We start from the raw sequence: 115,343 nt of genomic DNA, 5'->3' as shown, positions 1-115,343 counted from the left end.
GGGTACGGCGCCGGTCACCTGGCACACTGATGCCATTGTGAATCTCCTTGAATACCGCGAAACCGATGGTTTCGCCCAAGATCTCTTGTCGGCACGAAGTGACTCGCGCCCGAGAGAGCGAGGTTTTCGTACGATCCGAACGGGGGAGTCCGTCCGGCCAAGGGTCAAGCTTATCTCATTCCGACGCGCCCGGCAAACCCGAAATGAGCCCTCGGCCGAATGGTCGTGACCGCTACCGCGCGGCCACCGCCTCGGCCGGGGCAACCTGGGAGACAAAGCGACGCAGCAGTGCCTCAACGTGCGCGGTGGGCACCGCGGCAGGACCCCACACGTGCACCCTGTAGTTCATGCCGGTAAACCCGGCCAGCAGCAGGCCCGACTCGAGCTCGGCGGTCTCCTGGGTCGCGCCGTGCGCAATGGCCCAGGACCCGACAACCCGGCACCACTTTTCGTGCGCCTGCGCGAGGATCCCGCCCTCGGGAGAGTGCAGCCGCTCGGTCACCCCGGCCTCAAACGCCAACCGGCTGGCAAGCAACCCGCGCCGCGTCAGACCTTCCGCCCACACGCGGAGCCCGCGCTCGATCAGGTCTTCCCCACTCAGCGAGAGCGGATCCACCCCCGTGATCTCGTTCGCCTGCCGGTCGCGCACGACCCCGAGGATCTCCTGGTCGAGCTGTTCCCTATTTCCAAAGTGATAGACGAGTGCGAACGTGCTCACGCCGAGCGCATCGGCGAGCGAGCGGAACGACGCCTGCGCGAGCGGAACGTCGACGAGATACTCGAGTATCTGATCGAGCAGCTCCGTCTTCCGTTCCGGATTTCCGGTCCGTGCCATGTTTTCCCCCAAACAACGATCCGAGCCCGCTGCGGTGCGTACTCGTCTGCGGTATTTTCCGCGGTGCTCGCATTATAAGAACGCTTGTTCTGAAAACAGGCTGGGAGTCCGGGGGATCGAACGTCGCCGTGTCGCAATCCAGGTGTTATCCTTCCGATTGTTATCTAGGAAGGGGACCGCGTGGGCCGTCCGGCAAATCCAAACCGCAGGCCAGAGCTGCTCGCGCAGATTCTGGAGTACGTGGCATCATCGTCGCTCTCGCGCGTCACGTTCCGCAGCCTCGCTTCCGCGCTGGGTGTCAGCACCTACGTGCTGGTCTACCATTTCGGCTCCCGCAAGGAGCTCATCGACGCCATCCTGGACGAGAGCGTGCGCATGCGCCGCGAGGCCCTCGACGGGCTCGACGTGGCCTCATTCAGCCGTGAGGAAATGCTCGTCTGGATGCGCGAAGCCTTCATCGCCTCGCTCGAGCCGCGGCACCTTCCGGGAATTCGCATCCAGTTCGAGGCAGGTTCGCTCGAGCGGATCGACCCGGATATCGGCACCCGAATTACCGATTCTTACGGGGTCTGGCGCGCCCTCTTTGGCGAGTGGCTGCGCCGTCAGGGCGTGGCGACGGCCGAGATCGATCGCCTCGCGGTGCACATCACAAACTGCCTGTTCGGCACCCAGTTCGGCTACCTCATCACGGGCGACCGTGAGGCCACCATCGACGTCTTCGACATCGCCCTCGCCACCACGATCGGCCAGGTAGACGCCGCCACGGCATAGCCCCCTACGTACACGCGCCTCGGGCGGTCACGGCAAATGCCCTGACCGCCCGAGGCGTTTTCGTCGCACCCACTTACTAGTGGGAATCGAACCCCTGATCGGTCAGCCAGCCGCGGATCCCCTCGCGCCCGCTGAGCGCCGCAATGTCTCCCACGCGCGCCGCGACCTGGGCCGGCCAGTCGTACTCGCTGCCCTGGGTGCGGTAGTAATCGGCGATGACCTCCTGGTAGCGGCGCACCTCCTCCAGGGTGTCGGCGTCTCGATAGCGCTCGGCGTGGTGCACGGCCGTCGGGGCGAGCCGTGGCTTGATGCCCGCGGTGTCCTCCGGATCCGGGTAGCCGAGGGCCACCGCGATCACCGGGAACGTGTGCCGAGGCAGCCCGAGCTCGGCCTGCACGGTTTCGGGATCGTTGCGAATCGACCCGATGATCACCGTGCCGAGCCCCAGGGATTCCGCCGCCAGCACGGCGTTCTGCGCGGCAATGGCCGCATCCACAAATCCGGTCAGGGTCTGCTCGAGATAGCTCACCGTCGAAATGTCCCCGCCCTGATCCGTGGCCACCACACCCGCGCGGTGATAGTCGGCCACCCACACCAGCAGGAGGGGTGCCGCGCTAATAAAGGGCTGACGCGCGGCGGCCGCGAGCCGGGTGAGCCGCGCACGATCGCGCACCGATACGACACTCCAGCTCTGCAGGTTTGAGGAGGTCGCCGCCGACTGCGCGGCCGCAACAATGGTCAGCAGCTCGGGGTCGCCCACCTCTCGCTCGAGAAACCGTCGCACGGATCGGTGCGCAAACTGGCGCTCCAGTACCGCGTTCCACTCCCCCGAACCGGCATCCACCCGCTCGCCGAACCGGCGACGGAACGCCTCACTTCTGCCGGCGCCACCCGCCTCAACCTCATCGCTGCGGACAAACTGATCGGGGGTGGTCTCGGCGGACACCGAGGACAGGGAATTCGACACGGGTGTTTCCTTTCGGGAGTGGTGCGTTAGTGCGCCAATTCTCGAAGTTCGGGAACGGCGGCGTGACTGATGTGATCCACGAGCTCTCGGATGAGTCGTCGGTCATCGGGAAGCTGCGTGACGGCGATGCGCAGACACGGGGTGTGCCGCTCATCACCGGGATAGGACGTACGACCCGAACCGACATCGATGCCGGAGCGGGCAAGGTTGATCAGGGCGACGGCCTCGTCCGGGATGTCCACCCAGACCACGAGGCTGTCGGCCCCGGCCCGCGCGGTCAGCCCGGCATCGCGCAGCTCCTCAAGGAGGAGGGTGCGGTGCCGCGCATAGGCCGCGGTGGCGAGGGACACACTGTGGGCGGCCCCCTGGTCCCGAATGAGACCCGCGAGCGCGTTTTGAAGAATGCGGCTGTTGGAGGCATACCCGTTGCTGCGCGCTTGGTTGACGCGCTCAACCAGCTCGGCCGAGCCGGCGAGGACGGCGGTGCGAATATCCACGCCGTAGGCCTTGCAGAAGCAGCGTACGTGCAGCACGCGGTCCGCAAGTTCCTCCCCCAGCGATACGCGAGCGGTCGGGCCCAGCGGCCCGATCGTGTCATCCTCCACGATCCAGACGGCCGGTGCCTCGCGCAGCACCGCCGCGAGCTCCCCCATGCGCTGCCGGGAGAGTCGACCAAACCTGGCATACGAGCCCGTGGGCTGGAGGACAATGCCGGACACGCCCTGGGCGAGGGCCGCCCGGACCGAATCGACCAGTGGGCCCTGCTCATCGGCGTGGATCGTGACCGCGGCCACGTCCAGCTCGCGCAGCATATCGAGGGCACCGGGCGCGGCCGGCACCTCGACGCCGATCGGCCCACCCTCACGCGCGATCGCGTTCAGGGCGAGGTACATCGCCTCGGTGCCACCGCCCGCCGTCGTCCAGGCGGGTGGAACAAACGGCCAGCCGGGCTCGAGCTGCCGCTGCAACCGAGGCAGGATGTACTCGCGCCCCACCACGTTGAGCGACTCCTCGCGCAGGGCATCCACCAGGATTCGGCCGAGGGCCGGATGCAGGTCGTACTGCGGATATCCCCAGGACAGATCGATCTCGCTCCACTGAACCGTTCGGGTTTTGCCCTTGCGGGTATCAGCGATCGTGGTGCCACCGCGACGCTTGGTTTCCACCAGGTCGGACTCGCGCAGCAGCGCCCAGGCGGCGGCCACGGTACTGGGGCTCAGCTCCAGCACCGTAGCCACCTCGCGAATCGTCGGCAGACGGTCGCCCACGGCCAGCTCCCCCGAACCGATGAGCTCGGCTACGTGGTTGTGCAGCTGACGCGCGTTGCGAATCGTCCCGGCTCGTCCATCGAACGGCCCGGGCCCACTGTCTCCATACATATCTCTGCCCCTTAGGTTCCGAACTCATATCATACGGAACTTTGCGGCTCGAATGTTTCGCGATGTTCGGCGCGCAAATGGAGTGGTGCTACTCGGTGCGCTGGAGCACCCGATCATCGATCGAGATGCTCTCGGCGGCATCGATGGCCGCCGGGTTTTCGCTCCCCGCACGGCGCGCGAGCTCCTCCCGAACCCGAATGTGCGCGGGCACCGCCGGGAGGCCGAAATTCTCGCGCAGCGTGGTGCCCGCGTAGGAGTCCGGGTAGACGCCGCGCTCCTGCAGCTCGGGGACCAGGCGATCGGTGATCTCGGCCACGCCGTTCGGGAAGTCGCTGGGGTAGTAGTTGATGCCGTCCAGGGCGTCCGACTTCAGGTAGTGCACCAGCTTGTCCGCGACCTGTCCGGGGGTTCCGATGAAGGCCCGCGGGCTGTGGAACCCGGCCACCAGCTCGCGCACCGAGCGGTGACCGCGCTCCTCGAAGCGCTGCCGCCAGCCGCGGGCCACCGACTGCGGGTCGTTTCCGGTGTGGACGATGCCGTGACCAAGGTTCTGCTTGGTGATCACCGGCTCGGTCTCGGGCAGCGGGCCATCGAGGTCCAGGTCCGGAAGCTCAATACCCCAGACGTCCTCGACCTGCTGGCGGATCGAGCGGTCATTCAGCAGGTGCAGCCGCTGCTGATGTTCGGCGCGCTCCTGCGCTTCGGCCTCGGTGTCCCCCAGGATCACGCTCGCGCCGGGTAGCACCTTGATGTCGTCGCCCGGGCGACCGTAGCTGCGCGCGCGAGCCCGGATATCCGCGGAGTACGCCACCGCGTCATCGAAGTCGATCTGGAACGTGTAGAGCGCCTCGGCGTGACGGGCCGCAAAGTCGCGCCCCTCGGCCGAGTTTCCGGCCTGGAAGTACACCGGATACGGCTGCGGGCTCGGCGGAACGCTCGGTACCGCGCGGAAGCGCTGATACTCGCCGTGGCTCTCGACCAGGCCGATACCCTCCGACCAGGCCTCGGCCTCGGTGGAGTGCGCGACCGCGTCGGTGGGCCAGGCCTCCCACAGCGCCTGCACCCCGTTGACGTATTCCTCGGCATTTGTGTAGCGAGCGGAGTTCGGCAGCCAGCCGGGCTTGCGGAAGTTTCCGCCGATCCAGGGGTTTTCGGTGGTGATCACGTTCCACGCTCCGCGGCCTCCGCTCAGGAGATCCACGGTGGCTAGGCGTCGCGCCAGCTCCACCGGCTTCGAGTAGGTGGTGTTCAGGGTTGCGGCCAGGCCGATGTTTTTGGTGCGGGCGGCGAGAAACGCGAAGTGCACCAGGGCATCCTGACGCCCGGTAAAGCGAATATCGTTCAGTTTTCCGAGGTGCTCGAAGTGGCGCTGCGCCTCGCCGAACAGCACGGTGCTGAACAGCCCACGCTCGGCGTCCTGCACAAACTTCAGCGTGATTTCCGGGTCGAAGTAGTCGCGGTGATCCTCGGTTTTTGCCCACTCATACTGACCGCCAAATCCCAGGAACAGGGAGAGGTGGAAGCGGGCGTTCGGGCGGGGGTAGTCGGGTGTTGAACTCATGATTCTCTCCTGATTCAGCGCGCGGCGCGCTCGAGGGCGAAGACGTTCTGACGCGGGGCGAGGGCTAATCGCTCCGTGAGGGTACGGGCGATAGTCGCCCGCTCGTGCACGCCGCGCTCGGCCAGGGCCGGCAATACGGCCTGGGAGAGCAGCGGAATGTCCACGTCGTTGACCGCGGGAAGGAGGCGAACCCCGTCCACGTGATCGGCAATACCGGCGAGAAGCTCGGTGAGGGCTGCCGGGGTGCCGGCAAAGAGTAGGGCCGGGCGGTCCTCGTTCCACTCCCCCGCGGCCTCGAGCTCGGCCAGGCGGCGGGCGGCGGCGTCCGAATCGGCGGCAAGGACAACCCGGACATCCTGGATCACCGAGCGCGCCCCGGCGGCACGGGCCGCCGCCGCGCGGGCCGACACCTCCTGCGGGCCGCGTGCGTCGAGGAACACGACGTCCACACCCTCGCCGAGGTTATCCCCCGCATAGCCGAACACAACGAGCTGACCCTGCGGCGGGCGGGCAACAATACTCGGCCCTTCGACGGTAAAGAACTCCCCCACAAAGTCGGTATTGTGCCAGCGCTCGAGGTTGAAGAATCGCGGAATGCTCTGATCGGCGAGGATCGCGCCGTCCTCCCAGGTGTCCCAGATGCGGCGCACGGCGGTCACAACCTCGACCGCCTCGCGGTGCAGACGGTCGGTATCGGTGATCTCCTCCTCGTTGAAGGACGCCGCGATCGCCGGGGTCTCATCGATCGTGGGGATCCAGCCCGCCCAGCCTCCCGAGGTCCAGTCGACGCTCGCGAGCTGGTTGGCCAGATGGAAGGCCTCCGCGCGGATGGTGTTGGTGTCCACCACGATGCCGATGTTGTGGGTGTGCCCGGCGAGGAAGCCCGCAAGTTCGGTGGCGCTCAGGCGAATCAGCGGATTCCGGGTGGGAAACTCCCCCGGTTCCGGCGGCGTGCGCAGGCTCAGGAAGTCGTATCCGGCCTCGTCCAGGTGCCGCGCCTGCCCCGCGATGTGCTCCGGGTTCAGGGCGACGTGCGGCGGATGCGTGGCAAACCTCCACGCCGCTCGATGGCTGCCCACGAGATCCAGCTCGATCCCGATTACCAGTTCTGTCATGTCCTGCCCCTCACTCGATTGTCTCGGTCAGCAGTCACGATATAACCGTCGGAATCATGTGTGCGAGTATGTCTCTTTATTTCGTAACAAATTATGTGTGTGGTTCTTTTGTAGCGAGTATGGGGCTCACCCCGGGCGCGCCGCGTCCCCAGATTCTCGGAAGGAAGCCCACGTGACGCCCTATATTCTGCGCCGAATCGGCTATGCGCTGTTCGTAGTGTGGGCCGCATACACGGTGACTTTTGTGTTGCTTTATCTTCTGCCCAGCGATCCGGTCGAGCTCATGCTGACCACCACGGGGGCGGGGGAGAGCTCGCTGAAGGTGTCCGATGAGGCGCGAGCGGCACTGACCGCCAAGTACGGATTCGATCAGCCGTTCATCATTCAGTACCTGATGCTGCTGGGCCGCGCACTCACCGGAAACTTTGGCGACTCGCTGCAGCACAAGACACCGATCACCGAGCTCATCGTGAGCACCGCACCGCAGACCCTGCAGCTCGCCGGACTGGCCCTGCTGTTCTCACTCATCATCGGTGTGGGAATCGCACTGCTGGCCAATTTCAGCCGCTCAAACCCGGTGCGCAGCATCCTGTTTTCGCTCCCGCCGGTGGCCGCGTCACTCCCGGCGTTCTGGATCGGCCTGCTGCTCCTCCAGTTCTTCTCCTACCAGCTGAAGTGGTTTCCGGCGCTGGGCAACAACGGCTTCCCGGCGCTGGTGCTGCCCGCGCTGACCCTCGCCATTCCGGCCGCCGCGACCTACGCCCAGATTCTCGGGCGGGGGATGGCGAAGGAGCTACACGCCCCCTACATCGATATCGTGCGGGCCAAGGGGGCGTCCCGGGCGCGCGTGCAGCTCGTTCACGCGTTCCGAAACGCCATGCTGCCTGCGCTCACGATCCTCGGCATCACGATCGGCGGAATCCTCGCCGGCGCAGTGGTCACCGAGACGGTTTTTTCTCGCCGCGGGCTCGGCCGACTCCTGCAGGGGGCGGTCGACGCGCAGGATATTCCCCTGGTGCAGACCCTGGTGATCCTCTCCGCGGTGGCCTTCGCCGTCGCGAACCTCGCGGTAGACCTCATTTATCCGCTCCTCGATCCGCGCATTGCGCGCGCGGGAAGGTAACACCATGGCACACGGTTCAGACACCCTGATTGACCGCGATACCGCGGCGAGCGCGGCCGCGGTTGCGGGGGAGTGGCCCGCCCCGGGCGACACGGTGGCACCGCGCGAAACCGACATCGCCGGCGCACTCGACGTGGCCGAGGCGGAGCCCCACCGGGAAAAGCTGGGCGCACGCCTGCGCCGCATCGACTACGGCCTGGTCATCTCGGTGGCCGTGGTGGTGCTCGTCCTGCTGTGGGCGCTGGTGCCCAGCTGGTTCACGCCCTACGATCCGATTCTCGGGGTGGGGGCGGATGCCAAGCAGCCGCCGAGCGGCGCGCACCCGTTTGGCACCGACGCTATCGGGCGCGATATCTTCGCCCGAGTGGTGCACGGATCGGCGCTGTCACTCCAGGCCACGGCCCTCGCCATCGCGATCGCGTTTGTGGTCAGTGCCGTGATCGGTCTGCTCTCGGGATACGTGGGCGGCTGGGTGGATGAGGTGCTCATGCGCATCATCGACGTGCTGCTCTCGATCCCCTCGCTGCTGCTCTCGCTCATCCTGATCACCGCCCTCGGCTTCGGCACGATGAACGTCGCCATCGCGGTGGGAATCGGGTCGGTCGCGGCCTTTTCGCGGGTGCTGCGCTCCGAGGTACTGAAGGTGCGCACCTCGGCGTTCGTCGAGGCGGCGAAGGTGTCCGGGGTGCGCTGGTGGTCGATCCTGATCCGACACGTGTTCCCGCACGCCGCGACCCCGATCCTGGGCCTCGTGGCGCTCGAATTTGGCGCGGCTATCCTCGCCATTTCAGCCCTCAACTTCCTCGGCTACGGCGCGAAACCGCCCACGCCCGAATGGGGCACCCTGGTGGCCGATGGCCGCTCCCACCTCGCCTCGGCCTGGTGGATGACCACGCTGCCCGGCCTCGTAATCGCCGTGGTTGTTCTCGCCGCCGCCTATATCGGCCGAACCCTGGAGAACCGACGATGACCCTCACCGACCCCGCTGTCGCAACCCCGGCCGTTGATCACACCGATTCGGTCCTGCGCATCTCCGATCTCAGCATCGCCTACTCCGCCGGTGCCGGGCGACGCGTGGAGGCCGTGCGCGGCGTCTCCCTGCACGTGCAGAAGGGGGAGACGGTGGCCCTCGTGGGCGGCTCCGGCTCGGGCAAGTCGACGATCGCGCTGAGCACACTCGGCCTCCTGCCGCGGGCCGCCTCGGTAACCGCCGGGGAGATTCTGATCGACGGCATCGACGTGGCCGGGGCATCGGAGCGCACCTGGGCACGCAAGCGCGGTGCGTCGATCAGCCTGATCCCGCAGGACCCCACCGTGAGTCTTGACCCGGTCTACCCGATCGGGCGGCAGATCGCCGAGGTGCTCGCCATTCACGGCACCGTACCGCGGGCGCTGCGCCGCGAGCGCGTGCTGGAGCTGCTGCGTCAGGTGGGCATCGACCGGCCCGAGCAGCGTGCCGATCAGTTTCCGCACCAGCTCTCCGGTGGGCAACGGCAGCGGGTCCTGATCGCCATCGCGATTGCCAACAATCCCTCGATCTGCATCGCCGATGAACCCACCTCGGGGCTCGATGTGACCGTGCAGAAGCGGGTGCTGGATCAGATCGATCAGCTTCGCGCCGAGCACGAGACCGGCATCCTGCTGATCACCCACGACCTGGCTGTCGCCGCCGATCGCGCCGACCGCATCATCGTGCTCGAAAAGGGCCGCATCGTCGAGCAGGGCACCCGGGACGAGGTGCTGGGCAACCCCACGCACCCGTACACGCGCGCGCTGCTGGAGGCCGCCCCCTCGCTCACGGCGGTTCCGGCAGCACGCCCGGACGTCCTGGTCGAAGCCCCCACGCTGCTGCGGATCACCGACCTCCACAAGACCTACGGCCACGGGCAGGGAGCGGTGGCCGCCGTGAATGGTATTTCACTCGAGGTGAAGCGGGGGACGACCCTGGCCATCGTGGGGGAGTCGGGCTCGGGGAAGTCCACCACCGCCCGCATCATCACCGGCCTCGAAACCGCAACCTCGGGCACGCTCGACTTCGACGGCGTTGACCTCCACGGCGCGAGCGCCCGCACCCGGCGGCAGCTCTCCCGGCGCATTCAGCTGGTGCAGCAAAACCCGTTTTCCTCGCTGGACCCGCGCTTCACCCTCGCGGAGATCATCGGGGAACCGTTGCGAGCCTTCGGGGCGTCACGGTCCGCCCGCACACCGCGCGTGCTGGAGCTTCTGGATCAGGTACGCCTACCCCGCAGCTTCGCCGGCCGGCGCCCGGGGGAGCTCTCCGGCGGTCAGCGTCAGCGCATCGCCATCGCCCGGGCCCTCGCCGCGGCCCCAGACTTCGTGGTGCTGGATGAGCCGGTCTCGGCACTCGACGTTTCGGTCCAGAAGCAGATCCTCGACGTCCTGAATGAAATCCAGCGCGAGACCGGGGTCACCTACCTCCTGATCTCGCACGACCTGGCCGTGGTGCGCCTGATCGCACACGAGGTCGCGGTGATGCAGGCCGGCGAGATCGTCGAGTCTGGCCCGACCGCGGACGTCTTCGAGCGTGCCACACACCCGTATACGCGCCGCCTGATCGACGCGATTCCCGGCAGCCGCCACCAGGTTTCCCCCTAGCCCCACCCGCACCACCCCATCCACACCCCCATTCGCTCCTCCACCCGGGAGCACCACGAGAGGAACACCATGAAGAAGAGACCCGTCCTGATCGGGGCGCTACTCACCGCCGCACTCGCACTCAGCGGTTGCGCGGGCGGAGCCGCCGCGGGCGAGGCCGAGAAGCCCGCAACCTCCGGCCCGGTGGTCGGCGGCAACCTCACGGTGGGCGTCGTCGCCTGGATCGGCCCGCTGGATCGCCAGCAGTCCTCCAGCCGCACCTTCACCAACATCCAGGTCACCGACTCGCTCGTGGATCAGGACCCGGACACCGGCAAGATCGTGCCCTGGCTCGCCAGCAGCTGGGAGATCGAAAACGATGGCGCGCGCTACGTGTTTAAGCTGCGCGATGACGTGACCTTCAGCAACGGCGAGAAGTTCGATGCCGAGGCCGTAAAGCTCAACTTCGACTCGATTATCGAGCTGGGCAAGCAGGGCACCGCGGGTCAGGCCAACGCCTACCTGCGCGGGTACACCGGCACCGAGGTGATCGATCCGTACACCGTCGCGATCTCCTTCGACGCGCCCAAGGCCGGCTTCCTGCAGGCCGCGTCCGAGGCCCCGCTCGGTTTCGTCTCGCCCTCCACCACCAAGCAGACCATCGAGGAGCGCGCAAACGGCGTGATCGGCACCGGTCCATTCGTCATCAAGGACGTCGTGAAGGACGAGCGTCTCGTGCTGAGTGCCCGGAAGGACTATGAGTGGGGTTCCACGGCGCGAAAGAACGCCAGTGCGCCGCACATCGACACCCTCACCTACCTCGTCATCCCCGAGTCCTCGGCCCGCATCGGCGCGCTCACCAGCGGTTCGGTGGACGCCATCCAGTGGCCCTCCTCGAACAACATCGACGAGGTCGACAGCGAGTACAGCGTCTACTCGCGCCCCTCCGCAGGCATCGTCTACTCGCTCTACCCCAACACCGCGGACCCAATCCTCTCCCAGGAGGCACCGCGCCGAGCCGTGCAGCGCGCGATCAACCGTCAGGAGATCAAGTCGGTACTGCTCGATAAGACCATCCAGCCCGCAACCAGCGTGGTCTCGGCCGTCTTCCCGACCTACACCGATCTCAGCGACAAGCTCAGCTACAACCCCGACGAGGTCAAGAAGATCCTCACTGCGGACGGCTGGGCCATCGGATCCGACGGCATCTGGGCCAAAAACGGCCAGCGCCTCGCGCTGAGCCTGCCGTTTGAAAGCAGCGAAAACAAGGCGCTGTTCGAACTCATCCAGCAGCAGCTCAAGGCCAACGGCATCGAGCTCGACCTCCGCCAGGTCACCGGTGCGGAGCTCCAGGCCAGCCTAAAGTCGGGCGACTACGCGTTCGCATTTGGTAACTTCACCCGCCCCGACCCGGACGCCTTCCTGGTCAACTTCGTGCCCGAGTACTCCAACCTCGCCCGCGCGGACGTCACACCCGAGCTGACCCAGCTCATCAAGGACCAGTCGGTCAACGTAGACGCCGCGAGCCGGGCAAAGCAGTCCGCCGACATTCAGGCGGGCCTGATCGACCACGCGATCAGCATCCCGCTGCACGAGGCGGTCTCGGTGATCGTCACCGATAAGAAGGTGCACGACGTAGCATTCACCGCGCAGTGGTGGGCGATCTTCGGAGCCGCCTGGATCGACCAGTAACCTCCACCGCACGTACATAGAGGGGCGGGCGATCTTCGGAGCCGCCTGGATCGACCAGTAACCTCCACCGCACGTACATAGAGGGGCGGGCGATCTTCGGAGCCGCCTGGATCGACGAGTAACCACGGAAAAAACACACAACAGTGGGCACCCGCGCCAACCGGCCGGGTGCCCACTCGTGTGTGCGGGGAGCGCTAGGCGCGCGCCGCCGCGGCGGTGCAGTCGGCGCATAGGCCGAAGATGTCGACGACGTGACGCGCCTCGGTGAAGCCGTGTTCGGCGGCCACGCGGGAGGCCCACGCCTCGACCTCGGTGGCCTCGATCTCGGCGGTGGTACCGCACTGGCGGCAGATCAGGTGGTGGTGATGATCGATGCTCGCGCAGGAGCGGTAGATGGCCTCACCCTCCGGGGACTGGAGGGAATCCGCCTCGCCCTCGGTGCTGAGATCCGCGAGGGCGCGATAGACGGTGGCCAGGCCAATGGGGGAGCCGGTACGGTGCAGCTCGGTGTGCAGCGCCTGCGCGCTGATAAAGCCTTCGGAGCGTTCAAGCGCCTCCCGCACAGCCTCACGCTGCCAGGTATTTCGCCGAATTGCCATGCTTTCCCTCACCTGTCTGCGTCCGTTCGGACGCCTTCCAGCGACCCCGTTAGGCCGCCACTCCGGCAGTAGTGCCGGCGCTGCGGAACGACCGTGTCCGCGTGCGGCGCGCCTCGATAATCCGACACACCAGGTAGATCGCGAACGAAATCGTGGTGATGTACGGGCTGATCGGAAGCGAACCACCCAGTGCCAGCAGGATACCCCCTACGGCCGAGACAAAGCCAAACAGCATGCTCAGAATCGGCACGAGAATGGGTGATGCCGACACCCGCATCGCGGCCGCCGCCGGGGTCACCAGCAGCGCGAGCACCAGCAGCGCACCAATAATCTGCACCGAAACTGCAACCATCAGGCCGAGCAGCACCATGAACACCAGCGAGACGGCCCGAGTGGGCACCCCGCGCGCGGCGGCCACGTCGGCATCCAGCGAGTCAAAGCTCAGCGGGCGCCAGATGAGGCCGAGGCCCAGCAGCACCACGAGGCTGATCACGATCAGCCAGAGCAGCTGCGGGTCATCCACCGAGACGATCTGCCCGGTGAGCAGACCAAACTTATTGGCCGTGCGCCCCTGGTAGAGCGCGAGGAACAGGATTCCAAGACCCAGACCAAACGGCATCAGGACGCCGATGATCGAGTTGCGATCGCGCGCCCGGGAACCCATCACGCCGATGATGATGGCCGCGATGAGCGAGCCCACGAGCGAACCCGCCACCACGTTGACGCCCAGCAGCAGGGCGGCCGCGGCCCCGGCGAACGAGAGCTCACTGATGCCGTGCACCGCGAAGGCCATATCGCGCTGCATCACAAAGACACCGATCAGGCCGCCAACGATACCGAGCACGGCACCGGCGATGACGGAGTTCTGCACCAGCTGGAGGAGTTCGCCGTAGTTCGCAAAGGAGAACATCCGCGACCAGAGGTCATCCCCGCCGCCGGCCGCGGCGGTCAAAATCAGGGGGGCGAGCGCGGTGGTCATCGGGAAGCCTCGGTCGTGTCGTCGTGCGGGTGGTGGTCGTGGGTGTCCGGCAGGCCCATCACCACGACGCGGCCACGGGAGCGGAACACCTCCACCGGGGTCTGGTACAGCTCGCTCAGCACGTCGCTGCGCAGCACCTCATCCGGGGTGCCCTCGCGGAACTGCCCACCCGCGAGGTAGAGGATGCGATCCACCATGCCGAGCACGGGGTTCACATCGTGGGTCACAAACACCACGGGGGTGCCGTGGGTGCGGCGGCGCCGGTCAATGAGTTCGGAGACCTCGCGCTGATGGTTGAGGTCGAGGCTCAGCAGGGGCTCATCGCAGAGCAGGAGATCCGGGTCTCCGGCGAGCGCCTGGCCCACCCGGAGTCGCTGCTGCTCGCCGCCGGAGAGCGTCCCCACCGGGGCATTCGCGTAGTGCGAGGCCCCCACGGACTCGAGCAGCTCGTCCACCCGCTCGCGTTCTCCGCGGCGGGGGAGGGGCAGCCCAAAACGGTGCCCGTTGACGCCGAGAGCCACGAGATCACGCGCCCGCATCGGGGTGCCCGGCGGAATCATCTTCTGCTGCGGAATGTAGCCGATGCGGCGGTCACCGCGGCGCACGTCATCGCCGCGGAACTCGATGGTGCCGGCGGTGAGATCCTGCTGGCCGAGAATCGTGCGCAGCAGGCTCGACTTCCCCGAGCCGTTGGGCCCGAGAACCGCGAGGAACTCACCGCGGCACACGTCGAGGGAGAGGTGATCCCAGAGCGTACGCCCGCCAAAACCGAGGCGGGCGTCGCGCAGGCGGAGCACCGGAGCATCCGGGTGGCCGTGTTCGTGTGCGGCCGCGGATGCGTCCGGTGCGCCGGTCACTTCTTGGCGACCTTTGCGAGGTTGTCGATGTTGTCCTGCATCCAGCTCACGTAGTCCTTGTTGTTGGGCAGGGTCTCGGTGAAGTCCACCACCGCGACGCCCGCGGCCTCGGCGGCCTTACGGACCTGTTCGGTCTCGGGGCCACTGGTCTGATCATTGTAGGCGAGCAGGAGCACATCCCCCGCACCGACCGCCTGGAGCGTGGCCTGCATGACGGCGGGTGACACGTCGGTACCCTCCTCGATGGCCTCGCTGTACTCGGCGGGGGTCACGTTGTTCATACCCGCGGCATCCAGCAGGTACATCGGCACGGGCTCGGTGATCGCGGCGTTTTTGCCGTTCAGCTCGGGCTTCAGGGCCTCCACGCGCGTGGTGAGCTCATCGAGCTTTGCGGCGAAGGTGTCGTAGTTCTTGTGGAAGGCGTCGGCCTCGGCCGGGCGGGCGTCGCCGAGGACGTGGGTCAGGTCGTGGGCGACGTTCTTGACGCCCTCAAAGCTGTACCAGACGTGCTCGTTGAAGCCCTCGACGTGGTTGTGCTCGTCGTGGTCCTTCGCGGCCTCCTTCGAGGAGTCATCGGGGGCGGCCGTCTCGGCGTCGTGGTCGTGATCGTGCGCCTCGTGACCGGGCAGCAGGCCGGAGGCCTCGGCCGCGTCGACGACCTTCGGGCCGTTGCCCTTGTGGGCATCCAGCAGGGTGTTCATGAAGTCGTCGTATCCGCCGCCGTTCTTGATCACGACGTCGGCCTTCGAGATTGCGAGGGAGTCCTGCGCGGTGGCCTCATAGCTGTGCGGGTCCTGCGCAACGGAGCTGATCAGGCTGGTCACGGTGCCGTGATCGCCGAGGATCGCCTGGGCGATCGAGCCGTACACGCTAGTGCTGGCCACGACCGTGAGCGGTGCGGTGGAGTCACCGGAGGCTTCGGCGTTGCCCGGGGCGGAGCAGCCGCTGAGGACCAGGGCGAGCGCCGGCAGCGCGACGAGGGGGGCGAGGAGTCGTTTCTTCATATGAGAAACGTTATCAGTAATGATAACCGTTCTCAACACGGGCGATTCTGGACGCGTTTCCTCCACCAAAAACGCCGTGCGCACCACCGAAATTCCGGGGCACGCACGGCGAATTTACGGGCGAAAACCGAAATTCTCGCGCGGAGGCTACAGGGAGTCCACATACTCCTTGTTGTCGGCCATCCACGAGCGCACGAGCTCCTGCAGGTCGCCATCGCGATCGTTGAAGAGTGCGTTCTCGAGCGAGGCGAGGGTCTCGTCATCCATCGAGAAGGCGCGAATCCGCTTCTCAAGCGACGGGAACTTCTCCTTAAACGTGGTGCTTCCCACCGAGTGCACGCTCTCGGCCGTGCCGAGCGAGTTCTTCGGATCCTCAAGGTCGCGCACCGGGAAGGCGTCATACGCCCAGTGCGGCTGCCACAGGGTCACGGCGATGTTCTCGCCCTTGGCCGTGGCCGCCTTCAGCTCACCCAGCATCGCCGGGGTCGAGGAGGTCACGAGCTTGAGCTCGTCGCCAATCTCATAGTCGGGGAACACATTGTTCTGCACCTGCTTGGTCAGGCCGGCCCCGGCCTCGATACCGACGATGCGGTTGCCGAACTTATCGGCATTCTCCTTGAGCTCCTCGATCGTGGTAATCGGGGCGTCCTCATTTACCGCGATCGTGAGCTTCGCGTTGTCGTACCAGGAGCCGAGATCCACGAGCCTATCGCCGAACCGATCGAACTGGTCCTTGTGGGTGGTCGGCAGCCAGCTGTCGAGCAGCAGATCGTAGTCGCCATCGGAGATACCGGTGTAGACCGGAGCCACGTCGGCGTAGGTCAGCTTGACGCTGTAGCCCTCATCCTCCAGCACGGCCTTCCACAGCTCACTCGCGGCAATCCCCTCATCCCAGCCATTGAATACGGCAACGTTGAGGGTCTTCTGGTCGCCGTTATCGAGCGTTTCGGCGGGGGTGGCGCTCGAGGAGCAGCCCGCGAGCGTCAGGGCGCCGGCGGTGAGGAGGGCGCCCGCGGTGAGCAGGCGACGGGGTGCGGTGTTTCGAATCTTGGACATAATCGTTCCCTTCGGCGGCGACGTCTCGGTCACCGCTCACGTATCGAAATGAGTTGTTGCGCTGTTGCTGTGTTGCGATCTAGGCGGCGGAGGCCGCCGCTGTGCGCTTCGCGAGGAATCGGCGCTGCCGGGGCTTCGCCAGTGCGGCGGTCATCCGGTCGAGATAGACGGCGAGAATCACGACGCTGATACCCGCCTCGACGCCGAGCCCCGTATTGAGCTGGGTCAGGCCCGAAACCACGTCGGTGCCGAGGCCCTCGGCCCCCACCATCCCGGCGATCACCACCATCGAGAGCGAGAGCATGATGACCTGGTTCACGCCGGCCATGATGGTCGGCATCGCGAGCGGCAGCTGAATCTGGCGCAGGATGCGTCCGGGGGAGGCACCGAAGGCGTGGCCGGCCTCGACCACCTCGCGGTCCACGCCACGAATACCCAGCTCGGTGAAGCGCACCCCCGGGGCCAGCGCAAACATGATGGTGGCGACGATTCCCGGCACCACACCCACCCGGAACAGCACGAGGGCGGGGATCAGGTACACGAACGCGGGCATGGTCTGGAGGAAGTCCAACACCGGGCGGACGATCGCCGAGGCGGTATCCGAACGGGCGGTCAGGATACCCAGCGGCAGCGCGATGATCAGCGCGATGAGGCTCGCCACGATGACGAGCGCGAGCGTGTGCATCGCGTTTTCCCACTGCGAGACACCCACCACGAGCAGGAGCCCGGCGAGGGTTCCGAGGGCAAACTTCCAGCCGCGCACCCAGAGGCCCGCGAGCACGAGGATCAGGATCATGACCCAGAAGGGCGGCCCCGCAAACACGGTGTCCACGGCGTCGTACAGGCCCTTGAACACCGCGCGAATCACGTCAAACAGGCCCGAGAGGTTCGTGGTGACGAAGGTCTCTACGGACTCCACCCACTTACCCAGCGGAATGCGGCCGGTGTCGAGGAAGCGGTCCCAGCCCGCGTTCATCACGGCGATCATGCGCGACCTCCCGTGTTCGTGCGTGCGGATCCGGGCGCATCACCCGGGGTTCTTGTGGGGACATTATCCGGCCCGCCGGTGGCGCGCAGGGTCTCGGTAATGACCTCAACGGGCACGGTGGCCGGGGCAATAATCGCGTTTTCCGCGGTGATCACCGGCTGGACGTTTGCGAGCGCTGCGAGCAGCGTGACCCTCGGGACGGTACCGACCAGGCGATTCTGATCATCAACCACCGCGACCGGCAGCGGACTCTCGGCGGCGGGCTCGAAGAGGTCAATCAGCAGCGCGTCACGGGTCACCGTGGCCGCGGCCTGCTGCAGGGCGGGGGAGAGGTCCCGCGCGCCCGAGCGTACGAGGTTCAGCACGTCGGCATCGCGCACGACACCGAGCAGGGTGCGTCCCGGGCCGAGCACAAACACGGTGGAGGTCTGGGCATCCCGCATCACGCGGAGCGCGGCTCGGGGGCCGGCGGAGAGCTGGACCACCGCGTGCGGGGCCTCCATCACGCCCTCGGCGGTGAGCACCCGGGCGCGGTCTACGTCGTGCACGAACTGCGCGACGTAGTCGTTGGCGGGGTCGGTCAGGATCTCATCCGGGGTGCCGACCTGCACGATGCGACCGTCGCGCATCACGGCGATGCGGTCACCGAGGAACATGGCCTCGTTCAGGTCGTGGGTGATGAAGATGATGGTCTTGCCAAGCTCGCGCTGGAGGTCAACGAGCTGCTCCTGCATTTCTCGGCGGATCAGCGGGTCGAGGGCCGAAAAAGCCTCGTCCATCAGCAGCACGTCGGTGTCGGCGGCGAGTGCGCGGGCGAGGCCCACTCGCTGCTGCATTCCGCCCGAGAGCTGACCGGGGAGCTTGTGCTCCCAGCCCGCAAGACCCACCCGATCGAGGATCTTCATGGTGCGCTCTCGGCGCTCCGCGGCGGGCATGCCCTGGATCTCCAGCGCGTAGGCGGCGTTATCGAGCACCGTGCGGTGGGGCAGCAGCGCGAAGTGCTGAAAGACCATGGAGACCGACTTTCGCCGAATATCGCGCAGTTTGGGTGCCGGAATTCCGGCAATCTCACTACCCATGACCCGTACGGAACCCGAGGTGGGCTCCAAGAGGCCGTTCAGCATACGGATCAGGGTGGATTTCCCCGAACCACTGAGGCCCATCACCACGAAGATCTCTCCGGGCAGCACCTCGAACGAGGCGTCGATCACGGCCGCGGTTCCCAGCGCGGCGATCTCGTCGCGGGACGCCCCGGAACGCATCCGGTTCAGGGCTTCGCGCGGCTTTTTTCCAAAGATTTTGTAGAGGCTCGATGCCTCCACGGCAAAGTTATGTGACACAGCAGTTTTCCGGTCACCCGGGCGACGTTTCCGCCAGCGGCCAGGTGACACTCGCTCTTACGTCCGGGTCTTCCACGCCCGGCATACCCCCGTACTCAAGCCTCCCCGAACATCGGTGGTTTTCGGGTGGCGAAGGGTGGCATACCCGGAGCGATCATGGGACCGCCTCCGGCGCGACTGACCATACGCCCGGCTCACACCTCCACAGAAAGTGTCTACCGGTCGCGGGCTCGTTGCGGACTCTTTGTCCGTCATCAACGCTAACAACCTCGGGCGCGAGTTGCCAATCGAGAACCCTTAGATCACGCCGCAAACGCCACACTGAGCCGAGAACCCGTGAATGAAAGTCCAGGTGAAGGCACAATAATCGGACCGTTACCGGAACGTTACATCACATCCATACAAGTGCCGCCAAACGCACACACCCCCGGGCATGTTGTCTCACAGACAACCCGGGGGTGTGCGGGTGGGAAACCCTAGTCGAGCAGCAGCGCGGGCTCCTCGATAATCGAGGCCACGTCGGCGATGAACCGGGAGACAACGTCGCCATCCACCACGCGGTGATCGAAGGAGCCACCGATGGTGGTCACGAAGCGCGGACGCACCTCGCCATCCACAACCCAGGGCTTCTGCTTGATCGTGCCGAGCGCAACGATGCCGACCTCGCCCGGGTTCAGGATCGGGGTTCCGGTGTCCATGCCAAACACGCCGATGTTGGTGATCGTAATCGTGCCGTCCTGCATGTCCGCCGGGGTGGTCTTGCCGTCACGCGCGGTCAGGGTGAGCTGTTCGAGCGACTTGGCGAGCTCGAGCAGCGACATCCCCTGTGCCTCCTTGACGTTCGGAACGATCAGACCGCGCGGGGTGGCCGCGGCGATGCCGAGGTTCACGTAGTGGCGGACGATGATCTCGTTCTCGGTCCAGGTGGCGTTGACCATCGGGTTGCGGCGCACGGCCCAGATGATGGCGCGGGCCATGATCAGCAGCGGAGAGACCTTCACACCGGCAAAGTCGGGGGAGGCCTTCAGGCGCTTCACGAACTCCATCGTGCGGGTGGCGTCCACGTCCACGAACACGCTCACGTGCGGCGCCGTGAACGCGCTCTGCACCATCGCCTGCGCGATGGCCTTACGCATGCCCTTGACCGGGATGCGCTCCTCGCGCTCGGGGGCCCAGGCGGGCGTCTCGATGTTGCGGAACACGCTGGCCTGACCGGCCGAGCGCACCACATCATCGCGGGTGATCTCGCCCACCAGTCCGGTGCCCTGGACCGCGGAGAGGTCCACGCCGAGGTCCTTCGCGAGCTTCCGAATCGGCGGCTTCGCGATGATCGGGCTGGCGGCGGCCGCGGGCACGCTCGGCGGCGGTACCGGGGCCGAGGACGGGGTCGGGCGGCCGCGGCGACGCGACTTCACGGCGCCGGCCGATCCATAGCCCACCAGTACCGAACCCGAGCCCTCGGGCTCGGCCGCGATGGTGGCCTGGGTGTCGGCGGCGGCCTCGGCCACCGCGTCATCGGTGGCCGGTGCGGGAGCGGCCACGGGGGCGGCCGCACCGTCGGTCACGGTCACGATCGGGGTGCCCACATCCACCGTGGTGCCCTCGGCCACCAGGATCTCGGTGACGGTGCCCGCAAACGGGGAGGGCAGCTCAACCAGGGACTTCGCGGTCTCGATTTCAACCAGGGTGTCGTTGATCTCCACGCGGTCGCCCGGGGCAACCTTCCAGGAGACGATCTCGGCCTCGGTGAGGCCCTCGCCTACGTCCGGCAGGGGAAAGCTCTGCTCGCTCATCTCGTCTCCTTCTAGTACGCCAGGGCCCGGTCCACCGCGTCGAGTACGCGGTCGGCATCGGGCAGGTACAGTCCTTCAAGTTTCGCAGCAGGGAACGGGGTATCAAACCCCGACACCCGCAGCACGGGGGCCTCGAGCGAGTAGAACGCCTTCTCGGCCAGGGTTGCGGCGATCTCCGAGCCCACCGAGGCGTTTTCGGGGGCCTCCTGGGCCACCACGACGCGGCCGGTCTTGCGGGCGCTGTCCAGTAGGGGCGCATAGTCGATCGGGGAGATCGAGCGGAGGTCCACAACCTCGATACTGATGCCCTCGCCGGCGGCCACCTCGGCTGCCTGCAGCAGGGTGGACACCATGGCACCGTGACCGATCAGGGTCACGTCGGTACCCTCGCGGGCGATCCGGCTCTGGTGCAGCCCCAGCTGCGACTCGGAGAGGTTCACCTCGCCCTTGGGCCAGTAGCGGCTCTTGGGCTCGAAGAACAGCACCGGGTCGTTGCTCTGAATTGCCTCCTGGATCATCCAGTAGGCATCGTTCGGGGTAGACGGGCTGACCACGCGCAGGCCGGCGGTGTGCGCGAAGTACGCCTCCGGGCTCTCCTGGTGGTGCTCCACGGCGCCGATGTGCCCGCCGTAGGGCACCCGGATCACGACCGGCATCGACACGGCGCCGCCGTGACGGTTGGTCTGCTTGGCCAGCTGCGAGACGATCTGGTCGAAGGCCGGGTAGATGAAGCCGTCGAACTGGATCTCGCACACCGGGCGGTAGCCGCGCATCGCGAGGCCGATCGCGGTCCCCACGATGCCAGACTCGGCCAGCGGGGTGTCCTGCACCCGGCGCGGCCCGAACTCGGCCTGCAGGCCCTCGGTGATGCGGAAGACGCCGCCGAGCGGGCCGATGTCCTCGCCCATCAGCAGGACCTTCTCGTCCGCGGCGAGCGCCGCGCGCAGGCCCGCGTTCAGGGCCTTCGCCATCGGCATGGTTACGAGCTCGCTCATCGGGCTTCCTCCGTCATCGATTCCTCATACCGGTTCAGCCAGTCGGACTGCTCCTGCATGCGCGGATGTTCGTCCGTGTAGACGTGGTCAAAAATGGTGTTCTTATCCGGTGCTTCCAGCGCGAGGGTGCGGGTGCGCACGTCGGCGCAGAGATCGCGGGCATCCTCGGCGGCGCTGGTGAACAGCGATTCGGCGGCACCGCGGGCACGCAGGTAGGCCTCGAACCGAATAATCGGGTCGCGCGTGCCCCACTCGGCCCGCTCCTGATCGGTGCGGTACTTGGTGGGGTCATCGCTCGTGGTGTGGGCACCCATGCGGTAGGTCAGTGCCTCGATGAAGCGCGGGCCCTGGCCCGTGCGGGCCTCGTCGAGGAACTGTGAGGTAACCGCATAGCTTGCGAGTACGTCGTTTCCGTCGATCTGCACGCTGGGCAGACCGAAGCCCGCACCGCGCTTGTACAGCGGGGTGCGCGACTGCACCGAAACCGGCACCGAGATGGCCCACTGGTTGTTCTGCAGGAAGAAGACCTGCGGGGTCTGGTGGCTCGCGGCAAACACGAGCGCCTCGCTGACGTCACCCTCCGAGGTCGAGCCGTCGCCGAAGTAAACCATGGTGGCCTCATCGGTTTCGACGTTGCCGGTGCCGCTGGCACCGTCGAAGAGCTGGCCCATCGCGTAGCCGGTGGCGTGCAGGGTCTGCGAGCCGAGCACCAGCGTGTAGAGGTGGAAGTTGCCGTTCTTCGGGTCGGTGGGATCCCAGCCGCCGAGGGTCACGCCACGCATCAGGCTGAGGATGCCCACCGGGTCAACCCCGCGGATCATGCCCACGACGTGCTCGCGGTAGGAGGGGAAGATGTGGTCCTGCGGGCGGGCGGCGTGGGCCGAACCGACCTGCGCACCCTCCTGGCCCTCGCTCGGCGGGAACAGGGCCATCTCGCCCTGACGCTGCAGGTTGGTGGCCTCGCGGTCGAATGCGCGCACCGAGACCATGTCGCGGTAGAAGCGCTCGTGGTCGGCGTCACTCAGGGCGTCCAGGCGCGCGAGGAAGGGTTCGGCGGCCGGGGTCGGCGCGAACGTGCCATCGGGGCTGAGGAAGCGGACCGGCTCTTCGGCCGAATCGATGTGAAGTGTCATGGGGTTCTCCCTATGCTCGTGCCGGGTGCCCGGTGGGCAGCTCGGTCAGAATTTCCTGCGCGACGGTGAGGAGCGGGGTGAGGGACTCCTCCTCGCCGATGCTGATGCGCACGCCGTCGCCGGCGAAGGGGCGGGTGACCAGGCCGGCGTCGAAGAAACGCTCGGCCGCACGCAGGGTGTGGTCGCCGAGTGCCAGCCAGATGAAGTTCGACTCGCTCGCGGGGATGTTCCAGCCCTGGGCACGTAGCGCGTCAATAAACGCGGTGCGGCGCACGGTGATCTTCTCCACGCGCTCCAGCAGCTCGGCCTCTGCCTCGAGGGAGGCCTCAGCGGCCACCTGGGCGAGCCCGGTCACGGACAGCGGGATCGCGGTCGCGCGGGCGGCATCGAGGATGGCCTCGGGGCCGGTGGCCCAGCCCACGCGCAGACCCGCCAGGCCGTAGGCCTTGGAGAAGGTGCGCAGGATCACGAGGTTCGGGTAGCGGCCGATCAGCTCGCGGCCGTCGACGGCCTCGGGCTCGCGCACGAACTCGGCGTAGGCCTCGTCCAGCAGCACGAGCAGGTCGCTCGGCACGGTCTCCATGAACGCGGTGAACTCCTCCGCGGTCACGGTGACGCCGGTGGGGTTGTTGGGGCTGCAGACGATCACGACGCGGGTGCGCGGTGTGATCGCGTCGGCCAGCGCGGGCAGATCGTGCCCGCCATCGGCGCGGTTCGGCACCGGCACCGAGGTGGCACCGGCCACGGTCACCATGGTCGGGTAGGCCTCGAACGAGCGCCAGGAGTAGGCCACCTCATCGCCCGGGCCCGCGGCCGCGAGGATGAACTGCTGCAGGAGCGCCACCGAGCCGGAGCCGATGATGACCTCGTCCGCGGTGGTCCCGAGTCGCGCGGCCAGCGTGCCGCGCAGCGCGGCGGCGGTGGCGTCGGGGTAGCGGTTGATCTCCAACTCGGCCGTGATCGCCGCCAGAACGGCGGGCAGCGGCGGGAAGGGATTTTCGTTGCTGGAAAGCTTAAAGGCGTCCGCGCCGGCGGCGCGCCCCTGCCGGTAAACCGGCGAGGCCAGGATCTCCGGCCTCAGCTTCACAGATGTTCGTTGTACGGTATCCACCACCAAAGTCTATGCATCCGCCGATACCGCCGCTGGAATGTAGTGCGACGCGCCGAAAGAACTGCGATAGTGGAGCGTATGGGTAAGTTTTTCCTGCGTCTTATTTCCAACGCGATCGCGATCTGGCTCACCACTCTGCTCCTGAGCGGGGTTACCGTGCGCCCCTTCGCCGATGACGAGTGGTGGCAGATCGGGCTCAGCTATCTGGCGGTTGCGTTCGTCTTTGCGCTCGTCAACGGCATCCTCGGCACCATCGTGAAAATCGTCGCGATCCCGCTCTACGTGCTCACCCTCGGGTTGATTTCGTTTGTGATCAACGGCGCTCTCCTGCTCGTGGTGGCATCGGTCACCGAGTGGTTCGGATTCGGACTGCGCGTCGAAAACCTCGGCTGGGCCATTCTCGGTGCCGTGGTGATCTCGATCATCAACGCCATCATCGGCGCCATTCTGCGCCCCCAGCTCGGACGCCGCTAGACCGTGGACACCCCGGACACCGTCGCGCAGCCGTATGCGATCAACTTTGTGTGTTCGGGAAATATTTGCCGTTCCCCGATGGCCGAGGTCATCATGCGCTCCCTCGCGGAGGAGGCGGGGCTCGGTTCCTCGCTGCGCATAATTTCAACCGGCACCGGGGACTGGCACGTCGGCGAGCACGCCGATCCGCGCACCACGGCGGCGCTCGCGCGGCACGGTTTTGACGGCAGCGCCCACCGCGCCCGCAAGTTTCAGCCCGAACACTACGAGGAATTCGACCTTTTGGTGGCCCTGGATCGCAGCCATGAGCGCGTTTTGCGCGCCGGCGCGACCACCGATGAGGACGCCGACCGGGTGTCTCTCCTGCTGAGTTTTGATCCCGCGCAGGCACATTTGCGCGATGTTCCCGACCCCTACTATGCGGACGATGCGGTGTTTGACGCGGTTTTTGTCATGATTAGGAAGGCGTGCGAACAACTCTTTCGCCAAATACAACCCGCAATCCGATCAGGAGCCTCCCGATGACCTCTCTTCCGATCCAGCCCCTGAGCCCGCTCGATGGCCGCTACCAGGCCGCCGTGAGTGGTCTCGGTGAATACCTGAGCGAGGCCGGTTTGAACCGTGCCCGCGTGCAGGTTGAGGTCGAGTGGCTGATCGCCCTGACCGGCCGTGGCGCGTTTGGTACCGCCCCGCTGACCGACGACCAGACCCGCTCGCTGCGCGCCCTGTACTCCGAGTTCTCGCAGGCCGACATCGACTGGCTCGCCGAGAAGGAGGCCGTGACCCGTCACGACGTCAAGGCCGTGGAGTACCTGGTGCGTCACCGCCTGAGCGAGCTGGGCCTCGACGCCATCGCCGAGCTGACCCACTTCGCCTGCACCAGCGAGGACATCAACAACCTCTCCTACGCGCTCACCGTGTCGGCCGCCGTGCAGGAGGTCTGGCTGCCCGCGCTGCGCCGCGTGATCGACATCCTGCGCGATCTGGCCCACGAGCACCGCGATGCCGCGATGCTCTCGCACACCCACGGTCAGCCGGCGACCCCGAGCACCATGGGCCGCGAGCTCGCCGTGACCGCCTGGCGTCTGGAGCGCATCGTGACCCAGGTGCAGCAGACCGAGTACCTCGGTAAGTTCTCGGGTGCCACCGGCACCTTCTCCGCCCACGTGGTGGCCGAGCCCGAGGCCAACTGGCCGGCGCTGTCGAAGGAGTTCGTGGAGGGCCTCGGCCTCACCTGGAACCCGCTGACCACCCAGATCGAGTCGCACGACTGGCAGGCCGAGCTGTACGGCAAGGTGTCTCACGCCAACCGCGTGCTGCACAACCTCGCGACGGACATCTGGACCTACATCTCGATGGGCTACTTCACCCAGATCCCGCAGGCCGGAGCCACCGGCTCCTCGACTATGCCGCACAAGATCAACCCGATCCGCTTCGAGAACGCCGAGGCCAACCTCGAGCTTTCGAGCGCAATCCTCGACTCGCTGGCCGCGACCCTGGTGACCTCGCGCATGCAGCGCGACCTCACCGACTCGAGCGCGCAGCGCAACATCGGTGTGGGCTTCGGCCACTCGCTGCTCGCCCTCGACAACCTGGCCCGCGGCCTGCGCGAGATCTCGCTGAACCGCGAGGCGCTGCTGGCCGACCTTGACTCCAACTGGGAGATCCTGGGCGAGGCCATCCAGACCGTGATTCGCGCCGAGGTGGCCGCCGGCCGCTCCTCGATCGAGGACCCGTACGCACTCCTCAAGGAGCTCACCCGCGGCAAGCGCATTGGTCAGGCCGACCTGATCGCGTTTGTGCAGGAACTCGAAATCGGCGATGAGGCAAAGGCCCGCCTGCTCGAGCTGACCCCGGCCACCTACGTGGGTCTGTCCTCCGACCTGGTGGACTACCTGCCGTAGTCGGTCACAAAGGTACGGCCCCGGAACGCCTCGTTCCGGGGCCGTATTTTTGTGCCGTGCGCGTGTGAGCGTGCTAACTGATGCTCGCACCCTCGCGCGGCTTTGGTCGCAGCCGGGCGAAGCCTCGGGCACAGGCCGCACGGAACCTCCGCGGCGGCGACCAGGGCCCGGTCACCCAGGTCACGATGCCCGTGACGATCGCCAGGATCGCGACGGTCACGGAGATGGTGCGAATGTATTCGGTCAGGGTGGCCAGGATCTCGCGGGCGGCGGGTTCCGATCCGAGGCTTTCGCCCAGGCCCGGAACAATCGTTCCCACCCCAATACGCAGCGCGAGCACTACGAGAAGAAGGATGCCGGCCAGTGCACCGGCTGCCCAGAGCATCGCCACACGGCGTCTGGGGGCCAGCAGGACGCCCGCAACCAGCAGGAGAGCGGCAACGGGTGCCAGCCACGCTCCCACGGCCTGCAGGGCCGCGTAGGCGGGCTTGAGCTTGGCGAGCTCATCGGCCTGTACGAGCACAATGGTGCGATCCACGCTGGGAATGGCCGAGGCGAAGCTCAGGCCGCGATCCACGAGGCGTTCGCGCACCGAATCGATGATCGGCCCCAGCCGCACCCCGAGGCTGCCGTCCGGCCCCAGTGCGAGAAGCGAGTTCTCGCTGCCGGAGAGCGCCGCAACGATCTCACGGTGCGAGTTCTTGAGCACCGCGGTGATGAGGCGGTCATAGCCGGGGGAGTTGATCACGTCATCCACCGTGCGCTCGATCAGCCCGGTGATGCCCTCCACCGCGGCCCCCTGCAGCGCCCCGAGTGCGGAGGTCGCACGCGGCGGCAGGCCGAGGGATTCGACCCCCTCGAAGGCCTGAGCGGTGAGCCCCGGGATGTCGGCGGCCTCGACCACCGCAGAACTCACCTCGGCGGAAATCACCGCCCGTACCTCGGGGGTTTCCAGCAGCGGCGCGAAGGTATCCACGAAGGCGTCGGTGCTCGCGGTCTGGGTGGCCGTCCAGCTCGCCACGATCGCCACCGGAGCGACGAGCGCACCGAGCGCGAGCAGTACGCCCGCACACACCCGGCGCAGTCTCGTGCGTGCGCGGTGAGCCGTGGTGCCCTGTGTTCTGATCTGCTCGGTCATCGCTGCAAGCGTAGCGCGCGGTCGGTGCCGCGACCAGGCCCAGAAACGGCGATAGCGCAGAAACAGCGATAGCCCCGAACGAAGGTTTCGGGGCTATCGGGCGTGCAGCGCGAAGGACTAGTGGGCCTTCGGGCCCTGCCGTCCCTCGGTGTTCTGGGCGTGGATATCGCGCGCCTCAAAGTCGTCCGGCTTGATTGCGAGGGAAAACATCGCAATACCGATCAGGCCCACGATGAAGGCGACGCCGCCGAGGATGAGCCCGAGCATGGGTTCGCGCGAACCCATCAGCGCGATCAGACCGGTGAACACACCGAAGATGAGGGCGATGACCAGGAGCTCTACCGGGCGCAGGATCTCGCGCCGGGTGGGCACCCGTGCGGCTGCGGCAGCCGCTGCGGCCGCCGCGGCCACGACCGCGGGGTCGGTGCTCTCGGCATCCGCCGAGGCGAGGCCCGCGGCGATCGCGGCCGGGTCTACGGAGGCGGAGGCTGCCGAGGCGTCAGCGGTGGGGGTGACTTCGGGTTCCTGATCGGCTGCGGAGGTCATGATCTATTCGCCTTTCGAGACGGAAACTGCGGGGACCGATTTCTCGGTCGGGGCCCACTTCAGCGAGAGGGCGGCGATGGCCTGGTAGGCCGCAACGATGGCGGCGTAGGCGCCGAAGAGGCCGACGGTCATGATGGAGGCGTTCAGCACGCCCGGGGGCACCTTGCCGTCGCCACCGAAGTTGTGCACGAACTCGGGGCGCACGAGCAGCACGGCGATCGCGAGCAGCAGGGTAAACCCGCCCACGGCGATCCAGTCCCGCGCATTGCCCAGCCGGCCACGCGCACGCAGGCCGCCCACGAGCTCCAGCACACCGGTGATGAGGGCCCAGCCGCCAACCAGGGCGAGCAGGCCCACGAGGTGCGCGCTCGGGATGGCGAGCAGCACGATGAGCGCGAGGATACCGGCGATCACGCCGATCGCGCCCTGTGCGCGAGTGGCCCCGCGGCCGAAGCGGGCGGGAACGTTGCGGGCACCCCAGACGAGCTGGATCGCACCCTCGATCAGCGCGTACGCGGCGAAGGCCGTGAGGCCGAGGCTGGGGGAGTGGTCGCTGGAAAAGGTGATCACGAGCGCCACCACGGCCGCGATAACCGCCCGGGAAAGCGGCACCAGCCAGCTTCCGGAAGGCAGAGCGGGCGGGGTTTCACGGGGGTGAATGGCTGCGGGCGTGGCCACGAATTATCCTCTTTTCCAGGATGAACACAATCCCACCCAGTCTACGCCAGCCGGAAGAGACACACGGCGCCCGAAGCGGAGGCTCCGGACGCCGTGTGTAGGGTGTTCTCGCTAGCGCAGGCTAAAGGTTCCCACCCGCTGGGTTTTCGCGCTCACGTTGCCCGAACCCGCGTACGCGACGGTGACCGTGTAGCTCCCGGTGGCGGCGAGAGACGGTGTGGTGATCTGGGCCTTCCCCGCGCTGAGGTTCGCGGTGACGGTGACCGGCTTCGAACCGTTCCGCGCAAACGTCACGGTGACCTTTCCGGTGGCGGGCGTCTTCCCCGCGGTCACTGAGACGGGAATGACGGGGCGTGCCTTCGGCTTGATCGTGGCGGGTACCGTTCCCGTGACCGTCGCGGTGGCCTTCGCCACGACGATCGAGGCGTTGGTGCTCACGCCGTCCACCTCGGCCGTGCCGGCGTAGGCAAAGCGCAGCGCACGGGTGCCCACGCCGAGCGCGCTGACGGGCACGCTCAGCGTGGCCTTTCCGCCGGAGAGGGTCGCCTTGGCCACCTCCGCCGTGCCCGAATAGGCGCGTACCGTACCGGTGGCATCCGCCTTCGCCCCCGCAGCACGAGCCACCTGTACCGGCACCGCGACCGGCGAACCATACGTCGCCTTCGCCGGAGCCTTCACGGTGATTGCCCCGGATTTGGCCTTGGGCACGGTCAGGATCGCGGTCGCCGAGGTGACCGAACCGACGGCGTTGAAGATGATCACCCGATACTCGCGCTTGTTATCCGCGGCCACGCTCTTCGGCGTCACGGTGAGGGTCGGCGCTGTGGCGTAGGCCACATCGCTCCAGCCGCCAGAGCCCGAGCTGCCCGCCGCGCGCTGCTGCCAACGGTAACTCAGTGACGGGCCCGAGGCGGTGACGCTCAGCGTGGCGCGAGCCCCCACCGCGGCGCTCACGGCCTTCGGCTGCGCGGTAATGGCCGGTTTGGTCTCACTGAGCTGCCCCGTGTCCGTCCAGGCACCCGCCTTCACGGTGATCTTTCGTTCCAGAACCACGCTGGTCACCTCGCGGATCCGCCGTTCGATGCGCAGCGTGTAATCGCCGGGTCGTAGGCCGGGTAGGGTCCAGCTCGCATCCTTGACCCTCGGGCTCCAGGTGGAGTAGGTGCGACCAGAGCCGTCAACCGCTACGGCCGAGATGCGATAGCTATCCTCCACGCTGCCGGACCCGCTGATGCTGCCGCGCGCCGCACCCACGGCACCCAGCACGATGTTCACGCCGGTGATCGGAGTTGTATCCGCGGGCCAGAGTGCGGTGGCTCCGGTATAGCCGTCGTTTCCTCCGTTGCCGCCGTACCAGCGCGACTCACGCAACGGGTTCTCCGACCTCACGAATACCTGATACTGGGTAGTGACCCGCAGCCCGGTGAACGAATAGCGCCCGTCCGGGCCTGTGTAGGCGGCGAACTCCGTGGTGTATCCGCCCCACTCCTGGTACACGTGCAGCTCCACCTGGGCACCCGAGACTGCCGCACCACCGGCATCGGTCACCCGGCCGGATATTGAGGTGCGAGTCGAATTGTTAATGTTTACGGGCTGGTAACTGCCCTCGGTCACCGTAAATATCCGTGCGTTCGCGGCGGTAGTATTGCCCGGAACGTAGCGTGGTTCACCGTCGCGATCTCGGATCTTTACTCGTGACCCCGCGAGCACGGTGCCGGAAACGTACTTGCCGTCCATGTATGCGCGGTCGACGATCGCACCCGTATCGGCATCGACAAACTCCAGCGCACCATTCCCGCTATCGATGATGAACCCGCCGAACCGCAGGACGAGGTTGAGCGAGACCGTCTTTCCCGCCACGACCGTGACGGTGCGCGGGTTGCCATCTGTTGCTGGTACCGGCTGAAGCCGCCCCGTTGGTCCGGAGAAATACACGTTGTATTTGCCCGGCACGAGCCCCTCCGCCAGGAACGAGGTGCCGTAGTTTGCGGTGTCCCAGTTGTTATCACGCTCGGGTTCAACGCCGACCGGGATGAGGTGGGTACGAACCAGCCCGCCGGTCCCGCGGACACTCACCGTGCCCGAGACGCTGCCCGTAGCGAGCATCTTGATGTCAATTCCCGTGCGATGTGTGGGGGCACCGCTCGCGATGACAATCTTGGTGGCGTCCTTTTCGAACGCGGCCCCGCTGTACCACTGCGGGCGAGATAACCATGCGCCCTGGGTGTATGGCGCTCGCACGCTCACGGTCCACGCTCCGGCACTCAGCCCGGCGAGCATAAACGCCCCCGTACTTCCGGTGGTTTGCGCCGTGGAACTTGCTCCGTTCGGTCCGCTGGCGGAGACCTCTGCTCCGGCGACGGGTTTCCCGGAGCTATCAAGTACTCGACCGCTCAGGGTGCTGCCTCTGGTCGCGAGCGTGGCGTTCAGCGCCAGCTGGGGTTTCCCGGCCACAACGGTGACCAGCGTTGCCGACGCGGAGGTCTTTGCGTTTTTCCACCACTGCGGTTCGAAATCACGATCTCCCCGTGAGAACGCTACGCGGTACTTGCCGGCGGGTACCGTCGCACGCCAGGTCACTGTCGTCGCGTTGACGCGGCTCTGGGTGGTCCGCCAGGAATTGGTGCCGGCAGCATTTTCAACGCCGAGCTCGAATATCTCACCGATGCTGAATCCCGGGGGCAGCGTCATGGTGCCGCCGATTTCGACCCCGCGCTTCGCCTGAATCTTGCCCAGGGCAACGGTTGCACCCGCGCGCACCTCAACAGCATCTTCATAGTTCGCCGAGGTATAGAACGGGGCGGGCGGCTCGTAATTTACCGCGTATAGCCCCGCGCTCACGCGTGCGCTGAACTTACCCTGCGCATCCGTGCGCCAGTGGGTAGTCTCCCCAGACTCAAACGCCCAGTGGTTCACGAGCGTAAACGGCGAGTTCGCAAAGGGTACGTCCCCCAGCATGATCTGCCCGCTCAGCGTCGCCCACTTCCCCGCGGGAACCTCACTCCCCGGGGCAGCGGCCGCCCCCACGGCGGCACGCGGCTGGCCGGGCAGGACGAGCTTGGGATCCGAAGGCTCCGAGGGCTCCGAGGTCACGGTCGGCTCCAGGGTCACGGCTGGATCGGCCGTGTTCTCTGACTGCGGCGCAATCAGCGCGGTGGGTTCGGGCAGGGGCTGCGCCGAAACCGGGGTTGCGAGCAGGGCAACGATGACGGCGGCGGAAACTCCGCCCAGGGTGAGGGAGCGTAAACGTGGGCCCATGGCGGTTCCTTTGAGCGGATGAACATCGAGATGACGCATCCGCAGAAAAACCCCGAAACCACTGGGTCACGCCCCTCGGTTCACGGCACCCGCTTCCATCGCCAAGCGCAGAGTAGCAGCGCGCAATGATGGCGAAGTAGCCCCCGAATCGGGGGAAAAATACCGCGAAAAACCGAGGCGACGCCCCTGCTAGGAACCCGGTGCCAGGTCCGCGAAGCGGGAGAAGTGGCCGTGGAAGGCCACGGCGACATCTCGGGTTGGTCCGTTACGGTGCTTGGCCACGATGAGGTCGGCCTCCCCACCACGGGGGCTGTCGCGGTCATACGCGCTCTCACGGTGCAGCAGGATGACCATGTCGGCGTCCTGCTCGAGCGATCCGGACTCACGGAGGTCGGAGATGGCGGGCTTCTTATCGGCACGCTGCTCGGGCCCACGGTTCAGCTGCGACAGCGCAATGACCGGGACCTGGAGTTCCTTAGCCATCAGCTTGAGCGATCGCGAGAACTCGGAGACCTCCTGCTGACGGCTCTCGACGCGCTTGCCCGAGGTCATCAGCTGCAGGTAGTCGATCACAACGAGCTTGAGGCCCACCTTCTGCTTGAGTCGGCGGCACTTGGCACGGATCTCAACGAGGGTCATGTTGGGGCTGTCGTCGATGTAGAGCGGGGCGTCGTTGATCTTGCCGCGCGTGGAGGCGATCTTGGTCCAGTCGCGCTGATCAACGGTGCCCTTACGCATGTTCTGCAGGGGAACCGAGGCCTCGGCGGCCATGAGACGCATGGCGATCTCGGCGCGGCCCATTTCCAGGGAGAAGAAGATCGCGGGCATGTTGTGGCCAATGGCCGCGGCGCGCGCGAAGTCGAGTGCGAGGGTGGACTTACCGAGCGCGGGTCGCGCGGCAACCAGGATCAGCTGGCCCGGGTGGAACCCGTTGGTGAGTTCGTCCATTTCGACAAAACCGGTGGGCACACCGGTCATCTGGCCGTCCTTGCCCTCCGCGGCCTCCATCTCGTCGATGGCCGCACCCAGGGCATCCGCCAGGGGCACGTAGTCTTCGGTGTCGACGTTGCCGTTCACCGCATAGATTTCGGCCTGGGCGTTATTGACGAGATCAAGCGCCTCGCCCTCGCCCTGATAGCCCATCTGGACGATGCGGGTGCCGGCCTCGACCAGGCGGCGCAGCAGCGCGCGCTCGGCCACGATGCTCGCGTAGTAGCCGGCGTTGGCCGCGGTGGGCACGAGGCTGGTGAGGGAGTGCAGGTAGTCGGCGCCGCCGGCGCGGGAGAGCTCGCCCTGCTTGATGAGTTCATCGGTGACCGCGATCACGTCGGTGGGCTCGCCGTGCGAGTACAGGGAGAGAACGGCGTCGTAGATAATCTCGTGCTTGGGCACGTAGAAGTCGGTACCGCGGACGGTCTCGACCACGTCGGCGACGGCGTCCTTTGACAGGAGCATGCCGCCGAGGGCCGACTGCTCGGCGAGCAGATCGTGCGGCGGGGTTCGTTCCGCACGCGAGCCCTCGCCCAGCCCGGGGTCTGAGAGGCCTAGATCCGCAATTGACACCGAAAAACTCCTTTTATGCCGCGCGCGTTGCCCGAGGAGATCATCTTCGGTTTGCGCAGTCGCAGTTCACCATGAACCACTGACACCTTCCCTCGACGTAACCGCAGATAGTGGCCCGCGAGAGGGATCCTCGACCACGCTACGGGAGCACCCCCAGAATGCACAAATGCACCTGTGGATAACTCTGTGGAAAATCTGCGGGAAACTCGCTCACGCGTGTGCACAACCTGTGTGAACACCTGTGGACAACATGAAAAGTTTGGACAATAAATGCCCTCTCACCTGGGTTTTAATTCTTCCACAAGGCTGTGGGGAAAAACTCTTTATAGTGGTGGATGAACGTTGCCGTCATCCACACCGACTGTGCACAAAACGGCCCCGGATCAAAGATCCGGGGCCGTGAATGTGTGGGGTCTCCCGGAGCGAGTCCGGGAGAACAACCTACTTGGCGGCTACCACCTGAAGGGTGATGGTCGCGCTAACCTCGTCGTGCAGACGAACGATAACCTTGTGGTCACCGGTTGCCTTGATCGGGTTGGGGATCTCGACCTTACGCTTGTCGATCTCGCCAACGCCCGCAGCCGAAACGGCAGCGGCGATGTCGGTGGTCTTCACCGAACCGAACAGGCGGCCTTCGCGGCCGGCCTTAACGGTCAGCTTGACCTTGCCCTGCTCCAGGTTTGCCTTGAGCGCCTGAGCGTCCTCGAGGGTGTGCAGCGCACGAGCGGCGCGAGCCGCCTTGATCTGCTCAACCTGCTTCTCGCCACCGCGAGTCCAGACAACAGCAAAGCCCTTGGGCACGAGGTAGTTACGGGCGTAGCCGTTCTTTACCTCGATAACGTCCCCGGGGGCACCGAGACCGGTGACCTCGTGGGTCAGAATTACCTTCGACATTTGCTTACTCCTTAGCGGCCGGAGCCGGCGTAGGGGAGAAGCGCCATCTCACGTGCGTTCTTGACGGCACGGGCGATGAGACGCTGCTCCTGGACGGAAACACCGGTGATGCGACGGGCGCGGATCTTTCCACGCTCGGAGATGAACTTGCGCAGGGTTGCGACATCCTTGTAGTCGATGACGCCGACGCGGATTGCCTTCGCGGGAGCGACGACCTTTGCGCCCTTACCGCGGGCAGGCTTGCGGCCAGGGCCGCCAGACTTTCCAGCCATAATCTTTTCCTTTGTGTGCTACCTCGAGCCGGGGCTCGAAGAAAATTTCTTAGAAGGGAGTGTCGTCCCCGAAGGTGCCGGGAGTGTTCCAGGCATCTGCTCCAGAGGACGCGTTGTTCGACGGCGCGTTGTTGTACGACGGTGCGGCGCTTGCCCACGGCTCATCCGACACGGCACCCTGCGGGGAGCGAGCTCCACCGCCGGAGGACTGTGCACGGCTGACCTGAGCGGTTGCGTACCGCAGCGACGGACCGATCTCGTCAACCTCAAGCTCGATCGCGGTGCGCTTTTCGCCTTCCTTCGTCTCGTAGGAACGCTGCTTCAGGCGACCGGTCGCGATGACACGGCTTCCCTTGCTCAGCGATCCGGCGACGTGCTCGGCAAATTCGCGCCAGACGGACGCGCGGAGGAACAGCGCTTCGCCGTCCTTCCACTCGTTCGACTGCCGGTCAAAGTTACGCGGAGTCGATGCGATCGTGAAGTTGGCGACCGCCAGACCGGACTGCGTGTAGCGCAGCTCCGGGTCCGAGGTGAGGTTTCCCACCACGGTGATGATCGTTTCGCCAGCCATCGAAACTACTCGGCCTTCGCCTCGGCCGACTGGGCCTTAGCAGCAACACGTGCGGCCTTGGCGCTTGCGCGCTCGGCCTCCACGGCAACCTGAGCGATAGCTTCCTCGGCACGCAGCACCTTGGTGCGCATGACGGCCTCGGACAGCTTGAGCTGACGGTCCAGCTCAGCGGTCGCGGCAGCGGTCGCGGTGAAGTCGACGACGGCGTAGATGCCCTCGGCCTTCTTGTTGATCTCGTACGCCAGACGACGACGGCCCCAGATGTCAACCTTTTCGATGGTTCCACCATCGTTGCGGATGACGTTCAGGAACTTGTCGAGGCTCGGTGCAACCGTGCGCTCGTCAATCTCCGGGTCGAGAATAACCATGAGTTCATACTGATGCGTCACTAACCCACCTCCTTCGGACTCGAACGGCCACAGTATTTCTGTGACAGGAGGGTTCTGCATCGTTGTGCGGAGACCCTCGGAGTCGAGGTTCAAACACACAACCTCCTCAGCATACTTGATTTTTCCCTCGCGTGTCGCCTCTGTGGACTACTCACCCCCGCCCCCAAGGTTGGGACGGGGGTGAGGGAACCGCGCGAACGCTAGCCGTTCATCGCCACGTTTCCGGCGGCCTGCGCCTTCTTCAGGCCGTCACGGACATCCAGGGTTCCGGCGAAGATCTCCTTGAAGATGGGTGCGTACGCCTCCTGCCCGGCAACAAACTTTCCACCGTGGAACGGCGGAATCGTCTTTCCGTCCTTCACCACGTCGAAGAAGGGGTCGACGTTGGTCTTCTTACCCTTCCAATAGTCGAAGAAGGTCTTCTGTGCATCGGTCACTGCGGGCACGTGAGTGCCCTGACGGCCGATGAAGTCGGCCCCCTCGGTTGAGCCCATCCAGGCCAGCAGCTTCTTGATCGCGGGCTGCTTCTCCTTGGCAGCGGCGGCGTTCCCGGCCACGGCGATGCCGTTGGTCACCGAGACACGGCCCTCGGGGCCCTCGGGCAGCATGGCCACGCCCCAGGAGAACCCGGCCTTCTCGGACACCGTCTTCAGGTTGTAGATACCGGACTGGAAGGTCGCGAGCTTGCCCTCGACGAACTGATCGCGCACCACGTCGCTGTTCTCGTTCGTTTCGGCGGCGGGCGGAGCCACCTTGGAGGTGTTGATGGCGTCAACGACGTACTTGATGGCCTCGGCGGATTCGGTGTTTGCGAACGCGAAGTTATCACCGTCCTGGAACACCCCGCCGTTGGAGCCGATAAACGGCAGGATCACGGCCTGACCGTCGTTGTTCAGGCTCGTTCCGTAGGTGACCGGCGTGCCGTCGAACCCCTCGGCGTCGACCGCGACGCCCGCGGCGTCACGGGTCAGGGCCTTGGCCGTCTTGAGGTAGGTGTCCTTCTCGGCGTCCGGGTTCCAGGTCAGGTCGTTCAGCGTCTTGGGCTCGACACCGGCCGCGCTCAGGAGATCGGCGTTGTAGTAGACCGCGATGCCGGCATCGTAGAGCTGGGGAACGCCCCAGAGCTTGCCCGAGCGGGTGTACTGCTCCACCACGCTGGGCTCCCAGGCGTTCTTCGCGGTATCGCCGAGGGTCGCGCCGATGTCGACGAGGTTTCCGCTGTCGACATAGGCCGGGTAGCTCGAGGCGTTGACCCAGAACAGGTCGTCGGCGGACTTTGCGGCAACGTCCTTGCGCAGGGCCGACCAGTACTCCGACCAGGGAACGGTGTTCACCGAGACGGTGATGTCCGAGTTCTGCTTCTCGAACGCGGCGAAGGACTCCTTATAGGATGCCGCGACGGCCTCATCCCACACGCGAACGGTGAGCTCGGTCGTGCCCGAGGCGGGGCTGTCGCTGGCGGCTCCACCATCGGTTCCGGAACACGCGGACAGGAGCAGCGTGGCCGCGCCGAGGAGTGCCACGGCGGAGAGCTTTTTACGGATCATGGAGGTTTACGTCCTTCGTTCGTTCCAGGTGCGCTGCGGGGCACGGGTTTCACCGGCTCTGCCCGCAAACAAGGCGATAAAAAAGATGGTGACGATCACCTGACATCGTCACCATGGTCACGAAAAACGTAACGGATTCGTTAACTATTTCATCGATTGCGCCCTGATCACAAGGCAGCCTGCCACGCGAAGGACCAATATTCGGCCCGAACGCACACGGATTCTCCGTGCAATTACGGGAAAAAACCCGTCGAATTTGTGCGTCGAAAATTGGTGCCGTGACGGGTGCCCCTACCGGGACAAAGCGACAACCGGTGGCGCCATATGCGCGAGGCCTACCGCGCTACGAACGCTGCCCCCACCATTCCACCAGGCGTGCGGAGGCCTCCTCGGGGCCGAGCGGGCCCTCATCGAGACGCAGTTCCATCAGCCAGCGGTAGGCCTCGCCCACCTCGCGGCCGGGTGCGATTCCGAGTAGCTTCTGAATCTCGTTTCCGTCGAGATCCGGGCGCACGGCGTCAAGCTCCTCCTGCGCGGCAAGCTCCTCGATGCGGTGCTCGAGGTCGTCATAGGCAAACGCGAGGCGATCGGCCTTGCGGCGGTTGCGGGTGGTGACATCGGCGCGGGTGAGCATGTGCAGGCGTTCCAGGAGGTCGCCCGCATCGCGCACGTATCGACGCACGGCGGAGTCCGCCCACGCGGCCTCCGTGTAACCGAAGAACCGCATGTGCAGCTCGACCAGTCTTGCGACGGCCTTGATCGTGGCGGTGTCGTAGCGCAGGGCACCCAGACGCTTCTTCGCGAGCTTGGAGCCAATCAAATCGTGGTGGTAGAACGTCACGGTGTTGCCCGGGCCGAGCTTGCGCGTGGCCGGCTTGCCGATATCGTGCAGCAGGGCGGCCCAGCGCAGCACGAGGTCGGGTTCGGCACCGGGGTGGCGTTCCTTTTCATAGCTGATGGCCTGCTCAAGCACGGTGAGGGAGTGCTGGTAGACGTCCTTGTGGTGGTGATGCTCGTCGGCCTCCAGGCGCAGTGCCGGGAGCTCGGGCAGCACGATATCGGCGAGACCGCTGTCTACCAGGAGCTCGATGCCCGGGCGCGGGTGGTCGGTCAGCAGCAACTTGCTGAGCTCGGCCTGGATGCGCTCGGCCGAGACGTGGGTGATCGACTCGGTCATCGCGGCGATGGCATCGCGCGAGGCGTCATCGACGTGGAAGCCCAGCTGGGCCTGGAAGCGGGCGGCCCGCATCATGCGCAGCGGGTCGTCGCCGAAGCTCACCTCGGGTTCGATCGGGGTGCGCAGGGTGGCTGCGATGAGGTCGTCCACCCCGCCGGTGGGGTCTTCCAGGGTGGCCTGGGGCAGGCGCAGCGCCATCGCGTTGACGGTGAAGTCACGGCGGCTGAGGTCACCGGAGAGGGTATCGCCAAACGCGACCACGGGCTTGCGGGTCACGCCGTCGTAGGTGTCGGCACGATAGGTGGTGATCTCGACGGTTTCGCCGTGAATGCGCGCACCGATGGTGCCGAACTCGCGGCCGATATCCCACTGCGCGTCGGAGATGGGGGTGACCACGCGCAGGATGTCGTCCGGGCGGGCATTCGTGGTGAAGTCGAAGTCGTTAACCGGGCGACCGAGCATCGCGTCGCGTACCGGACCGCCCACCAGCGCCAGCTCATACCCCGCATCCGCAAACGCGTTCGACAGGGTCGACACGATCGGGGAGGCGGCGAGTTCTTCGAGCCGTACCAGGGCTTCAGCCATTCTCACCATGGAACCGATTCTACAAGGCGGGCGGCGACGCACCCGCGCGACGTCGCTCAGGCGGACACCGCGGACGAACCTCCGTTACACGGCAGATGCGCACGGGCGAGCACGGGCCGTTGCGCCCGATCGCCCCTCGGCCCGTTAGCGCCGACCGCGCTTCTTACTCGCGGGCTTGCGCGGCTGACGCGGGCGGAACGGCGCGGGCTTCTTGCTCGGCTGCTGCGCCGGACCCTTCTTCTTGGCGGGGGCCTCGGGCTCGGCTTCGGCGCGGCCACGCGAGCTGTTTGCGGTGCGACCACGCACGATCCCGATGAAGTCTTCAACGCGCTCTGCGCGCACCGCGTCGTCCTCGTCGATGCGCCAAGCGATGCCGATCTCGGTGGGTTCGACGCCGGTCACCCGGCGGTGCTTGACGTCCTTGCGGTCGTGCAGGCGAGCCAGCGACTGCGGAACGATGACGAACCCGATGCCCGCGGCGACGAGTTCGATGGCGTCGACGACCCGGTCGGGGGCGGGGAGGTCGGGGCGGGTACCCTCGATCATTTCGGTGCCGATCTCGGACCAGCCGGGAACGTCACGGGGGTCCTGAATCAGGTGCAGGCCGGCCAGATCGGCGAGGGCGATCTCATCGGCCTCGAGGAGCTCGTGGCCCTTGGGCAGCACCACCATCGGGGTTTCCTCGTACAGCTTGATGAGGTGCAGGTCATCGCCACGATCGAAGGGGAGCCGCACGAAGCTGACATCCGCGGTGTGGTCGGTCAGCACGCGGCGTTGAACGTCCCGCTCGCCCATGGTGAAGGAGGTGCGGATGCGCGGGTTGCGTTCGGTCCACGCGGTGCCCCACTTACCCAGCGAGACGCCGGAGACATAGGCAATCCGGAAATCGGCCGGATCGGTCGATTCCGATTCCGGTACCGGTGACGGGTTCTGGTGCTCGGTCACGGTGCCTCCCTGGGTCTGTGCGCCCCACAAAACGGCGAGGTGCCACATCCAGACTACGGCAGGGATCGCGGGAAAGATTTCGGGAAGGCCGCAATCCCGGTTACCCTGGGAGCATGAGCGAGCAGAACATGAAACCCGCGACCGCGGCAAAGAAGCTCGGAATCTACCTCCCGGCCACGCCGGAGGAGTTCCAAGCCGAGCCGATCACCCGCGAGGCCTTCCTCGCACTCCAGCAGACCCCGCCCGAGTGGCTGGTTGAGCTGCGTCTGAACGGACCGCACCCTCGCACCGAGGTGGCACGGAAGCTGGGCATCTCGGTGTCCGGTCTGGCCCGTGCCGAGCAGGCCGACAACGCGTTCACCACCGCCGAGATCAAGGAACTGCTGACCAACCCGCCCACCTGGCTGGTCACCGAGCGTGCCACCCAGGCCGAGGTGCGCGCCGTCAACCAGCGCACCAACGAGCGCAACGAGGGTCGTCGTATTCTCGCCGAGGAGCGCGCGGCTAACGAGCAGAAGTAGCCCAAATAGCACAGAGCGGCGCCCAGGATCCTTCAGGATCCTGGGCGCCGCTCTGTGTGTTCCGAGTGGGTGAGCGGTCTAGGCGGCGGGCTCCATCGTCAGGACGTTGGATTCAGCGGGGATGAGGTCGGGGACGGCCTCCATGATGCGTTCGGCACGACGACCGGGACGCACCATCGATGTATGGCTCGGTTCGACAAATCCGAACTTGCTATACAGGCCGTGTGCGCTGGAGGTAAACAGGGTCCAGCGGAAGTCGCGGCCGGGGCCATTTTCAATCATTTCCTCGACGAGCAGTCGGCCCAGATTATGGCCGCGATGTTCGGGAAGAACGTAGACATCGGCAAGGTAGGCATCGTTGACGCCATCGGAGACGGCACGGGCAAAACCAATCTGGTTGCCGTGCTCGGTATACACACCCACCACGCGCCATGCGCCGCGAATCTGCGCCTCGACGTCCTCGCGGGTACGCCACCGGTGCCAGGGTGCCTGGGTAGACAAAAACTCCCAAATCGCGCCGAGGTCCAGGCGCGACGGATCGGAATCAAACTCGTAGTTCACGATTTATTTTCACACCCCGACGGTGACGCTCTGGTGAATGTCACATGAACGTTCCCGAGGGCGTGTTTTGACCCTCCCGTGACACCCTTGAAATCCCCGGCGTGGCGGGGTTTTCGGGGGTGTTTCCGGGCCTTAAAAATTCGTCTTTTGAAGTTTATGCATCACGGCGTGGCGGTCCTCACGAGAGGTCGTCCGCGAGCCCCTCATCCGAGCGAGGCACCGCCTCTCCACTAGCGCCTGTTCTACGCCTACTGTCACCGTCACCCGCACAAACGAAAAACTATCGGTGGACCCGGAACCAGCGTTCCACAGTTCCCGGTTTCAGTTGCCCTAGGCTGTTCTCCCGGAGGGTAGGAACGACATCATTGCAAGGGGGGCAACCGAGGTGAATTCGAATCCAGCAGGCACCGGGCGAGAGGCAAGGGGCGCAACGCGGCGACTTGCGTTCCAGGACCGCGCGGATCAGCGCGCGGGGGAGGCTCTTGCCGACGCGATTGATGGCTGGAGTGAGTGGGTCTATCGACGGGTTGATAGCGTCCATCCCCTCGTCGGGTCGCGGGGGCGGCTCAAACACTCGATGGATTGCGACCCCTTGATCGACCCGCGTCTTGCGTATGACAGGGTTGAACGAAGGGTTCGAAGCATCACGAGCGTGCGTGGTCTCATGATGGTTCCGTTGGCTTTTATCGTGAAGGGCCCGATGCGGCATCTGGATGCCTTCGATTCGGATGGGCGTTCTCTCCCTCTGATGGGCTCTCGTGAAACATCAACGCTGATCATCCAGGCTGTCCTCCATGTCCTGCACAGGTCAGGGGTGAAAGACTCACGCGCTCTTCGCACGGCTGTAGAGGAACTCGTTGCCAACGAGGGGACGACCAATCTGGAAAAAACCCGGAACCTCATCGTGTCGGGTAAATGGGGGGAAACCGAGATCTGGGACAGAGGTCTCCCACTCGAAGACAGCGTGCAGCGATTTCTGCAGAACCTCTCCACCGATTTCGTACTGATCGCTCTGATTCCGGCGGAACTCGCCGGGAGACGTCAGGTTCTGAAGTTCTCGTATCACTGGGTAATCCCACCGCGAAAATGGGCCACCTTCATCATGGACATCGGTGTGGCAGTAGGACTCGCAAACCTCAAGGTGGGGCTGCCGATGCACATGCCCGCTGGCACTCGGTCGTATCACCTTGAATTCCAAACGCCCCCGGAATTGGATATTAGAGCGCTCAGCCTCCCCGCAGATCCGGCAATCAACAACGCAACAACCTCCGTTGATTCAAGCGGAATCCCCGTCGCACACGTCCATCACAGCTACACACGGGTGCCCGCCGGAGACGCCCACGCTCAGCTGCGGGTTCCCATGCGAGGGCTGTGGACGTCTGCCGTCCTCGCCGCACTCCTCACGACAACGGTTTTCATACTCGCGCTCAACGTGGACGGAGCGATATCCAAGTTGACCGATGAAGGGGGTAACGCCGCGGCACTTTTTCTGGCGGCACCAGCGGTGTTTATTGGCTTCCTGGTTGCCCGCACCGAGCACACCTTTTCTTCCCGCGTACTCAACCCTCTCCGCGCGATGTTGATCGTCTGTGCTCTCCTGCTGTTCGCGATGGCCGGCAGCATCGTCATCGGGCAACAGCGGTTGGACCTCCCCAGTCTGTGGTGCGCGGGGGCGTGGATCTCCGGTGTGATAGCGGGGGCACTCGTCAGCATCAGGGCAATCACCCGTGTGCGTTACTCGCGATGGTTTACCTCCATTCCCACCCGCTACGGGAGGTGGCACCTCGCGCGACGGGCACGGAAATCCTCACGGAAAACCGTCTCATAGCCTAGGCTGAGGTGGTATGGTCGCAACACCAAAACGGAGGTGAAAGATGTCAGGCAGAAAGCACCCGAAAGAACCACGCTCATCGTTTTTCGTTGTTAACGGCGGCACGATATCGTCTCTCGCAGGCGGAAAAGCCACGACGGTCGTAACGCCATCAAAGCCCTCAGAGACGAAGACGTCCGTCATGCGCAGCACGACTTCGCGAATCGGTAAGAGCCGTTACGCGTAACGCCCCACGTATGAGGCACAGCGTCGCTCCCCGTCGTTCACGACGGGGAGCGACGGGCGTTTAACCCATCCTGGCGCACGACCACTCGGGGTGTTTGCCAGGTGACGATGTCGACGTTGCTGCTACGCCCCCGCGAAGAACGCGCTGATCGCGCCGGAGAGCGCGATCGGGTCGTTGACGTGGCAGAGCTCGCGGGCGGAGTGCATCGAGAGCAGGGGCACACCCACGTCCACCGTGCGGATGCCGAGGCGGGTTGCGGTGAGGGGGCCGATGGTCGAGCCGCAGGGCACGGTGTTGTTGGAGACGAACTCCTGGTACTGCACCCCGGCCGCCTCGCAGGCGCGGGCGAACAGGGCGGCCCCGTGGGCGTCGGTCGCGTAGCGCTGGTTGGCGTTGATCTTCAGCAGCGGGCCGGATCCCGCGAGCGGGCGCACGTTGGGGTCGTGCATCTCGCCGTAGTTCGGGTGCACCGAGTGGCCGGCGTCGGCAGAGAGGCACCAGGAGCCCGCGTAGGCGCGGGCACGCTCGGCCGCGTCCGCACCGAGGCCGAGGGAGATGCGCTCGGTGATCTCAGCGAGCAGCGGGCCGCTCGCGCCCGAGCGGGTTTCGGAGCCGAGCTCCTCATGATCAAACGCCGCGAGCATCACGATGTGCTCGGGGTCCGCGGTGAGGGTTTCGATGGCGTGCAGGCCCGCCCACACCGAGGTGAGGTTGTCCATCCGGCCGGCGGCGAACAGCTCGCCGTTCTGGCCGAAGCGGGCGGGAGCCTGGGTGTCGGCGGTGAGGATGTCGTATCCGGCGACCTCGGCGGCGTCGACACCGGCGAGGGCGGCCAGGTGGGCCACGAGATCAGCGCTCGAGCGGTCGCCCACGCCGTAAACCGGCTGGGTCTGGCGCTGGCGGTTGAGTGCGAGGCCGTTGTTGGCCTCGCGGTCGAGGTGGATCGCGAGCTGCGGGATGCGCAGGTACGGTCCGGTGCGCACGAGGTGCTCGGTGCCGTCGCGCAGCACGAGACGGCCGGCGAGTTCGAGTTCGCGGTCGAGCCAGGAGTTCAGCAGCGGGCCACCATAAACCTCCACACCGGCCTGCAGCCAGCCGTCGGATCCGATGCTGGGCTTCGGCTTGAGCTTGAACCCGGGGGAGTCGGTGTGGGCGCCGAGGATGCGGAATCCGGTGGTCGCGGTCGCGACGGCGGGCTGCACCCAGGCGACCAGCGCGCCATCGCGAATCACGAGGTAGCGGCCGGCCGAGGTGGGCCAGGCCTCGGCCTCATCGAGGCGGGTGAACCCGGCACGCTCCAGGCGCGCGGCCCCCGCGGAAGCCGCGTGATAGGAGGAGGGGGAGTCCTGAATATAGCCGCCAAAGTCCGCGATGAGCTCGTCGATGTTCTGCATACCCTCCATCCAATCACTGATCCTCGCGGCACGGGAGCGCACACACGCTTTTCCCGCGCCGCGCGGGTTAGCCTGGGGTCTCACCCATGAAAGGTCGCCGTGCGCCTCACCACCGACTCACCCGCACCGCACCGCCGAACGCGAGCACTCGTGGCACTCATCGCCTGCATAGCGCTGGGAATCGCCGTGACGCGTCTGGGTTCCGGTGAGCTCGCCGGGTTCTGCGGTGATGCGCTCTATGCGGTGGCCGCGTATCTGGCATTCACGCTGATCTGGGTACGGCTGCGCCCGGCGCCACTGGCGATCCTCACCACGCTCGTGTGCTGGGCAATCGAGTTCCTTCAGGCCACCGGGCTGCCGCTCGAACTCGCCCGGCAGTGGATCGGCTGGCGCTACCTCCTGGGCACCACGTTCAACCCGCTGGACCTTCTCGCGTATCTGCTCGGCGCGGTGCTGATCGCCGGCCTGGACCTGGCCCTCTCCCGCAGGGGTACCCGCTAGGCGCGTGCGAGCCGCCCCGACTCTTCGTCCCCGCTCACGAGCGCCAGGACCAGCGACTCCTGCAGGTAACCCAGCCAGTCGTACAGCATGGTGAACTGATCGTTGGGGTCGCCCTCGGGAGAGGCGACGCTGATGCCCAGCCGCTCCGCCAGCACGTGACGCAGGTCGCCGAGGGAGCGCATCACACGCTCGGCACCCGCGCGATCAAGCGGCAGGATGGGAGCGTCCTGGTCTTCGGGAATGGTTTCGAGCAGGAGCGTCGCTCCCGCGATGCGCGCGTCATCGAGGTCGCCGCGGGTGAGGCGACGAAACTCCGCGGAGGCCTCGGCATCATCCGGATAGGCATCGGGGTAAAGACGCTCGGCCACCGGGTCCTCGGGGTCTTCGAGCACCTGGATGAGCTGCGCGGCGAGATCACCGAGGATCACCCGCTCGTGCTCCTCCAGGAGCAGACTGAAGCCGTGTTCGTCGAGCCGAACGGCACCAAAATCACTCACGCGCCGGCCCCCGAATCTCCGGCATTCCCTGCCCGTACCGTGGCCCAGAGACCGTAGCCGTGCAATGCCTGCACGTGCATTTCGGCGGCCTCGCGCCCCGCCTGCGCCACCACCGCGCTGCCGTCGTTGTGCACCGCGAGCATGCGCTCCTCGGCCCGCTCGGCGCTCATGCCGAAGTGGCTGCGAAAGACGAACGAGACGTAGCTCATGAGGTTCACCGGGTCATCCCACACCACGACCTCCCACGGCGTCTCGGCGAGGGCCGCGGGCGCGCGGTCAAGAAGTTGCTGGGTTCCGGTGCTCACCACTTAAGGATAGGCACCGCGGTGACCTAGGGGAAACGAATACCCGCCTGCAGCACGCTGCGCAGCTCAAACACGTCGCTCAGGCTGCCGTGGGCCATGCCGGGAATACCGGTGCGCAGGACGTGGCCGAGGAGCGAACGCTGCACGATCAGGGTGCTTGCGTGCCGTCCGCGACCGACCGCGACGATGCCGTCCTCCATCGAGTTATCCGGCACCACGATCAGCACGCCGGTGAATTTCACGCGCAGGGCCTTTGCGAATGCGCGCGCGGCGCGGGTGGTGCGGCGCACGGGGAGTTCCAGTGGGCCGATGTTTTCGCCGATGAGTTCGCCGCGCTTGAGCTGGATTCGTCCGCCCCAGTCCTCCGAGGTGATCGCGAACAGCCCGGCGGGGCCGAGGACCACGTGGTCGAGCACACCCTCGTTTCCGGCGAGCACCTCGCTCCACATCGTGAAGCCCATCCCCAGGTCGGTCACCTGGCGGGCGGTAGCCTCCTCGGCGAGCGCCTTCGCGAGCTCACGCCGGATCTCCGGGGGAGCGGTGCGCACCAGGCTCGCGTTGTACGGGTCCGGGATATCTACCCCGCGCCCCACCCACTCGCGCAGCATGGTCAGGTAGCGTTCGCGGGCACGCCCACCGGGGTGACCGTAGGTGCGTGCCTTCGGCCGGGAGTCCTGCCGCGGGGGCCGCGGGGCCGCCGACCAGGTAGCGCCGGGATCGGAGGCGGAGGCGGAGGAGGAGGCGGGGGTTCCGCGATCATAGGCCGCACGGGCAGACGCGGTTCCGAGGAGTTCCCAGGCGCGCTGAACCTCGTCGAAGGCCGCGGCGCTTCCTCCGGTGTCCGGATGGGTTTCGCGGGCGCGGCGGCGATAGGCCTTGCGCAGCTCATCCTCACTCGCGCTACCGGCCACCCCGAGGACCTCATACGGGGTCCGCTCGGCGGGGCTCTGACTCATGGTGCTCCTTGAAACAAACGGCCGGGGTCGATCCAGGGTACCCGGCCAGGCAGGAAAAGACGTAGCGGGGTGCACACCTGCACCCCACACTCCCATCTTGCGGGTTGTTCCCGGCCGTCCGCCGGGCATTCCGCCGTCGGCGTAAGGATCGCCCTCGGAACCGTCGCATTCCGACGGCCTCTGCGCGGGCTGCCCGGCTCCCGCGGTGCCCGCGAGCAGGGCACCCGCGTTATAGTTAGCGGGCACGTTCTGGGAGGAAAAATGACCGAGGTTCCCTGGCTCGACAACGAGGAGATGCGCGCCTGGCTGCGCTTCATCGCGGTGGTGCAGCTGCTGCCCGGAGCTCTCGAATCCGAGCTGCAGGCCGATGCCGGTCTCACCCACTACGAGTACTTCACCCTGGCGAAGCTCTCCGAGGCCCCCGAGCGTACGCTGCGCATGACCGCGCTGTCGGATGCCACCAATGCCACCCTGCCCCGGCTGTCCCACGTGGTGCGCCGACTCGAGGAGCGCGGGTTTGTGGAACGATTCCCCTGCGTGGATGATCGCCGGGCCACCAATGCTCGCCTCACCGATGCGGGCTGGGAGGTCGTGGTCGCCGCGGCGCCCGGCCACGTGGAGACCGTCCGTAAGCACGTGTTTGATGCGATCGGGCCGGACCTCGTGGATTCCCTGGATGACATCAGCACGCGCATCCTGCGCACCCTCGACCCCCAGGATCGTCTGCACGCGCTGACCCCGCCCGCGAGCGCCGCGGAGGCGGCGGCCCCTTCCACGGACATCGCCCCGTGACGGTGCCGGACATCACCCGGACAGACGTCCTGGTGATCGGGGCGGGTCAGGCTGGGCTGGCCACCGCCCAGGAGCTTCAGCGCCGCGGGGTCACAAACCTGCGGGTGATCGATCGCGGGCCGGGGTCCGGCGGCGCCTGGCAGCACCGCTGGGCCTCCCTGCGCCTCGATGACGCCCACCAGGTCGAAGATCTTCCGGGCCTTGACACCCTCGGTCTGAGCTTCCGCACGGCCCCCGGGGATGAGCCCGCCCGCGACATCGTCGCCGACTACTATGCCCGCTATGAGCGCGCGTACGGCCTGCCCATTCGGCGGCCGGTTGAGGCGGTCGCGGTGACCGCGGACGGCCCGGAGAACACCCTGCGGGTCACGACCCGCAACGCCGTCACCGATGCGCCCGACGCCACGATCCTCGCGCGCATCGTGATCAACGCCTCGGGCACCTGGGCCCGCCCGATCCAGCCCGAGGTTCCCGGCCGGAAAACTTTCCACGGCCGCCAGCTGCGCACCCCGGACTTTGTCGCGGCCGAGGAGTTTGCCGGGCAGCACGTCATCGTGGTGGGCGGCGGTACCAGCGCGATCGGGTTTGTCCTGGAGCTCTCGCCGGTGGCCGCCCGCGTGCAGTGGGCCACCCGGCATCCGGTGGACTTTAGCGAGACCGTGGGCCTGGCCCGCGATCACGCGCGCGCCGCCGTGGCCGCGCAGGATGAGGCCGCCCGCGCGGGCGAGATCCTGCCGAGCATCGTCTCCGGCACCGGCGTTCCCCTCACCCGGCGGATGCGGCAGGCCCGCGAGGCCGGAATCCTGCTCGAACGCCCCCTGTTTACCGCGATGACCGAGACCGGCGTCATCTGGCCGGACGGCACCGCGGAGGACGTGGACGCGATCATCTGGGCCGCCGGATTCCGCGGCGAAGTGGACCACCTGGCACCCCTCGGTCTCGCCGCCCCCGGGCACACCATCCGGGTGGAGCGCGGCCGCGCACTCGATGAACCCCGGCTGTTCCTCGCCGGATACGGCCCGCAGGCCAGCACCATCGGTGCCGCACGTTCGGCCCGCACCACGGCTGCGCAGGTGGTTCAGGCTCTCGCCGAATAGTATTCACGGCCTCAAAAACCGTGTAGATTGATGCCGAACACCCACAATCACATACGCCACTAAACCACCGCGGGAGAGTCCCGAAGTTTGGGCGCCGTAGGAGCAAACCCTCCCCGGGAATCTCTCAGGCCCAAGGACCGCAGTGGTGCGGCAACTCTGGAAAGTGATTCACGCGTGCGCGCGTGAATCCACCGACGGTGCAGGTGCGGATCCCCGCGCGAAATCTCTCAGGTACAGCTACAGAGCGGGGAGGAACCCATCGTTTCCGGTGCTGTGCGCCGGTACCCATTTTGGAGTTCCCGTGACCCTGGTCGACCCGTCCGTATCCGTTTCCCCCGCATCCACCGAGCGCGGGGCCACCGCGCCTGAAACCGCCGAGCCCGGTTTCGCCGAGCGCCACATCGGCGTGCACCGTCCCGGCGAGGTTGCCGACATGCTCGCGGTGATTGGCCAGCCGAGCCTGTCCGCCCTGGTGGACACCGCCGTTCCCACCGCCATTCGGCAATCCGCGCCGCTGAACCTGGCGGCACCGCTCTCCGAGGCCGACGTGCTCACCGCGCTGCGCGCGCTGGCGAAGAAAAACACCACCGCCGTGCAGCTGATCGGTCAGGGCTACTCGGACACCATCACCCCCGCGGTGATTCGCCGTAACGTGCTCGAAAGCCCCGCCTGGTACACCGCCTACACCCCGTATCAGCCGGAGATTTCGCAGGGCCGCCTCGAAGCCCTGCTGAACTTCCAGACCATGGTGCAGGACCTCACCGGGCTCGACGTCGCCGGTGCCTCGCTGCTGGATGAGGGCACCGCGGTGGTGGAGGCCGCGCTGCTCATGCGCCGCGCGACCCGCGGCCTGCCCGATAACGCCCCCACCGTCATCGACGCCGATGCGCTGCCGCAGACCATCGCGCTGCTGCGCGGTCGGGCAGAGGCGCTCGGGTTCGACATCATCGTGGCCGACCTCTCGCAGGGCCTGCCCGCTGACCTTCCCGAGGGCCCGCTCGGCGGTGTCATCCTCCAGCAGCCCGGGGTCTCCGGTGCCCTCGTGGACCACGCGGCGGCCATCGCCGCCGCGCACGAGCGTGGGGCCCTGGTGACGGTTGCCACCGATCTGCTCGCGCTGACCCTCCTCACCTCCCCGGGCGAGCAGGGTGCCGACATCGCCGTCGGCTCGGCCCAGCGGATGGGCGTTCCCCTGTTCTATGGCGGCCCGCACGCGGCGTTCATCTCGGTGCGAAAGGGGCTCGAGCGTCAGCTCCCCGGTCGCCTCGTGGGCGTCTCGGTGGACGACGCCGGCCGCCCCGCCTACCGCCTCGCCCTGCAGACCCGCGAACAGCACATTCGCCGGGAGAAGGCCACCTCCAACATCTGTACGGCGCAGGCCCTGCTGGCCGTGGTGGCCTCCTTCTACGCCGTGTATCACGGCCCCGAGGGGCTCACCGGCATCGCCCGGCGCATCCATCGCCTGGCCACCGGCCTGCGCGATGCGCTCGTCGCCGAGGGAATCACCGTGGTCAACGAGACCGCGTTTGACACCCTGACCGTGGCCGTTCCCGGTCGCGCCGCCGAGGTGCTGGCCGCCGCCGAGGAACGCGGCATCAACCTGCGGCGCATCGATGCTGATCACGTGGGTGTGGCGGTAAACGAGGTGACCACCGCGCGCATCCTCGACCACGTACTGGCCGCGATCACCGGCACCGAGGGTGCACCGGTGGTGCCCGCCGAGGGCGACCGTATCCCCGCCGCGCTCGTGCGCACCAGCGCGTTCCTCACCCACCCGGTGTTCCACCAGCACCGCTCCGAAACCCAGCTGCTGCGCTACATTCGCCGCCTCTCCGACCGCGACCTCGCGCTGGATCGCACCATGATTCCGCTGGGCTCCTGCACCATGAAGCTCAACGCGGCGGTCGAGATGGAGGCCATCTCCTGGCCCGAGTTCGCCTCGATTCACCCCTTTGCCCCGGACCACCAGACCGTGGGCTGGCGTCAGCTCATCACCGAGCTGGAGGAGGACCTGGCGGAGATCACCGGGTATGACCGCGTCTCGGTGCAGCCCAACGCCGGTTCCCAGGGCGAACTCGCGGGCCTGCTGGCCATTCGCGGCTACCACCGCTCCCGCGGGGACGAGGCCCGCACGATCTGCCTCATTCCGGCGAGCGCGCACGGCACCAACGCGGCCTCGGCCGTTCTCGCCGGCATGCGCGTCGTGGTGGTGGCCACCGCGGCCGACGGCACGATCGATCACGCCGACCTGAACGCCAAGATCGCCGAGCACCGTGACGTGCTCGCCGCGATCATGATCACCTATCCCTCGACCCACGGAGTCTTCGACGCCGATGTGCGCGAGGTGTGTGACGCCGTGCACGCCGCCGGCGGCCAGGTGTACATCGACGGCGCGAACCTCAATGCGCTGGTGGGCCTCGCGAAGCCCGGGGAGTTTGGCGGCGACGTCTCGCACCTGAATCTCCACAAGACCTTCTGCATCCCGCACGGCGGCGGCGGACCCGGTGTGGGCCCGGTGGCCGTGCGCGCGCACCTCGCACCGTTCCTTCCCGGAGACGCAACCGACCCGAACGCCACCACGCCGATCTCGTCGGCGCGCTTCGGTTCGGCCGGCGTACTGCCGATCAGCTGGGCGTACGTGCGCCTGATGGGCGGCGAGGGCCTGACCCGCGCCACCCGCACCGCTCTGCTCTCGGCCAACTACCTGGCCGCGCGCCTGGACGAGTACTTCCCGGTGCTCTACCGCGGAAACGACGGCCTGGTCGCGCACGAGTGCATCCTCGATCTGCGCCCCATCACCGCGGCTACCGGCGTCACCGCGGAAGACGTGGCCAAGCGCCTCATGGACTTCGGGTTCCACGCCCCGACGCTGTCGTTCCCGGTGCCCGGCACCCTGATGGTGGAGCCCACCGAGTCCGAGGACACCGCCGAGCTGGAGCGCTTCGTTACCGCGATGCGGGTGATCCGCGCGGAGATCTCCGCGGTGGAGGCGGGGGAGTACCCGGTGGCCGAGTCCCCGCTGCGCCGCGCGCCGCACACCGCGGCCGCGCTGCTGTCGGACACCTGGGATCGCCCGTATGGCCGCGAGCAGGCAGCATTCCCCGTGCCCGGCCTGCGCCAGGACAAGTACTTCCCACCGGTGGGCCGAATCAACCAGGCAGCGGGCGACCGCAACCTGATCTGCTCCTGCCCGCCCCTGTCCGCCTTTGATCAGAGCCCCGAGGAAGAGGCCACCCGATGAGTGAACGCACCACCGCCCTGTACGAGGCCCATGCGGCCCTCGGCGCGCACTTCACCGATTTCGGCGGGTGGCAGATGCCGCTGCGTTACGGATCGGAGCTCGCCGAGCACACCGCCGTGCGCACCGCCGCCGGCCTGTTTGACCTCTCCCACATGGGCGAGGTCTGGGTGCAGGGGCCGGATGCCGCGGCCGCGCTCAGCCACGCACTGGTCGGGGTGTTTGAGCCCCTGGCCGTGGGCCGGGCCAAGTACTCGCTGATCGTGGCGCAGGACGGCGGCATCCTTGATGACCTCATCGTCTATCGCATTACCCCCGAGCGCTTCCTCGTGGTGCCCAATGCGGGCAACGCCGAGCTGGTGTTCACCGAGCTGACCACGCGTGCCGCCGGGTTCACCGCCACCGTCACCGATGCGAGCGCACACACCGCACTGATCGCGCTGCAGGGCCCGCGTGCCGCCGAGATCCTGACCGGTCTGCTGCCCGAGGCCGAGCACGAGACGCTGGCGGCACTGCGCTACTACGCGGCTCACGAGTTCAGCATCGACGATCAGCCGGTACTCGTGGCCCGCACCGGATACACCGGGGAGGATGGCTTTGAGCTGTTCATCCCGGACACCGCGGCCCCCGGGCTCTGGGATACCCTGCTCGCCGCGGGCCTCACCCGTGGTCTGATTCCCTGTGGGCTGGCCGCCCGAGACTCGCTGCGCCTCGAGGCGGGCATGCCGCTCTACGGCAACGAGCTCACGAGCGCCCTCACCCCGTTCGACGCGGGCTTTGACCGCGTGGTGAACCTCGATGAGGGCCACGACTTCGTGGGCCGAGCCGCACTCGAGGCCGCCCACGCGACCGGTGTTCGCCGGGTCCTGGTGGGCCTGCGCGGCGAGGGTCGCCGGGCCGCCCGCGCCGGCTACCCGATCCTGGTCGACGGCGAGGCCGTGGGCACCGTGACCTCGGGCCAGCCGAGCCCCACCCTCGGCTTTCCGATCGCGTTCGCCTATATTGACCCCGCATACGCGACCCCCGGCACCCCGGTCCAGGCCGACCTCCGCGGCAAACCCGAGGCCTTCACCGTGACCGCCACCCCGTTCTATCGGCGCACCCGCTAATCAGCATCCGCTAACCACCGCACCCACGCACCGCACCATCGAAAGGTACCCATGAGCACCGTTGCCCCCAACCTGAAGTACTCCGCCGAGCACGAGTGGCTCGCCGCCGGCGATCCCGCCACCGTGGGCATCACCGCGGTGGCCGCCGAGGCCCTCGGTGACATCGTCTACGTGAGCCTCCCCGAGGTGGGTTCCACCGTGACCGCGGGGGAGACCTGCGGCGAGGTGGAGTCCACCAAGTCGGTCTCCGACCTGTACGCACCGGTCACCGGCGAGGTTGTCTCGATCAACCAGACCGTTCTGGATGACCCGGCCCTCGTGAACGGCGACCCCTACGGTGCCGGCTGGCTCTTCACCGTACGGGTCACCGAGGAGGGCCCGCTGCTGAGCCCCGAGGAGTACGCCGCGGCAAACGGCGTCACCGCACCGTAATGCGGTTCCGTGGCCGCCGGCGATCCCGGCGGCCACGGTTCACGGATCCGTCCCCCCACAAGATTTGCCGGATCCACTACAGAGGAGTTCCCATGAGTGTCGGCGTTTTTGATCTGTTTTCGATCGGAATCGGTCCCTCGAGTTCACACACCGTCGGCCCCATGCGGGCCGCCAACATCTTTGCCGCCGAGCTTCGCGAGGCTGGCCTGCTGGGCAGCGTCGCCGAGCTGAGTATCCACCTCTACGGCTCGCTTGCGGCCACGGGCCGCGGACACGGCACCCAGGGGGCGATCCTGCTGGGCCTGTCCGGATTCGATCCGGAAACCATTGGCCCCGAGACGGTCACCGTGACCCTCGAGGCAATTGCTGGCGGCGCACCGCTGCTACTCGGCGGCGAGCGCGCGCTCATCCACACCGAGGATGACATCGTCCTGCACCCGCTCACCGTACTCCCGCGGCATACAAACGCGATGCGGCTGAGCGCGCGAGACGCACACGGCATCGAGCTGGTCACCGAAACGTTCTACTCGATCGGGGGCGGCTTCATCACCCGCGACGGCGCCGTCGAGGTCGAAACCGAAGTCTCCCGGCCCGACCCGTTTCCGTTCACCACCGCCGCGCGCCTTCTCGAGCACTGCGCCACCGAGGGGATCGACATCTCCGAGGTGATGCGCCGCAACGAGCTCGCCAAGACCGATGCGGTGGGGCTACGCTCCGGGCTCCTCCACATTCGCGACGTTATGAACGAGTGCGCCGATTCGGCCATCGCTCGCACCGGTGTGCTTCCCGGCGGGCTGGACGTACGGCGCCGCGCACCCGGCTGGCACGATCGGCTGCGCGCGCTGGATCCCCACCGCGACCCGCTCTACTGGCAGGAGTGGGTCAATCTGGTGGCCCTCGCGGTCAATGAGGAAAACGCCTCGGGGGGACGCGTGGTCACCGCGCCCACAAACGGCGCCGCGGGAATCATCCCCGCCGTGCTGTTTTATGCCACGCACTATGCCCCGCCCGTTCGCGCCCTGATGGACCCGAACGGCGGCACCGAGGCGAGCGCACCGCTCCGCGCTCTGCGCGATGACATCACCGAGCGGTTCCTGCTCACCGCGGCGGCCATCGGTGTGCTCTACAAGGAGCAGGCCGCCATCTCCGGCGCCGAGCTGGGATGCCAGGGCGAGGTCGGATCCGCCTCCTCGATGGCGGCCGGCGCCCTCGCCGAAATCCTCGGCGGCACCCCCGCCCAGGTGGCCAATGCGGCCGAGATCGCAATGGAACACAACCTCGGTCTCACCTGTGACCCGGTGGGCGGATTAGTGCAGATTCCCTGCATCGAACGCAACGCGATCGGCGCCGCGAAGGCGGTGAACGCCGCGAAGATGGCGCTCTGGGGCGACGGCACCCACCGGGTGTCCCTGGATCAGGTCATTCTGACGATGCGGGACACCGGCAACGACATGAGCAGCAAGTACAAGGAAACCTCGCTCGGAGGCCTCGCGGTCAACGTTGTTGAATGCTAATCCACCTATAACGGGTGTTGCTCACGGGGTTTCCCCGGGAAATCCCCGTAGTGTTTCGAAGACCTGTGTTCTTTTGTGAAGGGGTCACATGACAACCGTCGACCACACCGCTCCGGTCGAGCCCGAGGCGCCCGTCTCGCGCTGGCACCCGCGCCGCTGGATCGCGGTCATCCGACGACTCCCCTTTAGCAGCGGGCTGATCGGGGTCATCTTCTTCCTCGCGATCACCACCGGTGCGCTCTGGGATCCGCTGAAGCATCGCCACTGGTTCCGCCTGGTCGCCTATGGTGTCCCGGCGTTTGATATGGGCCACTGGTGGACCCTGCTCACCGGAATGCTCTGGGCGGCGCACCCCGCCATGTACGTGTGGGTGCTCATCCTGCTGCCCTTCTCGGTCATTCGCCTGGAGCTGCGGCGCGGCTCGGGCATCGCCGCCGGGTACTTCATCTTCGGGCAGGTGGCCTCGGTCCTCATCGTCGCGCTGTTCCTCTCGGTCTTCTCCGGCATCGGCTGGGAGTGGGCGGACACCCTCTCGAACACCATCACCGTCGGCATGATCCCGGGTCTCTTTGCCGCACTGACCGCATCGGTGAACAGCCTTCCGTCTCCGTGGCGCGGGCGCGGGCGCCTCATCCTGATCTACGTGGCCGCGATCGGGGTGCTCTTCGTGGGTATCCTGCCCGCGCTCCTCAATGCCACCGCGATCGTGCTGGTCCTCGCGCTCGGCACGATTCGCCGCAAGCGCGCGCCCAGCGTTCACGAGCGCCGCTTCACCACCTTTGTCACCATCCTGGGGCTCGGCGCAATCCAGCTGATCCTGACCGTCGTGCGCACCCACGGCCCCTTCGGCGACACCTCGCTGCTCGAGGGTGCCTGGGGTCACGCGGTGATCAACGCGCTCATCATTCTGGTGTTCGCCAATGGGCTGCGCACCGGGCGGCGTCTCGCCTGGCTGCTGAGCGTTGCGCTCTCGGCCTTCAACATGCTGCTCGGCCTCTCGGTCTTCCTGATCGTGCAGACAAACCTGCCCGAGCTGGAAGAGCTGCGCGCCTATGCAAGCAGCGCAAACGTGACCGCGGCCACGGGCGTACTGTGGGCCATGTTCCTCGTGTATCTGCTCGTGGCGCGGGGCGCGTTCACCGTGCCGATCCGGCGCCGCCTGCCCGGTGATGGCGGCGGAAGCGAGCGCAGCGTGCGCGAGCTCCTGCGTGAGCACGGTGGTGGCACCATGTCCTGGATGACCACCTGGCCAGACAACCGACACTTCTTCACCCCCGCCGGCACCGGATTTGTCACGTATCAGGTACACGCGAAAACGGCCATCGCCCTCTCGGACCCCATCGGCCCGCTGTCCGATCGCACCGAGACCACCCGCCAGTTCATCACCGCGGCCGAGCGCGCCGGGTTTGTGCCCTGCTTCTTCGTGGCGAGCGAGGGTCTGCGCACCGAGGCACTGCCCGGCTGGCGATCGCTCCAGGTCGCCGAGGACACCATCATCGATCTTCCCGGCCTGGCCTTCACCGGAAAGCGCTGGAACTCCGTGCGCACGTCCCTCAACAAGGCCGACCGCGAGGGTGTGACCTTCCGGCTCACCCACCTCGCCGAGGAACCGCGTAAGGTGCAGCAGCAGGTGCGGCAGATTTCCGAGGCCTGGCTCGGCGATAAGGGCCTGCCGGAAATGGGCTTCACCCTCGGTGGCGTCGACGAGGCGCGCGATCCCGCCGTGCGCCTCGCCCTGGCCTACAACGCCGAGGGCGATATCGATGGCTTCCTGAGCTGGCTTCCCGTCTACGGCGAGGGCGGCACCATTCACGGCTGGACGCTCGATCTGATGCGGCGCCGCGAGGGCGGTTTTGGACCGGTCATGGAGTACCTGATCGGTCGCTCGGCTCAGGAGTTCTCGGCCGAGGGCGCGCAGATCGCCTCGCTCTCGGGGGCGCCCCTCGCCCACCTGGGCCAGCGCGGCGGCAACATCATCGACAACCTGCTGGGTGGCCTCGGTGAGGCCATCGAGCCGCTCTACGGGTTCCGCTCGCTGCACGCATTCAAGCGCAAGTTCAATCCGCGCTATGAGCCCGTGTACCTGCTGTACCGCGACGAGGGCGATCTGGCCCGAATCGGGCTCGGCCTGGGGCGGGCGTTCCTACCGGATGCGAGCATCGCCTCGGTGGTGCGCAGCTTCCGCGCGCCGAAGTAGCACGCGACCAGCCGTGCACAGGGCGCATTCCGCCCCCGGCATCTCACAATAACGCGCGCGCCCCGGATGGATGCCGGGGGTTACTGAGAGACTGGGGGCATGTCCGAGAGCCAGATCGAACCCGAAGCCCGCGCCATTCTTGCCGAGTTGACCGGCGTTCCGGATGCCCGGTTCCACGAGGGGCAGTTCGAGGCCATCAGTACGCTGGTCGAGCAGCGGCGCCGCGCCCTGGTTGTGCAGCGCACCGGCTGGGGCAAGTCCGCGGTGTACTTCATTTCGACCCTGCTGCTGCGGCGACGCGGCGCCGGGCCCACCCTTCTGGTGTCGCCCCTGCTCTCGCTGATGCGTGATCAGGTAGCCGCGGCCGCACGCGCGGGTGTGCGCGCGGTGGCCATCAACTCCGCAAACGCCCACGAGTGGGACGACGCCCGCGCGGCCCTCGCCGCCGATACCGTTGATGTCCTCCTCGTTTCCCCGGAACGGCTCAACAACCCGCGCTTCCGCGACGAGCAGCTGCCCACGCTGCTCGAACGCATCGGCCTGCTCGTGGTTGATGAGGCCCACTGTATCTCGGACTGGGGCCACGACTTCCGTCCGGATTACCGCCGCCTCGCCGAGCTGATTCGCGCGCTGCCGAGCGACCTCCCGGTGCTGGCCACCACCGCTACCGCGAATGCCCGCGTGGTCACCGACATCGAGGAGCAGCTCGCGGTAGACGATCGCGGCGTGGTCACGAGCCGCGGATCGCTGGCCCGTGCCTCGCTGCGTCTCGGCGTGCTCGAGCTGCCCGACTCCCGGGCACGGCTGGGCTGGCTGTTGAGCCATCTCGCCGAGCTCCCCGGCAGCGGCATCATCTACTCACTCACGGTCTCGGCCGCCGAAGACACCGCGCGGCTCCTGCGCGACGCCGGGCACGAGGTGCGGGCCTATACCGGCCGTACCGACACCGATGAGCGCGCCGAGAGCGAGCTCATGCTCAAGAACAACGAGCTCAAGGCGCTGGTGGCCACGAGCGCGCTCGGAATGGGCTTTGATAAGCCCGACCTCGGTTTCGTCGTGCACCTCGGGGCGCCGTCCTCCCCGGTGGCGTACTACCAGCAGGTGGGCCGCGCCGGCCGCGGCACAGACAGCGCAGACGTTCTCCTGCTGCCCGGCAGCGAGGATCGTGAGATCTGGCGCTACTTCGCCACCGCCTCGATGCCGGACGAGCAGCGCGCCCGCGCGGTGCTGGACGCCCTCGGCTCCGAACCTCTGTCGACCCCGGCCCTCGAGGCACGCGTGAACATTCGTCGTACCCCGCTCGAGCTCCTCCTCAAGGTGCTCGATGTGGACGGCGCGGTTCACCGGGTAGCCGGGGGCTGGGTACGCACCGGGGCCCCCTGGCACTATGACGCAGAGCGCTATGACCGCATCTCCCGCGCCCGTCTGGCCGAGGAGGCCTCGATGGTCGAGTATCAGCGCACCTCCGAGTGCCGCATGGCCACGCTTCAGCGCGATCTGGATGACCCCACGGCGGCGCCCTGCGGCCGCTGCGATCGCTGCACGGCGCCCTGGTATCCCACCGGCATCAGTGGGCAAGCCGAGGAGGTGGCCGCGCAGTCTCTGGATCGCGTCTCGGTCGAGATCGAGCCGCGGCGCCAGTGGCCCACGGGTGCCGATCGGCTCGGCGTGACCCTGGGCGGCACCGCCGTGCGCGGCAAAATTCCCGAGGGCCTGCGCAACGAACCAGGTCGGGCCATCGCCCGTCTCACCGATCTCGGCTGGGGCGGTACCCTGCGCGAGCTGTTTGCGCCCGGCACCCCGGATGCCCCGGCAAGCCCCGCCCTGGTGGGTGCCGCCATCCGGGTACTCGCCACCTGGGGCTGGGCCGAACGTCCGGTCGCAGTGGTGTCCGTCCCCTCGCGCTCTCACCCGCAGCTCGTCGACTCGGTTGCGCGCTCCCTCGCCGGGGCGGGCAAGCTTCCCTATCTCGGCGCCCTCGAGCTCGTCGGGGAGGGTCCCCGCGGGAGCTCGGGTGGCAACAGCGGGTATCGCCTCGCCGGAGTGTGGGATTCCTTCGCCGTCGGTCAGGATCTCGCGGCCGCCCTGGCCGCCGCCGGTCCCGGCCCCATTCTGCTGGTGGACGATCGCACGGATAGCCGGTGGACGCTCACGGTAGCCGGACTAGCCCTGCGTCACGCGGGGGCGCGGTCTGTGCTCCCGTTTGCCCTCGCCATCGTCGCGTAGCGCCCGGCACAGGTCACGCCACCGATCACCGGACACACCGCTCAGCACAACTCACGCCGCTGATCACCGATCACGTAACCCTGCTGCGGGGTTACGCGGCGGCGAACTCCTCGGGCACCAGGAACCCCTCGTCCAGCAGTTCGCGCAGGCGGGGGAGGAGTTCGGCACCCAGGGCACCGGTATCCACCTCCAGCAGCTCGGCGATCGCGGCAATGAGCACGCCCACCTCGAGGGTGCCGTCACTCGCCCCGACGATCGCGGCGAGCCCGGTGTCGAGATCCACGGTTCGGCCAAAACCAGCTCCCTGGTGCAGGATCATGACCGAGGGATCCTCGTTCCCGGGCCAGTAGTGGCGCTCCTCGGTCACGTCGCCGCTCACCCGCAGGCTCTCACCCAGGAGGGCGGCATCGCTGCGTGCCGCCTGCCAGTCACGGGCCGCGAGCACCTGACCAACGTGCGCGCCGAGCGCACCGGCCACGCGGCTGCCCACGCGCTCGAACCGGCGCCAGATCGGCAGGTCGGAATCGGTGCGACGTAGGAGCACGTAGCCGAAGCCCACGCCCACGGTTCCGCGGCGCTCAAAATCATCGAGCCAGGCACCGCACAGACGAACAAACTCGGGATCACCGGGTCGGGTACCGCCATCGCGGATCCAGGTCTCGGCGTAGCGCACGGGATCCTGCCGCTCGCGCTCCAGCACCCAGGCGTCGACGTCCGCATCCAACCAGGATCGGATGCGCTCAAACGCATCGACGTCCGCGCGGTACTCCCAGTTACCCAGCATCTGAACCAGACCACCGGGGGTGAGGTGTCGCGGCGCCTCCTGGACCATTTCGCGCACGATGTCGTCTCCCTCGCGGCCACCATCGCGATACTCATACTCGGGGGCATCGGCGCCGCGCGGGGTGATCACGAACGGCGGATTCGAAACGATCCGGTCAAAGCGCTCACCGGCGACGGGCTCAAACATGCTGCCGAGGCGGAATTCGATCCCCGCGACCTCGTTGAGGTCCGCGTTAAAGCGGGCCACCCGCAGGGCGCGCTCGGAAATATCGGTTGCAATCACTCGACGGGCGTAGCGCGCAAGGTGCAGTGCCTGAATGCCGCATCCGGTACCCAGGTCAAGTGCGGTATCGATCGACTCGGGCACGATGAGGCCGGCCAGCGTGCGGCTGGCACCACCGACGCCGACGACGTGATCGGGGCGCAGCGGGCCACCCACGATGGTCTCGCCAAGGTCCGCGGCAAGCCACCAGTTCACCGCATCGGTGCCATCGGTGAAGGTGTAGGGGCGCAGTTCGAGCAGCGCGCGCAGGCCGGCATCGGTGTTCTCGGCAAGGGCCAGGTCGATGAGGCCGTCAATACCCGCGCTCGGCAGCGCGGCGGCCACCTCGTCACGGGAGAGGGTGTGTCCCAGGATGAAGAGCTTGGCGAGCACTGCCCGGGCAAACGCGGGTTCCGAGGTGGCGTCGCGGCGGGCCGCGAGGGCACGCTCGGCCGGCAGTGTGTTTGCGCGGACCAGTGCGGCGTCGGCATCCTCGCCCCAGAGGGCGAGCAGGCTGGCCGTGTGGAAATCGGCACGAATGAGATCCGCACGCAGGGCGGCAAGGGTTGCGGGGTTTTGCTCGAGAGTCACCCCTCTATTGAACGCTATTCGCGGCGCGAGGAAAACCACGGCGCGGGTGGGCCTCCCGCTAATGAAACCTCCCTGCGGGGTTACCGTGGGTGAGGGATGGCCGTCGCGTTGTCCTCGGCAAAGGTAAAGTCCATCACTACCGGGCCGCCGGTAAGAACACCGGGCAGCCAGTAACGGGCATCGTCCCACATGAGATCCAGGGGCACTCGCGCGAGGGAAACCCAGTCGGCATCAAGTTCGGATGACGCACTCACCGCGCCGGAAAACGATCGCGCGCTGAATACCCAGGAACGCTGACTCCATTCGGGGCGGGACGGAAAGCGGTAGTCAATATATCCGTGCGGTTGCAGCGCCTCAGGGTCGATCACCAGACCAACCTCCTCGCGGACCTCGCGCACGATCGCCTGCTCCGGAGTTTCGCCCGGTTCCAGCTTCCCACCCGGTGCCACCACCCGGCCGCGGCCCAGTCCGCGACGCTTTTCCCCTAATAGAACCCGGGCTTCCCCGTCTTCCTCACGAATCACGTAACAGACACACACCTCGGGAAGTTCCATCGAATCAGAGTAGCGCGCGGCGCCGCACGCCGACAGCGCGTACCCTTGAAGGGGCACATCCGCAAAAGGAGCACGCATGCAAACCAGCGCACTCGACCTCATCAGGCTGCGCCGCGACGCCACACTCGAGCGCGCGGTGCTGATTGAGAACCGTGCACGCGCGGGGGAGGACCCCCACGAGTTCCTCTCGGAGCTTCCCACCATCGATGAGCTCGTCGTGACCGAACTGCGCAATGCGGAGATCGATGATCGCGGGCTCACCGCCCAGTACATTCTGGCCCGGCTTGCCGCCGGCAGCTCGCGCCCCGAGGCACAGCTGCACGCGGCGGATGCGAACCGGGTTGAGCGCGAGATTCTTCGCCAGATTGGCCTCCACCATCCCGAGCTTGCTCGTACCGTATGGAGCATGCTCGGTCGACTCGATGCCGCGTGAGGCAGGGATACCCCGGGTCACGTGCCCGGCCGGCCGAGGTGCGCCCTTCTCAGCGCCGGAGCGCCCGGCCGGTGCGGCGCACCGCTGACGCTCAGCCATCACCCGTAGAATCAATTGTTATCTCGTGCACTCCGTGGCACGCGTGAGACTGCCTATGACACGATTCCGGACCCTCCCGCGTACGCGGACCGCACTCATCGCCGCCCTGACGGCCCTGGGTGTCCTGAGCGCGCCGATCGCGGCGCAGGCGTTGGCGATCCAGCCCGCGAGCGTTTCGGCATCTCCGGTGGCGACTCCCGAATCCGAGCCGGCACGGACCGCGACGGTGTCGATCACGCAGTCCGCACCCACCATCGGCGTTGACGGAAGCCTCGTACTCTCGACCACGATCGTCAATTCCACCGACACCACGCTTCCCGCCGGACGAACCACGCTGAGTTCGGGCCCGCTGCCGCTGTCCTCCCTGACGCAGTTCACGGGGTGGAATGACCGGTCTATCGATGTGCGGCTGCCGCTCGCACTGAACTCCGTTTCCGTGCCCGCACTCGCGCCGGGAGAGTCGTTTACGACCACCCCGGTGACGCTCACGGCGGAGCAACTCGAACTACATTCCGTTTATGGAAACTATGCGATTCGCGCGTATTACATTTCCGATTCGGTCACCACCGAGGCCCGCAGCAGCGTGCTGTTTGACCCGGGTTCCGGCAAGACCACGGGCGGTCTCGCCATCGTGGTTCCGATCACCGCACCGCCGAGCAGTACGGGCCTCATTCCCACCACCCTGCTGGCGGAGTGGACGGCACCGGGCGGGGTACTGTCTCGGCAGCTCGACGCGGCGCTTGATCGCCCGGTAACCCTCGCGATCGACCCCATGATCCTCGCGTCCATTCGCAGCCTGGGTACCGCGGTACCCGAGTCCGCCGCTAACTGGCTTGACCGGTTACAGCATGCGTCGAACGCGAGTTTCCTCCTGCAATACGCTGACGCTGATGCGGCACTTCAGGCACAGGCGGGGGCACCAGCACTACTCGCACCGATCTCGCTCGAGTACGGCGTCGACGAGGCAAACTTCCCTCCCGCGCAGGGGTCAAACGGCACCGCCACGGCCTCACCGGACACCCCTCAGCTTCCGACCCTCGAACAGCTCACCGGCTGGCCGGTGACGGAATCGGGCATCGTGTGGCCCGGAACCGACACCACCTCCGCCGCAGACCTGTCGGTGATCACGGCATCCGGGCAGCAGACGACGCTGCTGGACGGCGATGCTCTCAGCGGCGAGGAGGGCACCACGCCCGCCGCACACCGCACCATTGGCGGCAACGATGTTCTCGTCGCGGATCCCATCCTCACCCCCATCTTTCGTGATCTCGTGCACCCCGATGCCGAGGGTGGCATCGACACCGACCCCGCCCACCTTCGTGCGGCATTCGCTGCCCTCGCGACCGAGCCCGGTGCCGGTGATCGCTCCACGCTCGTAACCCTGCCGCGCGGCTGGGCCGACACCGCCGTGAACATTGATGCGGCGATCTCGCTGCTTGATTCCATTCCGGAAACCCACATTGTGTCCCTTGCGACCCTGCGTGCCGCCCCGAGTACCGCCGCAACCCTGCGCGATCACTCCGTTCCGCAGGATCGCATTGACCTCGCCCGGACCCTGCTTGAGCGTGAGCAGACCCTGGCGAAGTTTGCCAATGCGCTCGAGGATCCCGCGCTCCTGACCGGACGTGAGCGTGCCCAGATTCTCTCGCTGCTCTCCGTGGGCTGGTCCAGCCAGTACTCCGGTTGGGATGGCGCCGTGCGCGAGCACAATGACCAGACCACCGCCACCCTCGGTGGAATCACGCTCGCTCCTACCGAGCAGTTCAACATGGTGAGCTGGCAGTCAAACCTCGGTTTTTCGGTGCGTAACGACCTCCCCTATCCGGTTCGGGTAACCCTCGAGGTGGAGTCGGACAATCTGCGCCTCGCGATCGATTCCTCCGTGACCCGTGAGATCAAACCGTTCACCACCGAGAAGTTCAGCGTGCCCGTTCGGGCGCGGATCGGTAACGGTCAGTCCACGCTCTCGCTGAGCCTGCACGCGCCCGATGGCACCCAGCTGGGTGCGCCGAGTTCGGTGCGTGTGAACGTGCGCGCCGACTGGGAGATCATCGGCTCGGTGACGCTCGGAAGCATCGTCGTATTGCTGCTCGCCGGCGGCCTGTTCCGCACGGTTCGTAAGCGGCGCCGCCTGGCTGCGGCCGCCACTGATTCCCCCACCCAGAAGGCCCCCACCGATGGCTAAACCCGTTTCGATCCCCGGCATCGGACGCGCGAGCGCGTTCCTCGCTTCGGGCACCATGGTTTCCCGTGTGCTCGGTTTCATCAAGGCGATCCTGATCGCCCGCACCATCGGCCAGGTTGGTGTGAGCGGTGATGCCTTCGGTACCGCAAACATTCTCCCCAACACGATCTTCACGATCATTGCCGGCGGTGTGCTGTCGGCCATTCTGGTGCCGCAGATCGTGAAGGCCACGGTGCACGCGGATCGTGGTGCCGCGTACATTAATAAGCTCCTCACCATCACCCTCACGATCCTCGCCGCAACCACCGTTGCCGCAATGGCGGCGGCACCGCTGCTGGTGAAGGTGTGGTCGTCCTATGGGCCGGAACAGACAGCCCTGGCCACCGTTTTTGCCGTCTGGTGTCTTCCGCAGCTGTTCTTCTACGGCCTGTACTCGATGCTGGGTGAGATCCTCAACGCCCACAAGATCTTTGGACCGTTCACCTGGTCTCCCGCCCTCAACAACGTGGTCGCGATCGCCGGCCTGTTCGTGTTCATGGGCATGTTTGGCGCGGATTCGCAGGGCCTTCGTGAGGCCTCGGATTGGACGCCGGCGATGGTCGCGGTTCTCGCCGGAACCGCGACGCTGGGTGTGGCCGCTCAGGCGCTGATCCTGTTCCGTTATTGGAAGGTTCTCGGTCTGCGTTTCCGGCCCGATTTCGCCTGGCGCGGGGTGGGTCTTGCCGAGACCGGAAAGCTCGCGGGCTGGTCGTTCGCAATGATCCTGGTCACCACGGTTGCCGGTATCGTGCAGTCCACCGTCGTGTCGGGTGCTTCCGGCCCCAACAACGCCTCGATTTTTGCGCTGCAGAACGCCTGGTTGATCTTCATGCTGCCGCACTCGGTGCTGGCGGTATCCCTCACCACGGCGTATTTCACCCGGATGGCCGAGCACGCACGGGCGCGGGATATGGAGGCCCTGAAGCTCGATGTTTCGGCCTCGCTGCGTAACGTCAGCATGATGATCGTGGCCTCCGCCGCGGTGCTCTTCGCCGTGGCGATCCCCTTTGGATCCCTCTTCGCCGGTTCGCCCGGGCAGGCGGTGTCGATGGGCTTTGTGATCATCGCCTTTGTGGTGGGCCTGGTTCCGTTCTGCTTCCTCTTCGTGCTGCAGCGCACGTTTTACGCGCTCGGGGATACCCGCACACCCTTCTTCTTTACCCTGTTCCAAGCGGTGCTGTTCTGTATTCTCGCGGCCGGATGCCTGCTGCTGGATAAGTCCCTGATCGGGTTCGGTGTGGCACTGGCCACGAGCATCGCGGGCACGGCGCAGACCTTTGTTGCCTTCTTCCTGCTGCGCCGTCGCCTGCACGGTCTGGACGTGCAGCAGATCGTGAACAGCATGTCGATCTTCACCTTCTCGGCCATCCCGGCCACCATCGCCGGTGGGTTTGTGGTGCTCGTGATGGGCGGAATGAACGTCGAGGGATGGGCGCTGAGCACCCCCGTTGCGGCGATGTTCACCATGGTGATTGCGGGCGCGGTCACGACCCTGGTCTACGTATTCTTCCTCTGGGTTTTCCGTGCTCGCGAGCTCGCAACCATCGCGGCACCGTTCACAAAGGTGCTGCGCCGCCTGCGTCGGGCCTAGTTTTTCCGCGGCTTTTCGGCGATGCTTCGGGTTCTCAGGAGCCTTGGGAATGCATCCCACGTACAATGTGTTCTACCCCTCAACGGGACATTCTCAAGGGAGTCTAATTGCGTAACGTCATCATTATCGGATCCGGGCCTGCCGGCTACACCGCCGCTATTTATGCTGCGCGTGCGAACCTCAACCCGCTGCTGATTGCCTCGAGCGTTCAGGCGGGTGGCGAGCTCATGAACACCACCGAGGTCGAGAACTTCCCGGGTTTCCCCGAGGGAATTCAGGGCCCCGAGCTCATGGCGAAGATGCAGGAACAGGCCGAAAAGTTCGGTACCGAGGTTCTGCTTGACGACGTCACCGAACTCGACCTGAGCGGCGACATCAAGCGTGTTGTCACCGGCTACTCGGGTGAGTTTGAGGCCGAGTCGGTGATCTTCGCTACCGGTAGCGCCTACCGCAAGATCGGCCTGGCCGATGAGGAGCGCCTGTCCGGCCGCGGTATCTCCTGGTGCGCGACCTGCGACGGTTTCTTCTTCAAGGAAAAGACCATCGCCGTTGTCGGCGGTGGAGACTCCGCGATGGAGGAGGCCACCTTCCTCACCAAGTTTGCGAGCAAGGTTTACGTGATCCACCGTCGTGACACCCTGCGTGCCTCGAAGATCATGCAGGAGCGTGCCCACGCCAACGAGAAGATCGAGTTCATCTGGAACGCCGAAGTGACCGGCATCAGCGGTGAGAATGCCCTGAGCGGCGTCACCCTGACCGACACCGTGACGGGGGAGGAGCGCGAGCTCGCCCTGGACGGCCTGTTCGTGGCAATCGGAAACGACCCGCGCACCCACCTGGTGCACGGCAAGCTCGACCTGACCGCCGAGGGCACCATTGCCGTCGCCGGCCGCTCCTCGAAGACCAACGTTGCCGGTGTGTTTGCCGCCGGTGATGTGATCGATCCTACGTACCGTCAGGCGGCCACTGCGGCCGGTTCCGGTGTCGTGGCAGCCCTGGATGCCGAACACTATCTGGCAGCCCGTGAGAGCGCCGTACAGGCCCCCGCTCACGCCTAATCCGAGTCCACTCTTCAATTTTCTAAGGAGCTCATTATGAGTGCACGTGCAGTATCTGAAGCAACGTTCCAGGCCGAGGTTCTCGACTCGGAGAAGCCGGTTCTGGTTGATTTCTGGGCCGAGTGGTGTGGCCCGTGCCGCATGGTCTCGCCGATCCTCGACCAGATTGCCGCCGAGAACGCGGACAAGCTGGACATCGTGAAGGTCAACGTGGATGAGAACCCGCAGCTTGCCGCACAGTTCCAGATCACCTCGATCCCCGCGCTGAAGGTCTTCAAGGCCGGCGAGGTCGCGAAGACCATCATCGGTGCAAAGCCGAAGGCCGCCCTCGAGGCAGACCTGGCCGCTTTCCTCTAGGGAAAACCGCAGAGCAATCGCGCTCAAATACTCAAAAACCCCGGATAATCCGGGGTTTTTGTGTATTACTGGAGCTTTGTGGTGGACGATTATCGCGGGTCGATACTCTGCCCGAGTTCCTTCAGGATGCGGTTGAGGTCACCCACGGTGGCGAAGTCGATCGTGACCGAACCCTTTCGGGCGCCCAGCGTGACCTTCACACGGGTGTTCAGGCGATCGGCGAGGGTTTCGGCTACCTCGTCTAGATAGCCCCGCTTATTGCCCGCTACGGGGGCATTCTGGCGCGGGGGAGCGCTCTTTGTAGCTGCGGCCTCGGCGGCGCGTACCGAGAGATCCTCGTTGATGATCTTGTCGGCCAGGTTGTGCATCTTCTCAAGGTCGTTCACCGAGAGAATGGCACGGGCGTGCCCGGCGGTCAGGACACCGGCCGCCACCTTCTTCTGTACGGATGCCGGGAGCTTGAGGAGACGCAGCGTGTTGCTGATCTGGGGGCGTGATCGGCCGATGCGTTCGGCGAGCTGTTCCTGGGTGATCCCGAAGTCGCTGAGGAGCTGCTGGTAGGCGGATGCCTCTTCGAGCGGGTTGAGCTGGGAGCGGTGCAGGTTCTCGAGCAGGGCGTCCCGCAGCATGTCCTCATCCGCGGTCTCCTTGAGGACGGCGGGGATGCGCTCCAACCCAACCTCGCGGCTCGCGCGCAGTCGACGCTCACCCATGATGAGCTCGTACTTGCCGCTCTGTGTGGGGTGGGTGCGCACCACGATGGGCTGGAGCACGCCCACCTCGCGGATGCTGATCACGAGCTCGGCCAGAGCCTCGGGTTCAAAGTAGGTGCGGGGCTGTACCGCGTTCGGAATGACATCGGCGGGGTTGATGTCGATGAGTCGGGCGCCGGGCACGGATACCAGTGCCGGAGCCTCACCCTCGTTCGCGTTCGGTGCCGCTGCGGGGGTGCTCCCGCTCGGGAAGAACACGTCTACCGGACGTGCCGCGCCGGGGTTGTCGCTCGTGGGAATGAGCGCCCCGATACCGCGGCCGAGTCCCGTGCGTTTTGTTGCCATGATTAGGCGTCCTTTCCGACGGTCTGCTGCTTTTGTTCGTGCTTTCGGCCCCAGACGGCGAGTTCTGCCGCCGCCTCCAGGTAGGAAACGGCCCCGAGGGAACTCGGGTCGTAGCTAATGACGGTCTGTCCGAAGCTCGGCGCCTCGGAAATGCGCACCGTGCGGGGGATCACCGTGTGGAGAACCTGCTGGGGGAAGTGCGTTCGCACATCTTCCGCAACCTGGTTTGAGAGGTTTGTGCGTCCGTCGAACATGGTGAGCAGGATCGTCGAGAGGCGAAGTCCGGGGTTCAGGTGCTCGCCGATCAGCTGGATGCTGCTCAGGAGCTGGCTGAGGCCCTCCAGCGCGTAGTACTCGCACTGGATGGGGATCAGTACCTCGCGTGCGGCGACAAACGCGTTGATCGTCAGTAGGCCGAGCGACGGCGGGCAGTCGATGAAGACGTAGTGGTATTTTCCCTGGGCCTCCGCAAGCAGGGCGTCCACCGCACCGCGGAGGAGGTGTTCGCGGCGCTCCTGGGTTACCAACTCGATCTCAGCGCCGGCCAGGTGAATCGTGGAAGGTGCACAGAACAGGTTGTTGGGGAACTCGGGACTCGGCATCACGACCTCCTCAAGGGCGAACCCATCGATGAGGACGTCGTAGATGCTCGGGGTCTCGGCGGTGTGCTCCACGCCGAGGGCAGTGGATGCGTTTCCCTGGGGATCAAGATCGACGACCAGCACGCGCGCACCGGACTTTGCCAGTGCGGCCGCAAGGTTCACCGTGGTCGTGGTCTTGCCGACTCCGCCCTTCTGATTTGAAACCGCAATGACGCGGGTTTCGCGGGGGAGGGGCACCGGAAACTGGCCGATTACACGGCGACGTTTGCTGAGGTCTGCGATCTCCCGAGCAAGCGGCGTACCTGCGTCGGGCGCGGTGTTTTCACCGCTACCGTCGCGGTCAGGCTGTGATTGTTTCACGTGAAACAGTCTCCGTTCTGTGTCTGCTTAACCGTATCGCGATCAGGAGACATTTGGGGTGCCGATTTCCGCGTGCCGAGGGGATACTGAGGTTTAGCTGTCGCGTCTCGCCGTTTCAATTGGGGGTGCCCCTGTGCCCCTGTGCCGCTGTGTCCCCGCGCTGTGCGGTCAACCCCGTTAACGCTCACCAGGTACATGGTGTGTATATATGCATGTGTGGCGACCCGCGGCTGTAAGGTCGATCCGCAATTCGTTGGCCGCATAGATTCCGTGCGGTGGCGCACTGCGTTCCCAATGGGTGTGCGGGCATTCAGAACTCCACGGGTTCTGAGGATTGTGGCACCCCGTGTGGGCATCCTCGATCTGCCACATCGTTTCACGTGAAACATCTCACCGTGGCGTGGAACCTCTCTCCACGGGTTAGCCAATTCGAAAGCATCGGAGGGCCGCTGTACCAAACCGATGCGCCGCACGTCTCAGTAGCCAACCTACGGGGCCGTCGACAACCATTACCGGCACCACGGTTACGTTCGGGCTCAGGCGGGACTGTTGTTTTCCGGAAACCGAGAACACCGACGCCGGCTTTTCAGGCACTCCCATCCAATACGGCCATTCCGCATCGTCTCGCTCCTCTCCCCACAGTCATCGTGAGACCCGATATCGGTGCAGGGTTGAGGGAGTATGCCTGGATCAGAGCAAACTAACACCCAAGCACAAGCGAAACGGGGGGTCCCGAATCACTGCATTCGTGTGGTGGAGGGAAACGAATGGTGCACGTCAGAGCTACACGACCAGGTCACACGGAATACCTCCAGTCGATGCTGATCCCTTGGCTACGTCCTCGTGCCTAGGGACGTTGGTCGAGCGGTACATAGCTCTACCCCGCCACACTCATTCTCCGGCCGCAATGGGCCCCAGAAACACATCGCTCCTGCATGCAACTTGGTAGGCACTGTGGCCACAAGTATCCCCGCCCACAAAAGCGCCATACTGCGGTAACCAGCACAAAAGAACGCCGCCACCGGCGCTCCTCGCCCCGAACCTCGCGGAGTACAACTACGGACACCTGCGATCGCGAGTGGTTCCAAAGACATCCGGCATAGTGGTGAAACGCTCGCACACCACGGAGTGCTGCGGGCGGACCGACCACGCGCAGCAATCACGGCACCTTGTATTCTCCCCGGGCAACACAGGGCAACTACGAGCTATGTTTCACGTGAAACATGGCAGTGAAAATCCTCGCCAAGAGGTCCCGCGGGCACTGCCGCCACCCATGCAGTCTGGCGAGCATCGACGGACATAGACGAAACGTCGCGAAGCAGTCGCGAGACCGGTTCGCTAACGCAGGGAGCAGGCACGGAACGCCCGTGACGGAATCCCGCCCGATGGGCAGCAGCTAGGGGCAGCACCTAGCGGGCCGTTCTCAAGGGTCGATGGGCACCGCGCAGAGGACGCCAGATGCTCCCAAACGGGATTCGAAAATGCGCGCGCTATGACTCCGGTAGACGACGGTGGATGTAGATTGGTGTCCCTGCACCCGCATAGAGGCGGACCGAGAGCCACATGTGCACATGGGCAACTCCGGGCAGTTTCCCGGGCCGAACGTACCCCGGGGTATCCGGAGTCTGCGCTACATCACGTGTGCACGGCTCCTGTCCGAGATACACAAGCGGGTCCGCAAATCCACACGATAGTCAGCGCTAGTGAGGTGTCAGTCCCTGGGGGCCTCACCTCATGATGGGACCTCACCTCAAGATGACGACACGACCCAGCGGAACGCTGCACTGCCCGCCTGCCCCGAAGTCGAACCCTCACTGGGTCCCGAAAGACCACCATATACAGAGAAGGAAAGCACGCCATCGGGACGAGACAAACGTCACCGCGTGCGCCGTTTTGAGTGAACATTCATTGGAGGTGAGGGTCAGCACGACCGTGGTGGCACCACTCGGGTGCGCACGCCTGACAGTTGAAGAGACGCAGCTCAGGAGATGACTTCCGTGACGCTCGCGAACGGGGAGTGGCACCCCGGCATCAACAGAGGGGAGTCCACAGACCCACCCCGATCTATCGATCTAGACCCAACGTAGAGTCCCTCGTTTCACGTGAAAGACTGACGTGGATTGACGAACTGTACTCAGTGTTTCACGTGCAACGGGGACGCTGAGGAAAGGAATCGCTAGGCGTGCACCGCGGTGAACAGCCAACGATCCTGAATCGCAAACCTCGTCTCGCGCCCAACTCACGGCGCGTGGAAAAGTGTTTCGAAGAGCCCCGCAAGGACTCAACTTCTGGCCACCCACACACGGTCGATCTCGCTCGATTCACGCCAATTCGGCTCGGCACGCATACGAGAACCACCGTCGTACGCGCACATCCGAGCAGGCCAACAGTGGCGTCACACTGCGTCCAATTTCGACGCGCGTCGCGCCCTCTGGATGCTCAGAAGTAAACGATACCGGCACAATGTTTCACGTGAAACGGTGCATCGCACACGACATCAGAGGGGGGCTAATAGTTCAAATGAGGAGAGCAAGGCCAGTGGCTCCCCACCGCGCACAGCTCTTCAAAATGACGAGCAGGTGAAGAAGGACGGCGGAGGAGGTTAGCTGCTAACGGACAGCGGCAACCTCCATTGGCTTCACAATCAGATGCCACTAAACGCGAATCGACGCATTCTCCAAAGGCGGGCGAACATGAAGAACCCTCACTACCTGCGATCATTTTCGAAGAACCGCACCAGGCTATCGAACACGGTCCCTCAGTGCGGTGGACGGTGTGCACACCGCAAAACGAATAGGATCCGACACCGATTGGTGCGCGAACCAGCTTGGGGCAGTGCAACATCGGCACCAGCAACTCGGAGGCAGACGAGAAATTCCTGCGTCTCGACGCCAAAACGTCGAAATCAACGCATTTCCAGAACATCCGATCACAGAAAACAATCAAAATAGCTTCTGACCTGGAATTAAAAACTTCAAAATGCGAAGATTCAATCTAAGAAAGGGTTCGGCGAAGAACGTCGGTGGAAATTACCGGCCCGAGCTTAGGATCAATCTGGACACACCACTTTTGTACATATGAATGACCCGCACCCGCACATAGCGCAACAGAATGATGTAGACCTTTACGCGTGCGCACCAAAAAAGTGAGTGCTCTCAACCAATTTGGTCGAGAGCACTCACTCGTGGGGGAGTGGCCAGAGGCTAGGCGCGAACGAAACCTCGCACCACACGGGTCACCTCACTGGTAACACCCTCGCCGAGAACGTCGACGCGAATATCCGAAACGCGGAATCGACGAATCTCCTTGGCGGCCGCGGCCACCTCAGCCTCCGCGTTGATGCCCTTCATGAGTACGAGCTCACCGCCGTCCCGCAGCAGGGGAGCGGTCAACGGAAGCAGCTTCCGGAAGGCACTCACGGCGCGCGCGGTCACCTGATCGAGCGGCTCGTCGAGCACGACCTCTTCGGCACGGGAACGCAGAACGGTGACGTTCTTCAGCTCGAGCTCGTTCACCTGATCGTTAAGCCACGCGACCCGGCGTTCCATCGGCTCGATCAGGATGAAGTCAACGTCGGGGCGTGCGATGCCGAGAACGAGACCGGGAAGGCCGGCTCCCGACCCGATGTCACCGACCCGACCCGGGCGCAACAGGGGCGCAACAAGGGCCGAGTTCAGGATGTGACGGCTCCACAGGCGGGGGAGTTCGAGCGGCCCGATCAGGCCCAACTCCTCGCCGTGACGGGCGAGGTTCTCGGTAAAAGCACGTGCGATGGGGAGCTGCGCACCCAGGATCTGTGCAGACTCCGCGGGTTCGGCCTCGAGGTTTTCGACGGTCATTTCTTCCTCATTATCTTGGAAAGGCCCCGTGTTTCACGTGAAACACGGGGCCCACACGGGTGATTAGGTCACTCCGTCAGGAGCCCCACAGAGCGCTAGGAGCGCGTGATAACGGTGTGCCGATCGCGACCCTCGCCAGAGGAGTTCGACACGACTCCGCGAGCCGCGACGAGGTCGTGTACGAGCTTGCGCTCATAGCTCGACATCGGCGGCAGAGCGGCGGATGTGGCACCCTGTTCGAGCTGCTCAATGGCCCGGTCTACGAGTCGCGAGAGCTCAGCCTCGCGGGCAGCGCGGGAGCCGCCGATATCCAGGATCAGGCGTGAGAACGCGCCGGTCTTGGACTGCACGGCGAGCCGCGTCAGCTCCTGCAGGGCGTTGACCGTATCGGTGTGAGAGAGGACCGACAGGTTCGAATCTGCCTCATCGCTCTCGGTCACGGCCAGGTAGGCACGGCCATTACGAACATCGATGTTGATGTCGCCATCTACGTCGGCAATATCAAGGAATTCTTCGATGTAATCAGCCGCAATTTCACCCTCCTCCTCGAGCTCAGCGAGGGTGGGTTCCTGGTCGCGAGCCTCACGGGCGACGGGGGAGTGGGAGATTTCGGTCATCACTGTCACTTCCTCGGGGAGTTGTTCGACGATCCGTTACCGGACTGCGGGTCGTTCTTATTGGGCTGTGCGGAGGAACCGGGCTGCTGCGGAGCACCGGCCTTCTTGGCGCGGTTCTTACCCATCGGCTGCTGACGCTGAGCGGGCTTGCGCTCCTCGATAACGATGGTATCGGCTTCCTTCTTCGGCTCGAGCTTGCCCTTACGAGCGAGGCGAGCCTCGCGCTCACGAGCAGCCTCGGAACCGGGCATCGGCATGCTGCGGATGATCAGGAACTGCTGAACCATGGTCCAGATGTTGGTGGTCAGCCAGTAGAACATCACGCCCAGCGGGAAGGCGAAACCGGAGAACAGGAAGACGAAGGGCAGGATGTAGAGCAGGATGCGCTGCTGACGGAACATCGGCGAAGCCTTGGTCTCGTCCGACATGTTCTTCGAGACGATCTGCAGCTGAGTGATGAACTGCGAGGCGGTCATGATGACAACCATGATTGCGGCGATGACCATGACGATGGTCTGCGGGCCGGCCGGGTCGTTCATGGCTGACTGGAAGCTCGCGTGCAGCGGTGCGTTACCAAAGAGCTTGGCCTCACCAAACTCCTTCGCCAGGGTCGCGTTCAGCGGCCCAACGCCAGCCTTAGAGTTCTGTGCGCCATTCAGCACGGAGAACAGCGAGAAGAAGATCGGCATCTGAACCAGCAGGGGCAGGCAGGAACCCAGCGGGTTGGTGCCCGTGTTCTTGTACAGCGCCATGGTCTCGCGGCTCATGGCCTCGCGAGAGAGCTGATCACGCTTGCCCTTGTACTTGTCCTGAATCTTCTTCAGCTGGGGTGCGACCTCCATCATGCGTCGCTGGTTCTTGATCTGCTTCACAAACAGCGGGATCAGAGCGGTACGCACCACGAGCACGAGGCCCACGATCGACAGCACCCAGGTCAGACCGGCACCCGAGTCCATGCCGAACGAGGTAAGCAGCCAGTGCCAGCCCACGAGGAGGAGCTCAACCACCCATTTCAGTGGCCACAGAATAGTTCCTAGGAAGTCCATCGCTTGGGTCAGACCTTTCTCTGGGTCGTTGCTACGACAAAACCGTGCGTCGTAAGGGTGTAGCGGAAGTGTATTTTGGGCGGTACGTCATCGATACCGCCGGCGGCCCAGGGATTGCAGCGCACAATCCTGATGGCACCGCGGAGTGAACCGAGGAGGAGGCCCCTCTGCTGAATCGACCCGAGGGTATACGCCGAGCAGGAGGGGTAGTAGCGGCACACATCACCGTAGAGGGGTGAGATGAGCCGCCGATAAACCATGAGTATGGCGAGCCCCAGGTTACGCGGTACCAGGAGCAGGGTGTCGAGGACGATCATTTCGACACGAATCTGGCGGATACCGCGGCAATATCGGACCGAATGGTCCCATAGTCGGCTACGGCCGCCGAGGGGAACGCCCGATAGACGATCTCCGCGCCGGGAGGAAAGCTGTCTCGCAGCTCAAAGCTCGCCGCCTTGAGCCGGCGCCGCACCCGATTTCGGGTCACGGCGTTACCCACGTTCTTTGCAACAATGAACCCGAATCGCGGAGATCCGCCATTCGGGTTCATGTGCATATATGCAACAGTCACCGCGCCAACGCTCCGTCGTCCTCGACGCACCAGGCGCTTGTAATCGGCGCCCGTGGTGATTCGGAGTTCGGAGGCTAGCACGGTGATGTGCGTTTCGCTTGTAGCTTCGGCGGTATTAGGCCGACAGCTCGGTGCGCCCCTTGCGGCGGCGCGCCGAGAGGATTGCGCGACCCGCACGGGTGCGCATACGCAGACGGAAGCCGTGCACCTTGGCGCGACGACGGTTGTTCGGCTGGAAAGTTCTCTTGCTCATAATCACTCACTCTTGGGTAGGACATTCACTGCCCGGTTCGTAAAGGCAGAGAAAAACTGGGTGCCCGAAGGCTACGTCAACCAATTAAAACTACGGCCAAACACGCGCGGGGTCAAACCGAAGACCAACAAAGCATCAATTATCCACAGATTTTCAGCATTTCACCAGTCTGATGCGCACCCGATTTTTCCGCTAGATTTGGCCGATCGGTGCAGTACCGGTTAGCGTGAGTGGGTCAGTTATCCCCAGATACGGGGGCCTGGATCCCGGTAGATACGCCACTTCAACGCTTTCCGTGGATAAGCCTGTGAATAACTTTTGGGGAGATATGTCCAATCAGATCGACGAAACACAGAAGTCGTGGCAGCAAGTTCTCGACGCGATGTCCCAGGATTCTCGCGTCACGCCGCCCCTTCACGGATTCCTCAATCTGGTCATCCCCAAGGGCGTTATGGCGGGCACTTTCTATCTTGAGGTGCCCAATGAGTTCACCGCCGGACAGCTGAACACCCGGATGAAGGCGCCGCTGATTCAGGCGCTGAGCCAGACCGAGGGTGCCCACGGAGCAAAGACCTTCGCGGTCGTGGTCAATCCCGAGATGATCGAGGACGAGCCCGAGGTCGAGCTGCCCGCAACCGATCCCGACGCCGGCGTGTACACCCCGGAGCAGGTGGTGCCGGCCGCGAGCCCGGTGGGGGAGCAGATCCACCCCGCTCGGCAGAACGACACCCGGTTGAACCCGAAGTACTCCTTCGACAACTTCGTGATCGGTCAGTCCAACCGATTCGCACACGCGGCGACCGTGGCCGTGGCCGAGGCACCCGCCAAGGCGTACAACCCGCTGTTTGTGTACGGCGAATCGGGTCTGGGAAAGACCCACCTCATGCACGCGATCGGGCACTACGCGATGAGCCTCTACCCGGGCATCCGTGTCCGCTATGTCTCCAGCGAAGAGTTCACCAACGACTTCATCAACTCGATCGCCAACAACCGCGGCTCCGCATTCCAGGCGCGCTACCGCGACATCGACATTCTGATGATCGACGATATTCAGTTCCTGCAGGGCAAGGCGGAAACCCAGGAGGCGTTCTTCCACACCTTCAACACCCTGCACGATCACAACAAGCAGGTGGTCATCACCAGTGATCTTCCGCCCAAGGCCCTGACCGGCTTCGAAGATCGCATGCGCTCCCGCTTCGAGTGGGGCCTCATCACCGACGTGCAGGCGCCCGACCTCGAGACCCGAATCGCGATCCTGCGAAAGAAGGCCCTCAGCGAGAAGCTCCTGATTCCGGATGAGGTTCTCGAGTTCATCGCGTCCAAGGTGTCCTCGAACATCCGTGAGCTCGAGGGAACCCTGATCCGGGTTACGGCATTCGCGAGCCTCAACCGCACTCCGGTGGATATGAACCTGGTTCAGACCGTGCTCAAGGATGTGATCACCCTCGATGAGGACAACGTGATCTCCCCGGTGGACATCATCAATACCACCGCCGCGTACTTCAAGCTGAGCGTCGATGATCTCTACGGCTCGAGCCGGTCGCAGGCCATCGCCACCTCGCGTCAGATCGCCATGTACCTGTGCCGCGAGCTCACCAACCTCTCGCTCCCCAAGATCGGGCAGCTGTTCGGTGGTCGCGATCACACCACGGTGATGTATGCCAACAAGAAGATCGGCGACCTCATGCAGGAGCGACGTTCGATCTACAACCAGGTCACGGAACTCACCAGCAGAATCAAGCAGGGACACCGTTTTAACGGCTAAATCCGGTTTCTGACCCCCGAATCGCATTCCACCCGGATGCGGTTCGGGGGTTTTTGCTGAAAAACAGGCCCTGAAAACGTTTTTAAGCGCGCCTCGAATGTGGCAGTTTTCCGAACTCTGGGCCTGTTTTGCGTCGTGACGCGCCCAAAATGAATGTCCGGGAGGCTTCCGGTTTAAAAGTTTTTGACCCCGGAGAGGGTCGATTACGAGCCACTTATCCACAGATATGGGGCTTTCCTCCCCAAGTGCACAATGTGGATAACCATGTGGAAACCTGTGGACAGATTCGGGGAAACCTGTTCACTTAACGAGGCGCCCTGTGAGAAATCCCTTAAATCACGCGGGACGCTCTCCCGGAGCCCACAGCGAATCACACAAATCACACACAGGACAAATACCCCGCTCGCCCAACGGATCAGCGGGAACAAACGACTTATCCACAGTTTCCACAACGGTTAACACCATTAAAGATTCTTAAATGAAATTGGGCGCCCAACAACCTTTGCCCGCTGAGCGGGCAGAAAAAGACCGAGATCGGTCATGGGTAGCTACCCACGAAACACAAAAACTCAGCCAGCACGGCTAACATGGTGTTTCCAGAGCTTGTAAACGACAGGGGAACTCAACGTGCGATTTAGCGTCAATCGCGATGTCTTTAGCGAAGCCGTCTCGTTCACGGTAAAACTGCTGCCGCAGCGAACCACACTGCCGATCCTGAGCGGTGTACTGATCGAGACAAACGACACCGGCCTCACCCTCTCGAGTTTTGACTACGAGGTTTCGGCTCAGACTCAGATCGTCGCCGAGGTAGAAGAATCAGGGTCGATTCTTGTCTCCGGGCGTCTCCTGGCCGACATTGCAAGCCGTCTGCCGAACGCACCCGTGCAGTTCGCAACCGAAGACAACCGAATTCTCGTGACCTGTGGTTCGGCGAGCTTCACCCTGCTGTCGATGCCGGTTGAGGAATACCCGAGCATTCCCGAAATCTCCGGTGAATCCGGGCTCGTTCCCGCCGATGAGTTCTCAGCCGCCGTGGCACAGGTAGCCGTGGCCGCCTCCCGAGACGATGTCACCCCCGTCATCACCGGTGTGCAGCTCGAGGTTTCCGAAAACCACCTGGGTCTCGTCGCCACCGACCGCTACCGCGTTGCGGTTCGCGAGATCGACTGGGATTCCGGCGAGGTCGGCGGCACCGGTGAGACCATCACTGCCCTGGTTCCCGCTCGCACCCTGCAGGAGGTCGGTAAGACCTTCGGTCACTCGGGAAACATCTCGGTTGCGTTCACGAACAAGGACGATCGCGAGCTGATCGCCTTCTCCGCGGACAACAAGACGGTGACCTCGCTCCTGATCAAGGGCACGTTCCCCCCGGTACGTCGCCTGTTCCCCGAGACCACCGAGAACTACGCGGTGATCAACACCGGAGAACTCATCGAAGCCGTCCGACGCGTGTCGCTGGTACTGGAGCGCGAAGCGGCGCTCCGGTTCACCTTCACGATTGACGGTCTCGTGATGGAGGCAGTGGGCTCCGAACAGGCGCAGGCATCGGAGAAGATCGATGCCCTGCTCACCGGTGAGGACATCGTGCTGTCGCTGAAGCCCGCGTTCCTGATTGACGGCCTCAACGCCGTTCGGAGCGAATTTGTTCGGTTCTCGTTTACCAAGTCGGAGAACACTAACAAGCCGGGACCGATGCTGATCACCGCGCAGTCCTCCAAGGACCAGCCCGGTGCTGACAGCTACAAGTACCTGCTGCAGCCCAACCTGCTGCTGCGCTAACCCGAGTCCCACCCGAGACTCACAGATGGAAGAAGAAGAAATGCACATTGGACTGATCGGCCTGGGCAAAATGGGTGGCAACATGCGCACCCGCCTGCGCGCTGGGGGCATCGAGGTTACCGGTTACGACCGCAACGCCGAGGTTTCCGACGCCGCTTCGGTGGCCGAGATGGTCGCGGCTCTGCCCGCCCCCCGTACCGTCTGGGTCATGGTTCCCGCCGGCAAGATCACCGACGCGGTTATCTCCGAGCTGGGCGACCTGCTCGAGCCCGGTGACCTCGTCATCGACGGTGGCAACAGCCGCTTCTCCGACGACTTTGAGCACGCCAAGGAGCTCGGCGCAAAGGGTATCGACTACGTAGACGCCGGTGTTTCCGGTGGTGTCTGGGGTGTCGAGAACGGCTACGGCCTCATGGTTGGTGGCTCCGCTGAGCAGGTTGCCCGCGTCATGCCCGTCTTCGACGCGCTGCGCCCCGAGGGCCCCCGCGAAGAGGGCTTCGTACACGTTGGCGAAATCGGTGCCGGTCACTACGCCAAGATGGTTCACAACGGTATCGAGTACGCCATGATGCAGGCATTCGCCGAGGGCTTCGAGCTCCTCGAGGCTCGTAAGGACCTCATCAAGGACGTTCCCGGAACCTTCGAGGCATGGCAGCGCGGCACCGTCGTGCGCTCGTGGCTGCTGGACCTCCTGGTGCTCGCGCTCAAGGAAGACCCCACCCTGGCCGAGATCGAGGGCTACGTGGAGGACTCCGGCGAGGGTCGCTGGACCATCGAAGAGGCCATCAACAACGCCGTCGCCGTGCCGACCATTGCCGCGTCGATCTTCGCGCGCTTCGTGTCGCGCCAGGAAGACTCCCCCGCGATGAAGGCCGTCGCCGCACTGCGCAACCAGTTCGGTGGACACTCGGTCGTCAAGTCCGCGGAGTAATAACCCGCGGCACGCTTCGTGCCGCCACGCCAGTACCGGGGTGATGACATGATCGTGACGCATCTAAACCTCGCGGATTTTCGAAATTACGCGAGTGCCGACGTCTCCGTGAGGCCGGGTGCGAACCTGTTTGTGGGGAAGAACGGCCAGGGCAAAACCAATTTGGTTGAGGCTCTGGGCTATCTCTCCACACTCGGTTCGCACCGGGTTTCCGGTGACGCCCCAATGATTCGTGCGGGGAAAAACTCCGCGGTCATCCGCGCAAAGCTACACCATGAGGGACGCGATCTGCTGGTCGAGGTGCAGATCAACCGCGGCGCCGCCAATCGCGCCCAGATCAACCGCGGCCAGATCAAGCCGCGTGAACTTCCGCGCTACTTCTCCAGCGTGCTCTTCGCCCCCGAGGACCTCGGCATTATCCGGGGCGATCCCTCGGCGCGGCGCCGCTTCCTGGATCAGCTCCTCGTGCTGCGCACCCCGCGACTTGCCGGAGTTCTGGCCGACTATGAGCGCGTACTGCGCCAGCGCAACACCCTGCTCAAGTCCGCTCGTGCCACCGGCGTCAAGGAGGCGCAGCTCACGACCCTGGAAATCTGGGACGACAAGCTCGTGACCCTGGGGAGCGAGATTATCGCCGAGCGGCTCGTGTTGATATCCGAGCTGCAGCAGCCCATCCGTACGGCCTACTCCGAGGTCGTGGGCGCCGATCACAGCCCAGGCCTCGTGCCGATTCTGTCGATCCTCGGGAATGACACCGATACCGACGACCCTGAAAACGTGGTGTGGAATCCGGGCAGCGGCGCCGAGCGTGGTCAGATCATGGCCACGTTCCGGGCCGCTCTGATCGAAAAACGGCGCTCTGAGCTTGATCGTGGCGTGACCCTGGTGGGTGCGCACCGTGACGATGTGCGCTTTGACCTCAACGGATTGCCCGTGAAGGGCTATGCGAGCCACGGAGAATCCTGGTCGTTTGCGCTCGCCCTGAAGATCGCCTCCGCCGAGATTTTGCGGCGTGATTCGCTCCTCGGCGATCCGGTGCTCATTCTCGACGACGTGTTCGCCGAGCTGGATCAGCGGCGCCGCGCCCGCCTCGCGGGCATTATTTCGCGATACGAGCAGGTGTTCATCACCGCCGCGGTACTCGAGGATATTCCCGAGGAACTCACCGCGCACATCGTGCATATTCGCTCGGGCACTGTTGTCGACCCGGAGGTGATCGATGCCTTCGCCGAAGGATAAGCGCCCGGCCGAGGCCATGGCCGTGTACGAACACTTCAAGTTTGTGTTCACCGGCACCCGGCATCGTACGCGCAAAAAGCGTCAGGATCCGCGGGATTCCGGCGAGAGTATGCCCTATGGTCGCGGCCGAGAGCCGCGCGGGCTGGGCGATGTGATGAGCGCGCTGACGGTGCAGCTCGGCTGGGATTCGAACCTGTCGCGGGCCGAGCTCATGGACAACTGGATCGCGCTGGCGGGGGAGGAGACGGCCAAACACTCCACCCCGATCGCCGTCGAGAACGGCACCCTCAGCGTGCAGTGTGAGTCGACGGCCTGGGCCACCCAGTTGCGATTGATGCGGCTGGAAATCATGAAGCAGATCGCGCTGCGCTATCCGGATGCCGGCATCGAGGGTATCCGGTTTGTGGGGCCGAACGTCCCGTCCTTCAAACGTGGGCCACGATCGGTTCAGGGCCGTGGTGTGCGCGACACTTACGGGTAACCCAACAAAAGTGGTCGGCCGGCCAAAAAACCCGCCGTAGAAGCCAAAATAGCCGCCTATTTGCGGCAATTCTTGGTAGACTGAGAGGGTCGAATTCACGACGGTTTGGAGCCCAATTTCATATGTCATCAGAACCGAATATGTCGGCACAGTCAGGCGACTACGGCGCGAGTCAGATTCAGGTTCTTGAGGGTCTCGAGGCGGTCCGCAAGCGGCCCGGTATGTACATCGGATCCACGGGACCTCGCGGTCTGCATCACCTCGTCTACGAGATTGTTGACAACTCGGTAGATGAGGCGCTTGCTGGCTACTGCGACAACATCATCGTCACCATCCTCGAGGACGGCGCCGTGCGCGTTGTCGATAACGGCCGCGGTATCCCGGTCGATATCCACCCGGTCGAGGGTAAGTCCACCGTCGAGGTGGTCCTGACCATCCTGCACGCCGGCGGTAAGTTCGGCGGCGGTGGATACGCCGTTTCCGGTGGTCTGCACGGTGTGGGTAGCTCGGTGGTGAACGCCCTGTCGACCCGACTCGACGTCGAGGTGAAGCGCCAGGGCAACGCCTACCGCGCGACCTTCCACAACGGTGTTGCGGACGCCCCGCTGTCCAAGGACGAGGCCACCGACGAGACCGGAACGACGATTACGTTCTGGCCGAACGCCGAGATTTTTGAAACCGTCGAGTTCGACTACGACACCCTGCGCACCCGATTCCAGCAGATGGCATTCCTGAACAAGGGTCTGCGCATCGAGCTGATCGATGAGCGTGTCGATGAGATCGAGGAGCCCGCCGAGGGCGAGGAGGCCGCGGCCCCGGTCAAGAAGCACAACGTGTTCCACTACGAGCGTGGCCTCGTGGACTACGTGGAGCACCTCAACCGTTCGAAGCGTTCGGAACTGGTCAACGAGGAGATCATCTCGTTCGAGCAGGAGGACACCGAGCGCAAGATCGCGCTGGAAATCGCGATGCAGTGGACCACCTCGTACACCGAGAGCGTGCACACCTACGCGAACACCATCAACACCCACGAGGGTGGTACCCACGAGGAGGGCTTCCGCGCCGCACTGACCACCCTGGTCAACCGCTATGCACGCGAGAAGAACATCCTGAAGGACAAGGACGACAACCTCTCCGGTGACGACGTGCGTGAGGGCCTGACCGCCGTCATCTCGATCAAGCTCGGTGAGCCACAGTTCGAGGGCCAGACCAAGACCAAGCTGGGTAACACCGAGGCGAAGGCCTTCGTTCAGAAGGTCGTCGGAGACCAGCTCTCCGACTGGTTCGGCCGTAACCCGCTGATCGCGAAGGCGATCATCACCAAGGCACTCTCCGCCGCTACCGCGCGTTTGGCGGCCCGCAAGGCGCGTGAAACCGCGCGTCGTAAGGGGCTGCTCGAGGGTGGCGGTATGCCCGGAAAGCTCAAGGACTGCCAGTCGAAGGACCCCTCGGTTTCCGAAATCTTCATCGTCGAGGGTGACTCCGCCGGCGGTAGCGCCGTGCAGGGTCGCAACCCCGAAACCCAGGCCATCCTGCCGCTGCGCGGAAAGATCCTGAACGTCGAGAAGGCTCGCCTCGATCGTGCGCTCGGTAATGCCGAGGTACAGGCGATGATCACCGCGTTTGGCGCGGGTATCGGTGAGGACTTCAACCCGGAAAAGGCGCGCTATCACAAGATCGTGCTGATGGCCGATGCCGATGTTGATGGCCAGCACATCACGACCCTGCTGCTGACCCTGCTGTTCCGCTACATGCGTCCGCTGATCGACCAGGGCTACGTGTACCTGGCCATGCCGCCGCTGTTCCGCCTGAAGTGGTCGAACTCCGCTCACGAGTACGTGTACTCGGATGAGGAGCGCGATGACAAGCTCGCCGCGGGCCTGGCCAAGGGCAAGCGCATCCCCAAGGACAACGGAATCCAGCGCTACAAGGGTCTGGGTGAGATGGACTACAAGGAGCTGTGGGAGACCACCATGGCCCCCGAAACCCGCACCCTTCGTCAGGTCACCATGGAGGACGGCGCCGCCGCGGACGAGATCTTCTCGACGCTGATGGGTGAGGACGTCGAGGCTCGACGCACCTTCATCCAGCAGAACGCGAAGGACGTCCGGTTCCTTGACATTTAGCGTTTCTGCGGCGCACCCGCACTCCGGATTTAACTCTGGGAGCCCCCGCGGCTCCCACGGCGATAGGTAGTGAATAACTGATGAGCGACGAAACGAACATCGAAGAGACCCCCGAGCACGGCGACTACGGCGTGCACGGCAAGATCGACCAGGTGGATCTGCGTCAGGAGATGCAGCGCAGCTACCTCGACTACGCCATGAGCGTGATCGTGGGGCGTGCGCTCCCCGAGGTGCGTGATGGGCTGAAGCCCGTGCACCGCCGCGTGATCTACGCAATGTACGACGGTGGATACCGCCCCGACAAGGCGTTCTCGAAGTGTGCCCGCGTCGTGGGTGACGTGATGGGTCAGTTCCACCCGCACGGTGACTCGGCGATCTATGACGCCCTGGTCCGTCTGGTGCAGCCCTGGTCGCTGCGCTACCCGCTGGCCCTCGGCCAGGGAAACTTTGGTTCCCCGGGTAACGATGGCGCCGCGGCCCCGCGATACACCGAAACCAAGATGGCCCCGCTGGCCATGGAGATGGTGCGCGATATCGACGAGGACACCGTCGACTTCCAGGACAACTATGACGGCCGCACCCAGGAGCCCTCGGTTCTGCCGGCGCGCTTCCCAAACCTGCTGGTCAACGGCTCCGTCGGTATCGCCGTGGGTATGGCCACGAACATTCCCCCGCACAACCTCCGTGAGGTGGCCGCGGGTGCCCTGTGGCACCTCGCCAACCCTGAGGCGCCGCGCGAGGAGGTTCTTGAGGCCCTGATGGAGCGCATCAAGGGACCGGACTTCCCGACCGGTGCCCAGATCCTCGGTGTGAACGGCATCAAGGATGCCTACCGCACCGGCCGCGGATCGATCACCATGCGTGCCGTGGTGAGCGTTGAAGAGATCCAGGGTCGTACCTGCCTCGTCGTGACCGAGCTGCCCTACCAGGTCAACCCGGACAACCTGGCGATCCGCATCGCGGACCTCGTCAAGGACGGCAAGCTGCAGGGTATCGCGGACATCCGGGACGAAACCTCGGGTCGTACCGGTCAGCGCCTCGTCATCGTGCTGAAGCGCGATGCCGTGGCCAAGGTCGTGCTGAACAACCTGTACAAGCACACTCAGCTGCAGGAAAACTTCGGCGCAAACATGCTGGCGATCGTTGATGGTGTGCCGCGCACGCTGTCGCTGGACGGCTTCATCACCGCCTGGACCGCACACCAGGTCGACGTCATCGTGCGTCGCACCCAGTTCCGCCTGCGCAAGGCCGAGGCCGACGCCCACATCCAGCGCGGCTACCTGGCCGCCCTCGATGCCCTCGACGAGGTCATCGCGCTGATTCGTCGCTCCCCGGACGTCGAGCAGGCCCGTGCGGGCCTGATCGACCTCCTGAAGGTTGACCAGCTGCAGGCCGATGCGATCCTCGCGATGCAGCTGCGCCGCCTGGCCGCCCTCGAGCGTCAGAAGATCATCGACCGCGCGGCCGAGCTCGAGCGCGAGATCGCCGAGTACAAGGCGATTCTGGACAGCCCGGTACGTCAGCGCGAGATCGTGAGCGAGGAGCTCACCGAGATCGTCGACAAGTACGGCGATGACCGCCGCACCGAGATCATGTACGGCTTCGATGGCGACATGAACATCGAGGATCTGATCCCCGAGGAGGAGATGGTTCTGACCGTCACCCGCGGCGGATACATCAAGCGCACCCGCAGCGACAACTACCGCTCGCAGCACCGCGGCGGCAAGGGTGTCAAGGGTGCCCAGCTGCGCGCCGATGACGTGGTGGAGCACTTCTTCGTGACCACCACGCACCACTGGCTGCTGTTCTTCACCAACACCGGCCGCGTGTACCGGGCCAAGGCATACGAGGTGCTGGAGGCCGGCCGTGATGCCAAGGGTCAGCACGTTGCCAACCTGCTCGCAATGCAGCCGGGGGAGGAGATCGCTCAGATCCTCGACATCCGCGACTACAAGGCGGCCGAGTTCCTGGTGCTCGCGACTCGCGGCGGCCTGGTCAAGAAGACCGCGCTGTCCGAGTACGACACCAACCGCACCGGCGGCATCATCGCGATCAACCTGCGCGAGGGCGACGAGCTCGTCTCGGCCATGCTGGTTGAGGAAGACAGCGACCTGATGCTGGTGTCTCGCCAGGGCATGTCGATCCGATTCACCGCCGATAACGAGGCGCTGCGGCCGATGGGCCGCTCAACCTCGGGTGTGACCGGCATGAAGTTCCGCGGCGACGACAACCTGCTGTCCGCCTCGGTGCTGCCGCCGGCCGGTGACGAGGGCTACGTCTTCGTGGTCACCGAGGGTGGTTTCGCCAAGCGTACCGACGTCGAGCAGTACCGACTGCAGGGCCGTGGTGGCCTGGGAATCAAGGTGGCCAAGCTCAGCGAGGATCGCGGCGAGCTCGCCGGTGCCCTCGTGGTCGGCGAGGAGGACGAGGTGCTCGTGGTTCTTGCCAGCGGCAAGGTGGTACGCTCTGCCGTGGCCGAGGTTCCGGCCAAGGGTCGAGACACGATGGGTGTCGTCTTCGCCCGATTCGCAGACAATGACCGTATTATTGCGCTTGCGCGTAATAGCGACCGTAATCTTGACGGCCAAAACGGGGAAGATGAGACCAACGCAGAGGTAGCTGCGGATGCGTCCGAGAAGGAAGAATAAGCATGTCCACTAGCGTTGCCGAGAAGCTCGCAAAGAAATCCACCAAGAAGACCAACACCAAGCAGGTTCGCCTGAAGCTGGTCTACATCGATTTCTGGTCGGCGCTGAAGATTTCCTTCCTCGCGGCCGTCGCGATCGCCGTGATCACCGTGGTGTTCTTCTTCCTGGTGTACACCGTGCTGCAGCAGACCGGCGTGTTTGAGCAGATCAACAACCTCTACAAGACGGTTGCCGGCGGGGAGGCCAAGGAGGGCGCGGGAGCGGACCTCATGGCCATCTTCGACCTCGGTCGAATCATGGGCTTCGGTGCCGTGCTCGCAATCCTGAACCTCGTTGTGGTCACCGCGCTGGGTGCCATCTCGGCCGCGCTGTTCAACCTCGCGGTCAAGGTCACCGGTGGTGTTCTGGTGGGCTTCACCAACAACTAGCAATTCCCGGCCGTGCCGGTGCCCCGAATCGGGCGCCGGCACGGCTTTTTTGTCCCCCGGACAGGTCCCCATCGAGGCCCGGATTTCCGGGGAACACGCCGCCCGGCGACGTCGATTTGAGAAATGATCCAAACCTCCGGTATTCTCATTTATGTCCACAGGGGGCTATAGCTCAGGCGGTTAGAGCGCTTCGCTGATAACGAAGAGGTCCCAGGTTCAAGTCCTGGTAGCCCCACTCTGAGGAAGTTGATTACTCAACATCCTTCGAAAATTGGGGCCTTAGCTCAATTGGTAGAGCGCCTGCTTTGCAAGCAGGAGGTCAGGAGTTCGATTCTCCTAGGCTCCACAGGATGAAAATCACCCCGTCGAAAGACGGGGTGATTTTGTTTTACCCAGGGGCGTGAGCATTCCCCCGACCGCCGCGGCGCCCCGGATTCGCGACGAACGTGCAGCCGGGAAGCTTTCCTCGCGAAACCCTCGCCGGGTAGCGTGGGGGAATGGACATCCGCGTCGCCGCTTACGGCATCATTTCCGATGGCTCCCAGATTCTGCTTGCGCACTGGAATGAGCACGGACACTCGGGCTGGACGCTGCCCGGCGGCGGAATCGACCCGGGGGAGGACCCGGCGGACGCCGTGATCCGTGAAATTCGCGAGGAGACCGGCTACGAGGCCGAGGTGATTCGCCTGATCGGCATCGATTCGTTGGTAACGCCGGCGCACCGTCGCCTGGATCCCACCCGAAACGTCCCGTTGCACAACCTGCGCATCGTTTATGAGGCCCGCGTTGTCTCGGGAGAGCTCCGCTACGAGGAGAACGGCTCGACCGACTGGGCCGCCTGGCAGCCGCTGGACGGCGTCGGTACCCTGGGCACCGTGAGCCTGGTACCGGCCGCACTGGCGCTGTGGCACGCTCAGGGCGGCCCTCAGGCGACGTAACCCGCCCGAGTCGGGTGAGAGTACCTCCGGGGTGGCTCGCGGCCGGAGCGGCCCTTCAGACGACCCAACCCCACTCCGCAGGGCAAAAAGGTACAACAAAGGGCTCCGAGAAAATCCTCGGAGCCCTTTTGCACGTTCGCGCGGCGGATGGTGGCCGCCGCGGACGTGAGGTCTTCTAGCCCTCGTTGCTGGTGGGTTCGTCCTCCGAAACCCACAGCTCATCGTCGGCGCGGAAGGTCTGCCACAGGGCATAGGCGACACCGGCGGCGGCGAGCACGCCGGCACCGATGGCGAGCACGCTGCCCACGCCGCGCTTCTTCTTCTGCTTCACCGGGGCGGCAACCGCGGCGGCGCGCTTGAAGGCGGCCTTCGGGTCTACCCGGGCGAGGGCACTCTGCACGCGCTTGTCGCGCGCGACATCGCCGATCGAGAGGACGGTGCCCACGGCCGCGCCGATGGCGGGGACCACGCGGTGATCGACCGTGTGCTTGGCGTTGTCTACAACGTCGCGGCCGATGGCGGCGCCGCGGTTCAGTACCGGCTGGACGTGCTGCTCGTAGGACTGCACAACCCCGGGGACAACCTGCTCACGCGAGTAGTTCCCCACCTGACGGCCGGCCTCGCGGGCCACCGAGTTTGCGTGCTCCAGCAGTTCCTGCTGGGCAGCCCAGAGGGCGCTGGCATCTCCCTTGAGGCGCTTGATTTCTTTCTTGCGCTGACGCGACAGATTCACTCTGGACCTCCATTGCTCGTTTTGGACGTGTCGGTTAACCATCTTGCCACCGAATCCCGAGAACTCGACCCGATGCGTCAAAACAAGTATGCGAGAATTGAGCCATGTCAAAGCACACTGCCGTCGCAACCATCCACACCAACTACGGTGACATCCTTGTAAACCTCTACGGCAACCACGCGCCGAAGACCGTAAACAACTTCGTAGGTCTCGCCACTGGCGAGCAGGAGTGGGCCGACGAGCGTAGCGGTGAAAAGCGCCAGACCCCGCTGTACAGCGGCACGGTCTTCCACCGGATCATCCCCGGTTTCATGATCCAGGGTGGCGACCCCCTGGGCAACGGAACCGGCGGCCCGGGCTACAAGTTCGACGACGAGATCGTTGACGACCTGACCTTCGATTCCCCCTACATCCTGGCCATGGCCAACGCCGGCAAGATCGGTGGCCGCGGTACCAACGGTTCGCAGTTCTTCATCACCGTTGCCCCCACCACCTGGCTGCACGGCAAGCACACCATCTTCGGCGCCGTCGAGGATGAGGCAAGCCGCGCGATCGTTGACAAGCTGGCCGCGGTTCCGACCGATGCCCGCGACCGTCCGATCGATGACGTTGTCATCGAGAGCGTCGACATCGCAACCGTTTAATTTACGGACCCGGGTCTCACGATGAGTTCAGATTTTGGGGCCCGGTCCAGCGGTGTCTGCTATCGCCACCCGGATCGTGCGAGCTTTGTGCTGTGTCAGCGCTGCGGTCGCACGATCTGTGGCGATTGCCAGACCCAGGCTGCGGTGGGCGTGATCTGCCCCGAGTGCCTGCGCGAACAGCGTGCCTCGATGTCCACCGCCCAAAAGCGCGCCTCGCGCTGGGGTGGCCGCGGTGCACTCGCTACCCGCACGCCGAGCGTGACCGTGGTGATCATCGCGATTACCGCCCTCGCGTACATTCTGCAGTGGCTCGTTCCGGGCTTCACCCAGACGTTCTGGTTCGCGCCCATTCATGCTGAACCTCAGCTGTTCCAGCCGTGGCGCATGCTCACCTCGGTGTTCCTGCACTCCACGGGCTTTATCTTCCACATCCTGCTCAACATGTACACGCTGTGGATCTTCGGCCGAGTGCTCGAGCAGCAGCTGGGTCGCGGCCGCTTCCTCACGCTGTATCTGATGGCCGGTTTTGCCGGATCGCTCGGCGTGATGTTCCTCGCTCCCATCGATCAGCCGGTTGTGGGAGCATCGGGTGCCATCTTTGGCCTGATGGGTGCCTTCATCGTCATTCAGCGGCGCCTCGGCAACGAGATGCGCAGCCTCCTGGTACTCGTGGGCCTCAACCTCGTGATCGGGTTCCTGCCCGGCATGAGCATCTCCTGGCAGGCGCACCTCGGTGGCCTGATCGGCGGCGCCATCTTCGGCTGGATCTGCTACGAGAGCCGCGGCTCCAACCAGACTCGAAAGTTCTGGCTCCTGACCAGCCTGCTCGGGGTCGTCATGATCCTGCTGTCGCTGTGGCGGTTTGCCTTCCCCACCTTCGCGTGAGCGTAGCGACACCATAGATATAGACAAAAGGGCCGGATCCCGCGGGATCCGGCCCTTTGTTTGTCCGTGTGGAGGAGTTATCCACGTGCGTGTCCACAGGGACTCACAGGGTAATCCCCAGGGTTATCCCCAGGGTTGTGCACAGCCTGGGGATAGTTACATGAGTGTAATTGCCCTTGTCCACACTGTGGAGGGTGCTGTGGATTAAATTACGACCGTGTAATTAGCGCCACTGCGTGGTCATCAGGAAGCCGATGAAGGCGATTCCGAAGCCCACCAGAATGTTCCACGAACCGAGCGAGGGCACCGGAAGTGTGCCCTGGCTCACGTAGAAGACGATGATCCAGACGAGTCCGAGGAGCATGAACCCGAACATGACCGGCTTGAACCAGACCGCGTTGGGTGCTGCTTCGCCGGAGGATTCGGTGCCCTGCGCGGGCTGAGTTTTCTTGGATTTTGCACGTGCCATGTCCCCGATTGTAGCCGAGCGTCGGCCACGAACGCAGACTCTGGGCCGAAAGCCAACCGAAACTTCACCCCGGGCGGATAGAATTACGCCCATGTCCTCTGAATCCGACGGTACGATCCCGCCCACGCGCGCCGCGCGCCGTGCAGCAGAACGCGCCGCAGCGCAGGCGTCAGAGCGGGGCACGATTCCCGCCGCGGATGCCGATTCCCCCACCGCAGAGGCCCCCTCGTTCGTTCCGGTCACGCCGCCCCTGAACCCGGTTGACGCACCTGCCGACGCACCCACCGCGGTGCCCGTCGAGGCACCCGAGGCGGCAACCGCGGACGAGCCGGAAGCTCCGGTCGAAGACCCCTTTAACCTCGAAGCCTTCTTTAGCGCGGGCCGACCAGATGAGGCCGCCCCGGGCCCCACCGAGACCACCCCCGCGGAAGCCGAGGCTCCGCTCACGGTGGCCATGCTGGTTACCCCGAGCGCGGAGCCGGCCACAGCCGGAGGGTCCAGCGGGTCCGGCCGTCGACCCGGCCGGCGCCGAAAGCGCCCGTTTGAGGGTTTCAGCATCATCGGTTTCCTCGGCGAGATCCTGCTGACCGCGGGTGCCCTGATGCTCCTGTACCTGGTCTGGCAGCTCTGGTACAACGACATGGTGGAGCGTGGTCAGCAGGATCGCGAGGCCGCCTCGCTCACCGAGAAGTGGGATGCCGAGGAATCCGCCCAGCCGGGCACGCCGAACGATGGTGTGGTTCCCGTGATCGCGGCACCCGGCGACGGTGAGATTTTCGCGACCCTGCGCATTCCGCGCTTCGGCCCCGACTACGGTGCCCCGCTGGCCGGCGGAGTTTCAAAGGCGAAGACCCTGGATAAGGCCGGTATCGGTCACTACCCGGACACGCAGCTGCCCGGCCAGGCCGGAAACTTCGCCGTGGCCGGTCACCGCAACACCCACGGCGCCCCACTCAACCTCGTCGCGGATCTCCGAGTCGGCGACGCGATCGTGATCGAAACCCGCGAGGGCTGGTTCACCTATCGCTATCGCAACTCCGAGTACGTGCAGCCCACAGCCGTGGACGTCCTGAACCCGGTGCCCCGGGAAGACTCGGTCGCGGCCACCCAGTCGGTGATCACCCTGACCAGCTGCAACCCCAAGATGTCAACCGCCGAGCGCATCATCGCGTACGGGCTGTTTGAATCCTTCACCCCGCGAGCAGACGGTGCGCCGACCTCGCTGACCCCCACGGAGGGATAACCATGTACGCAGCACTCTGGCGAATCCTGCCCGGCCCGGTCTGGTTGCGCATCATCCTGTTGCTCATCCTCATCGGTGTTGCCCTCTACGCACTGGTCACCTGGGGCTTTCCCTGGGTACAGTCGATTGTGGACAACCAAGAAGTCACCATTGAACAGTAAGAGAAGGCCATGACCCGGGTACTCGTTATCGACAACTACGACAGCTTCGTCTACACCCTGAACGGCTACCTTCAGCAGCTGGGTGCCGAGACCGAGGTTGTGCGCAATGACACCTTCGCCGAGGCCGATGCAGACCGTATCGTGCGCGAATACGATGCCATTCTGGTCTCGCCCGGTCCGGGTACCCCGGCCGATGCGGGCGTCTCCATCGCGATGGTGCACGCGGCGCACACCCACGGTGTACCCCTGATTGGCGTGTGCCTTGGGCACCAGGCGATCGCCGAGGCCTTCGGTGCCACGGTCACCGTGGCGGAAGAGCTCATGCACGGAAAGACCTCCGACGTCACCCATGACGGCAGTGCGTTCTACACCGGCGTCCCCCAGCCCTTTACGGCGACCCGGTATCACTCGCTCGCGGTGGTCAACGACACCGTGCCGGAGGAGATCGAGGTGACCGCTCGCACCGAGGGCGGCGTGATCATGGGCCTGCGACACCGCACCGCACCGATCTACGGCGTGCAGTTCCACCCCGAGAGCGTGCTCACCGAGGGTGGTTACCAGATGATCGCGAACTGGCTCGCAGTCGCCGGCCTCAGCGAGGCACCGGAACGCGCCCGTACGCTGAGCCCGCTGCTCTCCACCACTCCCAGCGGTCGCTAGAGACCAAAAAACGGCCGTTTCGCCCGGGAATACTCCCCGGTGTCGAAACGGCCGTTTTGCTGCCCGGCGTCATGCCGTGCGCGCGGGTCGTGTAAGCCCGCCGAACCCTAGTGCCCCGGGGTTTCGGGATCGTCGCTCGGGGGTGCCGAAGGGGTGTTTCCCGGGTTGTTGTTCGTGGAGCCGGTGCAGTAGCCGAGCTGAATGTCCGAGCCCTGCGGCGCAGACCCGGGGGCGAGGGACTGTGAGTTCACGATCGACTCTGCCTGAGCCGGGCAGGAGGAATCGGGGCGAGGAATGACGTTCAGACCGAGTGCCTGCAGCATGGCCGTGGCCACGTCGAGCTTGTTGCCGGTGACATCGTTCACCTGCACGGTGCCGTCAGACACGCTCAGGTCGATGCGGGAGCCCGGGGCGACGGCCTCACCCGAGGCCGGAGTGCTGGAGATCACGGTGCCCTGGGAGAGCTGCGGGGAGCTCTCCGTGGTGATTGTGCCCACCTCGAGGCCCGCGGCCGTCAGCTTTGCGGTGGCATCCGCCTGGCTCATGTTTGACAGCGTGGGCACGCTCACGGTCTTCGCACCCAGCGAAACGTAGAGCTTCACGACGGTGCCGGACTGCACCTCGGTGCCCGAGTCGGGATCGGTGCGAATCACGAGGCCCGCAGCGACGGTGTCGCTGTTCTCTTCAAAGACGCTGTCCACGAGGGAGAGTCCGCGCAGGGTTCCGACCGCATTTTCCTGGGTCATCGAGGAGAGTGCGGGTACGGTTACCTTCGGGTTTGCGAGCGGAGTGTTCGAGAACGACACCACCCACACCAGAATCGCGACCAGAATAACGGCAACAACCGCGGCGCCCGCCCAGATCCACACCACGGGAGGGCGACGCTGAGTCTTTGTCTGCACCGACGCATCGGTGAGCTGGCGCAGCGCCTGCTCAGCCCCGCTGGGGGCTGCCGCCAGGTCGCCGAAGAGCTGGGTGGTCGACTCGGGCTCGGGGCGCGCGAGCGGTGCACGACCCTGCCCGGCAGCCTCGAGCTCATCACGGAACTCGGTGGCCGACTGATAGCGGTCTTCGCGGTTCTTCGTCAGGGCGTGCAGCACCACCATGTCGAGTGGGGACGAAACCCCCGGATTAAGCTGAGACGGCCGCATGGGCGCCTCGCTGACGTGCTGGTAGGCCACGGCCACCGCGGTTTCGCCCCGGAATGGTGCGCGCCCGGTGAGCATTTCAAACAGCACCACACCGGTCGAGTAGAGGTCGGTGCGCGCATCGACGGTCTCACCCTTTGCCTGTTCGGGCGAGAAGTAGGATGCGGTGCCGAGAATGGCGGTGGTCTGGGCCACCGTGGCGGACGTATCGGAAACCGCGCGAGCGATACCGAAGTCCATGACCTTGACGGTGTCGTCGGCACCGAGCATGATGTTGCCGGGCTTGATATCCCGGTGCACCACTCCGGCGCGGTGCGAGTACTCCAGGGCAGTCAGGATCTTCGCCGCGATTCGCACGGCCCGATCCGGGGCGAGGGGCCCCTGATCGGCGATCACCTGGCGCAGCGTGCGGCCGGCCACAAACTCCATGACGATGAACGGCTGGAGGACGCTGTGCCCATCGGCATCGATGGTCTGGTCTTCGCCCGCGTCGTAAACGCGCACGATGGTGGGGTGCGCCATTCTCGAGGCTGCCTGGGCCTCCTGGCGGAAGCGAAGGCGGAAGGCGGGATCACTCGCGAGATCGGCCTTCAGGATCTTGAGCGCGACGGTACGACCGAGCTTGGTATCGGTGGCCTGATAGACATCGGCCATCCCGCCGCGCCCAATCAGTGCACCCACTACGTATCGGTCCGCCAACCGGCGCTCTTCCTCAGCCAACAAAATCTCCAGATTCCCCATGCGACACTGTCGCTACTATCATGCCACGATCCCCGGCGTTTCCGCCGGGGATCGCAGTGCTGGCGGCGCGATTACGCCGCTGTGTGAGCTACTCGTTGGGTGAAGACGACGGCGTGCTGGACGGCGTGGTCGGGGCCTTCACGATCGGTACCGAGGTGGTCGGTGAGGCCGGCGACTCGGTGTCTTCGCCACAGAGCGCCACGTAGTTGATGGTTGCCGGGCCGGGTGCACCACCGAGGGTGATTTCCATCTTGGTCTGATCCCGCGAGACGGTACCGGAACCACTGATGGTGGCACCGTTGACGTTCAGTCGGTAACCCTCGAGCTGCAGGCCGGCGGGGCACTGATCAAAGCGCGGCCAGGTGACCGTTGCCTTGGAGTTTTCCACGCAGCCATTCGGTCCACAGGCCACCGCGGGCGCACCCGCGGGTGCCGGTGCCTGAGCAACGGGTCCGTACACGGTGACAACAATTTCCGAACCAACCGGAACGTTTCCGCTCTTCGACAGCTTGATGACGGTGTTTACCTGATCGCTGCTGGTCGCGGCATTTCCGGTGGCCAGGCTGGGCTTGAGCCCGAGACCGGACAGAGCGTTCACGACGTCATCACCCGGGCGACCGATGTACTGGGCGGGATCCACCGGCACGGTGGTCTCGGTGGGCGTCGGGGTTGCCGAGGGCTCCTCCGTGGTGTCGGAGACCGTCGGGCTCGGGGAGGAGGTCGACGGGTCGTTGCCTCCCGCTCCGGGCTTCAGGAGGGCAAAGATGGTAAAGCCCAGCACCACGGTCAGGATGACGATCAGGGCGATGAGCGGCCAGGTCCAGGCGCTCTTCTTCTTGGGCTCCTCGACCACGTCTACCGCGGCGGTGGAGGGCTCCAAGCCGAACAGCTGCTGACGCTGGGTGTTCGGGGTGTTGAGCAGCGTGGTGGCGGCATCGGACTGACCGATCAGCTGGGTCGCACCGGTGATGGCAACGCCATCGGCAATCGAGGGCACGGCGGCGGTAGCCGCGGCCACGTCTCCGCGGCGCAGCGCCTGAGCGGCACGGGCAACGTGCACGGCCGAGGCGGGGCGATCGGCGGGGCTCTTCGCAATCATCGAGAAGACGAGGTTGCGCACGGGCTCGGCCACGGTGGCGGGAAGTTCCGGCGGCGCCTCATTGATCTGCGCCATGGCGATCGCAACCTGCGATTCCCCGGTGAAGGGGCGCTTACCCGCGAGGGCTTCATAGGCGACGATACCCAGCGAGTAGATGTCGGTCGACGGCGATGCTGGGTGACCGGACGCCTGCTCGGGAGAGAGGTACTGAACGGTGCCCATCACCTGACCGGTGGCCGTGAGCGGTACCTGGTCGGCGATGCGGGCGATACCGAAGTCGGTGATCTTCACCCGGTGGTCCGGGGTGATCAGCAGGTTGCCGGGCTTGATGTCGCGGTGCACGAGGCCGGCCGAGTGGGCTGCCTGCAGTGCGAGTGCGGTCTGTGCCACGATGTCGAGTACGCGGTCGGCGGGGAGTACCCGCTCGCGCTCGAGCACGGTGGAGAGCGCTTCGCCGGGCACGAGTTCCATCACGAGGAAGGCACTACCCTCCTCTTCACCGTAGTCATAGACGTTGGCGATGCCCTCGTGGTTGACGAGTGCCGCGTGACGGGCCTCGGAGCGGAAGCGCTCCAGGAAGCTGGGGTCCCCGAGGTATTCGTCCTTGAGGATCTTGATCGCGACGGTTCGTCCGATCACGGAGTCGGTCGCCTGCCAGACCTCGCCCATGCCGCCAATGGCAATACGCGAAACCAGCTCGTAGCGTCCCCCGAAGGTCAGTCCTGCCGTGGGTCTCATTTATTCAGCACCGCCTCTATAACTTTCTTTGCAATCGGAGAGGAAACAATATTTCCCGAGGAATGGTGCCCCAGGTCACCGTCGTTTTCCACCACGACCGCCACCGCTACCTCCGGGTTTTCCGCGGGCGCGAAGCCCGTGAACCAGAGAGTGTACGGGTCATCCTCACCGTTTTGGGCGGTGCCCGTTTTTCCGGCCACGTTGACCCCCTCTATTCTTGCATTATTGGACTGCCCGGTTGCGACCGCGGCGATCATGATTTTGGTCAACTCTGTGGCCTGATCGGGGGTCACCACCTGCCGGAGTTTCTCCGGGTCAAAGGTTTTGACCACGTCGAGGTTCGGGCCGATGACCCGGTTGACAAGGTTGGGCTTCATGAGCTCGCCGCGGTTGGCGATCCCCGCGGAGACCATGGCCATCTGCATTGGCGAGGCACGGACGTTCCACTGGCCGAATGCCGACAGCGCGGTGCTCGGAATATCGCCGCCCTTGGGGTACACGCTCGGCTCAACCCGCAGGGGGATGTCGAGGGGGGTGTTGAACCCAAACTTTTCGGCCTGTTCGCGAATCTTATCGGCGCCCAAACGCATGCCCAGTTCCGCCATCGGAACGTTGCACGACTGACGGATCGCCTCGGCCAGGGTCACGGTTTCACCCGGACCACAGGCCGCACGGGTGAAGTTGTACACCTTGGTGTTGGTTCCGGGGAGCTCGATGAAGACGGGGTTCGGGAACTCGCTCTCGGGGGTGTACTCACCTGAGGCGAGGGCCGCGGCCGCGACGATGACCTTGAAGCTGGATCCGGGCGGGTTGAGGTTTCCGTTGATCGCGCGGTTAATCAGCGGGTCCAGCGGGTTCGCGAGAAGATCCTTGTAGAGCGCCGCAACGGCATCGGAGTCGTGCGAGGCCATGCCGTTCGGGTCAAACGTGGGGTTGTTCACCATCGCGAGGATCTTGCCGGTCTTGGGCTCGATGGCCACCACGGCGCCGCGGCGGGTACCGAGCGCATCGGAGGCGGCCTTCTGCACCTTGGAATCGATCGACAGTTCCACCCGAGCACCGCGGGCGGGCTGGCCGTTGACGATCCGTGCCAGGTCGGTCAGGAACTGTGAGCTGGAGGTTCCGGTGAGGTAGTCGTTCATGGACTGCTCGATACCGGTGGCACCCTGGATCGGGTTGAAGTAGCCGGTCACTCCCGCATAGAGCGGGCCCTGCGGGTATTCCCGCTGGTAGCGGAACTCATCGTTTGAGGGCACGGACTGGGCGACGATCGTCCCATCGGCGAGCACGATCGGGCCGCGCTCAACCTGGTAACTGTCATAGCGGGTTCGCGTATTTCGCGGATCCTTACCGAGGGCCTCGCTCTGCACCCCCTGAATGACGGTGGTCGAGACAAACAGTGCCGCAAACATCAGCACAACGACGGCACCGACGCGGCGCAATTCCTTATGCACTCCGCACCTCCTCGGGCTCGGGCTTGGCACCGTCACTCAGCTTGAGGAGCAGCGCCACGATGATCCAGTTGGCCACCAGGGCGGAGCCGCCGGCGGCGAGGAACGGGGTTGCGAGTCCCGTCAGCGGGATCACCCGGGTAACCCCACCCACCATGATGAAGACCTGCAGTGCGATGGTGAAGGCGAGGCCGATGGCGAGGAGCTTGCCGAAGTCGTCGCGGGTGCTGAAGCCGATGCGCAGGCCACGGGCCACGAGGATCAGGAACAGCGCGAGGATGGCGAAGAGCCCGGCGAGGCCCAGCTCCTCACCGAGGCTCGTGATGATGAAGTCGCTCTCGGCCAGCGGGGTGAGGTTGGGTCGGCCCTGGCCGAGGCCGGTACCGGTAAAACCGCCGTGGGCGAGGCCGAAGATGCCCTGCACGAGCTGCCAGCTCCCGCCGACCTTCTCGTAGTTTTCCTGCGAGAAGGCATCCAGCCAGGCGTCAAAGCGGCCGTGAACGTACGACAGTCTTTGGCTCGCGACATAGGCGCCGCCGAGGAACAGCGCCATGCCGAGCAGAACCCAGCTGAGGCGCCCGGTGGCGACGTAGATCATGATCGTGAACATGCCGAAGTACAGCAGTGCGGTGCCCATGTCGTGCTGGAACACGATGATGCCCATCGAGAGCAGCCACACCACAAAGATGGGGCCGAGGTCGCGGAGGCGCGGGAATCGGATGCCGAGGAACTTCTTTCCCACCATCGCGAGGGTGTCCCGGGTGCGCACCAGATAGCCGGCGAAGAATATGGCCAGGAAGATCTTGGCGATCTCACCGGGCTGGAAGTTGACAACGTCGCCGAACCCGATCCACACCGTGGCGCCGCCGACGGTGCGTCCGAGCCCGGGTACGAGGGGGAGGAGCAGCAGAATAAACGCTCCAAAGCCGAACAGATAGGTGTATCGGAAGAGCACTCGGTGGTTGCGGATCACAAGAATCACGACGATTGCGGCGATGATCGCGATCGAGCTCCACACGATCTGTCGGGTGGAGGCGGCCGACCAGCCCGTCACGTTCCGGGCGAGGTCGATGCGGTAAATCATCGCGAGCCCGAGGCCGTTCAGTACGGTCGCGGCGGGCAGGATGATGGGATCCGCGTCGCGGGCCACAAAGCGCAGGCACACGTGCAGGCCGATGACGAGCGAAGCGAGGGCACCGCAGAGCGCCAGCATTTCTGGGTCGATGCGGCCCAGGGCACCGAGCTGCACGCCGATGAGGGCGCCGGCATTGACCACGCAGGCGAAGAGAAGGAGCGCGAGTTCGCGGTTGCGGTGCGCCTTCGGGAGGCGCAGTTTCCGCATGGTGCGAATCACACCGGTGTCGGCCTTTAGCGGGTCGATTCCGGGGGAGGCGGGAGCCTGACCGTGAATCTGGGTGTGTTCGGCGCTCAACTACTCTCCCTCCTTACTCAGCTGTCGTAGGCGGCTGACGACCGCGTCTGCCTCGTCCAGGGAGTCGGCCGGAATCTTCTGTCGCACCAGGTTACGGTCGTAGTCGGGGAGCTTGCTGAGTTGGATATCGGTGTCCTTGAACTCGTGTGAAAGCGAGATCGGACCGACATCCTCGGGTACGCCCTGGAAGACCATGACGGTCTTGCGGTCGGGGCTCTCCCCAACGAAGTAGCGGGACTGCGTCCAGGCATATCCGCCGATACCGGCCAGGAGTAGTGCCAGCAGCACCACGATCGCTCCGACACCCCAGGTGAGGCGGCGGCGGCGTACGCGGCGTGCGTCCTCCTCGAGGAGTTCCCCGTAGTAGTCATCGGATTCCACCCCGGCCGGAACCGGGGGGAGGGCCGCCGCTGCCGGTCGCGAGCCGGGCAGCCGCAGCGCGGGCAGTAGGCTCGTGCGTCGGGGCGCCGAAATTTCGAAGGCGAGCGGCTTGGCGGCGGACCCCACGGTGTTGGGTTCCGCGGCGGTGTTTTCGGCGGTGACGTCGTAGATGACGACGGTAACGTTGTCCGGGGCGCCGCGATCCAGCGTGTAGCGCACGAGGCGTTCGGCTACAGCGTGAGCGCTGAGGCCCTCGGCCATGAGCGTCGCACGCAGGAGTTCGCGGTCCACGACCCCGGAGAGGCCGTCGGAGCAGAGGAGCCAGCGGTCGCCCGGCCGGGTGGCGAGCACCATGGTGTCGACCTCGGGGGACTGATCCACATCACCCAGCACCCGCATCAAGACCGAGCGGCGGGGGTGCACCAGCGCCTCTTCCTCGGTGATGCGGCCGGCATCGACGAGGCGCTGCACGAAGGTGTGGTCGGTGGTGACCTGGGACAGTTCGCCCTCGCGAAGCAGGTAGATACGGGAGTCGCCGATGTGCGCGATGGCGACCTCGTCGCCCACGCGGACGAGGGCGTCCACCGTGGTGCCCATGCCGGTGAGTTCGGGGTGTTCAAACACGGCCTCGGTGAGCTGCCCGTTGGCCGCGATAATGGCGGCCTGGAGCGCGGCTGCGGCATCCTGGGCGGTGGGGTAGTCGATGTCGGCCTCGATGATGCGGCGGAGCGCCACGGCACTGGCGACGTCTCCGCCGGCGTGCCCGCCCATGCCGTCGGCGACAACAAAGAGTGAGTTCCCGGCATATCCGGAGTCCTGATTATTGCTGCGTACCCGTCCGACATGGGACAGGGCCGCGCTGTTGCCGCCGACGGTCATCGAATCACCGCAGCTCGAAGGTGGTGGCTCCCACCTTGATGACGTCACCCAGGTGGATCGGGGTGGGAGCAGAGACGCGTTTACCCTCGAGGAACGTGCCGTTAGTGGAGTCGAGATCCTGGAGCATCCACTCTTCGCCCCAGAGCAGGAGTCGCGCGTGGTGGGTCGAGGTGTAGTCGTCCTTGAGGATCAGATCCGAATCCGAGGAGCGGCCGATACTCAGCGGGCCGGTGCCGAGCGGGCGATCCTGACCGGTACGCGGTCCCGAGGTGATGACCAGCCGGTCGCAGGTGTGGATCGTGGCACGGGTGCGCCCGCCCGGTGCCGGCGTGGGTGCCGGTGCCGCGGGTCGCGGGGCGGCCCGGCGCGGTGCGGGTGCGGGGGTCGGTGCGGCGGCCGCGACGCGGGGAGCGGGCTTCTTGCCGGTGCGACCGAAGAGGTCGGAGCGCAGGGCGTAGACCACCGCAAAGACGAAGAGCCACAGCAGGATCAAGAATCCGAGCCGGAGGACGAGAAGGGTGAGATCACTCATTCGGGGGTCCCCCAGAATCCGTCTTGCGTCGAGCGTCCGGCCGGGTTCGGAGCGGACTGTGCCAGGAGGCGATAGGTAATCTGGGTGCGGCCGATCTGAATCACGGCACCGTCTTCCAGGAGGGCCTGGGTCACGCGCTGGCCGTTGAGTTCCGAGCCGTTGGTGGATCCGAGGTCGTGCACCTGGGCACGCGAGCCGTCCCAGAGGATTTCGACGTGGCGCCGCGAGGTACCCGGATCGGCGATCGTAATATCGGCGTCGGAGCCGCGGCCAATGACGGTGCGGCTGCGCGAGAGCGGGTACCGCTGCCCGGCAATATCGAGTGCGGGGAGCCAGACGACGTCGGTCTGGGGGTCTTCGGTGTCAACGCGCATGATGCCCTCGCTGAGGCCGTTCTCGGGACGCAGCACGACGCTGACCGGTCCGGCGAAGGTGTAGCCCTGCGCCCTGCCGTACTTCTGCACGATGGTGACGAGCTCATCAACGAGCGCGCGGCCCATCTTCGACATGCGCTCATAGTCGGTGGGGGAGAGATACACGGCGAAGGTGTTCGCGGCGAGGATGCGGTCGCGGCTGACCACCGCGGCGGTGGTATCGAGCTCGCGTTTCAGCGCCGAGGAGATTTCCACCGGCTGCAATCCCGAACGAAAGGTCTTCGCGAACGCGCCATTTACGGCGCGCTCAAGACCCTTTTCGAAACTGTCCAGAATGCCCACAGATCTCCCCGGGGTGTTGGTTTAGGTGCCGATCGGCTAGGCCCATGTTAGTCGGCGAGTCTGAACCTGGCATCTCTGGGCGCGCGAGAATGGGTTGAATTTCATCCTTTTGGTGGCTATTTCGCGGCCCTTTTGTCGCCTCTGCGGCACCAAAACCCGCGAAACCACGGGTCGACACGCCCACCGTGCGCGGAGAATGTCCCTCGATTAGGGAACCGCGTAAACGCTGTGATAATCTCATGAAGTCCGCACGGAAGTGCGGAACGAATACACGAAAGTGTGTCAATTGCGCGAGTGGCGGAATGGCAGACGCGCTGGCTTCAGGTGCCAGTGCCCGTAAGGGCGTGGGGGTTCAAGTCCCCCCTCGCGCACAATTGATAAAGGCCCGGTTCTAGAAATAGAACCGGGCCTTTTGCGTTGTTCGGATGACGTCGACGATGACTGCTAAGCGCGTATACGTCTGGACCTGGCTGCCCGGTGAGCACGAGCCCGTGGTTGCCGGCGTCATCGAGCCTCGTTACGGTCTGATTATCTTCGCCTACGGGCGTTGACACCATCAGAGATCACTTCGAGGATCCCGCCGACCTCGCACTGGTTTCGGATCGCGACCGCGATCACCTGAAACGCCATCTGTTTCTGAACCCGGGAGTTCTCCGCGGGTATCGCGGCTCGAGCCGTCCGAAAAAATTTCAATACTGATTGTCAGGATCCCCCCGTTCGGGCGATATACAGGGTGACGCGTGAATTGCACCCCTTGGGGAGGCCTCGGGGTGGTTCCGCGCAGGGGGAGCGTGGCCGTGACCGAGAGCATGAGGTCGATGCTTGGTGTTTCGGATACCCGCGATCCGGTCGCCGAGGGGATGCTTCGCCGGGAAAACTGGCGGGGCACGGCGGCCGGATTGCGAGCCTTCCTGGTGGGACGGTCGGGAGCGACCATCCTGCTCCAGGGCACGGCCCTGGTTTCCGTACTCTTCGCGCATGCGACCGCGCAGTCTCAGCAGGTGGGGCTCACGGAGGCGTTCTTTGCCGGGGCATACGGCCCGATCGGCTCCTATCTCCTAGCGCTCCTACTTCCGGTGGGGTACGCGATCGCCTATCTGGTCCGGACCGAGGACACCGCGGGCGAGCTCGGCATCTACGCCGCGCTGCGCCACGGAAGCTATCGGCGCTGGACGGGATCCATCGTGACGCGGGAGATCCCGCACATTGCCGCCTTCGCGGTGGGGGTGGGGGTTGTGCTCATCCTCGGGGCGGCGATCCTTGACCAGCCGATCAGCATGCTCACCACCGAAACCTCGACGTTCTATCTGGGGCTCCTCGGGCTGTTCGCCTCAACCCTGGTGTTCTGCAGCCTCGCCACGCTTCTGGCCTGGACCGGCCGCCGCGTCTACCTGCTGATGTTTCCGACGGTAATCCTGGCCGCGGTGGTCGGATACCTGATCCCGGCATCGCTCGGCTGGATGAACATCGTCGCTCCCTTCAGCGCTCTGCACGATGCCGAGCTCGTCGGGGCACCAATCTTCGCGCCCGCCGCCGCGCTGGTGGCCGCCGGCATTCTCATCCTGGCCGCGATCTGGCGGGCCACCCCGAAGAACGCCGACGGCCTGGTCTAATGGCCGTGTCCTCTCCGAGGGGGCATGACGAATGCCCGTTGTAACCGTCTCCCAGGTATCCAAGTCATTCCGGGGCGTGCGGCTGTTCCGCGACGTCTCATTCGGCATCGAACCCGGCACGCTCACCCTGGTTTCCGGTGTCGAGGGAGTGGGGAAGACTCAGCTGTTGCGTCTCCTGTGCGGCCTCGCGGTGCCCGACAGCGGAACCGTGACGATCGATTCCGCGTATCTCACCTTCGGACAGACGCTTCCCGAGAGCTTCGGGATCATCATCGATCGCCCACGCTTCATCGCCCGTCGTACCGGGGTGCAGAACCTGCGCGAACTCGCCCTGATCCGGCGCCTCGTGAGCGAGGAACAGATTCATGACACCATGCGCCTGTTGGAACTTGATCCGACCCTTGCGCTCCCGGTTTTTCAGTACACCCCGGCGATGCGCCAGCAGTTGGCGCTCGCCCAGGCACTGATGGAGAATCCGCGCGTGCTGATCCTCGACGAGCCGTTCCGGCTTCTGCCCTCCACGGTCTCCGAGCGCCTTGTCGGCATTCTGCAGGATCTCGTGAACACCGGTGTGACAATCGTTATCTCGGGCGAGGTTCCCGCGGATATTCGGGCGCTTTCCACCCGTGAGCTGCGCATTGATGCCGAAACCGTGACGGCAATCTGAGCGCGCTCGACGATTTTCAGATTAAATGTCAGGAAATGCTTCCCCGTCCGATAGACGTGTTGGGAGGCGACAACGGGGCTATACAGAACTGAGTGAATGACTAGGCAGCGGGTAGAGGCATTCGAGCACGTGTTCCGGGTGAACTACGTACTTGTTCGTCGCTATGCCGAGCGCCGCGTGCCAAACGCTGCGCTCGCCGAAGACATCGCGGCCGAGACGTTTGCGGCCGCATGGGTACGGCACCAACAGGGAGACTCGATCGAGTTGCCCTGGCTGTACCGGGTTGCCGCCAACAAAATCAGTGACCACTACCGATCCGCGGAACGCCGTCTCGCGGTCGAGGGGACCCTGGAACGGGTTCTCGCGGAACGGGTAGAGGAAACCGATGAGTTGGATCGCATTGCACTCTCTCGCTCACTGTTGAAACTCACGGAACGGGAACGCGAAGCGGTAATGCTGACCTACTGGGAGGGACTAGGGGCCGCAGAGGTTGCGGTTGCTCTTTCCTGCTCCGTGACCTCAGCCTGGGCGATCCTCAGCCGGGCGCGGAAGAAGCTCCGCACCCTGCTGGATGAGCCACCCGTCGCTACAACCGAGAATGGGGGACGCACATGAACACGGGGAATGATTCGCTCGTGGGGCTGATGGCCCGGATTGATCCGGCCATCACCCCGCTGGACGCGCCACTTGATGAGCGGGACCTCGCGGTCCTGGCCCGGGTGCAGCTCGCCGGCGAAACAGTTCACAATCGCACGGGTCTTAGGGCCCGGGGTACGACCGCGGAACGCGCTGCACGCAATCGCTGGTTCCGGGTACCCTCGCTTGCGATTGCCGCGTCCCTCGTGGCGGTACTGGGGATTACCGCCACCTCGGTGTCGCTCTGGCCGGGCAGCTCCACCGCTGCCCGGGCAGAGACGCCCGCCCAACTTGTCGCGGAGCCGCTCGATGTGACCCCGCAGAAACTGCTGGAATCGGTCAGCTCAAACCTGCTGGTGCGGTCCGTGCCGGTGGACACCCACCGTGTGCGTTCGCAGTACTGGGCCCTGGAGTTCCGGCCGGATAATCCGCCGCAGACCATTGAGCCGGAGCGTTCCGACATTGAGTTTTATGCAAACGGCACCACCGCACTGCAGATTCGCGCCCTCGGCCGGGCGGACTCTGCCGGGCGTCTTCCCCCGGGCACCTCGGGGGAGGCGGCGGGTGCCCTGATAAAGCAGCGCACCTTTGCCGCGGGCCAGTATCCCTTCTTCTTTGCAGACCCCGCGGGGGTGACTGACTGGGGGGCGTACCTGCGCGCCGGTCAGGCGCTTGATGCCTCGGCCACAACCGGCGACTACCTCAGCGCGGTTCGTACGCTGCTGTCAGAACGGACGCTGACCGCGCTGCAGCAGTCGGAGCTGCTTCGATTTATCTCCACCCTGCCGGACCTGCGGGTCGACGGCACCGTGACCGACCGATTGGGGCGTGCGGGCACGAGCCTCAGCTCCGAGACTCGGGATGCGGGAAACATGCGTGACGTTCTCATCGTCACCCCGACGCGGGGAGTCATCGCGCATGAGAGCGTGTACACGGGATCCGATCGTCGCGATCTCACGGCACCGGCGGTCATTGACTACACCGCCTGGTATTAGAAAGGGAAACACATGAAACTCAGCACTCGCCTCCTCTCCGGCACCGCTCTGCTCGCCGCCCTGCTGTTTGGTGGAGCGACCGCCGCAAGCGCCGCTGCCCCGGCCGGAGCCGACGCGATTCAGGCGCGCGTCGACCGGGTTCTCGTCGAGTTCCCGGGTGGAGTGCAGACCGGCCCGGGTGAGGTGACCTGGGGTGGCGGCGAAGCCATCCTGACCATTGTTGATGAGGCCAGCACCGGATTTAGCACGTTCGCCGTGGGTTCCTGTGCCACCGGCAACATGTGTGCCTACACCGGGGTGAACCAGACCGGATCGCGCATCATCTTCACGAGCTGCACCGCCGCAAACTCGGTTTCTCCGCTGGGTAGCCCGGTTCGCTCGATCGCGAATGCCCGGAACTCCGGCCTCGCCTTCGGGTTCAACGGCACCACGCCGAACGTCATTGTGAGCGCGGGAGACTACGTCAACACCAACGCAAAGGTCACCCGCGTCGGCTGCTAGCACCCCTCGAAAATCCCCTTCCGCGCATGGTCGCGCGGGAGGGGATTTTTTTATGTGTGTCGGCCTCGGAGCGATCGGGTAGCGGAGTGTCGGACCGTCGCTCATTGCCCCCAAATGAGGGTACGTAAAAACGAGTGTTCGCTCGATATTGGAAAAACTCACGTCACCGCTCCGGGTGAAACGAGGCACATCATTCCCCTGTTTTCCGCGTAATGGCGGGGAACGGGCCGGGGCAGGCGGGGTACGTATTTCTCCTCCGATTCGCTTCGCGTGTGCCAGCGGCACGGGCGCTATTTGGGGGCCTCGGGCCGGGTGAAAAAAGATCCTGACGTGTGCATTGTGCGAATGCTAGGGTCTATTGCATAACGACCGATTTTGGGTTAATTACCCAGGTGTTCCCACCGTGTTTTCCCCCCGACGCGACTGGGAGCCGGGCCAGAGAGGGCCCCGTGCGCAACTCGCGTGCCCCGGGGTCGGCCGTGTCCGCACGCCCGACCCCGGCATGTTCGTGACGAGCGCAGCGCCACCACGCGTCGGCCGCAGAACAGAAATGGACCAGAAATGCCGAAGACCGGGAACCCGACCCGGCGGCGCAGAATCGGTGAGGTGGCGGCAGCCACCCTTTCGCTGAGCCTCGTGCTTGCCATGGTGCCCGGAGGAATCGCGTGGGCAGCGCCCGAGGCGCCCACACCGTCCCCCTCCGAATCTCAAAACGCCCCCGCACAGAAAACCCCCGCACAGAAAACCCCCGCGAAGAAGGCCCCGCAGGCCGCACTGGCGGCTCCCCCCACCCTGGAAATGAGCGTTCGTGTCGCCAGTGATGGAACGCCTGATTTTGATGCGGCCTCCGGTCCAGGCAACGACACCGGTGCCCATAACGGCATCGTTCGTGTCAACGACACGGTCACCTATGAGGTGGAATATGCGGTACCGAGCGGTAGCGCCGAAAACCTCACCTGGTCCATCACCTTCCCCCGGGGCATGGAGATCTCGGGCATTCCCGGGTACTGTCTGACGCCCGGGTCCAGCCTGATCCCAGCCACCGCCGGAAACCCGGCACTGCCGATCTCCGCCACCTCGGTGAATGAGCTCAAGGAGCAGACGCTGACCTGCAACCTGGGTGAGAAGGAGGCAACCTCCGATAAGGTCAACATCACCGCCACGGTGCTGAACTACGTTCACAACGACGCCCAGCTGCCGATCACGGCCGCCAGCATCACCGCCAAGGACTTCCCCGCTCCCGTTGCGGCCGACCTGACCGACACCACCGTGACCGCCTCCGCCCGACTCATGTGGGACATCTCGAAGAACGGCTATGCCCTGACCGAAGACAGCGGTGCCTCGAGAATCGGCCAGTCGGCACCCTGCCCCTGGGATCAGAACACGGTGTGCTTCTCGTCCGTGTACTCGCTCCAGATGTCCAGTCCCGCCGGCGGTAAGGGCGCCATGCCCGCCGTCGGAGACGTGACCTTTGATGAGGATGTCACCGCGGAAAGCTTCTTCCCGAACCTCACTCCGGAACAGCACGCCCGCATCAACGCGGATCCTGCCAAGTACGGTGTGCGGCTGGCATACAGCCAGGGAGGCCTCGACGGCCCCAACAACAAGATCACCGATGCGAACATCAACGCGCAGAACTCCGCACGAGACTCGGGTACCGGGTCGGTGGCTCAGAGCGGTCCGGGTCAGGTCGCTCACGTGACCATCTCGAAGGCCGACTGGTCGCTGCGCACGTTCCCCAAAATCGCCGCCGGTAAGGCGATCCCCGGTAACACGGCAATCGCGGTTTCCAGCGCTGTTATCGCCTATATCCCGGTCGCAACGGTGCGGGATTTTGGTACGACCACTAACGGGAAGACCACGCTCTTCACCAAGAACGTGTTGAAGAACCTGAAGGTTAATGGCTTTACCAAGGATGACGTCCAGACGAGCGCGGATCAGCCCGGCCGGCAGTCAACGAAGTACCCGGATCTGCACTGGAACGACTACCGCACCGGCAACCTCTCGCTCGAGATCGGCGGAGGCTACGGTAAGGCATTTGTGGGTGTGCCGGGCGAAAGGAACAACCTGGCGCCCGCCTACTTCGGTATTCAGTATGAGGGTCCTCCCGGTGGAGCACGGATGGGCAGCGGCGATATTGCCGTGGTTGACACCCAGAACGTGATCTCCGCCCTCACCGTGGTCGGTTCCAACCCCGTGGCACCCGCAAAAATCTCGAGTGTGGTCTGTGATGCCTGGGACAACACCAAGCTCCACCTGCGAGCCGCTGCGATCCCCGGATCCACGCTGACCCCGTATCAGAGGGTTCCCTCGGGGGGAAAGGCCGTTTGGATCTCCGGTTATAACAACGTTCCTGGTGCCTCGACGAAGACCCTTGACGCCAGTACCCTGGCGGAAACACCGCCGCTGACCGTGCAGTACGCGGCAAAGCGGGCCGTGAGCGCGGCGGACTCGGCCTGTGACGACCCCCAGGGGCCGTGGTTTGATGACCCCGCGCTGGTCCCCGGAAACGACCCGGCCCAGGCCGAGCAGGGTATCTACACCGCCGTCGGTCGCATTCGTGCGCACCTGGTGATGCCCGAACCGAACGGGACGTCGTTCACCAACTTCAACTCCACCCAGGCCATCATCTCGGTGAGCATGCGGGTGGCAGACAGCACCGATCCGGTTGGCACCATCATCCCCAACTGGATGGGTACCAAAACCGTCAAGGATGCGGAACTCTCCCTCCAGGAGCTGCTTGCAAGCACCGCGAGCGCGTGGCAGAGGTCGAACTATGTCCCCGGTGTCGCGCGTGAGAACGCCCCCACCGGTAATCAGGGCGATCGCCTGATCCTGTCGAAGGCACAGGTGCGGGTCACGAAGAACGTCAGAAAGGGCGAGGAGGGAAAGTATTCAAAGACGCCTCCGGCGGCCACCGGAAACGACGTGGTTCAGTACCAACTGGAGCCCACGCTGACCGCGGGCGTGCCGGTCACCGGTATTCTGGCCGACGTCTGGGTTGAGGACTGCCTGCCCGACTCGCAGACCTACTCGCGGGCCTCCCTCGCCCCCTCTCTCGTGACCTTTGGGTCAACCCCCGCCGATGCGCACCGAGCCGCCTGCGGGCCCGACCAAACCTACATTCGCTGGGTACTGCCTGCGCATGAGATTAACACCCCGATCGAACCGATCATCCTCACGGTCGAGGTTTCGCCGACCGCGCCCGATGGCGCAAGCCAGAACACCGTGGTGGCGTCCTCCCCGGTGGACCCCTCGCCGGAAGAGCTGCGCACGGATCAGGCCGAGATCACCGTGGCTAACCCACGGGGAGTGAAGCTTCAGAAGATTGCGCTCACCCCGGTGGTGCAGGCGAACCGTGCGGGCCAGGCCACCACCGAGCCCAACCGCTGGCTGATCCGCCTGACCAACACCCTGCAGGGAAGCGCCGGTAACATCACCAACCCGGACATCATCGATGTTCTGCCGGTGCAGGACCAGGCCGGCACCTCCTTCAACGGAACCCAGACGTTCCAGAGGGCAACGCTCACCGCGGGCGATCCCACCTCCACACGCATCCTGTACACGGCGGCCGCCGGGGTCGAACTTGATCCCACCCACGCCACCAACGCCGCGGGGGGATCCACCGCGTGGTGTGATGCTCCGAGCCAGGGAACGGTTGTCTCCGGCGAGGGGGTGTGCCCGACGGATGCCGCTCAGGTCACCGCGATTCGCGTCAAGAAAACCGGAACATATCTCTCCGGTGACGTGATCGAGGCCGAGGTGCAGACCGTCGGTATCGGCAACCGTGCCGGTGACGTCTACGTCAACCGTGTCATGGCCGCGGCCGAGGGCCTCACCTACAAGGTGGGCCCCCTGGCCCGCCCGGAAACCGTGATTTCCTCCTCGATCGGCGACACCGTGTGGTGGGACCTCAACCGAAATGGCGTTCAGGACACCTTTAACTCGGCAGCCGAGCCGCCCGTTTCGGGCGCTCGCGTGACGCTGAGTGGGCAGGACGACCTGGGTAACCCGGTATCGGCGACAACCACCACCGGGGCGAACGGGAAGTACCTGTTCTCGGGCCTGCGCAGCGCTGGTCCGGCCGGATACACGGTCACGTTTGCCGCCCCGAATGGTGAGCCCTTCACCACGAAGCATGCGGGCACGGATCCGCTGCTGGATTCGGACGCGGATGTGACCACCGGTGCCTCCGATCCGATTCACCTGGATCGGAACTCGGACGATCTCAGCATCGATGCCGGCCTCCTGCAAAATGGTGGGCTGATCATCAATAAGACGCTGAGTGGGCCGGGCGTTGCACCCTTCGCGGGTGGCACCGACCTCACCTTCTCGGTGGTGTGCACCCTGGACGGTACCGAGGTATACAACGACACCGTCACGATCGGCGTCGAGGCGGGTGCCACCGAGGTGTCCTCGGAGGCCATCAGCCCGCTGCCGGCCCTCGCGAGCTGTGTGGTTACCGAGACCGGAGCGGGGTCGGCCGATGCCGCCGCTGCGCCGGTGACGGTCACCGTCACGCACTCCGCTACCCCGGTGTCGGCCGAGCTCACCAACTACTACTCGGCGGCCACGATCTCCGTATCGAAGACCGTGACCGGTGGGGAGACGGCGCTCGCCGCGGTGAGTGGCAAGACCTTCGAGGTTGCGGTCACCTGCCAGATGACCGCGGATGACGAGACGCCGCTTCTCCACCAGACCGTGACCCTGGCCGGTGGCGACACCGTGCAGTTGCGTACCGCCGGCGGTCAGCCGGTGTTCGTGCCGCTCGGTGCCACCTGCTTCGTGGAGGAAACCGACACCGGCGGTGCGACGACGGTGACTAGCGCGAACGATTCTTTCGCTACCGGCCTGAAGGTGACCGCGACCACGGGTGCCACGGCTGGGAACCTCGCGTTCTCGGTGACCAACAACTTCGTGGTGCCGACCGGTTCGCTGGTTATCCACAAGATGCTTGAGGGCACCGGAGTTGCACCGTTCGCCGGAGGTAAGGAGCTGAGCTTCGCCGTCGTCTGTACCTTTGAGGGCGAGGAGGTGTACAACGACACCGTGAGTCTGCCGATTGAACGCGGTGCCACTTCGGCCACGTCGGAGGCCATCACCGGCCTGCCGGCATCGAGTTCCTGCGTCGTTACCGAGACGGGTACGGGTGGTGCAGACAGCGCTGCCACCCCGACGACGGTGCAGATTCCGTGGAATGCCAGCACGTGGACCTCGGGTGAGGTCACCGCATCGCTGACAAACTACTACTCGGCCGGCACCATCACCGTGGCGAAGACCCTCGCGGGTGATCCCACGGCGATCGCGGCGGTTGCCGATCGCGACTTCGCGCTGCTGGTCACCTGTGCCGTAGCCGAGGGCGACACCCGAGCCGTCCTGGTATCGCGCACGGTAGCGCTGCGCGGTGGCGAGACGCAGAGGCTGACCAACGCCGAGGGCGATCCGGTATCGCTCCCGGTCGGGGCCTCCTGCTACCTCGAGGAGACCGATAACGGCGGGGCCACCTCCGTCTCGATCTCGCACGACACCTTTGAGCGTGGCATCCGCGTGACCGCGGGCAACTCGAAGGACCTCCAGAGCCTCACGGTTTCGGCGGTCAACACGTTCGAGCTGCCGCAGGGAACCCTGCAGATTCGCAAGCTTCTCGAGGGTGCCGGTGTCCAGCCGTTTGCCGGCGGAAAGACGCTCTCGTTTGCCGTGGTGTGTACGCACAACGACGCCGAAGTGTACAACCGCACGGTGAACCTCAACGTGACCGCCGGTGCGACCGACATTCTCTCCGAGGAGATTGGGCCGTTCCCGGCATCCACCGAGTGTGACATCACCGAGACCGGACGGGGCGGGGCGGATGACGCCGCCGCACCGGTTCACGTCACCATCCCCTGGGATCCGGAGACCTGGACCTCGGGGCCGGTTGTGGCCTCGTTGACCAACCGCTACTCGGCCGGAACCATCAGCGTCAGCAAGTCTCTTGCGGGTGACGAGCGGGGCATTGCGGCCGTCAAGAATCGGCAATTCGAGATCCAGGTTGTCTGCCAGGTGGAGGAGTCGGGGGAGCGCTCCACGGTGCTCTCCGAAACCGTCAAGATTCGTGGCGGAGAGACGGTCACGCTGTCCGACGCCTCGGGTGCCGCGCGCCTGCTGCCGCTGGGTGCGCACTGTTTCGGAACCGAGACGGATGCCGGTGGAGCAAAGTCGAAGAAGGTGAACCACGATTCATTCGAGAACGCCGCCGTGGTGACGCGGGGGAGCGACGACAAGCCGCAGGCCCTGTCGATCACCGCGGTGAACACCTTCGCCGCCCCGCCGGTGGAGCCCTCGAAGCCTCCGGTGGAGCCCTCGAAGCCTCCGGTGGAGCCCTCGAAGCCTCCGGTGGAGCCCTCGAAGCCTCCGGTGGACCCGTCGAACCCTCCGGTGGACCCGACCACGCCCCCGGCCCCGCCCGGTAAGCCCGATCTGCCGCACACCGGTACGGACGCCACCGGCTGGCTCGCGGGTGGAACCGCGCTCCTCCTGGCCGGTGCCTTCCTGCTGATTCGGCGCCGGCGGAATCCGCACACCGAGCGGTAGCCCGGTGGGGATTCACCCCCGGTAGAACACAAAACTCCCCCTTCACGCAGTGCGCGTGGAGGGGGAGTTTGTGTTTGTGCGATGGTGCCCGAGTGCTAGTCGCACTCGAGGATCGCGCGCACCCGCGGGATCACCTCGGTGCCGTAGAGCTCGATGCTCGACATCAGCTGCTCGTGCGGCATGGTGCCGGTGGCGTACTTGAGGTCGAAGCGGTCGGTGCCCAGCAGCTTCACGGTCTTGGCGATCTTCGTGGCCACGGTGTCGGGGGAGCCCACGTAGAGCGAACCGGTCTGGATCTCCGAGCGGTACTCGTCCATGGTGATTTTGGGCCAGCCACGCTCGACGCCGATGCGGTTGCGCATGACCTCCTGGTGGGGCCACAGCTCCTCGATGGCCTGCTCATCGGTTGCGGCGATGTGGCCGGGGGAGTGCACGCCCAGCGGCATGCCCGAGACGCCCACCTGCGCCTGTGCGCGGCGGTAGAGGTCCACGTAGGGCACGAAGCGGGCAGGGTCGCCGCCGATGATCGCGAGGGTCATCGGGATGCCGTACTCGACCGAGCGCACCACCGATTCGGGGGAGCCGCCCACGCCGATCCAGCTCGTCACCGAACCCTTCTCCGTGCGCGGGAATACCCGCTGATCCTTCAGCGCCGGGCGGATGGTGCCGGACCACGTGACCGGCTCCTCGGTGCGCAGCGCGGCAAAGAGGTCGAGCTTTTCGGAGAACAGGGTTTCATAGTCGGCGAGGTCATAGCCGAACAGCGGGAAGGACTCGGTGAAGGATCCGCGCCCGAGGATGACCTCGGCGCGCCCGTTGGACAGGGCGTCGAGGGTCGCGAAGCGCTCGTACACGCGAATGGGGTCATCGCTGCTGAGTACGGTGACGGCGGTACCCAGCTTGATGCGGGAGGTCTGGCCGGCGAGGGCCGCGAGGATCATGTCCGGGGCGCTCACGGCGAAGTCATCGCGGTGGTGCTCGCCGATGCCGAAGAAGTCGACGCCCACCCGGTCGGCGAGGACGCCCTGTGCGACCACGTTCCGGATAACCTCCGCGTCGCTCAGGCGGGTGCCATCGGCGGCCACGGTGCTGTCTCCGAAGGTGTCGAGTCCAAGCTCGAGGGGTGTGCTCATGGTGGGGGTCTCCTTGATCGAATCAAATCAATGCATTTGCATACAATAACCGTATCGCGCCGATTCTATTCCCGGGGCCTAAAAACTGCCCTTCCCGCCGGCGGCGCACAGAATATAGCCTGGGTCACATGTCACTGAAGAACAAGCCGGATGCCTCGAACAACGACGTGCGTGTGCCCGGCGCGCTGATGCGTGCCGAAATCGCCGAACAGCCGCAGCGATGGCGCGAACTGGTGCGAAACTCTCGGGAACAGATCGACGCCGCGGCCGCGCTGATCACCGAGGGCAAGCCCGAACTGATCGTCATGGTTGCGCGGGGATCGAGCGATCACGCGGCTAACTACGCTCAGTACCTCATTCACGCGGTGCTCGGAATCCCGGTGGCACTCGCCACCCCTGCCAGCGTGCACCCCGGTGCCCCACAGCTGCGTTACCCCGGGGCGCTGGCCATCGCCATCTCGCAGTCGGGGCGCTCGCCGGATCTGATCGCCACGGTGGAATCGATCCGCGATGGCGGCACCCCGGTGCTCAGCCTCACCAACAACCCAGGGAGCCCCCTGGCTGAGCTTGCCAGCGTGGCCGTGGACCTGTCCGCGGGCCCCGAGCTCTCGGTGGCCGCCACCAAGACCTATACGTCCTCGCTCCTCGCGCTGGTGCTGATTGTGCTGCGAGCTGCGGGGGAGGAGTGGGCGGCGATTGAACCCCGGGTGGACCTCCTCGCCGACGAGGCCGAGGCGTTTCTGGCCGCCCCCGCGGGATATGCGGACGCTCGCGCGCTCCTCGCCGGTCGGGAGCGCGTCATCGTGGTGGGCCGCGGGGTTTCTATGTCCTCCGCTCGTGAGGGTGCGCTCAAGCTGATGGAGACCAACGCGATCGCGGCCTCCGGGTGGAGTGCCGCCGACGCCATTCACGGCCCGCTGGGTCAGGTCACTCCGGGCACCGTGGCCATCGTGCTCACCGGGACTGCCCTGGGTCGGGACTCGGTCATTGAGTTTGCCGAAAAGGCACACGCCCTGGGTGCGGACGTCCTCGAGGTGGGTGGGGGAGTGCTGCCCTTCGCCGCCGCGCACATCACGTTGCCGCAGGTGCCGATGGGTGGGGTACCCCTCCTGGAGACGATTCCCCTTCAGCAGCTGGCGCTGGAGTTGGCGATCGAGCGCGGACTCGATCCGGACTCCCCGGCGGGGCTCAACAAGGTCACGCTGACCACCTAGGTGTGCACCCTCGCGATCCCCCTCATTTACGACCCGAGACGCCCCGTCGAGAAGTCGAAATGCGGGGGACCCGCGTATTTCCGCGGAGGAGCCGGGCGACACGCCATTAAACGGGCTCGATTTGCCCGAACTGTGGAACCTGCGTAAAGTAATACTCATCACCCCAAAGGTGCGGCTCGCTAGAGCGGCCGGCCTCAAGCGGGATCATCCCCACACTTTCAACACGCCGGACTTGTTC

General features: G+C 65.3%; 99 protein-coding genes, 3 tRNA genes and 2 riboswitches (1 of these 104 running past the window's edge). Of the genes, 48 read left to right on the top strand and 54 right to left on the bottom strand.

The window, feature by feature from the left end:
* On the bottom strand, window positions 1–36 hold the start of the coding sequence (gene rpmB, locus D9V32_RS10360; RefSeq protein ID WP_030147639.1) for a 50S ribosomal protein L28. It extends 201 nt beyond the left edge of the window; only the first 36 of its 237 coding nucleotides appear in the window; its start codon is at window positions 34–36; its stop codon lies off the left edge, out of view.
* A 196-nt stretch (window positions 37–232) separates the two neighbouring features.
* Window positions 233–835, bottom strand: a complete 603-nt coding sequence (locus D9V32_RS10355) for a TetR/AcrR family transcriptional regulator (RefSeq protein WP_121648831.1) — start codon at window positions 833–835, stop codon at window positions 233–235.
* Between the two features lie 180 nt (window positions 836–1,015).
* Here D9V32_RS10355 and D9V32_RS10350 point away from each other — a divergent pair, with 180 nt between their 5' ends.
* Entirely contained in the window at window positions 1,016–1,606 is a 591-nt protein-coding gene (locus D9V32_RS10350; protein ID WP_121648830.1) for a TetR/AcrR family transcriptional regulator, read from the top strand.
* 76 nt (window positions 1,607–1,682) lie between these two features.
* On the opposite strand, the gene D9V32_RS10345 is transcribed toward D9V32_RS10350, so the two are convergent.
* From D9V32_RS10345 to D9V32_RS10330, 4 genes are all read right to left on the bottom strand, one after another.
* Window positions 1,683–2,573: a nitroreductase family protein gene (locus D9V32_RS10345; RefSeq protein ID WP_220700689.1), complete on the bottom strand. Its 891-nt coding sequence runs from the start codon at window positions 2,571–2,573 to the stop codon at window positions 1,683–1,685.
* A gap of 26 nt (window positions 2,574–2,599) precedes the next feature.
* A complete protein-coding gene (locus D9V32_RS10340) occupies window positions 2,600–3,952 on the bottom strand; it encodes an aminotransferase class I/II-fold pyridoxal phosphate-dependent enzyme (protein ID WP_121648829.1) in 1,353 nt (450 codons plus the stop codon).
* 88 nt (window positions 3,953–4,040) lie between these two features.
* Complete coding sequence (locus D9V32_RS10335) at window positions 4,041–5,513, bottom strand: NtaA/DmoA family FMN-dependent monooxygenase (protein WP_121648828.1); 1,473 nt, start codon at window positions 5,511–5,513, stop codon at window positions 4,041–4,043.
* 14 nt (window positions 5,514–5,527) lie between these two features.
* A complete protein-coding gene (locus D9V32_RS10330) occupies window positions 5,528–6,628 on the bottom strand; it encodes an LLM class oxidoreductase (protein WP_121648827.1) in 1,101 nt (366 codons plus the stop codon).
* A gap of 172 nt (window positions 6,629–6,800) precedes the next feature.
* On the opposite strand from D9V32_RS10330, the gene D9V32_RS10325 reads away from it, so the two are divergent.
* The 4 genes from D9V32_RS10325 (at window position 6,801) to D9V32_RS10310 (ending at window position 12,038) form a co-directional block, all read left to right on the top strand.
* A complete protein-coding gene (locus D9V32_RS10325) occupies window positions 6,801–7,751 on the top strand; it encodes an ABC transporter permease (protein ID WP_121648826.1) in 951 nt (316 codons plus the stop codon).
* 4 nt (window positions 7,752–7,755) lie between these two features.
* On the top strand, window positions 7,756–8,721 hold the full coding sequence (locus D9V32_RS10320; RefSeq protein WP_121648825.1) for an ABC transporter permease: 966 nt from the start codon (window positions 7,756–7,758) through the stop codon (window positions 8,719–8,721).
* Window positions 8,718–10,367 carry a dipeptide ABC transporter ATP-binding protein gene (locus D9V32_RS10315; RefSeq protein WP_121648824.1) on the top strand — a complete coding sequence of 550 codons (1,650 nt, stop codon included), beginning with the start codon at window positions 8,718–8,720 and terminating at the stop codon, window positions 10,365–10,367. Before D9V32_RS10320 ends, D9V32_RS10315 begins: the two co-directional genes overlap by 4 nt.
* Window positions 10,368–10,436: 69 nt before the next feature.
* A complete protein-coding gene (locus D9V32_RS10310) occupies window positions 10,437–12,038 on the top strand; it encodes an ABC transporter substrate-binding protein (RefSeq protein WP_121648823.1) in 1,602 nt (533 codons plus the stop codon).
* A 194-nt stretch (window positions 12,039–12,232) separates the two neighbouring features.
* Here D9V32_RS10310 and D9V32_RS10305 read toward each other — a convergent pair whose 3' ends face one another.
* From D9V32_RS10305 to D9V32_RS10255, 11 genes are all read right to left on the bottom strand, one after another.
* Window positions 12,233–12,637 carry a Fur family transcriptional regulator gene (locus tag D9V32_RS10305; protein WP_121648822.1) on the bottom strand — a complete coding sequence of 135 codons (405 nt, stop codon included), beginning with the start codon at window positions 12,635–12,637 and terminating at the stop codon, window positions 12,233–12,235.
* A gap of 49 nt (window positions 12,638–12,686) precedes the next feature.
* Window positions 12,687–13,616 carry a metal ABC transporter permease gene (locus D9V32_RS10300; RefSeq protein WP_121648821.1) on the bottom strand — a complete coding sequence of 310 codons (930 nt, stop codon included), beginning with the start codon at window positions 13,614–13,616 and terminating at the stop codon, window positions 12,687–12,689.
* Window positions 13,613–14,473, bottom strand: a complete 861-nt coding sequence (locus D9V32_RS10295; RefSeq protein WP_121648820.1) for a metal ABC transporter ATP-binding protein — start codon at window positions 14,471–14,473, stop codon at window positions 13,613–13,615. The genes D9V32_RS10300 and D9V32_RS10295 overlap by 4 nt, the downstream gene beginning before the upstream one ends.
* The gene (locus D9V32_RS10290) at window positions 14,470–15,477 is read right to left on the bottom strand and encodes a metal ABC transporter substrate-binding protein (RefSeq protein ID WP_121648819.1); all 1,008 of its coding nucleotides are present in this window, start codon (window positions 15,475–15,477) and stop codon (window positions 14,470–14,472) included. Before D9V32_RS10290 ends, D9V32_RS10295 begins: the two co-directional genes overlap by 4 nt.
* Window positions 15,478–15,624: 147 nt before the next feature.
* On the bottom strand, window positions 15,625–16,533 hold the full coding sequence (locus D9V32_RS10285; RefSeq protein ID WP_121648818.1) for a glycine betaine ABC transporter substrate-binding protein: 909 nt from the start codon (window positions 16,531–16,533) through the stop codon (window positions 15,625–15,627).
* Window positions 16,534–16,612: 79 nt separating this feature from the next.
* On the bottom strand, window positions 16,613–17,521 hold the full coding sequence (locus tag D9V32_RS10280) for an ABC transporter permease (protein ID WP_245982251.1): 909 nt from the start codon (window positions 17,519–17,521) through the stop codon (window positions 16,613–16,615).
* Window positions 17,518–18,861, bottom strand: a complete 1,344-nt coding sequence (locus tag D9V32_RS10275; RefSeq protein ID WP_245982249.1) for a quaternary amine ABC transporter ATP-binding protein — start codon at window positions 18,859–18,861, stop codon at window positions 17,518–17,520. The genes D9V32_RS10280 and D9V32_RS10275 overlap by 4 nt, the downstream gene beginning before the upstream one ends.
* A gap of 476 nt (window positions 18,862–19,337) precedes the next feature.
* A complete protein-coding gene (locus tag D9V32_RS10270) occupies window positions 19,338–20,654 on the bottom strand; it encodes a dihydrolipoamide acetyltransferase family protein (protein WP_121648817.1) in 1,317 nt (438 codons plus the stop codon).
* 11 nt (window positions 20,655–20,665) lie between these two features.
* Window positions 20,666–21,649 carry an alpha-ketoacid dehydrogenase subunit beta gene (locus tag D9V32_RS10265; protein ID WP_121648816.1) on the bottom strand — a complete coding sequence of 328 codons (984 nt, stop codon included), beginning with the start codon at window positions 21,647–21,649 and terminating at the stop codon, window positions 20,666–20,668.
* Window positions 21,646–22,782, bottom strand: a complete 1,137-nt coding sequence (locus D9V32_RS10260; RefSeq protein WP_183086268.1) for a thiamine pyrophosphate-dependent dehydrogenase E1 component subunit alpha — start codon at window positions 22,780–22,782, stop codon at window positions 21,646–21,648. The genes D9V32_RS10265 and D9V32_RS10260 overlap by 4 nt, the downstream gene beginning before the upstream one ends.
* A gap of 10 nt (window positions 22,783–22,792) precedes the next feature.
* Window positions 22,793–23,869 (bottom strand): histidinol-phosphate transaminase, encoded by a 1,077-nt coding sequence (locus D9V32_RS10255; RefSeq protein WP_121648815.1) that lies wholly within the window; start codon window positions 23,867–23,869, stop codon window positions 22,793–22,795.
* Window positions 23,870–23,971: 102 nt separating this feature from the next.
* Here D9V32_RS10255 and D9V32_RS10250 point away from each other — a divergent pair, with 102 nt between their 5' ends.
* From D9V32_RS10250 to purB, 3 genes are read left to right on the top strand one after another with little or no spacing between them, the layout of a single operon-like run.
* Window positions 23,972–24,367 carry a phage holin family protein gene (locus D9V32_RS10250; protein WP_121648814.1) on the top strand — a complete coding sequence of 132 codons (396 nt, stop codon included), beginning with the start codon at window positions 23,972–23,974 and terminating at the stop codon, window positions 24,365–24,367.
* Window positions 24,368–24,370: 3 nt separating this feature from the next.
* Window positions 24,371–24,892, top strand: a complete 522-nt coding sequence (locus D9V32_RS10245; RefSeq protein ID WP_245982246.1) for a low molecular weight protein-tyrosine-phosphatase — start codon at window positions 24,371–24,373, stop codon at window positions 24,890–24,892.
* Window positions 24,889–26,271 carry an adenylosuccinate lyase gene (gene purB, locus D9V32_RS10240; RefSeq protein ID WP_121648813.1) on the top strand — a complete coding sequence of 461 codons (1,383 nt, stop codon included), beginning with the start codon at window positions 24,889–24,891 and terminating at the stop codon, window positions 26,269–26,271. Before D9V32_RS10245 ends, purB begins: the two co-directional genes overlap by 4 nt.
* A 73-nt stretch (window positions 26,272–26,344) precedes the next feature.
* On the opposite strand, the gene D9V32_RS10235 is transcribed toward purB, so the two are convergent.
* The 12 genes from D9V32_RS10235 to D9V32_RS10180 all read right to left on the bottom strand — a co-directional run bounded on the left by D9V32_RS10235 (window position 26,345) and on the right by D9V32_RS10180 (window position 39,834).
* Window positions 26,345–27,409, bottom strand: a complete 1,065-nt coding sequence (locus D9V32_RS10235) for a hypothetical protein (protein WP_147440443.1) — start codon at window positions 27,407–27,409, stop codon at window positions 26,345–26,347.
* Window positions 27,410–27,526: 117 nt separating this feature from the next.
* Entirely contained in the window at window positions 27,527–27,955 is a 429-nt protein-coding gene (locus D9V32_RS16235; protein ID WP_183086267.1) for a hypothetical protein, read from the bottom strand.
* A gap of 3 nt (window positions 27,956–27,958) precedes the next feature.
* Window positions 27,959–28,633, bottom strand: coding sequence for a DUF308 domain-containing protein (locus tag D9V32_RS10225; protein WP_121648811.1), 675 nt, complete (start codon window positions 28,631–28,633; stop codon window positions 27,959–27,961).
* A 111-nt stretch (window positions 28,634–28,744) separates the two neighbouring features.
* Complete coding sequence (locus tag D9V32_RS10220; protein ID WP_183086266.1) at window positions 28,745–31,891, bottom strand: carboxypeptidase regulatory-like domain-containing protein; 3,147 nt, start codon at window positions 31,889–31,891, stop codon at window positions 28,745–28,747.
* A gap of 189 nt (window positions 31,892–32,080) precedes the next feature.
* Entirely contained in the window at window positions 32,081–33,454 is a 1,374-nt protein-coding gene (dnaB, locus tag D9V32_RS10215) for a replicative DNA helicase (protein ID WP_121648809.1), read from the bottom strand.
* Between the two features lie 441 nt (window positions 33,455–33,895).
* A complete protein-coding gene (rplI, locus tag D9V32_RS10210) occupies window positions 33,896–34,348 on the bottom strand; it encodes a 50S ribosomal protein L9 (RefSeq protein ID WP_121648808.1) in 453 nt (150 codons plus the stop codon).
* Between the two features lie 11 nt (window positions 34,349–34,359).
* On the bottom strand, window positions 34,360–34,620 hold the full coding sequence (gene rpsR / locus D9V32_RS10205; protein WP_030147616.1) for a 30S ribosomal protein S18: 261 nt from the start codon (window positions 34,618–34,620) through the stop codon (window positions 34,360–34,362).
* Between the two features lie 49 nt (window positions 34,621–34,669).
* The gene (locus D9V32_RS10200) at window positions 34,670–35,191 is read right to left on the bottom strand and encodes a single-stranded DNA-binding protein (protein WP_121648807.1); all 522 of its coding nucleotides are present in this window, start codon (window positions 35,189–35,191) and stop codon (window positions 34,670–34,672) included.
* Window positions 35,192–35,196: 5 nt separating this feature from the next.
* The gene (gene rpsF / locus D9V32_RS10195) at window positions 35,197–35,580 is read right to left on the bottom strand and encodes a 30S ribosomal protein S6 (RefSeq protein WP_121648806.1); all 384 of its coding nucleotides are present in this window, start codon (window positions 35,578–35,580) and stop codon (window positions 35,197–35,199) included.
* 200 nt (window positions 35,581–35,780) lie between these two features.
* Window positions 35,781–37,127: an ABC transporter substrate-binding protein gene (locus D9V32_RS10190; protein ID WP_121648805.1), complete on the bottom strand. Its 1,347-nt coding sequence runs from the start codon at window positions 37,125–37,127 to the stop codon at window positions 35,781–35,783.
* Window positions 37,128–37,470: 343 nt separating this feature from the next.
* Window positions 37,471–38,898 carry a CCA tRNA nucleotidyltransferase gene (locus D9V32_RS10185; RefSeq protein WP_121648804.1) on the bottom strand — a complete coding sequence of 476 codons (1,428 nt, stop codon included), beginning with the start codon at window positions 38,896–38,898 and terminating at the stop codon, window positions 37,471–37,473.
* Window positions 38,899–39,033: 135 nt separating this feature from the next.
* Entirely contained in the window at window positions 39,034–39,834 is an 801-nt protein-coding gene (locus tag D9V32_RS10180) for a LysR family substrate-binding domain-containing protein (RefSeq protein ID WP_183086265.1), read from the bottom strand.
* A gap of 113 nt (window positions 39,835–39,947) precedes the next feature.
* On the opposite strand from D9V32_RS10180, the gene D9V32_RS10175 reads away from it, so the two are divergent.
* Window positions 39,948–40,355, top strand: a complete 408-nt coding sequence (locus tag D9V32_RS10175) for a DUF5997 family protein (protein WP_121648802.1) — start codon at window positions 39,948–39,950, stop codon at window positions 40,353–40,355.
* A gap of 78 nt (window positions 40,356–40,433) precedes the next feature.
* Here D9V32_RS10175 and D9V32_RS10170 read toward each other — a convergent pair whose 3' ends face one another.
* Window positions 40,434–40,916 carry a GNAT family N-acetyltransferase gene (locus D9V32_RS10170; RefSeq protein WP_121648801.1) on the bottom strand — a complete coding sequence of 161 codons (483 nt, stop codon included), beginning with the start codon at window positions 40,914–40,916 and terminating at the stop codon, window positions 40,434–40,436.
* A 652-nt stretch (window positions 40,917–41,568) separates the two neighbouring features.
* Here D9V32_RS10170 and D9V32_RS10165 point away from each other — a divergent pair.
* A complete protein-coding gene (locus D9V32_RS10165) occupies window positions 41,569–42,744 on the top strand; it encodes a hypothetical protein (protein WP_147440442.1) in 1,176 nt (391 codons plus the stop codon).
* Window positions 42,745–43,095: 351 nt separating this feature from the next.
* Here the strand turns inward: D9V32_RS10165 and D9V32_RS10160 are convergent, their stop codons facing one another.
* The gene (locus D9V32_RS10160) at window positions 43,096–44,367 is read right to left on the bottom strand and encodes a M18 family aminopeptidase (protein ID WP_121648915.1); all 1,272 of its coding nucleotides are present in this window, start codon (window positions 44,365–44,367) and stop codon (window positions 43,096–43,098) included.
* Between the two features lie 99 nt (window positions 44,368–44,466).
* Between D9V32_RS10160 and D9V32_RS10155 the strand changes: the two genes are divergently transcribed.
* Complete coding sequence (locus tag D9V32_RS10155; protein WP_121648799.1) at window positions 44,467–44,868, top strand: DUF2809 domain-containing protein; 402 nt, start codon at window positions 44,467–44,469, stop codon at window positions 44,866–44,868.
* On the opposite strand, the gene D9V32_RS10150 is transcribed toward D9V32_RS10155, so the two are convergent.
* Genes D9V32_RS10150 through D9V32_RS10140 form a run of 3 tightly spaced genes read right to left on the bottom strand, consistent with a single transcriptional unit; the run spans window position 44,865 to window position 46,626 of the window.
* The gene (locus D9V32_RS10150) at window positions 44,865–45,365 is read right to left on the bottom strand and encodes a DUF2017 family protein (protein WP_183086264.1); all 501 of its coding nucleotides are present in this window, start codon (window positions 45,363–45,365) and stop codon (window positions 44,865–44,867) included. The two genes, D9V32_RS10155 and D9V32_RS10150, sit on opposite strands and share 4 nt — an antisense overlap.
* Window positions 45,362–45,670 carry an ATP-dependent Clp protease adapter ClpS gene (gene clpS, locus D9V32_RS10145; RefSeq protein ID WP_245982244.1) on the bottom strand — a complete coding sequence of 103 codons (309 nt, stop codon included), beginning with the start codon at window positions 45,668–45,670 and terminating at the stop codon, window positions 45,362–45,364. The genes D9V32_RS10150 and clpS overlap by 4 nt, the downstream gene beginning before the upstream one ends.
* A gap of 26 nt (window positions 45,671–45,696) precedes the next feature.
* Window positions 45,697–46,626 carry a J domain-containing protein gene (locus D9V32_RS10140; RefSeq protein ID WP_121648797.1) on the bottom strand — a complete coding sequence of 310 codons (930 nt, stop codon included), beginning with the start codon at window positions 46,624–46,626 and terminating at the stop codon, window positions 45,697–45,699.
* 261 nt (window positions 46,627–46,887) lie between these two features.
* Here D9V32_RS10140 and D9V32_RS10135 point away from each other — a divergent pair, with 261 nt between their 5' ends.
* The 8 genes from D9V32_RS10135 (at window position 46,888) to D9V32_RS10100 (ending at window position 59,231) form a co-directional block, all read left to right on the top strand.
* The gene (locus tag D9V32_RS10135) at window positions 46,888–47,418 is read left to right on the top strand and encodes a MarR family winged helix-turn-helix transcriptional regulator (protein ID WP_121648796.1); all 531 of its coding nucleotides are present in this window, start codon (window positions 46,888–46,890) and stop codon (window positions 47,416–47,418) included.
* Window positions 47,415–48,515, top strand: a complete 1,101-nt coding sequence (locus D9V32_RS10130; RefSeq protein ID WP_245982242.1) for an NAD(P)-binding domain-containing protein — start codon at window positions 47,415–47,417, stop codon at window positions 48,513–48,515. Before D9V32_RS10135 ends, D9V32_RS10130 begins: the two co-directional genes overlap by 4 nt.
* A 60-nt stretch (window positions 48,516–48,575) precedes the next feature.
* Window positions 48,576–48,665, top strand: a riboswitch (glycine riboswitch).
* A riboswitch (glycine riboswitch) is annotated at window positions 48,666–48,768 on the top strand.
* 54 nt (window positions 48,769–48,822) lie between these two features.
* Window positions 48,823–51,756 (top strand): aminomethyl-transferring glycine dehydrogenase, encoded by a 2,934-nt coding sequence (gene gcvP, locus D9V32_RS10125; RefSeq protein ID WP_121648912.1) that lies wholly within the window; start codon window positions 48,823–48,825, stop codon window positions 51,754–51,756.
* The gene (gene gcvT, locus D9V32_RS10120) at window positions 51,753–52,862 is read left to right on the top strand and encodes a glycine cleavage system aminomethyltransferase GcvT (protein WP_121648795.1); all 1,110 of its coding nucleotides are present in this window, start codon (window positions 51,753–51,755) and stop codon (window positions 52,860–52,862) included. The genes gcvP and gcvT overlap by 4 nt, the downstream gene beginning before the upstream one ends.
* Window positions 52,863–52,913: 51 nt before the next feature.
* The gene (gene gcvH, locus D9V32_RS10115) at window positions 52,914–53,294 is read left to right on the top strand and encodes a glycine cleavage system protein GcvH (RefSeq protein ID WP_121648794.1); all 381 of its coding nucleotides are present in this window, start codon (window positions 52,914–52,916) and stop codon (window positions 53,292–53,294) included.
* A 92-nt stretch (window positions 53,295–53,386) separates the two neighbouring features.
* Window positions 53,387–54,808 (top strand): L-serine ammonia-lyase, encoded by a 1,422-nt coding sequence (locus D9V32_RS10110; RefSeq protein ID WP_121648793.1) that lies wholly within the window; start codon window positions 53,387–53,389, stop codon window positions 54,806–54,808.
* Between the two features lie 88 nt (window positions 54,809–54,896).
* Window positions 54,897–57,005: a bifunctional lysylphosphatidylglycerol flippase/synthetase MprF gene (locus D9V32_RS10105; RefSeq protein ID WP_121648792.1), complete on the top strand. Its 2,109-nt coding sequence runs from the start codon at window positions 54,897–54,899 to the stop codon at window positions 57,003–57,005.
* A gap of 99 nt (window positions 57,006–57,104) precedes the next feature.
* Window positions 57,105–59,231 carry a RecQ family ATP-dependent DNA helicase gene (locus D9V32_RS10100; protein ID WP_121648791.1) on the top strand — a complete coding sequence of 709 codons (2,127 nt, stop codon included), beginning with the start codon at window positions 57,105–57,107 and terminating at the stop codon, window positions 59,229–59,231.
* 91 nt (window positions 59,232–59,322) lie between these two features.
* Here D9V32_RS10100 and D9V32_RS10095 read toward each other — a convergent pair whose 3' ends face one another.
* A complete protein-coding gene (locus D9V32_RS10095; protein WP_121648790.1) occupies window positions 59,323–60,867 on the bottom strand; it encodes a DUF7059 domain-containing protein in 1,545 nt (514 codons plus the stop codon).
* 80 nt (window positions 60,868–60,947) lie between these two features.
* Complete coding sequence (locus D9V32_RS10090) at window positions 60,948–61,421, bottom strand: 8-oxo-dGTP diphosphatase (RefSeq protein ID WP_183086263.1); 474 nt, start codon at window positions 61,419–61,421, stop codon at window positions 60,948–60,950.
* Window positions 61,422–61,497: 76 nt separating this feature from the next.
* On the opposite strand from D9V32_RS10090, the gene D9V32_RS10085 reads away from it, so the two are divergent.
* The 5 genes from D9V32_RS10085 to trxA all read left to right on the top strand — a co-directional run bounded on the left by D9V32_RS10085 (window position 61,498) and on the right by trxA (window position 67,183).
* Entirely contained in the window at window positions 61,498–61,854 is a 357-nt protein-coding gene (locus D9V32_RS10085; RefSeq protein ID WP_121648788.1) for a hypothetical protein, read from the top strand.
* 154 nt (window positions 61,855–62,008) lie between these two features.
* Window positions 62,009–64,138, top strand: coding sequence for a DUF6049 family protein (locus D9V32_RS10080; protein WP_121648787.1), 2,130 nt, complete (start codon window positions 62,009–62,011; stop codon window positions 64,136–64,138).
* On the top strand, window positions 64,131–65,768 hold the full coding sequence (gene murJ / locus D9V32_RS10075) for a murein biosynthesis integral membrane protein MurJ (protein ID WP_121648786.1): 1,638 nt from the start codon (window positions 64,131–64,133) through the stop codon (window positions 65,766–65,768). The genes D9V32_RS10080 and murJ overlap by 8 nt, the downstream gene beginning before the upstream one ends.
* Window positions 65,769–65,875: 107 nt before the next feature.
* Entirely contained in the window at window positions 65,876–66,826 is a 951-nt protein-coding gene (gene trxB / locus D9V32_RS10070; protein ID WP_121648785.1) for a thioredoxin-disulfide reductase, read from the top strand.
* A gap of 36 nt (window positions 66,827–66,862) precedes the next feature.
* Window positions 66,863–67,183 carry a thioredoxin gene (trxA, locus tag D9V32_RS10065; protein ID WP_121648784.1) on the top strand — a complete coding sequence of 107 codons (321 nt, stop codon included), beginning with the start codon at window positions 66,863–66,865 and terminating at the stop codon, window positions 67,181–67,183.
* An 89-nt stretch (window positions 67,184–67,272) separates the two neighbouring features.
* Here trxA and D9V32_RS10060 read toward each other — a convergent pair whose 3' ends face one another.
* The 8 genes from D9V32_RS10060 to rpmH all read right to left on the bottom strand — a co-directional run bounded on the left by D9V32_RS10060 (window position 67,273) and on the right by rpmH (window position 75,529).
* Window positions 67,273–68,241, bottom strand: a complete 969-nt coding sequence (locus D9V32_RS10060) for a ParB/RepB/Spo0J family partition protein (RefSeq protein ID WP_121648783.1) — start codon at window positions 68,239–68,241, stop codon at window positions 67,273–67,275.
* A 2-nt stretch (window positions 68,242–68,243) separates the two neighbouring features.
* Window positions 68,244–69,203 carry a ParA family protein gene (locus tag D9V32_RS10055; RefSeq protein WP_281272135.1) on the bottom strand — a complete coding sequence of 320 codons (960 nt, stop codon included), beginning with the start codon at window positions 69,201–69,203 and terminating at the stop codon, window positions 68,244–68,246.
* A 3,203-nt stretch (window positions 69,204–72,406) separates the two neighbouring features.
* Window positions 72,407–73,042 (bottom strand): 16S rRNA (guanine(527)-N(7))-methyltransferase RsmG, encoded by a 636-nt coding sequence (gene rsmG, locus D9V32_RS10050; protein WP_121648781.1) that lies wholly within the window; start codon window positions 73,040–73,042, stop codon window positions 72,407–72,409.
* Between the two features lie 95 nt (window positions 73,043–73,137).
* Window positions 73,138–73,659, bottom strand: a complete 522-nt coding sequence (locus D9V32_RS10045) for a Jag family protein (protein ID WP_121648780.1) — start codon at window positions 73,657–73,659, stop codon at window positions 73,138–73,140.
* A gap of 5 nt (window positions 73,660–73,664) precedes the next feature.
* On the bottom strand, window positions 73,665–74,705 hold the full coding sequence (gene yidC / locus D9V32_RS10040) for a membrane protein insertase YidC (RefSeq protein WP_121648779.1): 1,041 nt from the start codon (window positions 74,703–74,705) through the stop codon (window positions 73,665–73,667).
* 8 nt (window positions 74,706–74,713) lie between these two features.
* On the bottom strand, window positions 74,714–75,022 hold the full coding sequence (gene yidD / locus D9V32_RS10035; RefSeq protein ID WP_121648778.1) for a membrane protein insertion efficiency factor YidD: 309 nt from the start codon (window positions 75,020–75,022) through the stop codon (window positions 74,714–74,716).
* Complete coding sequence (gene rnpA, locus D9V32_RS10030) at window positions 75,019–75,357, bottom strand: ribonuclease P protein component (RefSeq protein ID WP_121648777.1); 339 nt, start codon at window positions 75,355–75,357, stop codon at window positions 75,019–75,021. The genes yidD and rnpA overlap by 4 nt, the downstream gene beginning before the upstream one ends.
* 34 nt (window positions 75,358–75,391) lie before the next feature.
* Window positions 75,392–75,529 (bottom strand): 50S ribosomal protein L34, encoded by a 138-nt coding sequence (rpmH, locus tag D9V32_RS10025; protein ID WP_022895130.1) that lies wholly within the window; start codon window positions 75,527–75,529, stop codon window positions 75,392–75,394.
* A 328-nt stretch (window positions 75,530–75,857) separates the two neighbouring features.
* Here rpmH and dnaA point away from each other — a divergent pair, with 328 nt between their 5' ends.
* The 11 genes from dnaA (at window position 75,858) to D9V32_RS09970 (ending at window position 87,864) form a co-directional block, all read left to right on the top strand.
* Complete coding sequence (gene dnaA, locus D9V32_RS10020) at window positions 75,858–77,294, top strand: chromosomal replication initiator protein DnaA (RefSeq protein WP_121648776.1); 1,437 nt, start codon at window positions 75,858–75,860, stop codon at window positions 77,292–77,294.
* A 627-nt stretch (window positions 77,295–77,921) separates the two neighbouring features.
* Complete coding sequence (gene dnaN, locus D9V32_RS10015) at window positions 77,922–79,073, top strand: DNA polymerase III subunit beta (RefSeq protein WP_121648775.1); 1,152 nt, start codon at window positions 77,922–77,924, stop codon at window positions 79,071–79,073.
* 25 nt (window positions 79,074–79,098) lie between these two features.
* Window positions 79,099–80,004, top strand: coding sequence for a phosphogluconate dehydrogenase (NAD(+)-dependent, decarboxylating) (gene gnd, locus D9V32_RS10010; protein WP_121648774.1), 906 nt, complete (start codon window positions 79,099–79,101; stop codon window positions 80,002–80,004).
* Window positions 80,005–80,052: 48 nt separating this feature from the next.
* A complete protein-coding gene (recF, locus tag D9V32_RS10005; protein ID WP_121648773.1) occupies window positions 80,053–81,243 on the top strand; it encodes a DNA replication/repair protein RecF in 1,191 nt (396 codons plus the stop codon).
* Window positions 81,224–81,724: a DciA family protein gene (locus tag D9V32_RS10000; protein ID WP_121648772.1), complete on the top strand. Its 501-nt coding sequence runs from the start codon at window positions 81,224–81,226 to the stop codon at window positions 81,722–81,724. Before recF ends, D9V32_RS10000 begins: the two co-directional genes overlap by 20 nt.
* 122 nt (window positions 81,725–81,846) lie before the next feature.
* Window positions 81,847–83,850 (top strand): DNA topoisomerase (ATP-hydrolyzing) subunit B, encoded by a 2,004-nt coding sequence (gene gyrB, locus D9V32_RS09995; protein ID WP_121648771.1) that lies wholly within the window; start codon window positions 81,847–81,849, stop codon window positions 83,848–83,850.
* Between the two features lie 80 nt (window positions 83,851–83,930).
* Entirely contained in the window at window positions 83,931–86,498 is a 2,568-nt protein-coding gene (gyrA, locus tag D9V32_RS09990; protein WP_121648770.1) for a DNA gyrase subunit A, read from the top strand.
* A 2-nt stretch (window positions 86,499–86,500) separates the two neighbouring features.
* Window positions 86,501–86,926 carry a DUF3566 domain-containing protein gene (locus D9V32_RS09985; RefSeq protein ID WP_121648769.1) on the top strand — a complete coding sequence of 142 codons (426 nt, stop codon included), beginning with the start codon at window positions 86,501–86,503 and terminating at the stop codon, window positions 86,924–86,926.
* A gap of 161 nt (window positions 86,927–87,087) precedes the next feature.
* Window positions 87,088–87,161 (top strand) — tRNA-Ile (locus D9V32_RS09980).
* A gap of 38 nt (window positions 87,162–87,199) precedes the next feature.
* Window positions 87,200–87,272: transfer RNA gene (locus D9V32_RS09975), tRNA-Ala, on the top strand.
* 151 nt (window positions 87,273–87,423) lie between these two features.
* On the top strand, window positions 87,424–87,864 hold the full coding sequence (locus D9V32_RS09970) for an NUDIX hydrolase (protein ID WP_121648768.1): 441 nt from the start codon (window positions 87,424–87,426) through the stop codon (window positions 87,862–87,864).
* Window positions 87,865–88,039: 175 nt separating this feature from the next.
* Here the strand turns inward: D9V32_RS09970 and D9V32_RS09965 are convergent, their stop codons facing one another.
* On the bottom strand, window positions 88,040–88,597 hold the full coding sequence (locus tag D9V32_RS09965; protein WP_121648767.1) for a DNA helicase: 558 nt from the start codon (window positions 88,595–88,597) through the stop codon (window positions 88,040–88,042).
* Between the two features lie 104 nt (window positions 88,598–88,701).
* Between D9V32_RS09965 and D9V32_RS09960 the strand changes: the two genes are divergently transcribed.
* Window positions 88,702–89,241 (top strand): peptidylprolyl isomerase, encoded by a 540-nt coding sequence (locus D9V32_RS09960; protein ID WP_121648766.1) that lies wholly within the window; start codon window positions 88,702–88,704, stop codon window positions 89,239–89,241.
* 21 nt (window positions 89,242–89,262) lie between these two features.
* Complete coding sequence (locus D9V32_RS09955; RefSeq protein ID WP_121648765.1) at window positions 89,263–90,126, top strand: rhomboid family intramembrane serine protease; 864 nt, start codon at window positions 89,263–89,265, stop codon at window positions 90,124–90,126.
* 223 nt (window positions 90,127–90,349) lie between these two features.
* On the opposite strand, the gene D9V32_RS09950 is transcribed toward D9V32_RS09955, so the two are convergent.
* Window positions 90,350–90,595: a cell division protein CrgA gene (locus tag D9V32_RS09950; protein WP_121648764.1), complete on the bottom strand. Its 246-nt coding sequence runs from the start codon at window positions 90,593–90,595 to the stop codon at window positions 90,350–90,352.
* Window positions 90,596–90,686: 91 nt separating this feature from the next.
* Here D9V32_RS09950 and D9V32_RS16485 point away from each other — a divergent pair, with 91 nt between their 5' ends.
* The 3 genes from D9V32_RS16485 to D9V32_RS09940 are packed head-to-tail and all read left to right on the top strand — an operon-like array spanning window position 90,687 to window position 92,659.
* The gene (locus D9V32_RS16485) at window positions 90,687–91,838 is read left to right on the top strand and encodes a class E sortase (protein ID WP_245982238.1); all 1,152 of its coding nucleotides are present in this window, start codon (window positions 90,687–90,689) and stop codon (window positions 91,836–91,838) included.
* A 2-nt stretch (window positions 91,839–91,840) separates the two neighbouring features.
* Window positions 91,841–91,999, top strand: coding sequence for a hypothetical protein (locus D9V32_RS16230; RefSeq protein WP_183086262.1), 159 nt, complete (start codon window positions 91,841–91,843; stop codon window positions 91,997–91,999).
* Window positions 92,000–92,008: 9 nt separating this feature from the next.
* Window positions 92,009–92,659, top strand: a complete 651-nt coding sequence (locus tag D9V32_RS09940) for an aminodeoxychorismate/anthranilate synthase component II (RefSeq protein ID WP_121648763.1) — start codon at window positions 92,009–92,011, stop codon at window positions 92,657–92,659.
* Between the two features lie 107 nt (window positions 92,660–92,766).
* Here D9V32_RS09940 and pknB read toward each other — a convergent pair whose 3' ends face one another.
* From pknB to D9V32_RS09905, 7 genes are all read right to left on the bottom strand, one after another.
* Window positions 92,767–94,548, bottom strand: a complete 1,782-nt coding sequence (gene pknB / locus D9V32_RS09935; protein ID WP_121648762.1) for a Stk1 family PASTA domain-containing Ser/Thr kinase — start codon at window positions 94,546–94,548, stop codon at window positions 92,767–92,769.
* A gap of 88 nt (window positions 94,549–94,636) precedes the next feature.
* Window positions 94,637–96,385 (bottom strand): protein kinase domain-containing protein, encoded by a 1,749-nt coding sequence (locus D9V32_RS09930; RefSeq protein WP_121648761.1) that lies wholly within the window; start codon window positions 96,383–96,385, stop codon window positions 94,637–94,639.
* The gene (locus D9V32_RS09925) at window positions 96,382–97,839 is read right to left on the bottom strand and encodes a peptidoglycan D,D-transpeptidase FtsI family protein (protein ID WP_121648760.1); all 1,458 of its coding nucleotides are present in this window, start codon (window positions 97,837–97,839) and stop codon (window positions 96,382–96,384) included. The genes D9V32_RS09930 and D9V32_RS09925 overlap by 4 nt, the downstream gene beginning before the upstream one ends.
* Window positions 97,832–99,178, bottom strand: coding sequence for an FtsW/RodA/SpoVE family cell cycle protein (locus tag D9V32_RS09920; RefSeq protein WP_121648910.1), 1,347 nt, complete (start codon window positions 99,176–99,178; stop codon window positions 97,832–97,834). Before D9V32_RS09920 ends, D9V32_RS09925 begins: the two co-directional genes overlap by 8 nt.
* Window positions 99,179–99,268: 90 nt before the next feature.
* Window positions 99,269–100,528 carry a PP2C family protein-serine/threonine phosphatase gene (locus D9V32_RS09915; protein ID WP_121648759.1) on the bottom strand — a complete coding sequence of 420 codons (1,260 nt, stop codon included), beginning with the start codon at window positions 100,526–100,528 and terminating at the stop codon, window positions 99,269–99,271.
* Between the two features lie 4 nt (window positions 100,529–100,532).
* Complete coding sequence (locus tag D9V32_RS09910) at window positions 100,533–101,060, bottom strand: FHA domain-containing protein FhaB/FipA (RefSeq protein WP_121648758.1); 528 nt, start codon at window positions 101,058–101,060, stop codon at window positions 100,533–100,535.
* On the bottom strand, window positions 101,057–101,776 hold the full coding sequence (locus tag D9V32_RS09905) for an FHA domain-containing protein (protein ID WP_121648757.1): 720 nt from the start codon (window positions 101,774–101,776) through the stop codon (window positions 101,057–101,059). Before D9V32_RS09905 ends, D9V32_RS09910 begins: the two co-directional genes overlap by 4 nt.
* 288 nt (window positions 101,777–102,064) lie before the next feature.
* Between D9V32_RS09905 and D9V32_RS09900 the strand changes: the two genes are divergently transcribed.
* From D9V32_RS09900 to D9V32_RS09870, 7 genes are all read left to right on the top strand, one after another.
* Window positions 102,065–102,147: transfer RNA gene (locus D9V32_RS09900), tRNA-Leu, on the top strand.
* A gap of 426 nt (window positions 102,148–102,573) precedes the next feature.
* A complete protein-coding gene (locus D9V32_RS09895; RefSeq protein ID WP_147440441.1) occupies window positions 102,574–103,389 on the top strand; it encodes a hypothetical protein in 816 nt (271 codons plus the stop codon).
* Window positions 103,390–103,420: 31 nt separating this feature from the next.
* Window positions 103,421–104,056, top strand: a complete 636-nt coding sequence (locus tag D9V32_RS09890) for an ATP-binding cassette domain-containing protein (RefSeq protein ID WP_121648755.1) — start codon at window positions 103,421–103,423, stop codon at window positions 104,054–104,056.
* 96 nt (window positions 104,057–104,152) lie between these two features.
* A complete protein-coding gene (locus tag D9V32_RS09885; RefSeq protein ID WP_121648754.1) occupies window positions 104,153–104,671 on the top strand; it encodes an RNA polymerase sigma factor in 519 nt (172 codons plus the stop codon).
* Window positions 104,668–105,687, top strand: coding sequence for a hypothetical protein (locus D9V32_RS09880; RefSeq protein ID WP_121648753.1), 1,020 nt, complete (start codon window positions 104,668–104,670; stop codon window positions 105,685–105,687). Before D9V32_RS09885 ends, D9V32_RS09880 begins: the two co-directional genes overlap by 4 nt.
* Window positions 105,688–105,699: 12 nt before the next feature.
* Window positions 105,700–106,188, top strand: coding sequence for a peptidase inhibitor family I36 protein (locus D9V32_RS09875; RefSeq protein ID WP_121648752.1), 489 nt, complete (start codon window positions 105,700–105,702; stop codon window positions 106,186–106,188).
* Between the two features lie 561 nt (window positions 106,189–106,749).
* Complete coding sequence (locus tag D9V32_RS09870) at window positions 106,750–112,758, top strand: DUF5979 domain-containing protein (protein ID WP_121648751.1); 6,009 nt, start codon at window positions 106,750–106,752, stop codon at window positions 112,756–112,758.
* A 95-nt stretch (window positions 112,759–112,853) separates the two neighbouring features.
* On the opposite strand, the gene D9V32_RS09865 is transcribed toward D9V32_RS09870, so the two are convergent.
* Window positions 112,854–113,891, bottom strand: coding sequence for an LLM class flavin-dependent oxidoreductase (locus D9V32_RS09865; protein ID WP_121648750.1), 1,038 nt, complete (start codon window positions 113,889–113,891; stop codon window positions 112,854–112,856).
* Between the two features lie 128 nt (window positions 113,892–114,019).
* Between D9V32_RS09865 and D9V32_RS09860 the strand changes: the two genes are divergently transcribed.
* Window positions 114,020–115,105, top strand: a complete 1,086-nt coding sequence (locus D9V32_RS09860) for an SIS domain-containing protein (RefSeq protein ID WP_121648749.1) — start codon at window positions 114,020–114,022, stop codon at window positions 115,103–115,105.
* The last annotated feature ends 238 nt before the right edge of the window (window positions 115,106–115,343 follow it).

This window comes from Mycetocola tolaasinivorans, from assembly GCF_003667565.1.
Taxonomy (GTDB): Bacteria; Actinomycetota; Actinomycetes; order Actinomycetales; family Microbacteriaceae; genus Mycetocola; species Mycetocola tolaasinivorans.
Note: the sequence above shows the minus strand (reverse complement) of the source record. Positions and strands in the feature narration are given on the sequence as shown.

Bases quoted from the DNA above. Each gene is read 5' to 3' on its own strand.
- D9V32_RS10080 (WP_121648787.1), top strand. From the start codon at position 62,009: ATGACACGATTCCGGACCCTCCCGCGTACGCGGACCGCACTCATCGCC.
- D9V32_RS09860 (WP_121648749.1), top strand. From the start codon at position 114,020: ATGTCACTGAAGAACAAGCCGGATGCCTCGAACAACGACGTGCGTGTG.
- D9V32_RS10320 (WP_121648825.1), top strand. From the start codon at position 7,756: ATGGCACACGGTTCAGACACCCTGATTGACCGCGATACCGCGGCGAGC.
- D9V32_RS10045 (WP_121648780.1), bottom strand. From the start codon at position 73,659: ATGACCGAAATCTCCCACTCCCCCGTCGCCCGTGAGGCTCGCGACCAG.
- recF (WP_121648773.1), top strand. From the start codon at position 80,053: ATGATCGTGACGCATCTAAACCTCGCGGATTTTCGAAATTACGCGAGT.
- D9V32_RS10190 (WP_121648805.1), bottom strand. From the start codon at position 37,127: ATGATCCGTAAAAAGCTCTCCGCCGTGGCACTCCTCGGCGCGGCCACG.
- D9V32_RS09970 (WP_121648768.1), top strand. From the start codon at position 87,424: ATGGACATCCGCGTCGCCGCTTACGGCATCATTTCCGATGGCTCCCAG.
- D9V32_RS09920 (WP_121648910.1), bottom strand. From the start codon at position 99,178: ATGCGGAAACTGCGCCTCCCGAAGGCGCACCGCAACCGCGAACTCGCG.
- D9V32_RS09960 (WP_121648766.1), top strand. From the start codon at position 88,702: ATGTCAAAGCACACTGCCGTCGCAACCATCCACACCAACTACGGTGAC.
- D9V32_RS09910 (WP_121648758.1), bottom strand. From the start codon at position 101,060: ATGAGTGATCTCACCCTTCTCGTCCTCCGGCTCGGATTCTTGATCCTG.
- D9V32_RS10305 (WP_121648822.1), bottom strand. From the start codon at position 12,637: ATGGCAATTCGGCGAAATACCTGGCAGCGTGAGGCTGTGCGGGAGGCG.
- D9V32_RS10315 (WP_121648824.1), top strand. From the start codon at position 8,718: ATGACCCTCACCGACCCCGCTGTCGCAACCCCGGCCGTTGATCACACC.
- D9V32_RS10250 (WP_121648814.1), top strand. From the start codon at position 23,972: ATGGGTAAGTTTTTCCTGCGTCTTATTTCCAACGCGATCGCGATCTGG.
- D9V32_RS10185 (WP_121648804.1), bottom strand. From the start codon at position 38,898: ATGGTGAGAATGGCTGAAGCCCTGGTACGGCTCGAAGAACTCGCCGCC.
- D9V32_RS10060 (WP_121648783.1), bottom strand. From the start codon at position 68,241: ATGGCAACAAAACGCACGGGACTCGGCCGCGGTATCGGGGCGCTCATT.
- D9V32_RS10100 (WP_121648791.1), top strand. From the start codon at position 57,105: ATGTCCGAGAGCCAGATCGAACCCGAAGCCCGCGCCATTCTTGCCGAG.
- D9V32_RS10235 (WP_147440443.1), bottom strand. From the start codon at position 27,409: ATGACCGAGCAGATCAGAACACAGGGCACCACGGCTCACCGCGCACGC.
- gcvH (WP_121648794.1), top strand. From the start codon at position 52,914: ATGAGCACCGTTGCCCCCAACCTGAAGTACTCCGCCGAGCACGAGTGG.
- D9V32_RS09915 (WP_121648759.1), bottom strand. From the start codon at position 100,528: ATGACCGTCGGCGGCAACAGCGCGGCCCTGTCCCATGTCGGACGGGTA.
- D9V32_RS10090 (WP_183086263.1), bottom strand. From the start codon at position 61,421: ATGGAACTTCCCGAGGTGTGTGTCTGTTACGTGATTCGTGAGGAAGAC.
- dnaA (WP_121648776.1), top strand. From the start codon at position 75,858: ATGTCCAATCAGATCGACGAAACACAGAAGTCGTGGCAGCAAGTTCTC.
- D9V32_RS10175 (WP_121648802.1), top strand. From the start codon at position 39,948: ATGAGCGAGCAGAACATGAAACCCGCGACCGCGGCAAAGAAGCTCGGA.
- rplI (WP_121648808.1), bottom strand. From the start codon at position 34,348: ATGTCGAAGGTAATTCTGACCCACGAGGTCACCGGTCTCGGTGCCCCC.
- D9V32_RS10300 (WP_121648821.1), bottom strand. From the start codon at position 13,616: ATGACCACCGCGCTCGCCCCCCTGATTTTGACCGCCGCGGCCGGCGGC.
- D9V32_RS10135 (WP_121648796.1), top strand. From the start codon at position 46,888: ATGACCGAGGTTCCCTGGCTCGACAACGAGGAGATGCGCGCCTGGCTG.
- gyrB (WP_121648771.1), top strand. From the start codon at position 81,847: ATGTCATCAGAACCGAATATGTCGGCACAGTCAGGCGACTACGGCGCG.
- D9V32_RS09885 (WP_121648754.1), top strand. From the start codon at position 104,153: ATGACTAGGCAGCGGGTAGAGGCATTCGAGCACGTGTTCCGGGTGAAC.
- D9V32_RS16485 (WP_245982238.1), top strand. From the start codon at position 90,687: ATGTCCTCTGAATCCGACGGTACGATCCCGCCCACGCGCGCCGCGCGC.
- D9V32_RS10140 (WP_121648797.1), bottom strand. From the start codon at position 46,626: ATGAGTCAGAGCCCCGCCGAGCGGACCCCGTATGAGGTCCTCGGGGTG.
- D9V32_RS09865 (WP_121648750.1), bottom strand. From the start codon at position 113,891: ATGAGCACACCCCTCGAGCTTGGACTCGACACCTTCGGAGACAGCACC.
- D9V32_RS10355 (WP_121648831.1), bottom strand. From the start codon at position 835: ATGGCACGGACCGGAAATCCGGAACGGAAGACGGAGCTGCTCGATCAG.
- D9V32_RS10280 (WP_245982251.1), bottom strand. From the start codon at position 17,521: ATGATCGCCGTGATGAACGCGGGCTGGGACCGCTTCCTCGACACCGGC.
- D9V32_RS09940 (WP_121648763.1), top strand. From the start codon at position 92,009: ATGACCCGGGTACTCGTTATCGACAACTACGACAGCTTCGTCTACACC.
- yidC (WP_121648779.1), bottom strand. From the start codon at position 74,705: ATGGACTTCCTAGGAACTATTCTGTGGCCACTGAAATGGGTGGTTGAG.
- D9V32_RS10200 (WP_121648807.1), bottom strand. From the start codon at position 35,191: ATGGCTGGCGAAACGATCATCACCGTGGTGGGAAACCTCACCTCGGAC.
- D9V32_RS10000 (WP_121648772.1), top strand. From the start codon at position 81,224: ATGCCTTCGCCGAAGGATAAGCGCCCGGCCGAGGCCATGGCCGTGTAC.
- D9V32_RS16235 (WP_183086267.1), bottom strand. From the start codon at position 27,955: ATGACCTCCGCAGCCGATCAGGAACCCGAAGTCACCCCCACCGCTGAC.
- rpmH (WP_022895130.1), bottom strand. From the start codon at position 75,529: ATGAGCAAGAGAACTTTCCAGCCGAACAACCGTCGTCGCGCCAAGGTG.
- gcvT (WP_121648795.1), top strand. From the start codon at position 51,753: ATGAGTGAACGCACCACCGCCCTGTACGAGGCCCATGCGGCCCTCGGC.
- D9V32_RS10105 (WP_121648792.1), top strand. From the start codon at position 54,897: ATGACAACCGTCGACCACACCGCTCCGGTCGAGCCCGAGGCGCCCGTC.
- D9V32_RS16230 (WP_183086262.1), top strand. From the start codon at position 91,841: ATGTACGCAGCACTCTGGCGAATCCTGCCCGGCCCGGTCTGGTTGCGC.
- D9V32_RS10310 (WP_121648823.1), top strand. From the start codon at position 10,437: ATGAAGAAGAGACCCGTCCTGATCGGGGCGCTACTCACCGCCGCACTC.
- D9V32_RS10290 (WP_121648819.1), bottom strand. From the start codon at position 15,477: ATGAAGAAACGACTCCTCGCCCCCCTCGTCGCGCTGCCGGCGCTCGCC.
- D9V32_RS09890 (WP_121648755.1), top strand. From the start codon at position 103,421: ATGCCCGTTGTAACCGTCTCCCAGGTATCCAAGTCATTCCGGGGCGTG.
- yidD (WP_121648778.1), bottom strand. From the start codon at position 75,022: ATGATCGTCCTCGACACCCTGCTCCTGGTACCGCGTAACCTGGGGCTC.
- D9V32_RS10270 (WP_121648817.1), bottom strand. From the start codon at position 20,654: ATGAGCGAGCAGAGCTTTCCCCTGCCGGACGTAGGCGAGGGCCTCACC.
- D9V32_RS10330 (WP_121648827.1), bottom strand. From the start codon at position 6,628: ATGACAGAACTGGTAATCGGGATCGAGCTGGATCTCGTGGGCAGCCAT.
- D9V32_RS10285 (WP_121648818.1), bottom strand. From the start codon at position 16,533: ATGTCCAAGATTCGAAACACCGCACCCCGTCGCCTGCTCACCGCGGGC.
- D9V32_RS10340 (WP_121648829.1), bottom strand. From the start codon at position 3,952: ATGTATGGAGACAGTGGGCCCGGGCCGTTCGATGGACGAGCCGGGACG.
- D9V32_RS09930 (WP_121648761.1), bottom strand. From the start codon at position 96,385: ATGAGACCCACGGCAGGACTGACCTTCGGGGGACGCTACGAGCTGGTT.
- D9V32_RS09875 (WP_121648752.1), top strand. From the start codon at position 105,700: ATGAAACTCAGCACTCGCCTCCTCTCCGGCACCGCTCTGCTCGCCGCC.
- D9V32_RS09955 (WP_121648765.1), top strand. From the start codon at position 89,263: ATGAGTTCAGATTTTGGGGCCCGGTCCAGCGGTGTCTGCTATCGCCAC.
- gnd (WP_121648774.1), top strand. From the start codon at position 79,099: ATGGAAGAAGAAGAAATGCACATTGGACTGATCGGCCTGGGCAAAATG.
- D9V32_RS10085 (WP_121648788.1), top strand. From the start codon at position 61,498: ATGCAAACCAGCGCACTCGACCTCATCAGGCTGCGCCGCGACGCCACA.
- D9V32_RS10335 (WP_121648828.1), bottom strand. From the start codon at position 5,513: ATGAGTTCAACACCCGACTACCCCCGCCCGAACGCCCGCTTCCACCTC.
- rsmG (WP_121648781.1), bottom strand. From the start codon at position 73,042: ATGACCGTCGAAAACCTCGAGGCCGAACCCGCGGAGTCTGCACAGATC.
- D9V32_RS10220 (WP_183086266.1), bottom strand. From the start codon at position 31,891: ATGGGCCCACGTTTACGCTCCCTCACCCTGGGCGGAGTTTCCGCCGCC.
- D9V32_RS09950 (WP_121648764.1), bottom strand. From the start codon at position 90,595: ATGGCACGTGCAAAATCCAAGAAAACTCAGCCCGCGCAGGGCACCGAA.
- D9V32_RS10260 (WP_183086268.1), bottom strand. From the start codon at position 22,782: ATGACACTTCACATCGATTCGGCCGAAGAGCCGGTCCGCTTCCTCAGC.
- D9V32_RS10110 (WP_121648793.1), top strand. From the start codon at position 53,387: ATGAGTGTCGGCGTTTTTGATCTGTTTTCGATCGGAATCGGTCCCTCG.
- D9V32_RS10265 (WP_121648816.1), bottom strand. From the start codon at position 21,649: ATGAGCGAGCTCGTAACCATGCCGATGGCGAAGGCCCTGAACGCGGGC.
- D9V32_RS09870 (WP_121648751.1), top strand. From the start codon at position 106,750: ATGCCGAAGACCGGGAACCCGACCCGGCGGCGCAGAATCGGTGAGGTG.
- murJ (WP_121648786.1), top strand. From the start codon at position 64,131: ATGGCTAAACCCGTTTCGATCCCCGGCATCGGACGCGCGAGCGCGTTC.
- D9V32_RS10160 (WP_121648915.1), bottom strand. From the start codon at position 44,367: ATGCAGAACATCGACGAGCTCATCGCGGACTTTGGCGGCTATATTCAG.
- purB (WP_121648813.1), top strand. From the start codon at position 24,889: ATGACCTCTCTTCCGATCCAGCCCCTGAGCCCGCTCGATGGCCGCTAC.
- D9V32_RS09880 (WP_121648753.1), top strand. From the start codon at position 104,668: ATGAACACGGGGAATGATTCGCTCGTGGGGCTGATGGCCCGGATTGAT.
- trxA (WP_121648784.1), top strand. From the start codon at position 66,863: ATGAGTGCACGTGCAGTATCTGAAGCAACGTTCCAGGCCGAGGTTCTC.
- rpsR (WP_030147616.1), bottom strand. From the start codon at position 34,620: ATGGCTGGAAAGTCTGGCGGCCCTGGCCGCAAGCCTGCCCGCGGTAAG.
- gyrA (WP_121648770.1), top strand. From the start codon at position 83,931: ATGAGCGACGAAACGAACATCGAAGAGACCCCCGAGCACGGCGACTAC.
- D9V32_RS09985 (WP_121648769.1), top strand. From the start codon at position 86,501: ATGTCCACTAGCGTTGCCGAGAAGCTCGCAAAGAAATCCACCAAGAAG.
- pknB (WP_121648762.1), bottom strand. From the start codon at position 94,548: ATGGGGAATCTGGAGATTTTGTTGGCTGAGGAAGAGCGCCGGTTGGCG.